112 protein-coding genes and 1 tRNA gene (1 of these 113 cut by a window edge) are annotated in these 111,433 nt (G+C 69.5%); 45 read left to right on the plus strand and 68 right to left on the minus strand.

What is annotated here, in order from left to right; all coding sequences use genetic code 11:
* A protein-coding gene (locus AAFN86_RS10940) for an MFS transporter (protein WP_347543345.1) crosses the window boundary here: on the plus strand, window positions 1-860 show its 3' portion. Its footprint begins 535 nt before the window's first position; the window shows 860 of its 1,395 coding nt (coding positions 536-1,395); the start codon falls outside the window, past its left edge; its stop codon occupies window positions 858-860.
* A 2-nt stretch (window positions 861-862) separates the two neighbouring features.
* Here the strand turns inward: AAFN86_RS10940 and AAFN86_RS10945 are convergent, their stop codons facing one another.
* From AAFN86_RS10945 to AAFN86_RS10970, 6 genes are all read right to left on the minus strand, one after another.
* Window positions 863-1,576 (minus strand): ABC transporter ATP-binding protein, encoded by a 714-nt coding sequence (locus AAFN86_RS10945; protein WP_347543346.1) that lies wholly within the window; start codon window positions 1,574-1,576, stop codon window positions 863-865.
* Window positions 1,573-2,331: an ABC transporter ATP-binding protein gene (locus AAFN86_RS10950; RefSeq protein ID WP_347543347.1), complete on the minus strand. Its 759-nt coding sequence runs from the start codon at window positions 2,329-2,331 to the stop codon at window positions 1,573-1,575. Before AAFN86_RS10950 ends, AAFN86_RS10945 begins: the two co-directional genes overlap by 4 nt.
* The gene (locus tag AAFN86_RS10955; protein WP_347543348.1) at window positions 2,328-3,203 is read right to left on the minus strand and encodes a branched-chain amino acid ABC transporter permease; all 876 of its coding nucleotides are present in this window, start codon (window positions 3,201-3,203) and stop codon (window positions 2,328-2,330) included. Before AAFN86_RS10955 ends, AAFN86_RS10950 begins: the two co-directional genes overlap by 4 nt.
* The gene (locus AAFN86_RS10960) at window positions 3,200-4,069 is read right to left on the minus strand and encodes a branched-chain amino acid ABC transporter permease (protein ID WP_347543349.1); all 870 of its coding nucleotides are present in this window, start codon (window positions 4,067-4,069) and stop codon (window positions 3,200-3,202) included. The genes AAFN86_RS10955 and AAFN86_RS10960 overlap by 4 nt, the downstream gene beginning before the upstream one ends.
* Window positions 4,070-4,079: 10 nt before the next feature.
* Window positions 4,080-5,210, minus strand: a complete 1,131-nt coding sequence (locus AAFN86_RS10965; RefSeq protein ID WP_347543350.1) for an ABC transporter substrate-binding protein — start codon at window positions 5,208-5,210, stop codon at window positions 4,080-4,082.
* Window positions 5,211-5,290: 80 nt separating this feature from the next.
* A complete protein-coding gene (locus tag AAFN86_RS10970; protein ID WP_347543351.1) occupies window positions 5,291-6,229 on the minus strand; it encodes an SMP-30/gluconolactonase/LRE family protein in 939 nt (312 codons plus the stop codon).
* 99 nt (window positions 6,230-6,328) lie between these two features.
* Between AAFN86_RS10970 and AAFN86_RS10975 the strand changes: the two genes are divergently transcribed.
* The 3 genes from AAFN86_RS10975 to AAFN86_RS10985 all read left to right on the plus strand — a co-directional run bounded on the left by AAFN86_RS10975 (window position 6,329) and on the right by AAFN86_RS10985 (window position 10,856).
* Window positions 6,329-7,972 carry a hydantoinase B/oxoprolinase family protein gene (locus AAFN86_RS10975; protein ID WP_347543352.1) on the plus strand — a complete coding sequence of 548 codons (1,644 nt, stop codon included), beginning with the start codon at window positions 6,329-6,331 and terminating at the stop codon, window positions 7,970-7,972.
* A gap of 160 nt (window positions 7,973-8,132) precedes the next feature.
* Complete coding sequence (locus AAFN86_RS10980; protein WP_347543353.1) at window positions 8,133-10,187, plus strand: hydantoinase/oxoprolinase family protein; 2,055 nt, start codon at window positions 8,133-8,135, stop codon at window positions 10,185-10,187.
* A gap of 3 nt (window positions 10,188-10,190) precedes the next feature.
* Entirely contained in the window at window positions 10,191-10,856 is a 666-nt protein-coding gene (locus AAFN86_RS10985) for a hypothetical protein (protein WP_347543354.1), read from the plus strand.
* Here the strand turns inward: AAFN86_RS10985 and AAFN86_RS10990 are convergent.
* From AAFN86_RS10990 to AAFN86_RS11030, 9 genes are all read right to left on the minus strand, one after another.
* A complete protein-coding gene (locus AAFN86_RS10990) occupies window positions 10,819-11,457 on the minus strand; it encodes a hypothetical protein (RefSeq protein WP_347543355.1) in 639 nt (212 codons plus the stop codon). The genes AAFN86_RS10985 and AAFN86_RS10990 overlap by 38 nt on opposite strands.
* Before the next feature lie 19 nt (window positions 11,458-11,476).
* Window positions 11,477-11,869, minus strand: a complete 393-nt coding sequence (locus AAFN86_RS10995; protein WP_347543356.1) for a hypothetical protein — start codon at window positions 11,867-11,869, stop codon at window positions 11,477-11,479.
* Between the two features lie 344 nt (window positions 11,870-12,213).
* Window positions 12,214-12,405, minus strand: a complete 192-nt coding sequence (locus AAFN86_RS11000; RefSeq protein WP_347543357.1) for a hypothetical protein — start codon at window positions 12,403-12,405, stop codon at window positions 12,214-12,216.
* A gap of 322 nt (window positions 12,406-12,727) precedes the next feature.
* Entirely contained in the window at window positions 12,728-13,945 is a 1,218-nt protein-coding gene (gene odhB, locus AAFN86_RS11005; protein WP_347543358.1) for a 2-oxoglutarate dehydrogenase complex dihydrolipoyllysine-residue succinyltransferase, read from the minus strand.
* A 31-nt stretch (window positions 13,946-13,976) separates the two neighbouring features.
* Complete coding sequence (locus AAFN86_RS11010; RefSeq protein ID WP_347543359.1) at window positions 13,977-16,862, minus strand: 2-oxoglutarate dehydrogenase E1 component; 2,886 nt, start codon at window positions 16,860-16,862, stop codon at window positions 13,977-13,979.
* A 167-nt stretch (window positions 16,863-17,029) separates the two neighbouring features.
* Complete coding sequence (gene sucD / locus AAFN86_RS11015) at window positions 17,030-17,926, minus strand: succinate--CoA ligase subunit alpha (protein WP_347543360.1); 897 nt, start codon at window positions 17,924-17,926, stop codon at window positions 17,030-17,032.
* Window positions 17,927-17,929: 3 nt separating this feature from the next.
* Entirely contained in the window at window positions 17,930-19,126 is a 1,197-nt protein-coding gene (sucC, locus tag AAFN86_RS11020; protein ID WP_347543361.1) for an ADP-forming succinate--CoA ligase subunit beta, read from the minus strand.
* Window positions 19,127-19,188: 62 nt separating this feature from the next.
* A complete protein-coding gene (gene mdh / locus AAFN86_RS11025; RefSeq protein ID WP_347543362.1) occupies window positions 19,189-20,142 on the minus strand; it encodes a malate dehydrogenase in 954 nt (317 codons plus the stop codon).
* Window positions 20,143-20,255: 113 nt separating this feature from the next.
* On the minus strand, window positions 20,256-20,717 hold the full coding sequence (locus tag AAFN86_RS11030; RefSeq protein WP_347543363.1) for a hypothetical protein: 462 nt from the start codon (window positions 20,715-20,717) through the stop codon (window positions 20,256-20,258).
* Between the two features lie 226 nt (window positions 20,718-20,943).
* Between AAFN86_RS11030 and AAFN86_RS11035 the strand changes: the two genes are divergently transcribed.
* Together AAFN86_RS11035 and AAFN86_RS11040 are read left to right on the plus strand one after the other, a co-directional pair.
* Window positions 20,944-22,401, plus strand: a complete 1,458-nt coding sequence (locus tag AAFN86_RS11035; RefSeq protein WP_347543364.1) for a glycosyltransferase family 61 protein — start codon at window positions 20,944-20,946, stop codon at window positions 22,399-22,401.
* Between the two features lie 216 nt (window positions 22,402-22,617).
* Window positions 22,618-24,129, plus strand: coding sequence for a glycosyltransferase family 61 protein (locus AAFN86_RS11040; RefSeq protein WP_347543365.1), 1,512 nt, complete (start codon window positions 22,618-22,620; stop codon window positions 24,127-24,129).
* On the opposite strand, the gene zapE is transcribed toward AAFN86_RS11040, so the two are convergent.
* Entirely contained in the window at window positions 24,122-25,291 is a 1,170-nt protein-coding gene (gene zapE / locus AAFN86_RS11045) for a cell division protein ZapE (protein WP_347543366.1), read from the minus strand. The two genes, AAFN86_RS11040 and zapE, sit on opposite strands and share 8 nt — an antisense overlap.
* A 125-nt stretch (window positions 25,292-25,416) precedes the next feature.
* Between zapE and AAFN86_RS11050 the strand changes: the two genes are divergently transcribed.
* Window positions 25,417-26,184 (plus strand): sulfite exporter TauE/SafE family protein, encoded by a 768-nt coding sequence (locus AAFN86_RS11050; protein WP_347543367.1) that lies wholly within the window; start codon window positions 25,417-25,419, stop codon window positions 26,182-26,184.
* Here the strand turns inward: AAFN86_RS11050 and AAFN86_RS11055 are convergent.
* Entirely contained in the window at window positions 26,171-26,857 is a 687-nt protein-coding gene (locus AAFN86_RS11055; RefSeq protein ID WP_347543368.1) for a hypothetical protein, read from the minus strand. The two genes, AAFN86_RS11050 and AAFN86_RS11055, sit on opposite strands and share 14 nt — an antisense overlap.
* Before the next feature lie 223 nt (window positions 26,858-27,080).
* Between AAFN86_RS11055 and atpH the strand changes: the two genes are divergently transcribed.
* From atpH to AAFN86_RS11110, 11 genes are all read left to right on the plus strand, one after another.
* On the plus strand, window positions 27,081-27,683 hold the full coding sequence (gene atpH / locus AAFN86_RS11060; RefSeq protein WP_347543369.1) for an ATP synthase F1 subunit delta: 603 nt from the start codon (window positions 27,081-27,083) through the stop codon (window positions 27,681-27,683).
* Window positions 27,684-27,685: 2 nt separating this feature from the next.
* Window positions 27,686-29,218, plus strand: a complete 1,533-nt coding sequence (gene atpA, locus AAFN86_RS11065) for a F0F1 ATP synthase subunit alpha (protein WP_347543370.1) — start codon at window positions 27,686-27,688, stop codon at window positions 29,216-29,218.
* A gap of 26 nt (window positions 29,219-29,244) precedes the next feature.
* Complete coding sequence (locus tag AAFN86_RS11070) at window positions 29,245-30,132, plus strand: F0F1 ATP synthase subunit gamma (protein WP_347543371.1); 888 nt, start codon at window positions 29,245-29,247, stop codon at window positions 30,130-30,132.
* 16 nt (window positions 30,133-30,148) lie between these two features.
* Window positions 30,149-31,576 carry a F0F1 ATP synthase subunit beta gene (gene atpD / locus AAFN86_RS11075; protein ID WP_347543372.1) on the plus strand — a complete coding sequence of 476 codons (1,428 nt, stop codon included), beginning with the start codon at window positions 30,149-30,151 and terminating at the stop codon, window positions 31,574-31,576.
* A 194-nt stretch (window positions 31,577-31,770) separates the two neighbouring features.
* Complete coding sequence (gene atpC, locus AAFN86_RS11080) at window positions 31,771-32,181, plus strand: ATP synthase F1 subunit epsilon (protein WP_347543373.1); 411 nt, start codon at window positions 31,771-31,773, stop codon at window positions 32,179-32,181.
* A gap of 249 nt (window positions 32,182-32,430) precedes the next feature.
* The gene (locus AAFN86_RS11085) at window positions 32,431-33,291 is read left to right on the plus strand and encodes a ferritin-like domain-containing protein (protein WP_347543374.1); all 861 of its coding nucleotides are present in this window, start codon (window positions 32,431-32,433) and stop codon (window positions 33,289-33,291) included.
* 808 nt (window positions 33,292-34,099) lie between these two features.
* Window positions 34,100-35,230, plus strand: coding sequence for a type III PLP-dependent enzyme (locus AAFN86_RS11090; protein WP_347543375.1), 1,131 nt, complete (start codon window positions 34,100-34,102; stop codon window positions 35,228-35,230).
* A gap of 514 nt (window positions 35,231-35,744) precedes the next feature.
* Complete coding sequence (locus tag AAFN86_RS11095) at window positions 35,745-36,215, plus strand: Lrp/AsnC family transcriptional regulator (protein WP_347543376.1); 471 nt, start codon at window positions 35,745-35,747, stop codon at window positions 36,213-36,215.
* Window positions 36,216-36,249: 34 nt separating this feature from the next.
* Window positions 36,250-36,927: a leucyl/phenylalanyl-tRNA--protein transferase gene (aat, locus tag AAFN86_RS11100; protein WP_347543377.1), complete on the plus strand. Its 678-nt coding sequence runs from the start codon at window positions 36,250-36,252 to the stop codon at window positions 36,925-36,927.
* 168 nt (window positions 36,928-37,095) lie between these two features.
* The gene (locus AAFN86_RS11105; RefSeq protein WP_347543378.1) at window positions 37,096-37,554 is read left to right on the plus strand and encodes a carboxymuconolactone decarboxylase family protein; all 459 of its coding nucleotides are present in this window, start codon (window positions 37,096-37,098) and stop codon (window positions 37,552-37,554) included.
* A complete protein-coding gene (locus AAFN86_RS11110) occupies window positions 37,554-38,420 on the plus strand; it encodes a sigma-70 family RNA polymerase sigma factor (RefSeq protein WP_347543379.1) in 867 nt (288 codons plus the stop codon). Before AAFN86_RS11105 ends, AAFN86_RS11110 begins: the two co-directional genes overlap by 1 nt.
* A 200-nt stretch (window positions 38,421-38,620) precedes the next feature.
* Here AAFN86_RS11110 and AAFN86_RS11115 read toward each other — a convergent pair whose 3' ends face one another.
* The 4 genes from AAFN86_RS11115 to thiS all read right to left on the minus strand — a co-directional run bounded on the left by AAFN86_RS11115 (window position 38,621) and on the right by thiS (window position 40,872).
* Window positions 38,621-39,055, minus strand: coding sequence for a VOC family protein (locus tag AAFN86_RS11115; protein WP_347543380.1), 435 nt, complete (start codon window positions 39,053-39,055; stop codon window positions 38,621-38,623).
* Window positions 39,056-39,205: 150 nt separating this feature from the next.
* Entirely contained in the window at window positions 39,206-39,853 is a 648-nt protein-coding gene (locus AAFN86_RS11120; protein WP_347543381.1) for a hypothetical protein, read from the minus strand.
* A gap of 4 nt (window positions 39,854-39,857) precedes the next feature.
* Entirely contained in the window at window positions 39,858-40,655 is a 798-nt protein-coding gene (locus AAFN86_RS11125; RefSeq protein WP_347543382.1) for a HisA/HisF-related TIM barrel protein, read from the minus strand.
* Window positions 40,656-40,659: 4 nt separating this feature from the next.
* Window positions 40,660-40,872 (minus strand): sulfur carrier protein ThiS, encoded by a 213-nt coding sequence (gene thiS / locus AAFN86_RS11130; protein ID WP_347543383.1) that lies wholly within the window; start codon window positions 40,870-40,872, stop codon window positions 40,660-40,662.
* Between the two features lie 132 nt (window positions 40,873-41,004).
* Between thiS and aroQ the strand changes: the two genes are divergently transcribed.
* The 4 genes from aroQ (at window position 41,005) to sugE (ending at window position 43,782) form a co-directional block, all read left to right on the plus strand.
* Window positions 41,005-41,457, plus strand: coding sequence for a type II 3-dehydroquinate dehydratase (gene aroQ, locus AAFN86_RS11135; RefSeq protein ID WP_347543384.1), 453 nt, complete (start codon window positions 41,005-41,007; stop codon window positions 41,455-41,457).
* Entirely contained in the window at window positions 41,457-41,915 is a 459-nt protein-coding gene (accB, locus tag AAFN86_RS11140) for an acetyl-CoA carboxylase biotin carboxyl carrier protein (RefSeq protein ID WP_347543385.1), read from the plus strand. Before aroQ ends, accB begins: the two co-directional genes overlap by 1 nt.
* A 34-nt stretch (window positions 41,916-41,949) precedes the next feature.
* The gene (gene accC, locus AAFN86_RS11145) at window positions 41,950-43,296 is read left to right on the plus strand and encodes an acetyl-CoA carboxylase biotin carboxylase subunit (RefSeq protein WP_347543386.1); all 1,347 of its coding nucleotides are present in this window, start codon (window positions 41,950-41,952) and stop codon (window positions 43,294-43,296) included.
* 171 nt (window positions 43,297-43,467) lie between these two features.
* On the plus strand, window positions 43,468-43,782 hold the full coding sequence (gene sugE, locus AAFN86_RS11150; protein ID WP_347543388.1) for a quaternary ammonium compound efflux SMR transporter SugE: 315 nt from the start codon (window positions 43,468-43,470) through the stop codon (window positions 43,780-43,782).
* A 127-nt stretch (window positions 43,783-43,909) separates the two neighbouring features.
* Here the strand turns inward: sugE and AAFN86_RS11155 are convergent, their stop codons facing one another.
* Window positions 43,910-45,493, minus strand: coding sequence for an ABC transporter substrate-binding protein (locus AAFN86_RS11155; RefSeq protein WP_347543389.1), 1,584 nt, complete (start codon window positions 45,491-45,493; stop codon window positions 43,910-43,912).
* A 101-nt stretch (window positions 45,494-45,594) separates the two neighbouring features.
* Between AAFN86_RS11155 and AAFN86_RS11160 the strand changes: the two genes are divergently transcribed.
* The 6 genes from AAFN86_RS11160 (at window position 45,595) to AAFN86_RS11185 (ending at window position 52,008) form a co-directional block, all read left to right on the plus strand.
* Complete coding sequence (locus tag AAFN86_RS11160; protein WP_347543390.1) at window positions 45,595-47,193, plus strand: ABC transporter substrate-binding protein; 1,599 nt, start codon at window positions 45,595-45,597, stop codon at window positions 47,191-47,193.
* Between the two features lie 20 nt (window positions 47,194-47,213).
* Window positions 47,214-48,221: an ABC transporter permease gene (locus tag AAFN86_RS11165; RefSeq protein ID WP_347543391.1), complete on the plus strand. Its 1,008-nt coding sequence runs from the start codon at window positions 47,214-47,216 to the stop codon at window positions 48,219-48,221.
* Window positions 48,218-49,144 carry an ABC transporter permease gene (locus AAFN86_RS11170; protein WP_347543392.1) on the plus strand — a complete coding sequence of 309 codons (927 nt, stop codon included), beginning with the start codon at window positions 48,218-48,220 and terminating at the stop codon, window positions 49,142-49,144. The genes AAFN86_RS11165 and AAFN86_RS11170 overlap by 4 nt, the downstream gene beginning before the upstream one ends.
* Before the next feature lie 2 nt (window positions 49,145-49,146).
* Entirely contained in the window at window positions 49,147-50,133 is a 987-nt protein-coding gene (locus tag AAFN86_RS11175; protein WP_347543393.1) for an ABC transporter ATP-binding protein, read from the plus strand.
* Entirely contained in the window at window positions 50,130-51,167 is a 1,038-nt protein-coding gene (locus AAFN86_RS11180; protein WP_347543394.1) for an ABC transporter ATP-binding protein, read from the plus strand. Before AAFN86_RS11175 ends, AAFN86_RS11180 begins: the two co-directional genes overlap by 4 nt.
* A gap of 88 nt (window positions 51,168-51,255) precedes the next feature.
* Window positions 51,256-52,008 (plus strand): FkbM family methyltransferase, encoded by a 753-nt coding sequence (locus AAFN86_RS11185; RefSeq protein WP_347543395.1) that lies wholly within the window; start codon window positions 51,256-51,258, stop codon window positions 52,006-52,008.
* 230 nt (window positions 52,009-52,238) lie between these two features.
* On the opposite strand, the gene AAFN86_RS11190 is transcribed toward AAFN86_RS11185, so the two are convergent.
* From AAFN86_RS11190 to AAFN86_RS11225, 8 genes are all read right to left on the minus strand, one after another.
* Window positions 52,239-53,417: an MFS transporter gene (locus tag AAFN86_RS11190; protein ID WP_347543396.1), complete on the minus strand. Its 1,179-nt coding sequence runs from the start codon at window positions 53,415-53,417 to the stop codon at window positions 52,239-52,241.
* A 169-nt stretch (window positions 53,418-53,586) separates the two neighbouring features.
* The gene (locus AAFN86_RS11195; RefSeq protein ID WP_347543397.1) at window positions 53,587-54,345 is read right to left on the minus strand and encodes an NAD kinase; all 759 of its coding nucleotides are present in this window, start codon (window positions 54,343-54,345) and stop codon (window positions 53,587-53,589) included.
* A complete protein-coding gene (locus AAFN86_RS11200; protein WP_347543398.1) occupies window positions 54,342-55,196 on the minus strand; it encodes a carbon-nitrogen hydrolase family protein in 855 nt (284 codons plus the stop codon). The genes AAFN86_RS11195 and AAFN86_RS11200 overlap by 4 nt, the downstream gene beginning before the upstream one ends.
* 248 nt (window positions 55,197-55,444) lie before the next feature.
* Window positions 55,445-55,834: a hypothetical protein gene (locus AAFN86_RS11205; protein ID WP_347543399.1), complete on the minus strand. Its 390-nt coding sequence runs from the start codon at window positions 55,832-55,834 to the stop codon at window positions 55,445-55,447.
* Between the two features lies 1 nt (window position 55,835).
* Complete coding sequence (gene moaA, locus AAFN86_RS11210; protein WP_347543400.1) at window positions 55,836-56,858, minus strand: GTP 3',8-cyclase MoaA; 1,023 nt, start codon at window positions 56,856-56,858, stop codon at window positions 55,836-55,838.
* Window positions 56,859-56,950: 92 nt separating this feature from the next.
* Window positions 56,951-57,283 (minus strand): GYD domain-containing protein, encoded by a 333-nt coding sequence (locus AAFN86_RS11215; RefSeq protein ID WP_347543401.1) that lies wholly within the window; start codon window positions 57,281-57,283, stop codon window positions 56,951-56,953.
* 80 nt (window positions 57,284-57,363) lie between these two features.
* Entirely contained in the window at window positions 57,364-58,119 is a 756-nt protein-coding gene (locus AAFN86_RS11220) for a sulfite exporter TauE/SafE family protein (protein ID WP_347543402.1), read from the minus strand.
* Window positions 58,116-58,271 (minus strand): DUF3553 domain-containing protein, encoded by a 156-nt coding sequence (locus AAFN86_RS11225; RefSeq protein ID WP_347543403.1) that lies wholly within the window; start codon window positions 58,269-58,271, stop codon window positions 58,116-58,118. The genes AAFN86_RS11220 and AAFN86_RS11225 overlap by 4 nt, the downstream gene beginning before the upstream one ends.
* 99 nt (window positions 58,272-58,370) lie before the next feature.
* Here AAFN86_RS11225 and AAFN86_RS11230 point away from each other — a divergent pair, with 99 nt between their 5' ends.
* The 6 genes from AAFN86_RS11230 (at window position 58,371) to AAFN86_RS11255 (ending at window position 64,781) form a co-directional block, all read left to right on the plus strand.
* The gene (locus tag AAFN86_RS11230; RefSeq protein WP_347543404.1) at window positions 58,371-58,985 is read left to right on the plus strand and encodes a histidine phosphotransferase family protein; all 615 of its coding nucleotides are present in this window, start codon (window positions 58,371-58,373) and stop codon (window positions 58,983-58,985) included.
* A gap of 303 nt (window positions 58,986-59,288) precedes the next feature.
* Window positions 59,289-61,862 carry a hybrid sensor histidine kinase/response regulator gene (locus AAFN86_RS11235; protein WP_347543405.1) on the plus strand — a complete coding sequence of 858 codons (2,574 nt, stop codon included), beginning with the start codon at window positions 59,289-59,291 and terminating at the stop codon, window positions 61,860-61,862.
* A 13-nt stretch (window positions 61,863-61,875) separates the two neighbouring features.
* Complete coding sequence (locus tag AAFN86_RS11240; protein WP_347543406.1) at window positions 61,876-62,373, plus strand: chemotaxis protein CheW; 498 nt, start codon at window positions 61,876-61,878, stop codon at window positions 62,371-62,373.
* Window positions 62,374-62,488: 115 nt separating this feature from the next.
* Entirely contained in the window at window positions 62,489-62,872 is a 384-nt protein-coding gene (locus AAFN86_RS11245) for a response regulator (RefSeq protein WP_408906597.1), read from the plus strand.
* On the plus strand, window positions 62,869-63,957 hold the full coding sequence (gene cheB, locus AAFN86_RS11250; protein ID WP_347543408.1) for a chemotaxis-specific protein-glutamate methyltransferase CheB: 1,089 nt from the start codon (window positions 62,869-62,871) through the stop codon (window positions 63,955-63,957). The genes AAFN86_RS11245 and cheB overlap by 4 nt, the downstream gene beginning before the upstream one ends.
* The gene (locus AAFN86_RS11255) at window positions 63,954-64,781 is read left to right on the plus strand and encodes a protein-glutamate O-methyltransferase CheR (RefSeq protein WP_347543409.1); all 828 of its coding nucleotides are present in this window, start codon (window positions 63,954-63,956) and stop codon (window positions 64,779-64,781) included. The genes cheB and AAFN86_RS11255 overlap by 4 nt, the downstream gene beginning before the upstream one ends.
* 129 nt (window positions 64,782-64,910) lie before the next feature.
* On the opposite strand, the gene ctrA is transcribed toward AAFN86_RS11255, so the two are convergent.
* From ctrA to AAFN86_RS11300, 9 genes are all read right to left on the minus strand, one after another.
* Complete coding sequence (gene ctrA, locus AAFN86_RS11260) at window positions 64,911-65,651, minus strand: response regulator transcription factor CtrA (protein WP_347543410.1); 741 nt, start codon at window positions 65,649-65,651, stop codon at window positions 64,911-64,913.
* Between the two features lie 143 nt (window positions 65,652-65,794).
* Window positions 65,795-66,685 carry an alpha/beta hydrolase gene (locus AAFN86_RS11265; RefSeq protein ID WP_347543411.1) on the minus strand — a complete coding sequence of 297 codons (891 nt, stop codon included), beginning with the start codon at window positions 66,683-66,685 and terminating at the stop codon, window positions 65,795-65,797.
* A gap of 32 nt (window positions 66,686-66,717) precedes the next feature.
* Window positions 66,718-67,167 (minus strand): STY0301 family protein, encoded by a 450-nt coding sequence (locus AAFN86_RS11270; RefSeq protein WP_347543412.1) that lies wholly within the window; start codon window positions 67,165-67,167, stop codon window positions 66,718-66,720.
* Window positions 67,168-67,239: 72 nt separating this feature from the next.
* Window positions 67,240-68,148, minus strand: a complete 909-nt coding sequence (locus tag AAFN86_RS11275) for a lipid A biosynthesis lauroyl acyltransferase (RefSeq protein ID WP_347543413.1) — start codon at window positions 68,146-68,148, stop codon at window positions 67,240-67,242.
* A complete protein-coding gene (locus tag AAFN86_RS11280) occupies window positions 68,135-69,076 on the minus strand; it encodes a zinc-binding dehydrogenase (RefSeq protein WP_347543414.1) in 942 nt (313 codons plus the stop codon). Before AAFN86_RS11280 ends, AAFN86_RS11275 begins: the two co-directional genes overlap by 14 nt.
* Window positions 69,077-69,354: 278 nt before the next feature.
* The gene (locus tag AAFN86_RS11285; protein WP_347543415.1) at window positions 69,355-70,620 is read right to left on the minus strand and encodes a beta-ketoacyl synthase N-terminal-like domain-containing protein; all 1,266 of its coding nucleotides are present in this window, start codon (window positions 70,618-70,620) and stop codon (window positions 69,355-69,357) included.
* On the minus strand, window positions 70,617-71,792 hold the full coding sequence (locus tag AAFN86_RS11290) for a beta-ketoacyl-ACP synthase (RefSeq protein WP_347543416.1): 1,176 nt from the start codon (window positions 71,790-71,792) through the stop codon (window positions 70,617-70,619). Before AAFN86_RS11290 ends, AAFN86_RS11285 begins: the two co-directional genes overlap by 4 nt.
* On the minus strand, window positions 71,789-72,235 hold the full coding sequence (locus AAFN86_RS11295) for a 3-hydroxyacyl-ACP dehydratase FabZ family protein (protein ID WP_347543417.1): 447 nt from the start codon (window positions 72,233-72,235) through the stop codon (window positions 71,789-71,791). The genes AAFN86_RS11290 and AAFN86_RS11295 overlap by 4 nt, the downstream gene beginning before the upstream one ends.
* Before the next feature lie 28 nt (window positions 72,236-72,263).
* On the minus strand, window positions 72,264-72,545 hold the full coding sequence (locus tag AAFN86_RS11300; protein WP_188965576.1) for an acyl carrier protein: 282 nt from the start codon (window positions 72,543-72,545) through the stop codon (window positions 72,264-72,266).
* A 156-nt stretch (window positions 72,546-72,701) separates the two neighbouring features.
* Here AAFN86_RS11300 and AAFN86_RS11305 point away from each other — a divergent pair, with 156 nt between their 5' ends.
* Window positions 72,702-73,934 carry a chloride channel protein gene (locus tag AAFN86_RS11305; RefSeq protein WP_347543418.1) on the plus strand — a complete coding sequence of 411 codons (1,233 nt, stop codon included), beginning with the start codon at window positions 72,702-72,704 and terminating at the stop codon, window positions 73,932-73,934.
* Window positions 73,931-74,350 (plus strand): DUF427 domain-containing protein, encoded by a 420-nt coding sequence (locus tag AAFN86_RS11310; RefSeq protein ID WP_347543419.1) that lies wholly within the window; start codon window positions 73,931-73,933, stop codon window positions 74,348-74,350. Before AAFN86_RS11305 ends, AAFN86_RS11310 begins: the two co-directional genes overlap by 4 nt.
* Before the next feature lie 27 nt (window positions 74,351-74,377).
* Here the strand turns inward: AAFN86_RS11310 and AAFN86_RS11315 are convergent.
* The 4 genes from AAFN86_RS11315 to AAFN86_RS11330 all read right to left on the minus strand — a co-directional run bounded on the left by AAFN86_RS11315 (window position 74,378) and on the right by AAFN86_RS11330 (window position 76,323).
* A tRNA-Leu gene (locus tag AAFN86_RS11315) sits at window positions 74,378-74,460 on the minus strand.
* A 55-nt stretch (window positions 74,461-74,515) separates the two neighbouring features.
* Window positions 74,516-74,914, minus strand: coding sequence for a cupin domain-containing protein (locus AAFN86_RS11320; RefSeq protein WP_347543420.1), 399 nt, complete (start codon window positions 74,912-74,914; stop codon window positions 74,516-74,518).
* A gap of 194 nt (window positions 74,915-75,108) precedes the next feature.
* Window positions 75,109-75,735, minus strand: coding sequence for a glutathione S-transferase family protein (locus tag AAFN86_RS11325; RefSeq protein ID WP_347543421.1), 627 nt, complete (start codon window positions 75,733-75,735; stop codon window positions 75,109-75,111).
* 60 nt (window positions 75,736-75,795) lie between these two features.
* Entirely contained in the window at window positions 75,796-76,323 is a 528-nt protein-coding gene (locus AAFN86_RS11330; protein ID WP_347543422.1) for a papain-like cysteine protease family protein, read from the minus strand.
* Window positions 76,324-76,454: 131 nt separating this feature from the next.
* Between AAFN86_RS11330 and AAFN86_RS11335 the strand changes: the two genes are divergently transcribed.
* From AAFN86_RS11335 to AAFN86_RS11345, 3 genes are all read left to right on the plus strand, one after another.
* Entirely contained in the window at window positions 76,455-76,934 is a 480-nt protein-coding gene (locus AAFN86_RS11335) for a disulfide bond formation protein B (protein WP_347543423.1), read from the plus strand.
* Window positions 76,935-77,005: 71 nt separating this feature from the next.
* The gene (locus AAFN86_RS11340; protein ID WP_347543424.1) at window positions 77,006-78,124 is read left to right on the plus strand and encodes a redoxin domain-containing protein; all 1,119 of its coding nucleotides are present in this window, start codon (window positions 77,006-77,008) and stop codon (window positions 78,122-78,124) included.
* Between the two features lie 175 nt (window positions 78,125-78,299).
* A complete protein-coding gene (locus AAFN86_RS11345) occupies window positions 78,300-78,767 on the plus strand; it encodes an SgcJ/EcaC family oxidoreductase (RefSeq protein WP_347543425.1) in 468 nt (155 codons plus the stop codon).
* A gap of 379 nt (window positions 78,768-79,146) precedes the next feature.
* On the opposite strand, the gene AAFN86_RS11350 is transcribed toward AAFN86_RS11345, so the two are convergent.
* Both AAFN86_RS11350 and AAFN86_RS11355 read right to left on the minus strand, forming a co-directional pair.
* Entirely contained in the window at window positions 79,147-79,722 is a 576-nt protein-coding gene (locus AAFN86_RS11350; protein ID WP_347543426.1) for an HNH endonuclease, read from the minus strand.
* A gap of 150 nt (window positions 79,723-79,872) precedes the next feature.
* Window positions 79,873-80,532, minus strand: coding sequence for a prolyl oligopeptidase family serine peptidase (locus tag AAFN86_RS11355; protein WP_347543427.1), 660 nt, complete (start codon window positions 80,530-80,532; stop codon window positions 79,873-79,875).
* 51 nt (window positions 80,533-80,583) lie between these two features.
* Here AAFN86_RS11355 and gluQRS point away from each other — a divergent pair, with 51 nt between their 5' ends.
* Both gluQRS and AAFN86_RS11365 read left to right on the plus strand, forming a co-directional pair.
* Complete coding sequence (gluQRS, locus tag AAFN86_RS11360) at window positions 80,584-81,432, plus strand: tRNA glutamyl-Q(34) synthetase GluQRS (RefSeq protein ID WP_347543428.1); 849 nt, start codon at window positions 80,584-80,586, stop codon at window positions 81,430-81,432.
* 141 nt (window positions 81,433-81,573) lie between these two features.
* Complete coding sequence (locus tag AAFN86_RS11365; protein ID WP_347543429.1) at window positions 81,574-82,539, plus strand: tripartite tricarboxylate transporter substrate binding protein; 966 nt, start codon at window positions 81,574-81,576, stop codon at window positions 82,537-82,539.
* A 7-nt stretch (window positions 82,540-82,546) separates the two neighbouring features.
* On the opposite strand, the gene AAFN86_RS11370 is transcribed toward AAFN86_RS11365, so the two are convergent.
* Together AAFN86_RS11370 and AAFN86_RS11375 are read right to left on the minus strand one after the other, a co-directional pair.
* Window positions 82,547-83,008 (minus strand): GNAT family N-acetyltransferase, encoded by a 462-nt coding sequence (locus AAFN86_RS11370; RefSeq protein ID WP_347543430.1) that lies wholly within the window; start codon window positions 83,006-83,008, stop codon window positions 82,547-82,549.
* On the minus strand, window positions 83,005-83,805 hold the full coding sequence (locus tag AAFN86_RS11375; protein ID WP_347543431.1) for an enoyl-CoA hydratase-related protein: 801 nt from the start codon (window positions 83,803-83,805) through the stop codon (window positions 83,005-83,007). Before AAFN86_RS11375 ends, AAFN86_RS11370 begins: the two co-directional genes overlap by 4 nt.
* A gap of 584 nt (window positions 83,806-84,389) precedes the next feature.
* Between AAFN86_RS11375 and AAFN86_RS11380 the strand changes: the two genes are divergently transcribed.
* A complete protein-coding gene (locus tag AAFN86_RS11380) occupies window positions 84,390-85,409 on the plus strand; it encodes an NADP-dependent oxidoreductase (protein WP_347543432.1) in 1,020 nt (339 codons plus the stop codon).
* 229 nt (window positions 85,410-85,638) lie between these two features.
* Complete coding sequence (locus tag AAFN86_RS11385; protein WP_347543433.1) at window positions 85,639-87,579, plus strand: HWE histidine kinase domain-containing protein; 1,941 nt, start codon at window positions 85,639-85,641, stop codon at window positions 87,577-87,579.
* Between the two features lie 54 nt (window positions 87,580-87,633).
* Here AAFN86_RS11385 and AAFN86_RS11390 read toward each other — a convergent pair whose 3' ends face one another.
* Window positions 87,634-88,698 carry an LLM class flavin-dependent oxidoreductase gene (locus AAFN86_RS11390; RefSeq protein ID WP_347543434.1) on the minus strand — a complete coding sequence of 355 codons (1,065 nt, stop codon included), beginning with the start codon at window positions 88,696-88,698 and terminating at the stop codon, window positions 87,634-87,636.
* Between the two features lie 119 nt (window positions 88,699-88,817).
* On the opposite strand from AAFN86_RS11390, the gene AAFN86_RS11395 reads away from it, so the two are divergent.
* The gene (locus tag AAFN86_RS11395) at window positions 88,818-89,771 is read left to right on the plus strand and encodes a tripartite tricarboxylate transporter substrate binding protein (RefSeq protein WP_347543435.1); all 954 of its coding nucleotides are present in this window, start codon (window positions 88,818-88,820) and stop codon (window positions 89,769-89,771) included.
* A gap of 50 nt (window positions 89,772-89,821) precedes the next feature.
* Here AAFN86_RS11395 and AAFN86_RS11400 read toward each other — a convergent pair whose 3' ends face one another.
* The 5 genes from AAFN86_RS11400 to AAFN86_RS11420 all read right to left on the minus strand — a co-directional run bounded on the left by AAFN86_RS11400 (window position 89,822) and on the right by AAFN86_RS11420 (window position 96,139).
* Window positions 89,822-90,112: a DUF1330 domain-containing protein gene (locus AAFN86_RS11400; protein WP_347543436.1), complete on the minus strand. Its 291-nt coding sequence runs from the start codon at window positions 90,110-90,112 to the stop codon at window positions 89,822-89,824.
* Window positions 90,113-90,335: 223 nt separating this feature from the next.
* Window positions 90,336-91,769 (minus strand): DUF2252 domain-containing protein, encoded by a 1,434-nt coding sequence (locus AAFN86_RS11405; protein WP_347543437.1) that lies wholly within the window; start codon window positions 91,767-91,769, stop codon window positions 90,336-90,338.
* 218 nt (window positions 91,770-91,987) lie between these two features.
* Window positions 91,988-93,394: a BNR-4 repeat-containing protein gene (locus AAFN86_RS11410; RefSeq protein WP_347543438.1), complete on the minus strand. Its 1,407-nt coding sequence runs from the start codon at window positions 93,392-93,394 to the stop codon at window positions 91,988-91,990.
* 218 nt (window positions 93,395-93,612) lie between these two features.
* A complete protein-coding gene (locus AAFN86_RS11415; protein WP_347543439.1) occupies window positions 93,613-94,386 on the minus strand; it encodes a short-chain dehydrogenase/reductase in 774 nt (257 codons plus the stop codon).
* A 214-nt stretch (window positions 94,387-94,600) separates the two neighbouring features.
* The gene (locus AAFN86_RS11420; protein ID WP_347543440.1) at window positions 94,601-96,139 is read right to left on the minus strand and encodes an acetolactate synthase large subunit; all 1,539 of its coding nucleotides are present in this window, start codon (window positions 96,137-96,139) and stop codon (window positions 94,601-94,603) included.
* 184 nt (window positions 96,140-96,323) lie between these two features.
* On the opposite strand from AAFN86_RS11420, the gene AAFN86_RS11425 reads away from it, so the two are divergent.
* Window positions 96,324-96,755: a hypothetical protein gene (locus AAFN86_RS11425; RefSeq protein WP_347543441.1), complete on the plus strand. Its 432-nt coding sequence runs from the start codon at window positions 96,324-96,326 to the stop codon at window positions 96,753-96,755.
* 92 nt (window positions 96,756-96,847) lie between these two features.
* Here the strand turns inward: AAFN86_RS11425 and AAFN86_RS11430 are convergent, their stop codons facing one another.
* From AAFN86_RS11430 to AAFN86_RS11500, 15 genes are all read right to left on the minus strand, one after another.
* Window positions 96,848-97,333: an RNA pyrophosphohydrolase gene (locus tag AAFN86_RS11430; protein ID WP_347543442.1), complete on the minus strand. Its 486-nt coding sequence runs from the start codon at window positions 97,331-97,333 to the stop codon at window positions 96,848-96,850.
* The gene (locus AAFN86_RS11435) at window positions 97,330-98,574 is read right to left on the minus strand and encodes a divergent polysaccharide deacetylase family protein (protein ID WP_347543443.1); all 1,245 of its coding nucleotides are present in this window, start codon (window positions 98,572-98,574) and stop codon (window positions 97,330-97,332) included. The genes AAFN86_RS11430 and AAFN86_RS11435 overlap by 4 nt, the downstream gene beginning before the upstream one ends.
* Window positions 98,575-98,582: 8 nt before the next feature.
* Complete coding sequence (locus AAFN86_RS11440) at window positions 98,583-99,968, minus strand: S41 family peptidase (RefSeq protein ID WP_347543444.1); 1,386 nt, start codon at window positions 99,966-99,968, stop codon at window positions 98,583-98,585.
* 180 nt (window positions 99,969-100,148) lie between these two features.
* Window positions 100,149-101,360 carry a peptidoglycan DD-metalloendopeptidase family protein gene (locus AAFN86_RS11445; RefSeq protein WP_347543445.1) on the minus strand — a complete coding sequence of 404 codons (1,212 nt, stop codon included), beginning with the start codon at window positions 101,358-101,360 and terminating at the stop codon, window positions 100,149-100,151.
* A gap of 428 nt (window positions 101,361-101,788) precedes the next feature.
* Window positions 101,789-102,223, minus strand: coding sequence for a nuclear transport factor 2 family protein (locus tag AAFN86_RS11450; protein ID WP_347543446.1), 435 nt, complete (start codon window positions 102,221-102,223; stop codon window positions 101,789-101,791).
* Window positions 102,224-103,052: 829 nt separating this feature from the next.
* The gene (locus AAFN86_RS11455; RefSeq protein ID WP_347543447.1) at window positions 103,053-104,021 is read right to left on the minus strand and encodes a tripartite tricarboxylate transporter substrate binding protein; all 969 of its coding nucleotides are present in this window, start codon (window positions 104,019-104,021) and stop codon (window positions 103,053-103,055) included.
* A gap of 87 nt (window positions 104,022-104,108) precedes the next feature.
* Entirely contained in the window at window positions 104,109-105,665 is a 1,557-nt protein-coding gene (gpmI, locus tag AAFN86_RS11460) for a 2,3-bisphosphoglycerate-independent phosphoglycerate mutase (RefSeq protein WP_347543448.1), read from the minus strand.
* 66 nt (window positions 105,666-105,731) lie between these two features.
* The gene (locus tag AAFN86_RS11465) at window positions 105,732-106,133 is read right to left on the minus strand and encodes a DUF1398 domain-containing protein (protein WP_347543449.1); all 402 of its coding nucleotides are present in this window, start codon (window positions 106,131-106,133) and stop codon (window positions 105,732-105,734) included.
* A gap of 21 nt (window positions 106,134-106,154) precedes the next feature.
* The gene (locus AAFN86_RS11470; protein WP_347543450.1) at window positions 106,155-106,610 is read right to left on the minus strand and encodes a MarR family transcriptional regulator; all 456 of its coding nucleotides are present in this window, start codon (window positions 106,608-106,610) and stop codon (window positions 106,155-106,157) included.
* A 99-nt stretch (window positions 106,611-106,709) separates the two neighbouring features.
* Window positions 106,710-107,387, minus strand: coding sequence for an NnrU family protein (locus AAFN86_RS11475; RefSeq protein ID WP_347543451.1), 678 nt, complete (start codon window positions 107,385-107,387; stop codon window positions 106,710-106,712).
* A gap of 171 nt (window positions 107,388-107,558) precedes the next feature.
* Window positions 107,559-108,008, minus strand: a complete 450-nt coding sequence (locus AAFN86_RS11480; RefSeq protein WP_347543488.1) for a 23S rRNA (pseudouridine(1915)-N(3))-methyltransferase RlmH — start codon at window positions 108,006-108,008, stop codon at window positions 107,559-107,561.
* Window position 108,009: 1 nt separating this feature from the next.
* Window positions 108,010-108,978, minus strand: a complete 969-nt coding sequence (gene rsfS, locus AAFN86_RS11485; RefSeq protein WP_347543452.1) for a ribosome silencing factor — start codon at window positions 108,976-108,978, stop codon at window positions 108,010-108,012.
* Window positions 108,885-109,511, minus strand: coding sequence for a nicotinate-nucleotide adenylyltransferase (locus AAFN86_RS11490; RefSeq protein ID WP_347543453.1), 627 nt, complete (start codon window positions 109,509-109,511; stop codon window positions 108,885-108,887). The genes rsfS and AAFN86_RS11490 overlap by 94 nt, the downstream gene beginning before the upstream one ends.
* The gene (locus tag AAFN86_RS11495) at window positions 109,508-110,359 is read right to left on the minus strand and encodes a hypothetical protein (protein ID WP_347543455.1); all 852 of its coding nucleotides are present in this window, start codon (window positions 110,357-110,359) and stop codon (window positions 109,508-109,510) included. The genes AAFN86_RS11490 and AAFN86_RS11495 overlap by 4 nt, the downstream gene beginning before the upstream one ends.
* Before the next feature lie 63 nt (window positions 110,360-110,422).
* On the minus strand, window positions 110,423-111,175 hold the full coding sequence (locus AAFN86_RS11500) for a hypothetical protein (protein WP_347543456.1): 753 nt from the start codon (window positions 111,173-111,175) through the stop codon (window positions 110,423-110,425).
* Between the last annotated feature and the right edge of the window lie 258 nt (window positions 111,176-111,433).

Genomic DNA, 111,433 nt, shown 5'->3' on the forward strand with positions numbered 1-111,433 from the left:
TGGTGGCGTGGAAGATCCCGCATGTGCCGCCGCTCAAGATGGGGCCGCCGGACGTGGTGGGCCTCGCCCTGACCGGGGCGGCGCTGGCGCTGGTGATGTTCGGGCTGGAGACGGTGGGCCGGCACGTCGTGCCCGCCGCGGTATCCTGGGCCGGGCTGGCGCTGGGGCTGGTGGCGGGGGTCTTCGCGGTCCGCCACTGCCGGCGCGTGCCGCGCCCGGCGGTGGACCTTTCGCTGCTGTCGTTGGCGACCTTCCGCGACGCGGCGATGGCGGGCAGCATCTTCCGCAGCGGGGCGGGCGCGGTGCCGTTCCTGATCCCGGTGATGCTGCAGATCGGCTTCGGGATGAGCGCGTCGCAGAGCGGCCTCGTCTCCTTCGCCACGGCGCTGGGCGCCTTCGCGATGAAGCCGCTGGTGCGGCCGCTGCTGCGGCGCACCGGCTTCCGCGGGGCGCTGATGTCCAATGGCGTGGTGGCGGCGATCGGCATTGCGGCACTGGCCCTGGTGGGGCCGGGTTGGCCATCCATCGCGATCTTCGCATTGTTGGCCGCGGGCGGGCTGGCGCGTAGCCTGCAGTTCACGGCGATGAACACGCTAGCCTTCGCCGAGGTGCCATCCGAGCGGATGTCGGCGGCGACCGCCTTCTACGGCACGTTGCAGCAATTGACGCCGGCGCTCGGGGTGGTGCTGGCGACGGCGACGCTGGAGGTGTCATCCTCCCTGGCGGGCCGGGTGGACCTGCTGCCGGTGGATTTCTCCCGTGGCTTCCTGGTGGCGGCGGTGGTCGTGCTGATGTCGGTGCCGCTGCATGCGCGACTGGCGGCGGATGCGGGTGAGGAAGTGTCCGGGCATAATCGCTGAGGTCAGAACAGCTCCATCAGTTTCGCATGGTCGTCCAGTTCGCTCGGCGCGCCCTCGAAGATGAACTTGCCGGAGCGCATCACCAGCACGCGGTCGGACACCGCGAAGGCTTCGCGCACATTCTGTTCGACCAGCAGGATCGCCATGCCGCGCGATTCGCGGAGTGCCGCGATCGGGCGGATCAGGTCCTGGAACAGCTTGGGTGCAAGGCCGATCGACGGTTCATCCAGCAGCAGCGCGCGTGGGCGCGTCAGCAGCGCCCGGCCGATCGACACCATCTGCTGCTGCCCGCCGGACAGCGTGCCGGCCCGCCGCGTGCGGAATTCCTTGATGCGTGGGAGGACGTCCAGCACTTCCTCGATGCGTTCGCGCTGGCCGGATTTCGGCACGCCCGCCGACCACAGGGCGAGGCCGAAGATCTCCTCCACCGTCAAATCGGGGAAGACGCCGCGGCCTTCGGGCACCAGCGCGATACCGGCCGCCCCCAGCGCGGCGGGGGTGTAGTTGGGCGGGGTTTCGCCGAACACGCGGGTGCTGCCGCCGGAAGGGCGATGCAGCCCGAACAGCACGCGCAGCAGCGTCGACTTGCCGGCGCCGTTGTGGCCGATCATGCACAGGATCTCGCCGGCCTTGAGCTTGAGGGAGACATCCTGCAGCACTTCCCGCCCACCATAGCCGGCGGACAGGCCGATGGCCTCGATTGCGTTGGTGGTCACGCAGCCTCCTGCGGCCGGTCGCCGAAATAGATCGCGGCGAGGGCGGGGTCCTTGAGGATGGCCTGCGGTTCGCCTTCTGCCAGCACCTTGCCCTGGTCGAGGAAGGCAATGCGGTTCGACAATTCCACCACCACGTCCAGATTGTGCTCGATCAGGCAGATCGCCACGCCGCGCGTCTGCGCTTCCTTCAGCAGCGCGCCGAAGCGGATGCGGGAGGCGAGGTCGAGCCCCGAGGCCGGTTCGTCGAGCAGCCAGATATCCGCCTCTGCCGCGAGGATGCGCGCCATCGACAGGAATTTGCGCTCGGCATAGGCGAGGTCGACCGCACGGGCATCGGCGAGATCGGTGAGGCCGGTCGCCTCCAGCGCGGTCTCGGCGCGGTGTTCGCGCTGCTGCTGCGCGCGCCGCCCACCGGGCTGCCAGAACCAGGAGGAGACCTCGGTCGCGGCAAGCACGTTCTCGCGCACCGTCATATGCGTGAACAGGCGCAAATCCTGGTACGACCGCGCGACGCCGAGGCGGGCCACCTGCCATGGCTTCAGCCCCATGATCGGCTTGCCGCGGATCTCCGCCGTGCCGGAATCGGCGCGGAGATTGCCGGTGATCAGGTTGAAGGTGGTCGTCTTGCCCGCCCCGTTCGGCCCGACCAGGGCGGTGACCTGGCCGGCGGGCAGCGACAGCGATACGCCCGCGACCGCCTGCACGCCGCCGAAGGCGCGGGCGAGGTTCTCGCAGCGCAGCGATACCTCGGTCATGCCGTGGACTTTCCCTTGGAGAGATCGCCGACCAGCCCGGCGGGGCGGAAGATCATCAGCAGCGTCATCGCACTGCCGTAGATGATCTGCTGCACGGCGCCGACCTCGGTGGGCGGGATGAACGGGATGAAGGAGATCACCGCCGGCAGCGACAGCAGCAGCACCGCGCCGACCAGCGGACCCCACAGCGTCCCGGCACCGCCGATGATGACCATGGCCATGATCTGGATCGACTGGTCGAGGGTGAAGGATTCGACGTTGATGAAGGACAGGTGCAGCGCATACAGCGCGCCGGCGATCCCCGCCCCGGCACAGGCGAAGGCGACGGCGAGCGTCTTCGCCGCATTGACGTTCTTGCCGAGCGATTCCGCGGCGCTGTCCGCATCGCGGATCGATTGCAGGGTGCGGCCGAAGGTGCCGCGCTGCAGCCGCGCCGTGGCCCACAGGATCAGCGCCAGCGCCACCAATGCCAGCGGCAGCACTGGTACAACCATGCCGAACACCTCGGGCCGCGGAATGCCGACCAGCCCGCCGATGCCACCCGTCAGCGGCTTGAGTTCCGCGAACAGCGTCGCCGCGACCATCTGCAGGCCCAGCGAGGCGGCGACGAAATACTCCCCGCGCACCCGTAGCGCCGGCAGCGCCAGGCACAACGACAGCCCACCCGCGATCACCGCCGCCGCCAGGCAGGCCAGGAAGGGGTTCGGCACCAGCAGAAGTGCTACCTGCGCCCCGCCATAGGCACCGAGCCCGAAGAACACCGCATGCGCGACCGAGAAGATGCCCGCATAGCCGACGATGAAGTTCAGCGTCGACGCCAGGATCCCCGAGATCGCCGCCAGCGTCGCCAGGTTAATGAGGAAGGCGGTCATCGTGTCTGCGCCACGCCGAAGATCCCCGCCGGCCGGAAGATGATGAAGCCGAACAGCACGAGGAAGGACACCGCCTCCGCCCATTGCGTATCGACCACCTGAAGCGCGAGGCTCTCGGCGATGCCGAGCATCAGCCCGGCCAACGCCGCGCCGCGCAGGGACCCGATGCCGCCCACGATGGTCGCGGCGATCGAGATCAACATGACCTGGTGGCCGATCGCCTCGTTCAATCCGGTGGTCATCACGGTGACGATCGCCGCCGGTGCCGCCAGCGCGGACCCGATCGCGAAGGCCAGCACCGAAAGCCCGTTCGACGACAGCCCGTAGGTGCGGATCAGGTCCGGGTTCTGCGCCAAGGCACGAAGCGCGACGCCCGCCGGATGACGCGTGAGGAACAGCGTCAGGGCCGCGAACAGCACCGCCGCGGTCACCAGCGCGATCCACAGCATCGGCGCGACGAAGATGTCCGGCAGGATCTCCGCAGAGAAGGACAGTGGCGTGTCCACCGTGGCGAAGCCGCGCCCGGCGATCATGCCGATGATGTTCTGCACCACGATGCCCACCCCGAAGGCGGCGACGAAGACCGTGAAGAACGACCCTTCATGCCGCTGGATCGGGCGATAGACGAAGCGTTCCATGGCGATGCCGAAGACCATCGCGGCGACCACGGCCGCCGCCGCCCCCGCCCAGCCGGGCCATCCCGCCCGCCAGGCGAACAGGAAGGCGTAGCCCGCGATGGTGAAGGCGGTGCCATGGGCGACATGGAAGATCTTCGTCGCGCCGAAGATCAGCGCGAAGCCCGCCGCGGTCAGGGCGTAGATCGCCCCGGTCTGCAGCCCGTTGAGCAGCAGTTGCAGAAAAAGCATGGGTCCGCGTTCAGCCGACCGGGACGAATTGCTGGCCGCGGATCTCGTTCACCTGCATCTGGTTGAGCATATTGCCCTGCTCGTCGAACTCGCCCTCGCCGCCGACCAGGTCGAATTTGCGCGTCGCCAGCATCGCCGCACGCAGTGAATCGCCGTTCACCGTGCCGCCCGCCGCCTCGATCTGCTTCGCCAGAAGCCCGAACAGATAGGCCGCGTTGTAGTAGTTGGCGTGATAGACGACCGGCGGTGAGCCGAAGCGCGCCTGGAAGTCCGCCGCGAAGCGCCGCGTCAGCGCATGGCTACCGGTCAGGTCCAGCTTCTGCGAGGTGAACAGCGCGCCCTCGGCCTCGGGCATGGTGCGCAGGCTGTCGATGCCGAAGGCGGAATAGGAACAGATGGTCTGAGTCACGCCGTTGTCGCGCAGCGCCTTCACGATCTGCGCGTTCTGCGCGCCGAAGGATGCGACATAGACCGCATCGGGCCGCGCCTGGCGCACCCGCGCGACCACCGGGCCGAATTGCTGCGCGGCGCGCGGCACGGAAAAGCTGCCGACCAGCTCGCCGCCATTGGCCGGCAGCACGGTGCGCAGCTGGCCAAGGATGCCGTCGCCCAGCGGGTCGTCCACATAGATCAGCGCGACGCGCTTCGCGTTCCGCTGCCGCACCAGGAACGGCACCATCACTTGCACTTCCAGATGCGCAAGCGCGATGACGTTCCAGAAATAGGGCGAGAGCCCCGCGAGGTCCGGCCCCACGCCGCCGCCATTGACCATGACGGTGCGCGCACGGTCGCCGATGGGCGCGACCGCCTTGGAGGTCGCGGTCCAGGACACCAGCACCCAATGGGCGTGGTCGATATTGACCAGCTTGTTCATCGCAACGACGGAAGGCTGCGGCAGCGCCTGGGTGTCCTCCGCCTGCAGGCGGATCGGTCGGCGCAGCATGTTGTCCGCGGCGATGTGGCCGAGTGCGACCTGGGCGCCGCGCGTGAAGGCCTCGCCAAATTCGGCGTTGGGGCCGCTCATCGGGAACAGCGTGCCCATGACATAGGGTTCGGCCTGCTGGGCGAAGGCGGGGCGGATGAAGGGCAGGGCGAGGCCGGCGGCCAGCGTGCCGCGACGGCCGATCACGGGACCGGGCATGGATGTCACTCCCAAGACGGCGCCTTCAGCGGCGCCGGTCTGCTTATATTGTTAAGCGTCGGCTGGCAGTGACCGTTCTGTCAACCGTGCGGCAGGCGGAATCCCGGTTCATCCCATTGCATTGCCACCAGTTTTCCGCTGGTCGAAAGCGTGATGTAGGCGGTGCGCATATCCGCCCCGCCGAAGCAGATATTCGTCGGCATGCGCTCGGGCATCTTCACCACGCGCAGGATCTCACCCGAAGGCGAGATGGTGGTGATCTCGCCTGCCACCAGCGTGGCGACGATGATGTTCCCCGAGGCCGCGATCGCCAGGCTGTCGAGCCGGCGATAGCCGGGGAACTGGCACAGCACCCGCCCGCCATTCGACGACGGCCAGGGTTCCTTCTTCAACTTCCCCGGCGCTTCCACATCCCAGGCCCACAACCGGCCGGTCTCGGTCTCCGCGACATAGACCGTCTTGCCGTCAGGGCTGATTCCGATGCCGTTGGCGCCGCCGAAGACTGGGAAGGCGGCCTCGACCGCGCCCGATCCATCGGCCTTGGCCCAGTACGCGCCGCCATGGTCGCGGTCGCGCGCGCGCACCTTGCCGAGATCGGAGAACCAGAAGCCGCCATGGTTGTCGAACATCAGGTCGTTGGGGCCACGCAGAGGGCGGCCATCGACGGCGCGGATCAGCGTCTCGACCGCACCGGTCGCGGGGTCGACCGTTTCGATCCGGCCGCCGGAATAATCAGGCGCCTGAAAGCCCGGGCGCAGCAGGCCAGGTTCCTCATGCCAGGAGAAACCGCCGTTGTTGCAGACGTACAGCATGCCATTCGGGCCGAGCGCCAGGCCGTTCGGCGCGCCGGTCACGGTCGCGATGGTGGTCTTGGCACCGTTCTGTGCCACGCGGGTGATGCGGCGGGATTCGATCTCGACCAGCGCCACCGAGCCATCGGGCATGCAGACCGGGCCTTCGGGGAAGCGCAGCCCCTCGGTGACGATGCGCAGGTCGGGATTGGCGACGGTGACGGTCATGGCGGCTTCTTCCCCTGGGTGTTGGGGGCGATGATGGCGCGGACCGCGCGCGCTGCGAAGGCTTGACGCCATGTGCGGTGCAACAGACGCTCCGCGGTCATGACCGCTCCAGATCCCGTCACGCTCTCCGTCCTCGACAACCGCTTCCGCGCCATTGTCGAGGAGATGGGGGAGGCGATGCTGCGCACCGCCTATTCCCAGATCCTGAACTCCTCGCGCGATTTCTCCATCGCTTTGTGCGACAGCGGCGCGCGGCTGCTGGCGCAGGCCGACCACATCCCGATCCATGTCGGTGCGATGCCCTTCGCGGTGCAGGCGGTGGTGGATGCCTTCGGGGACAGCATCTCGGATGGCGACATCTACCTGCTGAACGACCCCTATCACGGCGGGTCGCATCTGCCGGACCTCACCATCATCGTGCCGGTCTTCGCCGAGGGGCGGCTGATGTTCTATTCGGTGGTGCGCGCGCACCACACGGATATCGGCGGCGGCACGCATGGCGCCTACAACCCCGCCGCCACCGAGATCTTCCAGGAAGGGTTGCGCCTGCCGCCGATCCTGCTGGGGCAGAATCGCACCGCGCGGCCCGACCTGGTGCGCATGATCGTCACCAATACGCGCCTGCCGCGCGAGGTGCGTGGCGACCTGATGGCGATGATCGGCGCGGCGCATCTGGGCGAGAAGCGGCTGCTCAGCGTGCTCGACAAGCACGGCGCGGGGGAGACGGAGGCGGCCGTCGCCGCCATCCTGGCTCTGTCGGAAGCCCATGCACGCCGCATCATCGCCACCTGGACGGATGGCACATGGAAGGGCGAGGCCTTCCTCGACGATGACGGCTTCGGCAACAACGACATCGCGATCCGCGCGACGGTGACGAAGGCGGGCGACGCGATCACCGTGGACCTGTCGGACTCCGCGCCGCAGGTGCCCTCCTTCCTCAACTCCTCCTGGCCCAACACCGCGAGCGCGGTGCGCATGGCAATCGCCTTCCTGCTCGACCCGGAAGTCGCCAAGAACGACGGCTGCTTCCGCCCCATCGAGATCGTCGCCAAGGAGGGCACCATCGTGCTGCCGCGCGAAGGTGCGCCGGTGACGATGTGCACCTCCCACTGCTCGAACGAGATCGTCGAAGCCGTGGTCAAGGCGCTGGCGAATGCCTGCCCCGAACGCGCGATGGGCGGCTGGGGGCGGCGTTTCCGCGTTGCGATCAAGGGCAGCGATGCGCGCCGGCCGGGTCGGTCCTTCGTGTGGCACCTGTTCCACGCGCGGCCCGGCGGCGGCGGGTCCTCGGGCGGCGATGGCTGGTCCACGGCGGGCGAATGGCATTCGGCCGGTGGGCTGAAATTCGGCTCCGTCGAGATGGCCGAGGCGCGCTTCCCGCTGTTCTTCGGCAAGCACGAATTCCGCCCCGGCAGCGCGGGGGACGGCACCTATCGCGGCGGCCTCGGCGGCGAGTTGGTGATGCGGCTGGAGACCGATGGTCCGTCCGTGGCGAACACCGCCGGCGACGGCGTGCGCTACGGCGCGGCGGGAATGCTCGGCGGGCATGACGGCGCGCCGCATCACTACACGTTGGACCGGGCGGATGGCACCTCGCGCGACCTCAAGACGAAGGAAGTCGGCATTCCACTCGCGCCGGGCGATGTGCTGCATGTGCGCGCCGGCGGCGGCGGCGGCTGGGGGCCACCGGAAAAGCGCGACCCGGCGGCGCGTGCGCGCGATGCCGAGGAGGGATTGCTGTGAGGGCGGTGAAGAAGGTCAGGGGGAGAGAACTCCCCCCGAACCCCCCTCCTTTTTCTGACTATTGGCGCCCCACCTTCGACGGTGAATGCCAGATGCCAAAAGAAGGAGGGGGCTCGGGGGAGTTCTCTCCCCCGACCTTTCTTGCTTCAGGATCTTGCGCATGACCTACCGTATCGGCGTCGATGTCGGCGGTACCTTCACCGACGTGGTCTGCGTTGCGGCGGATGGCGTCACGACCCTTGCCAAGGCGTCCTCCACCCCGGCCGACCAGAGCGAGGGCGTCGTCGCCGGCCTGGCCGTGCTGGCGCAGCGCCTCGGGCTGTCACTGCCCGACCTTCTTGCGCGCACCGAGCGCATCGTCCATGGCACCACGGTCGCGACCAACGCCCTGCTGGAACGCAAGGGTGCGAAGGTCGCGATGCTGACCACCGAGGGCCATCGCGACGTCATCGAGATGCGCGAGGGGCTGAAGCCCGAGCGCTACAATCTGCGCCTGCCGGCTGCCCCCGCGCTGGTGCCGCGCCGGCTACGCCTGCCGGTGGCCGAGCGCATCCGCCCGGATGGTCGCGTCGAGGCGGCGCTCGACCGCGCTTCGCTCGACGCCGCCATCGCGACGCTGAAGGCCGAACAGGTCGAGGCGGTGGCGATCTGCTTCCTGCATTCCTGGCGTGATGACAGCCACGAACGCGAAGCCGCCGAGGCCGTGCGCGCCGCGCTGCCAGGGGTGTTCGTGACGACCTCGGCCGAGGTGCTGCCGCAGATCAAGGAATTCGAGCGCTTCTCGACCGCCTGCGTGAATGCCTATGTCGGGCCGATCGTGTCGCGCTACCTCGCGCGCCTGCGCGGGCGGTTGGCGGAGGCGGGATACACCGGGCCAGTCTTCGTGATCCTGTCGCATGGCGGCGTCGCACCGGTGGAGGAAGCCGCGCGGCTTGCCGCGGGCACGGCGCTGTCCGGCCCGGCGGGCGGTGTCGCGGCGGGCGTCGCGCTGGCCGAACGCGGGTTGGGCGACGACCTCATCACCTTCGATGTCGGCGGCACCTCCACCGACATCGCCCTGGTGCAGGATGGCGAGGCGGCGCTTGGCCGCGGCCGCACCGTGGCCGGGGAACGCATCGCGCTGGAAAGCCTCGACATCGTCACGCTGGGCGCGGGCGGTGGGTCGATTGGCCATGTCGGGGCCAGCGGCACCTTGCAGGTCGGGCCACGCAGCGCCGGCGCGGTGCCGGGGCCGGTTGCCTATGGCCAGGGCGGCACGGAACCGGCGGTGACCGACGCAAACCTGGTGCTTGGGTATCTCGATTCCGACAACTTCCTGGGTGGCGCGCGCAAGCTCGATCGCGACGGGGCGCTGGCCGCCTTCGAACGATTGGGGGCGACGCTGGGCATCGATGCATTGGCGACGGCCGAAGGGGTGCATCGCCTCGCCAATGTCCGCATGGCCGATGGCATCCGCGTCGCGACCGTCCGCCGCGGCGTCGATCCGCGCGACTTCACGCTGCTCGCCTTCGGTGGCGCGGCGGGGCTGCATGCCTCGGCGGTGGCGCGGGAACTCGGCATGCGCCGCGTCGCCGTGCCGGTCTTCGCCGCCGGCCTGTCCGCCTGGGGCATGCTGCACACCGACCTGCGCTATGAGATGGCGCGCAGCGAGATCAACACCGGCGGCGTGCCGGACGACGCCGCGCTACGCACCATCTGGACCGGGCTGGAATCCGAGGGTCGCGCCCGCGTCGCCACCTGGTTCGGCGGTGCGGTCGAGACGAAGCGCGCCGCCGACATGCGTTATGGCGAACAGGTCTTCGAGATCGCTGTGCCGCTGGAGGGTGTGGATTGGGACGCGCCGGGCCTGACCCAGCGCGTGACGGACGCCTTCCACGCGCGGCACCAGGGCCTGTTCACCTATGCCTTGCGCGAGGAGGAGGTGGTGCTGGTCAATGCCCGCCTCGCGGTGATCGGTCGCCTGCCGCCGATGTCGGCGCCGGAGGCCGCCGCCGGGCGCGACGCGGCGGCGCCCTACGCCACCCGCCGAGCCCGGCTGGCTGGCGTCGAACAGGACCTGCCGGTGCTCGATTTCGGTGCCCTCACCCCCGGGCAGGAGGTTGCCGGCTCGGCCATCATCGAGAGCGACACCACCACCGTGCTGCTGCTGCCCGGCGATGTCGCGCGCATGGATGGGCGCGGCTGGCTGGTCGTGACGCTGCCCGGCGACGGCTGACCCATGGAAGGCTGGACGCCCCCCGCCGGCACGACCACGCGATGGATGCTGGCCTGCATGGCCGGCCTCGCGGTGGGGTTCCCGCTCGCCACGCTGTGGGGCGTGCTGCTGGTGCCCGAGATCCTGCCGCGGGCCTATCACGTCGGCATCGCGGCGATGGCGCTACGTGCTGCGGGGGGCGCGATCCTGGGCGGTTGCCTCGGCATGGCGCAGGCATGGGCGCTGCGCCGGATCCATCCTGCGCTGTCTCCGCTGCCGTGGATCGGTGCGACCGCAGCGGCCGGATATTGTGCCGCGCTGGCCAGCATGGCGATCTTTGGGCTGCTGATGGTGCAGTTCGGCGACCTGCCGGGCATGGGCCCCATCCTGGCGGGGCCTGTGGTGAGCGGCCTAGCGGGTGGCCTGCTCTATGGCCTGGCGCAGGGCCTGGTGCTGGACCGCGTGGTGGAGGGCCGCGCCGCCTGGGTCTGGCTGGTCACCCTGGGCTGGGTGCTGGCCGGCGCGTTGGCCAGCTTGCGATGGATGTTCGGCCTGGTGGGGTATGGACCCGTGGCGATGGCAAGCGGCGCGGTGATCGGCGGGGTGCTGGAAGGCCTGGCCCTCGGCCTGGTGACGCTGCGTGCCTTCCGCCTCATGCCGCCTCGGACAGCGACGCGACCTCCGCCATGAGGTTGGCGCGCGCCGGCGCCTCGTAGATCGCCGACAGGCGCGTGCGGAACAGACGCGGCGCCGCGGCGAAGCGCGCCAGCACCTGGCGCCGGCCGGCCCGCCAGGCGGGTTCCGAGACCGCGGCGTATTCGCGCCGCAGCAGGTCGGTGTTGCGGGCGAACACCTCCGGCGTCTCGGCCAGCGGCGTCAGGTCAAGGTCGAGCAACCGCTGGATCCGGCAATCCTCCCCACGATAGGCCATGTGGTCCGCGGTGGCGCGGATCGCGTCCTGCACCCAGGCGGATGCGCCCGGCACCAGGGCGGCACAAAGCTCCGCCGAGCGTGCCTCATTGTCACGGGCGCCGGGGTCGTAGACCGCGTCATGGAACAGGATGGCGAGCGACAGGTCGCGGTCGCCCGGATCGCCGCCATGCATCAGGTGGCGCAGCCAGAGCAGCCCGACATGCGCCGCGTCGTGATAGGCGCGCTGCGCTTCGGCATGGCGGCGGCGGAGTTCGGCGGTGGCCCGCGCCGAGAGGTCGGCACGGGCGAGCAGCGCCCCGAACCCGGCGCGACCCTGCTCGCGATCCACCGCGAGGGCCTGCGTGGCCTCCAATGTCATCGACGTTCCCGGCATCGGTTCAGCCCGCGCGCCGGAATTCGGTGCGCCCGCCTGGGTCATCGAGCAACAGGTGGTCGTTGTCCGGCTGGACGAAGCGATAGGTCTCGCCGGGCAGCATGCGGATATCGGTGCAGCCGAACAATCCACAGGTCCGGCGCGGTGCCCAGTCCTCGACGGTAACGCGCAGCCAGGGGCCCGTGCCGCCCAGGGTCCAGCGGCCGGAAACGGTCATCTCCGTGCCACCGGGGCCGCGGTCACGACGCGCAAAGGCGCCATCCGGGGACAGAGTGATCTCCACCGACTGGCCGCCCCGCGCCGCGTGCCAGGTTCCGGCCAAGGGATTGGCCGACGCCCCCATCAGGGGCGCGGCGGCCAGCATCAGTGTCAGCGCAAAGCGTCCGGCCTGGGCCATGACATCCTCCGGTCTCGAAAGACCTACGGGCGGAGAGTGCGTCCGGATGCAGGGCGCAGGCGCTGAAACTGTTCACAGTGGTTTGGGCCGCGCGGCCGGTGGAGCGAAGCGCGGGACGGGCGGGCAGCCCATCCGCCGGCAGGCGCAGCGCCGCGGATGATGGCCCGACTGCCGCGCCGCGCCGCGCGGCCGGTCCCCGCGTTCCAGGGGCCCGATGGCCCCTGCCGGACCTGATGGCGTTGCAGGCAATGCCCTGCGGCACCCCCGGTCGCCGGGAGCGGCGGCGCCGCTCCCATCGTCGCGCCTACCGGTGCCGGGCCCGGTTCAGCGCCGATCCGCACCGTTCAGCGCGACGAAGCCGCGATATCGGTTTCCAGTTCCTTGATGCGGGCCTGCAGCGTGGTCCGCATCGATGCCGATGCGTGCGCCTTCAGCCCGGCCAAGGTGTCCTTCAGCTCGCGGAGCAGCTTCTCCTTCTCCGCGCGGCTACGCTGGATGGGGCGGGCGTCGGAAAACTGGCCTTCCCGGCTGCGCATGGTGGTTCTCCTGCTTGTGACGATGGCGCGGCGCGCAGGTCGCGCGCCGCGGGAATGGCGAAGGCTGCCCCGATCGAGGCGGCCTGCGCGCATGGTATCAGACGATTGCCGGCAACGGCCCACGACGGTGCGCGGCCAAGCCGCGATCCGCGAACGCAGCCCGGCCGGCCATCACCCCCGGCGCGTCAGCGCCGACAGCAATAGGGCCGGACGGGCCCCAGGGGCGCTGACGCGCAAGGTGCCTTGGGCAGCCGATTGCAGCAGCCTGCCGCCTCGGGACAGGGCAACGACGCGTCAGGCCGCCGTCGGCGCGCGCCCGGTGTCAGATGTCGAGCATCAACCGGCGCGGATCCTCGATGCTTTCCTTGACGCGCACCAGGAAGGACACCGCTTCCTTCCCGTCCACGATGCGGTGGTCGTAGGACAGCGCGATGTACATCATCGGGCGGATCTCGACCTTGCCGCCGACCGCCATCGGGCGGTCCTGGATCTTGTGCATGCCCAGGATGCCGGATTGGGGCGGGTTCAGGATCGGCGTCGACATCAGCGAGCCGTAGATGCCGCCATTGGTGATGGTGAAGGACCCGCCGGCGAGTTCGTCGAGCTTCAGCTGGCCGTCGCGGGCCTTCCTGCCGAAGGCGCCGATCGACTTCTCGATATCGGCGAAGGACAGCGTGTCGGCGTTGCGAAGCACCGGCACGACCAGGCCGGACGGCCCGCCCACCGCGATGCCCATATGGACGAAGTTCTTGTAGACGAACTCGTCGCCGTCGATCTCGGCGTTGACGGCGGGGAATTCCTTCAGCGCGGCGACAGCCGCCTTCACGAAGAAGGACATGAAGCCGAGGCGCACGCCGTGTTTCTTCTCGAACGCATCGCGGTATTCGGTGCGCAGCGCCATCGCCGCGCCCATGTCCACCTCGTTGAAGGTGGTCAGCATGGCGGCGGTGTTCTGGGCTTCCTTCAGGCGCCGGGCGATGGTCGCGCGCAGGCGCGTCATCTTCACGCGCTCCTCGCCGGCTTCCGTGGCGCGCGGCGCCTTGGGGGCCGCAGGGGCGGCTACGGCCGGCGCCGGACGCGCCAGGTAGTCGAGCACGTCGCCCTTGGTGATGCGGCCATCCTTGCCGGTGCCCGCGCCGATCGCGCCGGCGCCAGTACCCGTCTCCGCCATCATCTTGGCGGCGGCAGGCAGAGGGGCGTGGGTGCCAGGCACGGCGACGGGGCCGGACACGGCCCGCGGCGTCTCGACATGCGGGATCGCGGGCGCCGGGGCAGCGGCGGGCTTCGGCGCGGCGGCTGCCGCACCGCCGGCGGCGATGGAACCCAGCACGGCGCCCGGGCCGACCTCGGCACCCTCGGCGGCGGCGATCACTTCCAGCACGCCGGCGGATGGCGCGTTGACCTCCACCGTCACCTTGTCGGTCTCGAGCTCCACCAGCGGCTCATCGGCCGCCACCGCCTCGCCGGCCTTCTTGAGCCAGCGGGCGACGGTTGCGGTGGAAACGCTCTCGCCGAGCGTCGGTACGAGGATGTCGGTCATGTCTGCCGTCCGTTGTCTGCCCGGCGCGCGATCACAGCCCGAGGGCCGCGCGCACCAGGGCTTCCTGCTGCTGCTGATGGATCCTGGCGAGGCCGGTCGCCGGGCTCGCCGCGTCTTCGCGCCCGACGTAGTCGGGGCGCTTGGCCTTGATGTCGAGCGTCTTGAGCACGCCCTCGATGCGCCGGTCCATATAGGTCCAGGCGCCCATGTTCTCGGGTTCCTCCTGGCACCACACCACCTCGGCGTTGCGGTAGGGTGCCAGCGCCTTGGCCAGGCTGGTCTTGGGGAAGGGGAACATCTGCTCGATGCGCACGATGGCGACGTCGGTGATGCCCTTGTCCCGGCGTTCCTGCAGAAGGTCGTAGTAGACCTTGCCGGTGCACAGCACGACGCGCTTCACCTGTTCTTCCGGTGCGATCGCGTCGATTTCAGGGATCACGTAGCGGAAGGCGCTGCCCGGGCCGAAATCGGCGAGCGAGCTGACCGCGAGCTTGTGGCGCAGCAGCGACTTCGGCGTCATCACCACCAGAGGCTTGCGGTAGTTCGCCTTCAGCTGGCGGCGCAGCGCGTGGAAGTAGTTGGCCGGCGTGGTGAAGTTGCAGACCCGCATGTTGCGCTCGGCGCACATCTGCAGATAGCGCTCGAGCCGCGCCGAGGAATGCTCCGGCCCCTGACCTTCGTAGCCATGCGGCAGCAGCATCACCAGGCCCGACATGCGCAGCCACTTCGTCTCGCCCGAGGCGATGAACTGGTCGATGATGACCTGCGCGCCGTTGGCGAAGTCGCCGAACTGGCCTTCCCACAGCACCAGCGTGTGCGGGTCCGCCAGCGTGTAGCCGTAGTCGTAGCCAAGCACGCCGAACTCGGCGAGCAGCGAGTTGAAGGCCTCGAACTTCGGCTGGCCTTCGCGGATGTTGTTGAGCGGCACGTATTCCGCCTGGCTCGCCTGGTCGATCAGGTAGGCATGGCGGTGGGAGAAGGTGCCGCGCTGCACATCCTCGCCCGACAGGCGCACGCGGTGGCCTTCCAGCAGCAGCGTGCCGAAGGCGAGCGCCTCGCCGGTCGCCCAGTCGAGGCCCTCGCCGGTGTCGATCGCCTGCTTCTTGGCTTCGAGCTGGCGGGTGATCTTCGGGTTGGCGTTGAAATCTGCCGGCACGCGGCACAATGCGCCGCCGACCTCGCGCAGCGTGTCGAGCGCGACGGCGGTCTCGTGTAGCTGCTCGACTTCTTCGCCGGAGGTCGCGGACTTCAGGCCCGTCCAATGGCCTTCCAGCCAATCCGCCTTGTTGGGGCGGAAGGACTGCGCAGCCTGGAAGGCGTCCTCGAGCTTGGCGTTGAAGGCGTCGTACATCGCCTTCGACCCTTCGGCCGGCAGGGAGCCCTCGCGCGCCAGCTTCTCGGCATACAGGGTGCGCGTGGTGCGCATTTCCTTGATGCGATTGTACATGATCGGCTGGGTGAAGGCGGGCTCGTCGCCTTCATTGTGGCCGTGGCGGCGGTAGCAGACGATGTCGAGCACGATGTCGGCGCCGAACTGCATCCGATATTCGGCCGCCATGCGGGCGCAGAACACCACCGCTTCCGGGTCGTCGCCATTCACGTGAAGGATCGGCGCCTGGATCGCCTTGGCCACGTCGGTGCAATACAGGCCCGAATAGGCATGCGCGGCGACGGTGGTGAAGCCGATCTGGTTGTTGGTGACGATGTGCACCGTGCCGCCGGTGCGGTAGCCGATGAGCTGGGACATCGCCAGCGTCTCATAGACCACGCCCTGGCCGGCGAAGGCGGCGTCGCCATGCAGCAGGATGCCCATGACCGACCGGCGGCCCTTGGTGTCGCCCGCCATGTCCTGCCGCGCGCGCACCTTGCCGGCGACGACCGGGTTCACCGCTTCCAGATGCGACGGGTTGGGTTGCAGCGAAAGATGCACCATCTGCCCGGCGATCTCGATGTCGGTCGAGGTGCCGAGGTGGTACTTCACGTCGCCCGAACCCTGCACGTCGTCAGGATTGGCGCCGACGCCCTTGAATTCGGAGAAGACCTGCAGATAGGGCTTCTTCACGACGTTCACGAGCACGTTCAGCCGGCCGCGATGGGCCATGCCGATGGCGATTTCCTTCACGCCGCCGATCGCCGCGGTCTCGATGACGGATTGGATCGCGGGGATGGTGGATTCGCCGCCTTCCAGCCCGAAGCGCTTGGTGCCGACAAATTTGCGCGCGCAGAAGGATTCGAAGCCCTCCGCTTCCGTCAGGTCGGACAGGATGCGGGACTTCGCGGCGGGATCGAAGGCGGCAAGCCAGGGCGCGCCTTCGATCCGGCGCTGGATCCAGGATTTCTGCTCGGGGTCCTGGATGTGCATGAACTCGACGCCGATCGACCCGCAATAGGAGGCGCGGCAGATCGCGATGATCTCGCGCAGCGTCGCGGTTTCCTTCCCCAGCACCATGTCGAGGAAGATCGGGCGGTCGAGATCGGCGTCGCTGAAGCCATAGGTCTTGGGGTCGAGTTCCGGGTGCGGCTTCGGCTTGGTCAGCCCCAGCGGGTCGAGCTGCGCCTCCAGATGCCCGCGCACGCGGTAGGAGCGGATCAGCATCAGTGCGCGGATCGAATCCAGCACTGCGCGGCGCGTCGCTTCCGGGTCGGCGGCGGCGGCGGCAGGCGCGCCCTTGGCACCTTTGGCCGGCGCGGCGGGCTTCTCGGGTTCGGGGCCGAAGGCGCCGCGGATGCGCGGGGCCCAGGATGCGCCATTGGCGTCCGTCAGCACCGACCGGGCCTCGTCGTTAAGCGCGCCGAAAAGCTCCGCCATGGAGGGGTCGACGCTGTCGGGCTTCTCCGCCCAGCGGGCATAGAGATCCGCGAGATAGGCGGCATTCGCGCCCGTCATCGCCGTTGCGAGGATGTCCACTCCGGCCATCGTTTCTCTCCGTGCCGGCGGGCAGTGCCGCCGGGGTCACGCTCTGTTGGTCGTCATACGGGTTGCTGCCGCCCCTGGGGGTCCAGGATGCGGCAGCGCTCGTTAATATAGGCCCTGCGGCCGTTTCATGGCAGGCCCCAAGGCCTGCACGATACGCGGCGCCGGGGTCAGCCCTTCAGCGCGCGCACCATGGTCGAGCCCAGCGCCGAGGGGCTGTCAGCAACATGGATGCCAGCGGCCGCCATGGCTTCCATCTTCGCCGCGGCCGTATCCTTGCCGCCCGAGATCACCGCACCGGCATGGCCCATGCGCCGGCCCGGAGGGGCGGTGGCACCGGCGATGAAGCCGACCACCGGCTTGTTCGGCTTGCCCGGGGCGAAGTTCTCGCGCTTGAGGTATTCCGCGGCATTGATCTCGGACTGGCCGCCGATCTCGCCGATCATGACGATCGACTTGGTCTCGTCGTCCTTGAGGAACAGCTCGAGCACGTCGATGAAGTCCATGCCCTTCACCGGGTCGCCGCCGATGCCCACGCAGCTGGACTGGCCGAGGCCGGCGGCGGAGGTCTGCGCCACCGCCTCATAGGTCAGGGTGCCCGAACGGGAGACCACGCCGACCGACCCGCGCTTGTGGATGTGGCCGGGCATGATGCCGATCTTGCAGGCATCCGGGGTGATCACGCCGGGGCAGTTCGGCCCGACCAGGATCGACTTCGACCCGGACAGCGCGCGCTTCACCTTCACCATGTCGAGCACCGGAATGCCCTCGGTGATGCAGATGATGAGCGGCAACTCGGCGTCGATCGCTTCGAGGATCGCATCCGCCGCGAAGGGCGCGGGGACGTAGATCACCGACGCATTCGCCTGCGTCTTGCCCACGCACTCCGCCACCGTGTCGAAGACCGGCAGGTTGAGTTCCGGGTGCATCGTGCCGCCCTTGCCGGGCGTCGTGCCGCCGACATAGGTCGAGCCATAGGCGATGCCCTGGGACGCGTGGAAGGTGCCCTGGGCGCCGGTGAAGCCCTGGGTCATCACGCGGGTGTTCTTGTCGACGAGAACGGCCATGGCTCAGGCCCCCTTCTTCACGGCCGCGACAACCTTCTGGGCCGCGTCGGCCAGGTTGTCGGCGGGGATGATGGCCAGGCCGGATTCGGCGAGGATCTTCTTGCCGAGTTCGACATTGGTGCCTTCGAGCCGCACCACCAGCGGAACCTTCAGCGACAGGCTCTTGCTGGCAACGACGATGCCCTCGGCGATCATGTCGCACTTGGCGATGCCGCCGAAGATGTTGACCAGGATCGCCTTGACGTTGGTGTCCGAGGTGATGATGCGGAACGCCTCCGTCACGCGCGCGGCGTTCGCCGTGCCGCCGACATCGAGGAAGTTCGCCGGCGAGGAGCCATACAGCTTGATGATGTCCATCGTCGCCATGGCAAGCCCGGCGCCGTTCACCATGCAGCCGATCTCGCCGTCGAGTGCGACGTAGTTCAGGTCGTTCTTGACCGCGTCGAGTTCCTTCGGGTCCATCTCGCTGTCGTCGCGCAAGGCCTCGAGGTCCTTGTGGCGGTACAGCGCGCTGTCATCGAAGGACACCTTGGCGTCCAGCGCGACGATGTCGCCAGCGCCGGTCACGACCAGCGGGTTGATCTCGACGATCATGCAGTCGAGTTCAAGGAACGCGCCGTACAGCGCCGTGACGAACTTGGTGAAGGAGGCGACCTGCTTGCCGGTCAGCCCCAGCCCGAAGGCGAGCTTGCGGCAATGGAAGCCGGAGATGCCGGAAGCCGGGTCCACCGCGACCTTGAGGATCTTCTCGGGGTGGTGCTCGGCCACCTCCTCGATCTCCATCCCGCCCTCGGTCGAGGCCATGATGGTGACGCGCGACGTGTCACGATCGACCAGCAGGCCGAGATACAGCTCGCGCTTGATGTCGCAGCCATCTTCCACATAGACGCGGGAGACGAGCTTGCCGGCCTCGCCGGTCTGCTTGGTGACCAGCGTGTGGCCCAGCATCGCCTCGGCAGCGGCCTTGGCATCGGCGATCGACTTGACGACGCGCACGCCGCCCTTGCCCTTCGGGTCCTCGGCAAAGTGGCCGGCGCCGCGGCCGCCCGCATGGATCTGCGACTTCACCACATAGACGGGCCCCGGCAGGGCCTGGGCGGCCTTCTCGGCCTCCTCGGGCGTCCAGGCGACATGGCCGTCCAGAACCGCGACGCCATAGCGGCGCAGCAATTCCTTGCCCTGGTATTCATGGATGTTCATGCCGGGGATCCCTCGGGGAGGACAGGAAAAAGGCCCGGCATCGCTGCCGGGCCCGGGGTGGGTCAGCCCACCAGCTTCTTGGAGGCGTCGATGAGTTCCTGCACCGCGCCGCAGGACTTGTCGAAGGCCGCCTTCTCGGTGGCGTTCAGCTCGATCTCGACGATCCGCTCCACGCCGCCTTCGCCGATCACGACCGGCACGCCGACATACAGGTCCTTCACGCCATACTGGCCGGTCAGCCAGGCGGCGCAGGGCAGGACGCGCTTCTTGTCCTTCAGGTAGGATTCGGCCATCGCGATGGCCGACGCCGCCGGGGCGTAGAAGGCGGAACCCTTCTCGAGCAGCTTCACGATCTCGCCGCCGCCATTGGCTGTGCGGGCGCAGATCGCGTCCATCTTCTCCTGCGTCGTCCAACCCATCTTGATCAGGTCGGGCACCGGGATGCCGGCGACGGTGGAATAGCGGGTCAGCGGCACCATGGTGTCGCCATGGCCGCCGAGCACGAAGGCGGTCACGTCCTCGACGCTCACCTTGAATTCCTGTGCCAGGAACAGGCGGAAGCGGCTGGAATCCAGCACGCCGGCCATGCCCACGACCTTCTGCGGCGGCAGGCCCGACTTCTGCTGGAACACCCACACCATCGCGTCGAGCGGGTTGGTGATGACGATGACGAAGGCGTTCGGGCAATGCGTCTTCACGCCCTCGGCGACCTGCGCGATGACGCCGGCGTTCTTGGACACCAGGTCGTCGCGGCTCATGCCCGGCATGCGCGGGAAGCCGGCGGTGATGATCACCACGTCCGAACCCGCGATGGCGGCGTAGTCGCCGGTGCCCGCCATGGCGCTGTCGAAGCCGTCCACCGGCCCGGACTGCATGATGTCGAGCGCCTTGCCCGCGGCCACGCCCGGGAAGACGTCGAACATCACGACGTCGCCGAGTTCCTTGAGACCTATCAGGTGCGCGAGCGTGCCACCGATGTTGCCGGCGCCGATCAGCGCGATCTTCTTGCGGGCCATGGGGATTCCTTGGGGGAATGTGGTGCAGTGCGAAAAGCGCCGCTACCTACTCCCTGGCCCGCGGCGCGGCAAGGCTTGCAGGGACTTCCCGGCCACCGGGGCCGGGCCGGTGCCTACAGCGGCATGCAGCGGACGATATCGGCATGCCCGCGCGCCAGCGTCGCGAGCGTTCCCGCCGGGCAGGATTGCGCCTGCTCATTGGTGGCCGGGGCCAGGCCGGACTGCCACGATACCTGACGCGGTGCCGAGCCGCAGTTCCGCCCGCGGCAGGATGCCGCCGCCTGCTGGCGGCCGCTGGCGGACCGCGCCGTGCCGCTACGGTTCGCCGTGCCGCGAGTCGAGGCCTGTGCGGCCGCTTGCCGGGACGGGGGGGCGGCCTGCCGCGCCTGGCGCTGCGGCGCGTCGTTGCGTCGCGTCGCCGCCGCCCGCGTGGTCTGGGTCGCGGTGGTCCGTGCGGCCGGCGCCGCGGCGGGCCGCGTCGTCTGGGCCTGCTGGGTCCGGGTCCGCGCCTCGGCCGGCGCGGGGGACCAGGCCAGGGTCGCAAGGGCGAGCAGGGCGGCCGTCACGAAGCGCATCGGGAAGCCTCTCCTTACGAGTGCTGCGTTTTGCCCGTCACGCCTAACACGACACAACCTTGCCGGGAACCCGGCCGGGGAGGCCGTCGCCCGGCATCGCGGCAACGCGCGGCGGGTCTGGGCAGAGGTCAACACCGCAACCGCCAGGCCGCCGCCCCGCGATCCAGGCCTTCCCGCCGGCACGCGGGCCGCCCAATCTGGGAGCGAGACCCTGCCTGGAGCCGCCATGCCCGTGGGCCGACGTGACGTGCCTGTCCAAGGCCAGCCGCGGCCGCCCCTGGCGCCCCGGCTGCGTGCCCTGGCGACCGAGCGTTCGTGGCGGACGCTTTGCGATCTCCTGCGCGCCGAGGCGCCGGCCGCGCCCAGGCCGCTGGTCCTGGCCTATGCCATCGACGCCGCCATCGCGGCCGGCGACGAGACGGTTCGGCACTGGGCGGTCCGCCACGCGCTGAATGCCCCAGTGCCGCACCGGATGCGCGTGGTGGCGGCGCTGAAACTGGCGCGGGCCGGTCATTCCGATGAGGCTTGGGACCTTCTTCAGGCCGATCCGACGGCCATCGAGGCGCTGGAGGGTCGCGGGCTGGTCCTGCCGACGCTGCAATGGATCGCGCGCGATGGTGCGGTCGCGGCGGATCGCCGCGCGGCGGCGCAGGACCTGCACGACCGCGTCCTGGCCTCGGCCGAAACCATCGCCGAGCCGACCGATTTCCGCTTCCCCCCGCCGGCGGCCCTCGGCCCGCCGGCCTTCGACCTTGCCATCCGCATGGCGCCGGGCAGCGATCCGGCGGCGTTCGCGACGATCGCCGCCGCGCTGGACGGCAAGGAAGCGCTCCTTGCCCGCCGTCGCGCGCCGGCCGTGCGCGTCCTGCGCGACGTGGCCATCAATCGCGAGGGCCAGGTCTGGCGCGCGGGGACGCAGGCGATGGATGCGGATGCGCCTGCGATTGCCGCGGGCATCCACTGCACGGGGGTCACCAACAACCTGTTTCACTGGCTCGGCGCCTGGCTGCCGGCGCTGGCCTGGCGCTTTGCCTCGGGCGCTCCGGCCGACCTGCCCATCCTGCTGCGCGACGACGCGCGTCACTATCAGTTGGAAAGCCTGGACCTGCTGGGCGGGCCGGACCTGCCCGTCGTCAGGGTTGGCGCGGCCCTCCGCGTCGGGCGGCTCTATGACGTCGAGCATCGCCACATCCGGCTCGACCCGGATGGCGGGGTCGAGCCGATGATCGCGCGGCTGGTCGCGGCGGCTGAAGCGCGCGTGCCGGTGCCGCCGGTGCGCGCCCGGCGGCTTTATGTCTCGCGCCGCGATGCCGCCAGGCGGCGCATGGCGAATGAAGCCGAACTCGAGGCGCGGCTCGAGGCGCTCGGCTTCGTCCCGGTGATGCTCACGCCCTATACCCTCTCGCAGGGCATCGCCATCATCCGCGGCGCCGATTGCATTGTCGCGCCGCATGGGGCGGGGCTGAGCAACCTGTTGCTGGCCCGGCCCGGGACGGCAGTGTTCGAACTGATGCCCTTCAACGAGCAGGTGCTCGATGTGCGGTTGTGCATGACACGCCTGTCGCGCCAGCGCGGCCATCGCCACCTGCTTTGGGTCGAGCGCGGCGAGGCTGGTGGCATCTGGCGGGCCAGCATCCCCGAGGCGGTGGCGGCGATCGAGGGCTTCCTCGCGGCGCGAGAGTGACGGGCGTTGCGCGCGGGCCCTCCGAGCCTGTCAGTGGGCGACCAGCCACCCGCCATGCTGCGACGGCGCCGGGCGTGATCGCCTCCGGCGAATCCGCGATGCGCGGGCTTGGCGCGCGAGTGCCCGGCGGCGAGGTCAAACCTCCCGTTGCGCCGCCGGCTCCGGTCCATCAAGGTTTGGCTCCAGCCCCACCCCCGCCGCGGACCCATTGCGCCGATGCCGCCAGACTGGACGCGTGAAGCGCCCCGCCGAAAAGGCGATGCCGGCCTGTCACCCGGCCAGCTGCTGCGGCAGGTCCATGACTTGGCTGTGGCCGGCGGTTGGCAGGCGATCTGCGATCTGCTGCTGGCCGAACGGCCCGACCAACCGCTGGCCATGGTCGTCGCCCGCGCGGTCGAGGCATCGCTGGAAGCGGCCGATGAGGAAGCGCGCGCATGGGCGGTGGGACAGGCCATCGCCACCGAACTGCCCCACCGCATGCGCGCGCTCGGCGCTTGGCGCCTGGCCCGCGCCGGGCATGCCGAGCAGTCCTGGGGCGTGCTGCTCGCCCATCCGGCGATGCCGTGGGATCCGGAGGCGCGGCGGCTCGCGGCCGGGGCACTCACGCTGATCGGCATGAATGCCCTGGCGCATGACGCCCTGCGGGCTTCGGCCTGGGCGCTGATCCGCCGCATGGCCGGCATTCCGGCGGCGCCGCCCGAGGCTGCGCCCTTCGCCTTCCCGACCGCCGGCGGCCCCGTCGCGCCGCCGGCCTTCCCGCTGCAGGTCCGCCTCGCCCCCGGCGCCCCGGCCGGGGCGGTCGAGGATATCCTCCGCTTGACCGAGGAGGCGGAGGAACGCCTGCAGACACGGGACAGTCCCGTCATCGAGGTGTTCCGGGATGTCTTCGTGAACCGGCTCGGTCAGGCCTGGCGGCCGGATGGGCGACAGGTCGGCCGCACACCGGGGATCCTGCCGGAAGGCGCCGGAGCCGCCATGACGCTCGCCCCGCGCATCGCGGCCGGCATCCTCGCCACCGGGGCCAGCAACAACCTCTATCACTGGATGGCCGCCTGGCTGCCGGGCCTCGCCTGGCGCTTCGCGCCGGAGGTGCCGGCCGACCTGCCCATCCTGTTGCGCGACGATGCGGACAGCTATCAGGCGGAAAGCCTCGACCTGCTGGCCGGCCCCGCCCTGCCCAGGCTGCCGGTGGGGGAGGCCTGCCATGTGGCGACGCTTTACGCCGTGGAACATCGCGCCATCGCCCTGGACCCGGCCGGCAGCGTGGCGCCGATGATCGACCGGCTGGTCGCGGCGGCGGCGCGACAGGTGCCACAGCCGCCGGTGATCGCCCCGCGCCTGTATCTCTCGCGCCGCGACGCCGCGAACCGGGCGATGGCGAATGAGGCGGAGCTCGAAGTGCGGCTGGCGTCGCTGGGCTTCGTGCCCGTCGCGCTGGGGTCCTATAGCCTCGCCGAGAAGATCGCGATCTTCCGCAGCGCCGAGAGCATCGTCGCGCCGCACGGCGCCGGGCTGTCGATGCTGCTGGCCGCGCGCCCTGGCACGCGGGTGTTCGAATTGATGCCCCATCTGCCGCGCAGCCTGCCGACGCGGCTTTGCATGTCGCGGCTGTCGCGTCAGCGTGGGCTGAACCACCTGCTGTGGATCGAACCCGGCGACGAGCGGAGCGGCACCTGGCGCGTCTCGGTGCCCGAGGCGGTCGCCGCCGTCGCGGATTTCATCAGGTGAGGTGCGGCAGCGCCAGGTAGTCCTGCGACTGCATCTCGACCAACCGCGACGCCGTGCGCTCGAACATCGCGGCGTTCTCGCCGCGCTCATACAGCCGGTCCGGGTAATCCTCGGCGCTGGCGACCAGCTTGACCCGGTGTTCGTACAGCGCGTCGATCAGCGTGATGAAGCGCCGTGCCTTGTCGAAATTCTCCGGACCCAGGCGCGGAATGGCGTCGAGCACAACGGTGTGGAAATGCGTCGCCACCGCCAGGTAGTCGGCCGGGCCGAGCGGCTTGCCGCAGATGTCGTTGAACTCGAAGCGCGCGACCCCGCGCGCGGCCTGCGGCACCTCGACCGCGCGGCCGAGCAGGGTCAGCCTGGTCGGCGCGGCGGGCGTATCGCCGGTCAATTCGGCGAAGGCGGCGTCCAGCGCGCGTTCGGCGCGGCCGTCGGGGGGCACATGCCAGGTCGGCATGCCGCGGATGCGTTCGCGCCGGTAGTCGCGGGCGGCGTCCAGCACCAGCACCTCGATCCGCTGCTTGATCAGCTGGATGAAGGGCAGGAAGGCGTCACGCCCCGGCTTGCCCTTGAACAGGTTATCCGGCTCGGTGTTGGAGGTGGCTACGATGACCACGCCACGGGCGAACAGCGCCTCGAACAGCCGGCCGAGGATCATCGCATCGGCGATGTCATGCACCTGGAATTCGTCGAAGCACAGCAGCGCGGCCTCGGCGACGATCGAATCGGCGAGCGGCGGGATGGGGTCGGCGGTGTCGCCATGGTCCTTCCGCCAGGCATGGATGCGCCGATGTGCCTGCTGCATGAACTGGTGGAAGTGCAGCCGCTTCTTCCGCGCCACATCGGCGGATTCGAAGAACAGGTCCATCAGCATGGACTTCCCGCGCCCGACCTCGCCGACCAGGTACAGGCCGAGCGGCGCGTGGGACGGGGCTTCGTCCACCGCCTTGCGGCGGAAGAACCGGCCGAGGAAGCCGCCGGTGTCGGGCGGTTCGACCTTCGGGTCGTAGCCGCGGGTGCGGCGCCACAGGTCCTGCAGCTTCTCGGCAGCGAGTTCCTGAGCGGGGTCGGCGGCGATGATGCCGGCCGCGATCCGCGCCCGCAGCGCCGGCAGCGGGCCTTGTGCCTGGGCGCGGAGATCCGGGCCCGCGGCGGCGGACATGGCGTCCGGTGGAGGGGTCATGGTGCGCCACGCTGTAGCCCGTGGGCCGGCCAGCGACAACCGCAGCCCGGCCATGTTCCAGACGGCCTGGACGAAGGCGGCCGGGCGCCGGAGTCTGGCGCATCATGAACTACCTGCTGACCCATCTGCCGCCCCAGGGAGCCCTGCTCGGTATCGCCGTGGCCGCGCTGGTGGGCGGGCTGTCGCGCGGCTTTTCCGGCTTCGGGGCGGCGCTGGTCTTCGTGCCGCTGGCCTCGGCGGCGGTCGGGCCGCGCGCGGCGGTCCCCGTGCTGGCGCTGCTCGAGACGGTGTCCTGCCTGGTGTTCCTGCCCGGCGCCTGGCGCTATGCGGCGCGGCGCGAGGTCTCGGTGATGGTGGCCGGGGCGATCCTGGCCGTGCCGGTCGGCAGCCTGATCCTGGCCCATGCCGATCCGGTTGGGCTTCGTTGGGGGCTGACCGTCCTGGTGTTCATGGCGGTCGGGCTGCTGGCCTCGGGCTGGCGGTATCGCGGGCGGGACTCGGTACCGCTGACGCTGGGCGTCGGCGCGGCGGGCGGGCTGATGAGCGGGGCCGCCATGCTGGGCGGCGTGCCGCCAGCGGTCTGGTGGCTCGGGCGCAGCGCGACGGCGCGGGTGATGCGCGCGAGCATGAACCTGTATTTCGCCATCCTGACCGTGGCCATCGTCCTGGCCTTCGCCTGGCGCGGGCTGTTCGGCTGGCCGGGGCTGTGGCTCGCGCTGGTGGCCGGGCCGGCTTACGGCGCTGGGCTGTGGGGCGGGGCGGCGCTGTTCGGCCTGGCCAGCGAGACGACCTTCCGCCGCGCCGCCTATGCGCTGATCCTGGCGGCGGCGGTGCTGGGGATGCCGCTGTGGGACCCGCTCACGGGCCGATGATGCGGGCGGCCGCGACGATCTCGCGGATGCGGTCATTGTCGGTGGCGCCCGATTCGACCCGTGCGATCGCCTTCACCTCGGCCGCGCGCACCGCGGCAAGGCTGGCCAGCACCTGTTCGGCGCGGTCGAGTGGCACCACCACCACCCCATCGGCATCGCCCACGATGATGTCGCCCGGGCGGACATGCTGGCCGCCCAGGGTGACCGGCGCGCCGACCACCGCCGGGCCATTGGCGGCCGGGGATGCGGGAATGATGCCGGCGGCGAACAGCGGCAGGCCGGTGGCGACGATGCCGGCCTTGTCGCGCGCCAGCCCGTCCGTGACGAAGGCCGCGACGCCCTTGTTCTTCATCATGCCGGCAACGATGTCGCCGACCACGGCGGTGGCCGTGTAGGCATCGTTGGCGATGACCACGACGTCGCCGGGCTGGGCTTCCGCCAGGGCGCCGAACACGCCCACCACATCCGCCGGATAGGACAGCGCGGTCAGGGCCGGGCCGGCGAAGGCGGCATTGTCGGGGTCCATCGGCTTGATGCGATGATCCAGCGCCCCGCGCCCTTCCATGGCATCGACCAGGTGGGAGGTCTGGGCGCCGCGGAAGGCCTCGACCAGCGCCGCATCCGGGCGCCGGTGGCCGCGGTGGATGGTCAGCAGCGGCGGGTTGTCGATCATGGCGTGTCCCGGGGTTGTGGCGCCGAAGCGTCGCGCGGGGCGACCCGGCCGTCCAGACGCCATGGGCCGGGACGGCTGAATCGCAAGCCACAGGGCGCGAAATCGCGGTGCATCGGTTGCGGTGCGGCAATCCCTATGTTAAGCGCCGCGCCGCCGCTCGAGGGGTTCCTTGCGCGGCCATGTCGTATGCCGCAGCCCAACAAGAACAGGACCGCGATCGCCCGTGGCCGCCGCCGAGACCATCCAGACCGCCTCTTCCACCTCCAATGCCTATGGAGGTGCCCCCATGCGCTATGCGCTGGCGTTGCTCGGTCTTGCCGACGACAAGCGCCAGGCCGACCCCGGCGCGCTCGACCGCATCGCCGCGGATCTGGAGGCGCTGTTCGCCCTCTGGCGCGACAATGCCGAATTCCGCGACTTCGTCGCCGACCCGCGCTTTGATGCCGTCAAGCAGCGGGCGGGCGTCTTCGCCGTGCTCGACCGCGTCGGCATGGGCACGGAAGTGCGCAACCTGATCGGCGTGATGATCACCAACCGGCGGCTGTCGCAGTTGCCGGCGGTGGCGCAGGCCTTCGGCACCCTTCTGGCGGAGCGCCGCGGCCAGCAGACCGCCGTGGTGATCACCGCCCACCCGCTGACGGACACCCAGCGCGCCGCCATCGTCGCGCGGTTGACCGAGGCCGGGCATTCCAATGTGCGTCTGGCCGAGAGCATCGACGCATCGATCCTGGGGGGACTGATCGTTCGGATCGGTTCCCGCCTTTATGACAACAGCATCAAGTCCAAGCTGCAGCGACTGCAGTACGCTATGAAAGGGGCCGCCTGACCATGGATATTCGTCCCGCCGAAATCTCGGAGATTCTGAAAGCACAGATCGCCGGGTTCGACGCCGACGCCAACGTGGCCGAGGTGGGCACCGTGCTGACCGTGGGTGACGGCGTCGCCCGCGTCTATGGCCTGCAGAACGTCATGGCCGGCGAACTGGTGGAGTTCCCCGGTGCCGGCCTGCGCGGCATGGCGCTGAACCTCGAAGCCGACAATGTCGGCGTCGTGATCTTCGGCAACGACCAGGGCATCCGCGAGGGCGACACCGTCTCCCGCACCGGCTCGATCGTCGACGTGCCGGTGGGCAAGGGGCTGCTCGGCCGCGTGGTCGATGCGCTCGGCAACCCGATCGACGGCAAGGGTCCGCTGACCGACGTGACGCGCACCCGCGTCGAGGTGAAGGCGCCGGGCATCATTCCCCGCAAGTCCGTGCATGAGCCGATGCAGACCGGCATCAAGGCGATCGACAGCCTGATCCCGATCGGCCGCGGCCAGCGCGAGCTGATCATCGGCGACCGCCAGACCGGCAAGACGGCGGTGATCATCGACACGATCATCAACCAGAAGCCGATCAATGCGGGCGGCGACGAGTCCAAGAAGCTCTACACCATCTATGTCGCGATCGGGCAGAAGCGCTCCACCGTTGCCCAGCTGGTGAAGACGCTGGAGGAGCAGGGCGCGCTCGAATACTCGATCATCGTGGCTGCCACGGCGTCCGACCCGGCGCCGATGCAGTTCCTCGCGCCGTATTCCGGCTGCGCGATGGGCGAATTCTTCCGCGATAACGGCATGCACGCCGTCATCTTCTACGACGACCTGTCCAAGCAGGCCGTTGCCTACCGCCAGATGTCGCTGCTGCTGCGCCGTCCGCCGGGCCGCGAGGCCTATCCGGGCGACGTGTTCTACCTGCATTCGCGCCTGCTCGAGCGCGCGGCGAAGATGAACGACGATTTCGGCAATGGCTCGCTGACCGCGCTGCCGGTCATCGAGACGCAGGCGGGCGACGTGTCGGCCTACATCCCGACCAACGTCATCAGCATCACCGACGGCCAGATCTTCCTTGAGACCGAGCTGTTCTACAAGGGCATCCGCCCGGCGGTGAACGTCGGCCTGTCGGTGTCGCGCGTCGGTTCCGCCGCGCAGATCAAGGCGATGAAGCAGGTTGCGGGCAAGATCAAGCTGGAGCTCGCCCAGTACCGCGAAATGGCCGCCTTCGCGCAGTTCGCCTCGGACCTCGATGCGACGACGCAGGCGCTGCTCGCCCGCGGCGCGCGCCTGACCGAGCTGCTGAAGCAGCCGCAGTACAAGCCGGTTCCGGTCGAGGAGCAGGTGATCTCGCTGTTCGCCGGCACGCGCGGCTATCTGGACCGCATCACGGTCGCCCAGGTCGGCGAGTTCGAGCGCCGGTTGCTGGCCGACCTCAAGGTCCGCGAGCCGGGCATCGTCGAGGCGATCCGCAACGACCGCGAGATCAAGAAGCCGACCGAAGACAAGCTGGTGGCGTTCCTCGACGCCTTCGCCAAGTCCTTCGGCTGATACGGGCAGGTCGCGGAGAGCCATAGATGGCGAGCCTCAAGGCCCTGCGCATGCGGATCAACAGCGTGAAGTCCACGCGCAAGATCACGCAGGCGATGAAGATGGTGGCGGCGGCGAAGCTGCGCCGCGCGCAGACGCGCGCCGAAGCCGCGCGTCCCTATGCCGAGCGGATGGAGCGCATGCTCGCCTCCCTCGGTTCCGCGGTGGCGGGCCAGCCCGACGCCCCGCGTCTGCTGGTCGGTACCGGCGGCGATGCCGTGCACCTGCTGGTCGTGATCAGCGGCGATCGCGGGCTGGCCGGTGCCTTCAACACCAATGTGGGGCGCTTCGCGCGCACCCGCATCCGGGAATTGGAAGGCCATGGCAAGACGGTGAAGATCCTCGCCGTCGGCCGCAAGGGCGCGGTCTTCCTGAAGCGGGAATTCGCCTCGCGCTTCCTCGGCGAGATCTCCTTCGCCGGCAAGAAGGTGGTCGGCTTCGAGGACGCGGCCCAGGTCGCGGCCCAGATCACCGAACTGCTGGACGAGGGCGCCTTCGACGTCTGCTCCCTGGTCTACAACCGCTTCCGCAACGTGATCACGCAGGTTCCCACGGAACAGCAGATGATCCCGGCTGCGCTGCCGGAGGAAAAGGGCGAGGACGCCCCCGCCGGCCCGCAGGCGCTGTATGAATACGAGCCGGCGGAGGACGAGATCCTGGCCGCCTTGCTGCCGCAGAACCTTGCCGTGCAGATCTATCGCGCGATCCTGGAGACCAATGCCGGCTTCTACGGCAGCCAGATGACCGCGATGGACAATGCCACGCGCAATGCCGGCGAAATGATCAACAAGCTTACGCTGAACTACAACCGTACACGCCAGGCCAACATCACCCGGGAGCTGATCGAGATCATCTCCGGTGCTGAAGCCCTTTGAGCAGGGAAACCGCGCGATGAAGAACAACGTTGGCAAGGTCACGCAGGTGCTGGGCGCCGTCGTGGACGTGCAGTTCCCGCAGGACCTGCCGAACATGCTGAACGCCCTGCACACCAAGGTCGAGGACCGCACGCTGGTTCTCGAAGTGGCGCAGCACCTGGGCGAGCGCACCGTGCGCTGCATCGCCATGGACACCACGGACGGGCTGGTGCGCGGCACCGAAGTGGTCGACACCGGCGCGGGCATCACGGTGCCGGTCGGTCCCGGCACGCTGGGGCGTATCCTGAACGTGATCGGCGAGCCGATCGACGAGCGCGGCCCGGTGCCGCACGAGAAGTCCTACGCCATCCACCGCGACGCGCCGGCCTTCGACGAGCAGGCGACGGCGGCCGAGATCCTCGTCACCGGCATCAAGGTCATCGACCTGCTGGCGCCCTACCTGAAGGGCGGCAAGATCGGCCTGTTCGGCGGCGCCGGCGTGGGCAAGACCGTCACCATCCAGGAACTGATCAACAACGTCGCCAAGGGCCATGGCGGCGTGTCGGTCTTCGCCGGCGTGGGTGAACGCACCCGCGAAGGCAACGACCTGTACCACGAAATGGTCGATGCCGGCGTCATCAAGCTCGGCGAGGGCACGACCGAAGGCTCCAAGGTGGCGCTGGTCTATGGCCAGATGAACGAGCCGCCGGGCGCGCGTGCGCGCGTGGCGCTGTCGGGCCTGTCGATGGCGGAATACTTCCGCGACGAGCAGGGCCAGGACGTTCTGTTCTTCATCGACAACATCTTCCGCTTCACCCAGGCGGGCGCGGAAGTGTCGGCGCTGCTGGGCCGCATCCCCTCGGCGGTGGGCTATCAGCCGACGCTCGCCACCGACATGGGCGCGCTGCAGGAACGCATCACCTCGACGAAGAAGGGTTCGATCACCTCGGTGCAGGCGATCTACGTGCCCGCCGACGACTTGACCGACCCGGCGCCGGCGACCTCCTTCGCGCACCTTGACGCGACGACGGTGCTCAACCGCTCGATCGCGGAACTCGGCATCTTCCCGGCGGTGGACCCGCTCGACTCCACGAGCCGCGCGATGGACCCGCGCATCGTGGGCGAGGACCACTACAACACCGCCCGCGAAGTGCAGAAGATCCTGCAGACCTACAAGTCGCTGCAGGACATCATCGCCATCCTGGGCATGGATGAGCTGTCGGAGGAGGACAAGCTGGTCGTGGCGCGCGCGCGCAAGATCCAGCGCTTCCTGTCGCAGCCCTTCCATGTCGCGGAAGTCTTCACCGGCTCCCCGGGCGTGTTCGTGAAGCTCGAGGACACGATCCGGTCCTTCTCGGCCATCTGCAAGGGCGAGTTCGACCATCTGCCGGAAGCCGCCTTCTACATGGTCGGCACGATTGAAGACGCGGCCAAGAAGGCCGAGGGGTTGAAGGCCGCGGCCTGAAGGCCGCAGCTTTCGTTCGACCCTCAGACGCCGGGCGGCGGCCATCCGGCCGCCTTGGCTTCCGCCGCATCGCTGGCGCGCCTGGGGATGAGTCTAGTGGGCGGCGCCGGCCGCTGTGCAGCCGGATCCGTCGAACGCGGCGCCTCGCTTCTGCGATCGCGCCGTTTGCAGTGTCGCAGTAGGGACGGTTTCCGATGGCCACTTTCCAGCTCGAATTCGTCTCCCCCGAGAAGCTGCTGCTCTCGCGTCCGGTGGAGATGGCGCTTCTTCCCGCCGCCGAGGGCGAGATGGGCGTGCTTCCCGGACATGCGCCGATGATCGTCGCGCTGCGTGGCGGCGTGATCGGCGTGCAGGAGGGCGGGCAGATCACCGAACGCCTGTTCGTAGCCGGCGGATTCGCCGAGATTACGCCCAACCGCGTCACCATTCTTGCTGATGACGCGACGCCGGTGGCTCAATTGTCGCGCAGCGACGCCGAGCGCCGCATCGCCGAGTGCGAGACGGCGCTTGCCGAGGCACAGAGCGGGACACCGGAAAGGCGCGATGCCGCCATGGCGCGTCTGCTTGCGGCCCGCGCCATGCTGGATGCCGCCCAGGCGGCCTGACCGCCAGGCGCGCCGGCGATGCCCCTGGCGCGGGCGAATACGAAGTCGTGACGACGACCCGATGCGGCCGCCACGCGAAGGGCGCATTTCCGTGACACGCGAGGTGTCCGCAGCCGGTCGATCGGTGGTTTGGATCGCGACCGAACGGCAGCCAAGGCCCGTGACAGTCCGTCTTGAAACTGTCACAGCCTGGACCAGACTGCCGGCGAGACCATTCTGGTCCGCACTGGCCCCCGGCGCGAGGTAGCGATGAAGCACTGGCATATCGACGAGGTGGGGTGGGACCAGTTCGATCCGTCGAAGGTCGACCCGCAGATCGTGCCTCTGGTGAAGGCGGCGGCGATGGTCGAGCGCAACGCCGCCGATTACGTCACCTACCTGACCCGCGTCTTCATCGACGATCCGGACTTCCAGGCCGCGGCGGAGCATTGGGGCGTTGAGGAAACCCAGCATGGCGACGCGCTGGGCCGCTGGGGCGAGATCGCCGATCCCGGTTGGAATTTCCAGGCTGCCTTTGCGCGCTATCGTGCCGGCTACCAGATCCAGCTCGACGCCGATGCCTCCATCCGCGGGTCCCGCACAGGCGAGTTGATCGCGCGTTGCATGGTCGAGACCGGCACCTCCTCCTATTACACCGCGCTCGCCGACTCGACCGCCGAACCGGCGCTGAAGCAGGTCTGCAAGCTGATCGCGGCGGATGAATACCGCCACTTCAAGCTGTTCTACGATCACATGAGGCGGTACTTGGCACGCGAGCAACTGTCCTTCCCCAAGCGCCTGCGAGTCGCCCTTGGCCGCATCGGGGAGAGCGAGGATGACGAACTGGCCTACGCCTTCCACTGCGGCAATGAGCCGGAAGGGATGCCGTATGACCATGACCGCTGCATCGCCGGCTATATGGGCCGTGCGATGGGTTTCTATCAGTTCCGCCACATCGAACGCAGCATGGGCATGATCTTCAAGTCGATCGGCCTTCAGCCTCGCGGGCGGATGGCCGACATCGCCGCGAAGGGCGCCTGGAAGCTTCTGTGCTGGCGGCGGGACCGGTACCAGCAGGCGTTGCGTCGTGCGGCGAACGAGAATGCCGGGAATACGGCGGCCGCCGCCTGACGTGCGGATGGCCTGGTCGGGCATCTGCCCGTTCAAGCCACTCCACCAAGAGCCGGGCCTTCGGAAATCGGTGCCGGTCGGCCAGCCGTGAGGTGAGTGAAGGATCCCGCAACTCACAGAACGACTGACCCTGGCGCCGGGCGCCAGTCGGTAGCGGTCGACGCGCGGGTTGGCCCGGTGGTGTGATCCGTCGAGGCGCCGCGGTCCGGCCTGTTCTGCAGGATGCAGGCCCCCTGGTCGCGACCGATGATTTCCACTTCTCCAGGCGCGCAGGCACCGGGTGCAAACCTTTGGTCCGCTTGGCCGCGCCCGAACGACCGGCGGGCCGCATGCGCGGCCTGGCCACGGATCGAAGAAGCCTCGCGCCGTCGTTTTGACTCCCACGAGGCCGCCACGCGCAGCGGCGCGGTCTTGGCACGCCCGCCGCGCCGGCCTGGGACAGTCCTTCCGCCACCGGTAAGCTTCCTGCGATTCGCTGAAGTCACGGCGCGAAACACCCGGCCCGGCATTGGTCCCCTGGCTGCTTTCCGGGCTTTGCACCGGGTTTAAGAAAAAAATTCGGGCTGGCCTCATTTTTCACTTTTCCGCCGGTCTGGGCGGGCGTATACGCCCGCCCAGACGCAGTACGCACGTGCCTCTGGCCCCCGGCCTCCCCGGCCAAAGGGTTTACGCAACGACGTCAAGCGTTCTGGCAACCCCGTCCGGCCAAGCCGGGCGGCCCAATTTGGTCGCTGGTTCGTTCGACCGTTTCGTCAACCTTGGGCCGTCGCCTTAACAGGCGGTCCACCGGAGCCTGGAGTGTGCGGCGATGACCCCGAAGATCGCTGAGTACCTGCGCGATTCCGCGCCTGCGACCCCCTGCCTCGTCGTGGACGTGGACCGTGTGGAGCAGAATTATCGCCGTCTGAAGGACGCGCTGCCGCTGGCGCGCGTCTATTATGCGGTTAAGGCCAATCCGGCGGCGGCGATCCTGTCGCGGCTGACCGGGCTTGGGTCGTCCTTCGACGCGGCTTCGTGGGAGGAGATCGAGGCCTGCCTCGTCGCCGGCGCCGAACCGTCCGCCATTTCCTTCGGCAATACGGTGAAGAAGGTCTCGGCCATCCGCGCGGCGCATGACGCGGGCGTGACCATGTTCGCCTTCGACAGCGAGCCCGAATTGCTGAAGATCGCGCAGCACGCACCGGGCGCGCGCGTCTATTGCCGTATCCTGGTCGAGAACAAGGGCGCCGAATGGCCGCTCAGCCGCAAGTTCGGCTGCGAGCTGGAGATGGCGCGCGACCTGATGGTGCAGGCGCGCGACCTTGGCCTCGATCCCTATGGCATCTCCTTCCATGTTGGCAGCCAGCAGACCTCGACCGGCGCCTATGAAGGGGCCATCGCGCGCGTCGCCATGCTGTTCACCGACCTCAAGGAGGCCGGGGTGAAGTTGCGCATGGTCAATCTCGGTGGTGGCTACCCCGTGCGGTACCGCGCGGAGGTCCCGGCCATCGACGATTTCGGCATGGCCATCATGGGTGCCATGACCCAGCATTTCGGCAATGACCTGCCGGAGATGCTGATCGAGCCGGGCCGCTTCATGGTCGGCGATGCCGGTGTCGTGTCCAGCGAGGTCGTGCTGGTGTCGCGCAAGGCGAAGGATGATCCGGTGCGTTGGGTCTACCTCGACATCGGGCGTTTCGGCGGCCTGGCGGAGACCGAGGGCGAGGCGATCAAATACGCCTTCAGGACGCCGCATGACGGCGGTTCGGATGGGCCGGTCACGATCGCCGGGCCGACCTGCGACAGCACGGACACGCTGTACGAGAAGTCCAACTACCGCCTGCCGTTGGCGCTCGCCTGTGGGGATCGCGTCGAGCTGCTGGCGACCGGCGCCTATGTGACGAGCTACGCCTCGCAGAACTTCAACGGCTTCAAGCCGCTGGCCGAGCATTACATCTGACGAACGGCGGTCGAGGCGGAACCGGGCGAGGCAGAGCCCGCTCTGCGCTGGGATAGGCTGAAGGGTGGAGGGGCGTTGCCCCTCCGGTTCGCCACGCCAAAGGGCCGTGGCCCCCTTGCACGACACATGTCGATCCGGCGCAACGCCCGAATCTGGTCGTGTGCCAAGCGCAACATCCCCTCGCCACGCCCAACAGTTTCGCATGGCATCACAGTCGGGTTCCAAAAGGCGTAGAGCAGGAGCCGTTCGCCTTCGCTTACGTTTCCCGCTCCATGTCTTTGTTTGATCGTGTGATTCACGCCTCCGGTGATTCCGCCTGCGGCGACCATGCTCGAAGCCTTTGGCAGAGTAAGGTTTGCAGAAGGCAAAGCCCTCCAAAGACCCCCGCCGCTCATCGACGCGCCCCTGACGCCAAAGCCCCCTCTGGCTTCGCCCCTCCCAGGGAATGTCCCCTTCCGCGCCCCGCGCCCGATTATGCGTTTCGCTTCACCGCCATGCCGGATAGGATGCGGCCATGGACAGCATAGACCGGAACATCTTGGTCGCGCTGCAGCACGATGGTGCGGCGGGTCTGGCCGAACTCGCCAAGGTCGCCGGCCTGTCGGTGTCCGCTACGGCCGAACGCGTCAAGCGGCTGGAGGAACGCGGCACGATCCGCGGCTGGCGGGCGGATCTCAACCCCGCGGCGGTGGGCTGTCCTTTGCTCGCCTGGGTCTTCGTCGGTCTGCGTGCTGGGGCGCAGGAGCAGAAGTTCCGCGACTCGATGCTGCCGCTGGAACAGGTGCTGGAGTGCCACGCCGTCAGCGGCCCCTGGACATGTATGCTGAAACTGCGCGCCGCCGGGATGGCCGAACTGGAAGCCTTCGTCAGCCAGGATATCCGCCGCCGCGCCGGGGTGGAGCGGACCGAGACGGTCATCGCCCTGCTCACGGCAAAGGAAACGGCGATGCTCCCGGTCGCCCCGCCGGATGACGACGAAGAGTGACGCGGCGCCGGCGGCTGGTGCAGGCTTGGCACACATGAGCCGCCGTCAGTTGGAGATCACGCCCGACCTGGTGCTTCGCGCCTATGCCGCGGGGGTCTTCCCCATGGCCGAGAGCCGCGGGTCGGATCGGATGTACTGGCTGGATCCGGCCTTGCGGGGGGTGCTGCCGCTCGATGCCGGCTTTCATCTGCCGCGGCGGCTTCGGCGCACGGTGCTGTCGGGCCGTTTCACCGTCACCGCCGACCACGATTTCGCCGGTGCCATACGCGGCTGCGCCGAACCTGCGCCGGGGCGCGCCGACACCTGGATCAATGCCGAGATCGAGGGGCTGTTCCTCGAACTCCATCGCCGTGGCTTCGCCCATTCGGTCGAAACCTGGTCGGAGGGTCGCCTGGTCGGCGGGTTGTATGGCGTCACCCTCGGCGGCGCCTTCTTCGGGGAGAGCATGTTCTCCCGCGTCACCGATGCCTCCAAGGTTGCGCTGGTGCACTTGGTCGCAAGGCTGCGGCTGTGCGGCTACGTGCTGTGCGACACCCAGTTCCTGACGACGCACCTCGCCCGCTTCGGCACGGTCGAGATTCCGAAGGCCGAATACAAGGCGCGGCTGGCGGCGGCGCTGGATGTCCCGGCGCGCTGGGTGGCGGAGGTCGGGCCGGATCGCATCGCGGCGGAGATCAGGGCCTTGCGGAGCCCAGACGATACCGCCGCTTGAGGCCGCACCGCCGACGCGCAGGCGCGCTCCGACGCGATGATGGCGCCCCGCGACGCGCCTTGCCGCAGGGTGGCTCGTGCGGGTGCTTCCGGGTTTTTCACGCCACCATGTCACAGCTGGCGCGGCTGTCTCGTCCTGCTGCCGAACCCCGGATGCAGGAGAGCACCGATGACAACCCGGCTAAACCACTGGACTGCCGCGCCCAAGGTCATGCAGGCCATGATGGCGCTGGAGAAGGCCTCGCGCAGCAATGGGCTGGAGCACAGCCTGCTGGAACTCGTGAAGACCCGGGCGTCGATCATCAACCGCTGCGCCTTCTGCATCGATATGCACACACGGGAAGCGCGCGCGGCGGGTGAGACGGAGGAGCGGCTGTACATGCTCGCCGCCTGGGAGGAAGCGACCTGCTACACGCCGCGCGAACGCGCGGCGCTTGCCTGGGTGGATGCGCTGACCCGGCTGTCGGAGACCGGCGCGCCGGATGCGGCCTATGATGCCGTCGCTGCCGAGTTCACCCCGGAGGAGCAGGTGGCGCTGACACTCGCGATCGTGACGATCAATGGCTGGAACCGCTTCGCCGTCGGCTTCCGGGCCGAGCCGGCGCGTGGCGGCAAGGTGGCGGCCTGATGTCGGGCGCCGCGGCCGGGGCGGAGGCCTTCACCGCCGCCCGCCCGCGGCTGCGGGCGCTGGCCTACCGTTTCCTCGGTTCCATGGCGGATGCCGAGGACATGGTGCAGGCCGCCTGGCTGCGCTGGGCGGAGGCGGACCAGGATGCGGTGGCGGATGCCGAGGCGTATCTGCGCCGCATCGTCGCGCGGCTGTGCCTGGACGAACTGAAATCGGCGCGGCGCAAGCGCGATACCTATATCGGCCCCTGGCTGCCCGAGCCGGTGGTCGAGACCGACCCGCTCGCCGGCCAGGCGGCGGCGGAAGAAGTGTCCGTCGCGCTGATGCTGGCGCTGGAACGCCTGTCCCCGCTGGAGCGCGCCGCCTTCCTGCTGCACGAGGTGTTTGGCGGGACATCCGAGGATGTGGCCGCGACGCTGGGGCGGACGCCGGCGGCGGTGCGGCAACTGGCGGCCCGCGCTCGGGCGCATGTGCAGGAGGCGCGGCCGCGTTTCCCCGTCTCGCCCGAGGACGGGCAGCGCATCGCCGGTGCGTTCCGCGCCGCGATCGAGACCGGCGACGCGGCGGCGTTGCAACGGCTGTTGGCGGAGGATGCCGTGCTGCGGACTGATGGCGGCGGGGTGGTGTCCGCCGCGATCAACCCGGTGTTCGGGGCGGAGCGTATCGCGCGGTTCTTCTCGGGGCTGGCGCGCAAGGCGCGGCTCGGGCGGCGGCACGAGATGGCGTGGATCAACGGGCTGCCCGGCTATGTCACGCGGTTCGAGGATGGGAGCGTGCAGACCACGGCGCTGGAGATCGAGGGCGGGGCGATCCGGTCGGTGTATGTGGTGCGGAACCCGGAGAAGCTGCGGGGGTTGCTTGGGTGATTTGGAGAGGGCTTTGCCCCCTCCAAGCCTCCCCCACCAAAGGCCCGAGGCCTTTGGAAACCGACACCTTGCGCTATGCGGCGGGCGATCGACGCTTGTAGAGGTCTCACGGTCCCAGCGACCGATATCGCTGATGGGTTGCGTGGCCAATCGTGTCAGCATCGCTTCCCGGCCTTGCGGCATTGGGCCCTGCTTCGCCTCTAGTGCCATTCCGCCAATTCCACCGTGACCCCTTCCGGCCCATCCAGGAACACTAGCTTCCTGGAATGAAAATCCATGATCTCGGTGCGCGTGTGGAAGCCGAGCGCCCTGAGCTTGGCGACTTCAGCCGCGACATCGTCCACCGCGAAGCAGATGTGGTTCATGCCGAGCTTGTTCAGGTCGCGGATATGCGGGTCGGGCAGGGGATCGGGATGCCAGTAGTGCAGGAGCTGGATCTCGGTGCGCGGGGAGGCGCCGTCCAGCACCAGCGTCACGTGATCCGCCTTGATGCCCGGGACGCCCATGTAGGAGGCGAAGGGTTCGCCTTCGATGACGACGGCCTGGGCCTCGCTGAAGCCAAGCGCCGCGAAGAAGGCCTTCGCCTGCGCCAGGTCCCGTACCACGATGGTGAGGTGGTCGAAGTGCCGCAGCATGTGCCGTTCTCCCGCACCCGCCAGAACAATTGCGATATCGTTCTAACCGAGCGGGAGGCACGTCGCCAATGAAGTCACTCGACGAACTGGTGCAGGCGGGCGGTCCCATGTCCAATCCGCCCTCCCTTCGTAGCCTGCCCCGGCCGGTCACTATGCCCGTCCATTGGCGCGCCACCATTGCCGGGCGATGAGGATTGCCACCGTCCAGCAACATCCGATACCCAGCGCCAGGCTGAGCCAGGCGACGAGACCGAGGGAGCCGTCCATTGAGAACTGCGGGAAATTCCACGCCATGGAGCCTGCAAACGCGGGACCGACGAGGCCCACGAGCGCGACGTTGAATGCGACGAACCAGCCGGGCAGGAGGGGGATGGGCACGGCCTCCGATGGTGGCGTGCCGCGCCATTGCGTGTGGGAAACCCGATGCCCGATGCGGCATGCCCAGCGATAGATCTGCCAGCGGGCCAGCCATGTCGCACCAGTCACCACCCCGAAGATCGCCGTCAGCGGCAGGGCAAACGACGTGGCCGATCCGAACAGCGCCCGGGCCGCCCGAAAGTCCAGCAAGACGGTGGCCACGGCCGCGAACAGGAAACTGAAGAAAACGCACCGGCCCGCAAGCTCACGGAGGGTCAGCGAAGCCCTGCGCGTCACGTGCTGGGCCACCGTGTCCTCGTCCGGCAGGACAATGACCCGGCCCAACCGACCCAGCGGGCGCACCAGGAAGCCGTCCGATCGCACCTGAACCTGCTCGGTGAACCAGGCGCGAAGGCGATCCCGTGCCGCCCCGGCCGTCATGCGCCTACCGAATCAACCCCGTCATCGGGCTCGACGCGTCCGCGCTGTAGTTCCACGGCATCCGCCCGGCCAGGAACGCTCCGCGCCCGGCCTCCACCGCCGCCTTCATCGCCACCGCCATCCGCACCGGGTCCTTGGCGTGGGCTATGGCGGAGTTCAGCAGCACCGCGTCACACCCCAGTTCCATAGCCTTCGCCGCGTCCGATGCCGTGCCGATCCCGGCATCCACCAGCACCGGCACCTTGGCGTTCTGCTTGATCGAGCGGATCATGAACGGGTTGGTCAACCCCAGCCCAGACCCGATCGGCGCGCCCAAGGGCATGATCGCCACGCAGCCGAGATCCTCCAGCCGCTTCGCCGCGACCGGGTCGTCCGCGCAATAGACCATGACCTCGAAGCCGTCCTTGATCAGCGCCTCGGCGGCTTCCAGTGTCCCGGCCATGTCCGGATACAAATAGGGCGGCGGCCCCAGCACCTCGAGCTTCACCAGGTTCCACCCGCCCGCCTCGCGCGCCAGGCGCAGCGTGCGCACCGCGTCATTCGCCGTATGGCAACCGGCGGTGTTGGGCAGGTAGGTGTAGTCCTTGGGGGAGACGAAATCCTGCAGCATCGGCGCGTTCGGGTCGGACAGGTTCACCCGCCGTACCGCGACGGTGACGATCTCGGCCCCGGACGCCGCAATCGCCGCCGCCGTCTCCTCAAGCGACTTGTATCGACCCGTGCCGACGATCAGCCGCGAGCGGAACCGCCGCCCGGCAACCTCCCAGGTGTCGTCGCCGATCGTCGCGGGGGTTCCGTCCATGGCTTCAGCCTCCGCCGATGAAATGCACGATTTCCAGCCGGTCGCCGGCGGTCAGGGCCACCTCGGGGTAGGTCGAGCGCGGCACGATTTCCTCGTTGCGCTCGACCGCGACCTTGCGGGTGTCGAGCCCGATGGCGCGGAGCAGGGCGGCGAGGCTTTCGCCGGCCGCGATCTCCCGCGCTTCCCCGTTCACGGTGATGGCGATGGTCTTGGACATGCTGGCATGGAATGTGGCGAAGGGCAGGGGTCGCGGCAAGCCGGGGCCCTGCATGGCTGGGGTGCCCTCCGGCTTGCCCCCCGCAAACCCCCCGTGCTAGCCCGTCCAACCCCATTTTGGCGGGAATCGCCCGTGACACCCCCACTGATCGCCGTGCTGAACGGCCCGAACCTGAACATGCTTGGCGTTCGCGAGCCGGAGAAATACGGCACCGCCACGCTGGACGACGTCGAGGCCCTGTGCGCCGAGACGGCGGAGGAATTCGGCCTGGCCATCGATTTCCGCCAGACCAATTCCGAAGGGGAACTGGTGACCTGGGTGCAGGAATGCCGTGGCCGCGCCGCGGGCATCATCATCAACCCGGCGGGCTACACCACCACCTCCATCGCGGTCATGGACGCGCTGCTGACCGTCGAGGTGCCGGTGATCGAGGTCCACATCACCAACATCCATCGCCGGGAGGAATTCCGGCATCACAGCTTCATCTCCAAGGCGGCGACCGGGGTGATCTGCGGGCTGGGCGTGACGGGCTATGCGCTCGCCATGCGCGCCATGGCGGACCTGGTCGAGCAGGACGAGGAATAATGGGCAACTTCATCCAATTCGACGCCAACGCGATCCGCGAGCTGGCGCAGATCCTGCGTGAGACCGACCTGACAGAGATCGAACTGGTGGATGGCGAATCGCGCCTGCGCGTGGTGCGCCAAGGTGTCATCGCGGCACCGGTGGTGGCCCAGGTCGCGGCGCCCGCGCCGATGGCCTTGCCGGCTGCAGCAGCCCCCATCGCGGCGACGCTCGATGCCGACCATCCCGGCGCGGTGGTCAGCCCCATGGTGGGCGTTGCCTATCTGGCGCCCGAACCCGGTGCCGCGCAATTCGTCACCGTCGGCGCCAAGGTGACGCAGGGCCAGACCGTGCTGCTGATCGAGGCGATGAAGACCTTCAACCAGATCAAGGCCCCGCGCGCCGGCACCGTCACCCGCATCCTGATCGAGAGCGGCATGCCGGTCGAATACGGCGAGCCGCTGATCATCATCGAATGAGTCCCGTGACAGTCACCGGGGCGGGGCGCGCCTGATGTTCGGCAAGGTCCTGATCGCCAATCGTGGCGAGATCGCGCTGCGCGTCCATCGCGCCTGCCAGGAGATGGGCATCCGCACCGTCGCCGTGCATTCCACGGCCGACGCGACGGCCATGCATGTGCGCCTGGCGGATGAGAGCGTGTGCATCGGCCCGCCGGCCGCGCGCGACAGCTATCTCAACGTCGCCGCCATCCTATCGGCGGCGACCATCACCGGCGCCGATGCGGTGCATCCCGGCTACGGCTTCCTGTCGGAAAACGCCCGCTTCGCCGAGATGGTCGAGGCGCATGGCCTGAAGTTCATCGGCCCATCGCCCGACCACATCCGCATGATGGGCGACAAGATCGCCGCCAAGGATGCGATGCGCCGGCTGGACGTGCCGCTGGTGCCCGGTTCCCCCGGCGCGCTGGGATCGCTTGAGGAAGCGCGCGCCATTGCCGAGCAGATCAAATACCCCGTGCTGATCAAGGCCGCCGCCGGCGGCGGTGGGCGCGGCATGAAGGTGGCGCGCGACGCGTCCGAGATCGAGGAAGCCTGGCGCGTGGCGCGGACCGAGGCGAAGTCGGCCTTCGGCGACGACAGCGTCTATCTGGAGAAGTATCTCGACCGGCCGCGCCACATCGAATTGCAGGTGCTGGCCGACTCCCACGGCAATGTCGTGCATTTCGGCGAGCGCGACTGTTCCCTGCAGCGTCGTCACCAGAAACTGGTCGAGGAAGCCGGCAGCCCGGTGCTGACCGCGGCCGATCGCGAGGAGCTGGGCGCGCGCGTCACCGCGGGGCTGTCGAAGCTCGGCTACCGTAACGCCGGCACGCTGGAATTCCTGTGGCAGGACGGGCAGTTCGCCTTTATCGAGATGAACACCCGCCTGCAGGTCGAACACCCCGTGACCGAGATGGTCTGCGGCATCGACCTGGTGAAGGAACAGATCCGCATCGCGGCGGGCGAGCGGCTCGGCTACACGCAGAAGGACATCGTCTTCGGCGGCCACGCGATCGAATGCCGCATCACCGCCGAGGATCCCGAGACCTTCGCGCCGAGCCCGGGGCGGGTGAACACCTATCACGCGCCGGGTGGGCTCGGCGTGCGGGTCGATAGCGCGCTGTATTCCGGCTATACTGTGCCGCCGCACTACGACAGCCTGGTCGCCAAGCTGGTGGTGCACGCGCCGTCGCGTCCAGAAGCCATCGCGCGCATGCGCCGCGCGCTGAACGAGATGGTGGTGGCCGGCATCCGCACGACATTGCCGCTGCACCAGGCGGTGATGGACGATCCGGAATTCCAGTCGGGCGACTACACCATCCATTGGCTGGAGCGCTTCGTGGCGGCACGGCAGGGCTGATGCTTCATGCCGGCGCGTTCGCCGGCATGGTGCGCGGGGCTGGTGGGGCGGCCGCGCACGAAACCAAGTTTGAGATGTCGGCTCTGCCGGCATCACCGGCCGGGGACGACCCCGGCGCGTCATGCCGAAACGGTGGGGACGACCCTGCCACAGGACCGAAGGGGACCTGTGATGGGTTGGCTTTATCTTCTGGGTGCCGGACTGTCGGAGATCGGCTGGGCGGTCGGTCTGAAATACACCGATGGCTTCAGCCGCCCGCTGCCGACGGCGCTGACGGTGGCGAGCATGATCGTCAGCCTAATATTGCTCGGACTTGCGCTGAGAACCCTGCCGCTCGGAACAGCCTACGCGATCTGGACAGGCATCGGCACGGTGGGAACCGTGGTGCTCGGGGTTCTGCTGTTCGGGGAGGCGGCGACGCCGATGCGCCTGGCCTGCGTTGGCCTGATTCTCGCGGGCATCATCGGGCTGAAGCTGGCGGCCTGACGCGGAGCAAAGCCCCGTCAAAGGGCTGTGGCCCCCTCGCGCCGGGCACCAGGTAACGGTTTCCAAAGGCCTCGGGCCTTTGGCGGGGTGAGGTCTGGAGAGGGGCGGCGCCCCTCTCCAAGTCACGTCACGGCGCCGGACGCGCCCCCATCGCCGTGGTGCGCTCATCCATCCGCGCGTCATAGGTGATGCCGCGCCGCGCCGCCCAGAAGTTCACCAGCTGGAACAGCGGCAGCATCGCGACATCATCGACCGCGACCATGCGCACCGCCTCGCGCAGCATCGTCTCGCGCTGCTCGTCATCCAGCGTCGCGGCGGCGCGTTCGGTCAGGGTGTCGAGCGCAGCGCTCGACCAGCGGGACGAATTCGCCGCACCGCGGCGACGTTCGCGGTCATAGGTGCCGAAGATGTTGACCAGCATGTAGGACGCCTCGCCGGTCACGCTGCCCCAGCCGCCCATGCGCATGTTGAACTCCTGCCGCGCGGTGCGGGCGGAAAAGGTCGCCCAGGGCAGCGCCTGGACTTCCGTGCGCACGCCGATGCGCGTCCACATCTGCGCTACCGCCTGGCAGGTGCGCGCATCGTTGGGGTAGCGGTCATTGGGGCAGGACAGGGTGATGCGGAAACCTTGCGGGAAGCCGGCCTCGGCGAGCAGGCGGCGCGCACCCTCCGGATCATGCGCCGGCACCGGGACGTCCGGGTTGTAGCCGAAGGCGCCCTGCGGCAGCCATTGCCCGGTCGGGCGTGCGGTGCCTTCCATCACGCGTTCGGCCAGGGCCGCGCGATCGATCCCGATGGACATGGCGCGGCGGACGCGAATGTCGTGGAACGGGTTGCGTGCCAGCGGCTGGCCGTTGTTGTCGGTCACCCAGACCGGGTTGTCGGGGCGGGAATAGTCGGGGATCAGGTAGATCAGCCGCAGGCCCTGGATCTCGAACACGTTGACGCGCTGCTCGCGGCGCAGCCGGGCGAGGTCGGTGGACGGCACCTGGTCGATCAGGTCGACATCGCCCGCCAGCAGCCCGGCGGTGCGTGCCGCGTCATTGGCGATGAAGCGATAGGACACGCGCGACCAGGGCTGCGCCCCGCCCCAATAGGCGTCGTTGCGCGTGAACTCAGTCCGGTCGCCGGAGCGATAGGCGGATAGCCGGTACGGACCCGTGCCGATCGCGGCCTGGCCCGAATTGTACTGCTCCGTCTCCGCTCCCGTGCCGGCGTGGCGGGAGATGATCTGGATCGAGGCGAGCTCGATCGGCAGCAGCGGATGCGGGGAGGCGGTGTGGAAGCGGATCGTGGTCGGGTCCACCACCTCGACGCGGGTGATGGCACGGATCAGCCCGGCGAAGGAACCGGGGCTGTTGCGCACGGTCGGCACGCGCTCGATGGTGAAGGCGACGTCGTCGGCGGTGAAGTCGCGCCCGTCATGCCACTTCACGCCCGGGCGCAGCTTGAACTCCCACACGGTCGGTTCGATTGCGCGCCAGGATTCCGCCAGCATCGGCTGCAGCCGCGCCTGCGCGTCGCGTTCCACCAGCGAGTCGAACAGGTGCTGCGTCAGGCTGCTGTTCGGCGACGCATTGTAGAAATGCGGGTCGAGCGAGGTGGGCGACCCGCCGATGCCGATGGTCAGGGTCTGGGCGGCGGCGGGCCCGGCGACGGCGATGGTCAGGGCCGAGGCAATGGCTGCGCGCCGCATGGTCAGGCGGGTCATGATCGGGTCTCCGGCTTCGTTATAGTATCCGGCGCGAGCCTAGCGGCCCTGTTGGCGGGCTGCTACAACACGGCTTCTTGCAGGCCGTCGGGAGGCAAAGAATGAAGGCGAATGTTGCGCGGTGCCGGGCCGCCGTTTCTGCCATCGCGACAGTTGTTTTCGCCATTGCGGCCGGTCAGGCCGCGGCGCAGACCGCGACGATCGCTGTCGGTGCGCCGGTGACGTCGATCGACCCGCATTACCATCAGCTGTCGCCGAACAACGCTGTGTCGGACACCATCTTCGACCGGCTGATCAACACCGATGACCGCGCGCGCATGATCCCGGGCCTCGCCACGGAATGGCGCGCGGTCGAACCGACGGTGTGGGAATTCAAGCTTCGGCCGAATGTCCGCTTCCACAACGGCAACGCCTTCACCGCCGATGACGTCGCCTTCACCATCGGCCGCCTGCCGAACGTGCCGAACAGCCCATCCTCCTACGCCGCCTATGCGCGGCCGATCACGCGCATCGAGATCGTCGATCCGCTGACCATCCGTTTCCATACCGCGGAGCCTTACCCGTTGCTGCCGCTGGACATGACCAATGTCCGCATCATCGACAAGGAAGCCAGCGAAACCGCGACGACCGAGGATTTCAACGCGCTGCGCGCCGCGGTCGGCACCGGTCCCTATCGCGCCGTGTCCCATCGCAACGGCGATCGCATCGAGTTCGAGCGCTTCGACGGATACTGGGGTGAGCGCGCGCCATTCCAGCGCATCAACTACCGCATGGTCACCAATGACGCCGCGCGCACCGCGGCGCTGCTGGCCGGTGACGTCGACCTGATCGACCAGGTGCCGACCTCCGACCTGACCAACCTGCGGCGCAACGCCAATGTGCGGCTGGCGGAGACGGTGGGGCTGCGGCTGATCTTCCTCGGCCTGGATTTCGCCCGCCCGGCGAATGAGAACTCGCCCTTCGTCACCGACAACAACGGCCAGCCGCTGGGTCGCAACCCGCTGCAGGATGTGCGCGTGCGCCGCGCGCTGTCGATGGCGATCGACCGCCGCGCCATCGTGGACCGCATCATGGAAGGTGCGGCGGTGCCGGCCAACCAGTTCCTGCCCGAAGGCGTGTTCGGCTTCGTCTCCGATCTGCCGGCACCCGCCTACGACCCCGACGGGGCCAAGCGGCTGCTGGCCGAAGCCGGTTATCCGAACGGCTTCCGCATCCAGTTGAATGGGCCGAACGACCGCTACATCAACGATTCGCGCATCATCCAGGCGGTCGGCCAGATGTGGACGCGCATCGGCGTCCGCACGGCGGTCGAGGCGCAGCCCTGGACCACCTTCGTCGGCCGCGCCGGCCGTGCGGAATATTCCGCCTTCCTGATCGGCTGGGGGTCGAACCCGGATGGATCGCATCCCCTGCGCAACATCCTCGCAACGGTGAACCGCGATCGCGGCTGGGGTGCGTCCAATCGCGGGCGTTATTCCAACCCCCAGGTGGACGGACTGCTCGAACAGTCGCTGTCCGAACTGGATGAGGCGAAGCGCGAGCGGCTGGTGGTCGATGCCATGCGCATCGCCATGCAGGATGTCGGCGTGGTGCCGCTGCACATCCAGACCAACATCTGGGGCACGCGCCGCGGCTTCGAATTCACCGCGCGCAACGACGAACTGACCCGCGCGCAGGATCTGCGCCCGGCCGCACGCTGACGTAAGGGGGGGCGCCGCCGATGACCGTCTATCTTGTGCGGCGCCTGATCCAGGCCCTGTTCGTCGTGCTGGCGATGTCTCTCATCGTCTTCGTCGGCGTCTATGCCATCGGCGATCCGGTCGAGATCCTGATCAGCCCGGATGCCGACCAGATCGAGCGCGAGCGCGCCATCCGTGCCCTCGGGCTCGACCTGCCGCTTTGGGAACAATACCTGGTGTTCCTGGGCAATGCGGTGCAGGGCAATCTCGGCCGGTCCTTCGTGTTCAACGAACCCGCGCTGAAGCTGATCCTGCAACGCATGCCGGCCACACTGGAACTGGCCTTCGGGGCGACCTTCCTGGCGCTGCTGATCGGCCTGCCGCTCGGGCTCTATGCCGGGCTGCGGCCGAATTCGGCGGGCAGCAAGACCATCATGGCGGGTTCGATCCTCGGCTTCTCGCTGCCGACCTTCTGGGTCGGGCTGATGCTGATCATGGTCTTCGCCGTGCAACTCGGCTGGCTGCCCTCGACCGGGCGCGGGGAGACCTGCTCGGTGATGGGCTTCATCGGGCTGACGCCGTGCAGTTCCGGGTTGCAATGGTCATGGCTGACCAGTGACGGCCTCGCGCACATGGTCATGCCGGCGGTCAACCTCGCGCTGTTCAAGATCAGCCTCGTGATCCGCCTGACACGGGCCGGCGTGCGCGAGACGATGCTGATGGACTACGTGAAGTTCGCCCGCGCCAAGGGCCTGTCCCCGGCGCGCGTGACCTTCGTGCACGTGTTCAAGAACATCCTGATCCCGGTGGTCACCGTGGTCGGGTTGGAACTCGGTTCGACCATCGCCTTCTCGGTGGTGACGGAAAGCGTCTTCGCCTGGCCGGGCATGGGCAAGCTGATCATCGACAGCATCAACGTGCTCGACCGGCCGGTGATCGTCGCCTACCTGATGATCATCGTGCTGATGTTCATCACCATCAACCTGGTGGTGGATTTGACCTATTCGATGCTGGATCCGCGCGTCAGGCTGGAGAGCAAGGGCACATGAGCCAGGCTGTCATCGGCGGGGTCGCCCCCGCAGCCCCGCGCCAGGACAAGGTGGAGACGCCGTTCCGGCGCTTCGCCTCGGAATTCTGTGAGTCGAAGATCGCGTTGTTCGGGTTGGTCGTCATCACGATCATCGCCCTGATCGCCATCTTCGCCTCGTGGATTGCGCCGCAGAATCCGTACGACCTCGCCCAGCTCGACATCATGGACGGGCGGATGGAACCCGGCACGGTGGGCGGGGCGGGCTTCACCTATTGGCTCGGCACCGACGATCAGGGCCGCGACATGATGTCGGGCATCATGTACGGCCTGCGCATTTCGCTCACGGTCGGCGCCGGCTCGGCGCTGATCGCCTGCGTGGTCGGCGCGACGCTCGGGCTGCTCGCCGCCTATGTGGGCGGGCGGACCGATACGGTCATCATGCGCCTCGTCGACCTGCAACTGTCCTTCCCGTCGATCCTGGTCGCGCTGATGATCCTCGCCTTCCTCGGCAAGGGCGTGATGAACGTGGTCATCGCGCTCGTGATCGTGGAATGGGCGTATTACGCGCGCACCGTGCGCGGCACGGCGCTGGTCGAACGCCGGCGCGAATACATCGAGGCCGCGCAATGCCTCGCGCTGCCGACGCACCGCATCCTGTTCCGCCATTTGCTGCCGAACTGCCTGCCGCCGCTGATCGTCATCGCCACCATGCAGGTGGCGCGCGCCATCGCGCTGGAGGCGACGCTGTCCTTCCTCGGCCTAGGCGTGCCGATCACCGAGCCCTCGCTGGGGCTGCTGATCGCCAATGGCTACGAGTACATGCTGTCCGGCAAGTACTGGATCAGCTTCTATCCGGGCATCGCCCTCCTCATCACCATCGTCTCGATCAACCTGGTCGGTGACCAGCTGCGCGACGTGCTGAACCCCCGGCTCAAGAAGTGACCATGGCAACGCCGACACTCGAAGTCCGCAACCTGCGGACCCATTTCTTCACCCGCGGCGGCGTGGTGAAGGCGGTGGACGACGTCTCCTTCTCGATCCAGCGCGGCAAGGTGCTTGGCCTGGTGGGTGAATCCGGGTCGGGCAAGACCGTGACGGGGTTCTCCGTCCTGGGTCTGGTCGATGCGCCGGGCCGCATCGTCGGCGGGCAGATCCTGTTCCAGGGCCGCGACCTCGCGAAGATGTCCGAGGAGGAGATGCGCGACCTGCGGGGCAATCGCATCGCGATGATCTTCCAGGACCCGATGATGACGCTGAACCCGGTCCTGCGCGTCGATACCCAGATGATCGAGACGGTGCTCGCCCACAAGAAGGTCAGCCGGGAAGAAGCCCGCCAGCGCGCCCGCGACACGCTCGGCATGGTCGGCATCCCGTCCCCGGACGAACGGCTGAAATCCTATCCGCACCAGTTCTCCGGCGGCATGCGCCAGCGCGTGGCGATCGCCATCGCGCTGCTGCACGAACCCGACCTGATCGTGGCGGACGAACCGACCACCGCGCTCGACGTCACCATCCAGGGGCAGATCCTGGCCGAGGTGCAGAAACTCGCCACCACCACCGGCACCTCCCTGATCTGGATCACCCACGACCTGTCGGTCGTCGCCGGCCTCGCCGACGAGGTCGCGGTGATGTATGCCGGACGCATCGTGGAGAAGGGCGCGGTGTCCGAGGTGCTGGACGCGCCGCTGCACCCCTATACCTTCGGCCTGATCGGCTCCGTGCCGTCGCGCAACAAGCGCGGCGAGCCGCTGCGGCAGATCCCCGGCATGACGCCCTCGCTGCTCAACCTGCCGCCCGGCTGCGCCTTCCGCAGCCGCTGCCCGCGCGCCGCCGAGGTTTGCATGAGCGAGCCCGAGATCCGCGAACTTGCCCCGGGGCGCGATGTGCGCTGCTTCCGCCCGATGAACGAACCCGCGGAGCAGGCGGCATGAGCGAAGCCATGACCACGGCCCGCAGGGCGCTGGGCGACGGCGAGCCGATGGTGGAGCTGCGCGGCATCTCCCGTCGCTTCGAGAAGAAGCTCGACTTCGCCGGCCGCATCGCCAAGCGCCTTGGCGCCAATATCCGCGAGGAGATCGTCCACGCGGTGGACAATGTCGACCTGACCATCCGCAAGGGGGAGGTGGTCGGCCTGGTCGGCGAATCCGGCTGCGGCAAGTCCACGCTGGGCCGCATGGTCGCCGGCATCCTGCCGCCATCGGATGGGCGCATCCTGCGCGACGGCATCGACCTGCTGAACCGCAACTCGGCCGATGCGCGGGAGATGAAGCTGCGCACGCAGATGATCTTCCAGGATCCCTACGCCTCGCTGAACCCCCGCATGAAGGTTGCCGACATCGTCGGCGAAGCGCCGCTGGTCCACGGCATCGTCACCCGTGCGGGCTACGACGCCTATGTCGATGAGCAGATGCGCCGCGCCGGCCTCGACCCCGCTTTCAAGCGCCGCTACCCGCACCAGTTCTCGGGCGGCCAGCGCCAGCGCATCGGCATCGCCCGCGCGCTGGCGGTGAAGCCGGACTTCATCGTCTGCGACGAGGCGGTGGCGGCGCTCGACGTGTCGATCCAGGCGCAGATCCTGAACCTGTTCATCCGCCTGCGCTCGGAACTCGACCTCACCTACCTGTTCATCAGCCATGACCTCGGCGTGGTGGAACACATCTCCGACCGCGTGGTGATCATGTATCTCGGCCGGGTGGTCGAGGAAGCGCCCTCCGAGACGGTGTTCGCCAGCCCGAACCACCCTTACACCAAGTCGCTGCTGGCATCCGTGCCGCGCATCGACAGCCGCAAGCGCGCCTTCTCGGTGGTGAAGGGAGAAATCCCGTCGCCGCTGAACCCACCGCCGGGCTGCCATTTCCATCCGCGCTGCCCGCATGCGATGGAACGCTGCCGCGTCGAGAAGCCGGAACTCAAGGAAGTCGCGCCGGGCCAGCGCAGCGCATGCCACCTCAACGACGCCGCATGATCCACCGGCCGCGGCACCCTGGTCCGCCGGCCGGCGCGCGGCGCCGTCACGCCCGCGGCGCCTGAAACCCCAGGAGCAGGCCGCCCGCATGTCCGACGACCTTGCCGCATCGTTCAAGGCCATGAACCGCAAGCTCGAAGACCTGCGGGTCGCGACGCTGTACCAGGCGCTCGGCCCCGAGCGGATTCTGGAATTTCCGGTCTTCGACACGACCTTCCGGATGTATCTCCCCTACGCCACCACCGACATGGTGCAGCGGCACATCCTCGCTTCTGCCAGCCTGTTCGAACAGGCCCTGCTGCGCCGCGTGCAGCCGCACATCGCGCCGGGTTCGGTCATCGTCGATGCCGGGGCGAATATCGGCAACCACACGCTGTTCTTCGGCCTGGTCTGCGGCGCGGCGGAAATCCACGCCTTCGAGCCGCTGCGCACCATCTTCGCCATCCTGGAGCGCAACGTCGCGTTGAACCGGCTGGCGAATGTGCATTGCCACAATGCGGCACTCGGCGCCCAGGAAGGTCGCGGCAGCCTCGCGGCCTTCGGCGTCGGCAACATCGCCGCGTCGCGCTTCGACCTCGATGCCGGTTCGGGCTACCGGGTCACGACCATTGATGCGCTCTGCCTCGAGCGGCTGGACTTCCTGAAGATCGACGTCGAGGGCAACCAGATCCCGATGCTGCAGGGCGCGCGCGCGACCATCCGGCGGCTGCGGCCGATGGTCTGGATCGAATTGCGCCCCAGGCAGGGCGAATATGAATCGGGTGATGCGGCAATGCGGGACCTCGGCTACCGCCAAGTCGAGACGCTGTCGCCGACCGATTTCCTCTACGTCGCGGGCTGATGCCACCGGCCGAATTCCTCGACCGCTGGTATCCGCCGTGTTGTCCAACCTTCAAACGCCGGGCGCAAACCCCCGGTTTGCTTGGCTTTTGCCGGATGGCCAGCGGGCCGCATGCGCGGCCTCGGCACGGTTCAAGGTCGCATGCCGCTGGCATGGGGCGCGGGGCTGGGTGGGGCGGCTTTACTGAATCAACGTCCCTGAGACGGGGTCAGCCGAGAGGCTTGCCCGTATCAGGGGCGCGCCCGGGCTGAGGCGATGAAGCCGGCGGCCGCCAGCAGCCCGACGCCAGCCAGCAGCCAGGGCACCGGCCCGTAGTCGCCCGCATCATCCCAGACCAGCGCGATCAACAGCGGTGCGGCTGTGCGTGGCAGCACCGCCACCGCCGACAGCGCGCCCGAGATGGCGCCGAAACCCTCCCGCCCCAGGATTTCGGCGGCGCCGGCGGTGCGCACGATGGTCAGCAGCCCGTCGGCCACCGCCCAGCACAGGGCGAAGACCATGGTCAGCGCCAGGCTGGCCGGCCCGGCCGCCAGCGCCAGCATGGCCACGGGCAGCAGCGCCGTGGCGAAGCGGCCGACCGCACGCATCGTCACCCGTCGCCCGGCGGCGAACAGCAAGGCCCGCGCCGCCACCTGGCCCGGACCATGCGCGGCGGCGAGCAGGAGGACGGTCGCCTCCGGCCAGCCGCGTTCGCGCAGCAGCGGGATCAGATGCGCCGCGAGGCCAGTGCCGATGAAGGCATGCGCGGCGAAACACAGCGCCAGCCCAAGGAAGGCCGGCTCGTGCAGGCGCATCCACAGTCCCGGCCCGCCCGCCCGCACCGCGCCGCGCGCCGGCCCCCTGGCCTGCCGCAGGGTCAGCGCGGTCAGGATGGCGCCGACCACCTGCAGCCCCGCCAACGCCTGCAGCGCACCGCGCCACCCGAACTGCGAGATCAACGCATCGGTCAGCGGGATGAAGATCGTCACGGTGAAGCCGGTGACGAAGGTGATGGCGGTGACGGTTCGCGTCATGTCGCGTGCCTCGGCCACCACCACGGCCATGGCGGTGCCCCACAGGGTCATCGCCTGGACCAGCCCGAGCAGGATCCAGATGAGGATGAAGGCGACCGGCTGCTGCACCAGGCTCATCGCCAGCAGCAGCGGCACGGCGGCGGCCGCGCCCAGGCCCATCATCGCGCGCGGCCCGTGCCGGTCCAGCCAGCGCCCGGCCGGCACCGCGGCGATGCCTGCCGAGAGCAGGCCCGCCGTATAGGCGCCGTTCAGCAGCACGCGCGACCAGCCCATTTCCGCCTCGATCGGGGCGACCAGCAGCGGGAAGGGGACATGCAACGTGCCCCAGCCGATCAACTGGGTGGTGGCGATTCCCCAGAACAAGGTGCGATCGGAGATGCCACGGCCGGGGATCAACCTTGCCGCCCCGCCGCCAACGCCGTGGCCCCAAGGCGGTGCCCCGGGGCGCGAGCGCAAGGCGCGACCACGCGTTGGCATCCGGCGGGTCCAGACGCGCCAGCGCATGGCGCGCAACCCAGGCGCCCGGATGTGTGGACCGGCGCCTGAGGCACGCCCGACCTCCTCATCACACCGTGAACTGTTCCGCGATGATGCGTTCCGACAGCCCGTGGTCGGGGTCGAACAGCAGGGTCAGCACCACGTCGCGCGCCTCCCGCACCTCGACGCGGGACACGTCGCGCACCTCGGTGTAGTCGGCGACCGCGGCGACCGGGCGCTTGTCGCGTTCCAGGATCTCGAACACCACCTCGACATCCGCCGGCAGCAGGGCGCCGCGCCAGCGCCGCGGGCGAAAGGCGGAAATCGGCGTCAGCGGCAGCAGGTTCGCCGTCAGCGGCACGATCGGCCCATGGGCGGACAGGTTGTAGGCCGTGCTGCCCGCCGGCGTGCTGACCAGGATGCCGTCGCAGATCAACTCCGCCAGGCGCTCGCGGCCGTCGATCAGGATGCGGATCTTCGCCGCCTGGCGGCTCTCGCGCAGCAGGGAAACCTCGTTGATCGCCAGCGCTTCGACCGGCGTGCAACCATTCGAGATCGCGCGCATGCGCAGCGGGTGCACGGTCGTGGCCTGGGCGGCAGCGATGCGCGTGGGCAGGTCGTCCTCGGCATAGTCGTTCATCAGGAAGCCAACCGAGCCGCGATGCATGCCATAGACCGGCATGCCACGGCCGAGGAACCGGTGCAGCGTCTCCAGCATGAAGCCGTCGCCGCCCAGGGCGACGACGACATCGGCGCTGTCGGGCTCGGCGGTGCTGTAGCGCGCTGCCAGCGCCGCCTGTGCCGCGCGCGCCGCCTCGTTCTGTGCCGCGAGGATGGCGAGCTTCACGACCCCGCCTTGGCGCGCCAGGCGCGGGCGGCGTCGCGGTGTTCCTCGAGCGGCATGCCCGCGCGCACCCGCGCGGTCACCTTCGGGTCGATCCGCGCCGTGGCCCAGCCGATGCCGTCACTGCACTTGGCCACCACATGCCCCCAGGGATCGGCGATCAGCGAGTGGCCATAGACGCTGCGGGTCGCGCCGCGTTCGTCGTAATTGCCGTAGGATGCCGCGGCGATCATCCAGCATTGGCTGTCAATGGCGCGGGCGCGCAGCAGCGCTTCCCAATGATCCTTGCCGGTCTGCAGCGTGAAGTTGGATGGCACCAGGATCGCTTCCGCGCCCATGCGGCGCAGCGTGAGGTACAGTTCCGGAAAGCGGATGTCGTAGCAGATGGTGCAGGCGAAGCGGATGCCGCCGGCCTCGAAGAAGGCGAGGTCCGACCCGCCACCATACAGCGCGCTTTCCTTGTAGCCGGTGCCGTCCGGGGCGGTGATGTCGAACAGGTGGATCTTGCGGTAGCGCGCGATCTCGCTGCCGTCCGGGCCGAAGACCAGCGTCGTGTTGAACAGTTTCTCGCCGCCATCCTCGATGATCGACCCGCCATGCACCGTGATGCCATGCGTGCGTGCCAGGCCGCGCAGCATCTCATAGGCCGCGCCGCCCTCCGCACCGGGCGTGGGCAGGATCTCCGCGGCGGCGCGCCGCGATTCGCGCCCGCCGCCGAGGTTGGTCCAGGTCTCGGGCAGGGTGACGAGGCCGGGGCGATCGGCCTCGATCGCCGCTTCGACCAGCCGGCGCGCCTGGTCGAGATTGGCAGCCTTGTCGCTGCCCTGGTTCATCTGGATGACGGAGACGCGCACGTTTTTTATCCCTCAGACGGCGGGCGCGGCCCATCCGGGCCGCTTGCCTTCGCGCCCTGCACTGGTGCGCCGGGGCAGGCGGTTGGTTTGGGCGCGGTCGCGCTGTGCGCTCGCGGCCCGATGCGGGGCATCGGGCTGAAGGGGGAGCGTGGTTGCGTCGGTGCCGGACTTTCCAAACAGCCTCTTAGGCCTTTGGTGGGGTGAGGTCCGGGGAGGGGCGACGCCCCTCTCTGGCCGCGTTCGGCCGCTCACGCCCCCCGATCCGCCTTCGGCCAATCCAGCCGCGGTTCCGCGCGGCCGCCACGCGGCTTCGCGGGCGGGGGCGGCACCGGTGCCGCGATGCGCGGTTCGACCTCCGGTGGGCGGGGCGCGGCGCGGCTGGGTGGGCTGACGTAGTCCACCTCGACCGGAGCCCGCGCCGCGGCGCTGCCTGGGCCTTGCCGGACCAGGGTGCGGATTTCCACGCGCAGGTCGGCCAGTTCGGCCTCGATCGCCTCCAGCCGCGACTTCACGCCGAAGACGGCGAAAGGCATGGCCAGGAAGGCGAGGATCGTCACCGCGATCGCAGCCAGCAGGACGAGGCCGACCCAGGGGGGCAGGCCGGGGATCGTCAGTTTGTCGACCAGACCCTGAAGCATCTCAGCCGCCTGTCATGGACATATGGCGCGCGACGGCCGGGCGCTGGTGCCGGCGGTCGATCACGAAGTCATGGCCCTTCGGCTTGCGCGTGATGGCTTCGCGGATGGCCTGGGCCAGCGCGGCATCATCCACCGAAGGGTCGCGCAGCAATTCGCGGAATTCCGCGGCATCATCCTGGCCGAGGCACATGAACAGCGTGCCCGTGCAGGTCAGCCGAACGCGGTTGCAGGATTCGCAGAAATTATGGGTCATCGGCGTGATGAAGCCGATCCGCCCGCCGGTTTCCTTCACCGTGACGTAGCGGGCGGGGCCGCCGGTCGCGTAGTCGGTGTCGGTCAGCGTCCAGGTCTGGCGCAGGCGCGACCGGACCAGCGACAGCGGCAGGTACTGGTCGGTGCGGTCGCCGCCGATGTCACCCAGCGGCATGGTCTCGATCAGGCAGAGGTCGAAGCCGTGCTCGCCGCACCAGGCGACCATGCGGTCGAATTCGTCCTCGTTCACGCCCTTCAGCGCCACGGCATTGATCTTCACCGCGAGCCCGGCCGCCTTGGCCGCGAAGATGCCGTCCAGCGTCTGCTCGATCTTCCCCCAGCGGGTGATCGCGGCGAATACGCCTGGGTCCAGCGTGTCCATCGACACGTTGATGCGGCGCACGCCGGCCGCATAAAGGTCGCCCGCCATCTTCGTCAGTTGCGTGCCGTTGGTGGTGACCGTCAACTCGCGCAGCCCGCCGGCGCCGATCCGTGCGCCAAGGCTGCGCACCAAAGTCATCATCCCCTTGCGCACCAGCGGCTCCCCGCCGGTCAGGCGGATCTTGTCGGTGCCCAGGCCGATGAAGGCGCCGCAGAGCCGGTCCAGCTCCTCGAGGGTCAGAATTTCCTTCTTCGGCAGGAAGGTCATGTCCTCCGCCATGCAGTAGACGCAGCGGAGGTCGCAACGATCCGTCACCGAGACGCGCAGATAGGTCACCGCCCTGCCGAAGGGGTCGATCAGGCTTTTGGTGGAAGGATCAAGGTCCTGCATGGACGGGATTTGGGGCCTGAGGCCCCGTTGCCGCAAGCCCCCATCGGCACCCCGGGGCAGGCAGCGCCGCCCCGGGGCCCGAGGGCGATGCGTCAGCCGCTTGGCGGGCGATAGGCCACGGATGTGGTCTTGGCCTTCTGCATCGCCTGCTGCGCTTCCGTCGAGGTCAGGAGGGCGCGGCTTTCGAAGGCCGCGAAGGCGCCGGAGGCGCCGGCGCGCATGGTGCAGCCGACCGCACTCTCATTGTCGGGGAATTCGGAGATGAGCAGGCCGTCGCGCTCGCCGATTTTGAAGAAGTAGCAGAGCAGGCGGCCGCCGAAGGCCTCGACCAACTGGCGTGCGGCGGATTCGCGGTCCTGGGGATTGTCGACCAGCGCCTTCACCTGCGCTGCCGTGAAGGACCACTGGCTGATGTAGTGGGGCATGGGTTCCTCCCTTTCAGCCGGCCCTGGCCGGCCGCGGTGGAGGCTACGCCCGCGCCTCTCATTTTCGAGAGCGACATCCGTTACCCGAACAGTGCTAGCCCGCCGGCGACCAGCAGCACCCCCATGGCGAAGGGGCGGTACAGGCTGACCGGCACCACATGGAACAGCCGTGCCCCCAGCGGCACCGTCAGCGCCATGACCGGCAGCACCACCGCCAGCCGCAGCAAGGCGGTCAGATCCACCAGCCCGCCCAGGATCGGCACGATCACCGACACGATGGCGATGGTGGCGAAGAACATGATCAGGTTGGCCCGGTGGCGCTTCGCTTCCTCCAGCCCGGCCAGCAGGTACAGGATGACCGGCGGCCCGCTCATCCCGGTCGAGCCCTTGAGCAGCCCCGCCACCGTGCCGATCGCGATGTTGAGCCCGAGCGGGCGGGACCCGTGATAGCGCCAGCCCGACATCAGCAGCAGGCCGAACACCAGAACGAAGCCGCCGATGAAGCGGCGCAGCACCTCCCCATCCACGGTGAACAGGATCCACGCGCCCAGTGGCGTCGCGATCGCGGCCGCGCCGCCCAGCGGCAGCACCACGCGCCGGTCCGCTTCCTTCATGGCGGAGGGCAGCAGTTGCACGGAGACCACCAGTTCCATCAGCAGCATCACCGGCACCCCGGCGCGCGGGCCCCACAGCAGGGAATAGACCGGGGCCAGGATCACCGCCGTGCCGAAGCCGGAATAACCGCGCATCACGCCGGCGACGGCGGTCGCCAGCACGGCCGCCAGCAGGCGCCAGTCGGCCAGCACCGACCACGCCGTCTCGGAAAGGCTGCTCAACGCCGGACATCCTCCTCGATCTCAAGTTCAACCACGGCGGCGTTGATCAGCACCTTGCCGGCATGTTCGAAGTTGACCGTGATGCGATGCCCCGCCACAGACTGCACCTGCCCGATTCCCCATTCGGGATGTGCCGGGAGGCGGACTCGCATGCCTGGTTCGATGGTCGCGCTCACGGTCCCGGCGCTAATGTGGCGTCAATGACCGCAGAGGATACCGTTCGCCGCCATGACGCAAGGGACGCCAGGACCATGACGCTGCCGCCCACCGCCGACCTGAACCTGGCGCGCCTGGTCGGTCTGCGCCTGTGCCATGACCTTGGCGGCATTGTCGGCACCATCGGCAATGCGCTCGACATGATCACCGGGGTCGGCGGGGAAGCCCAGACGCTCGCCCAGGATGCCGCCGAGGTGCTGCGCAAGCGCCTGGTGCTGTGGCGCGCCCTGCTGGGCGGCCAGGGGGAGGCGACTCTGGGTGCCACCCTCGCGCTGCTCGACGGGCAACTCGCCGGTGGGCGGGCGGAAGCCGAGACCGGCGTGCTGGACCTGTCCGTCAGCCTGCCCGAGGCGGTCGTGCCGGTACTGCTGGCCGCCATGCTGCTGGGCGGCGAGGCCCTGCCGCGCGGCGGCCGGGTGCGCCTGGCAGGCGACCCGCAGCGCGAGCTGGCGATCTGGCCCGAAGGGCTGCGCGCCGCATGGCCGGGCAGCCTGGTGCGGGCCCTGGCGGGGGAGATGCCGGCCGATGCGATGGGCCGTGAGGTGACGGTGATCTGGCTATGCACCCTCGCCGCCGCGGCCGGGGTGCGGCTTTCCATCGCCATGCCGCCGGGCGATTCGGCCGGGCCGCTGATGTTGACGCTTCCCTAGGCCCTCAAACGGCGGGCGCCGGCCATCCGGCCGGCTTGCCTTCGCGCCCTGCGTTGTCGTGCCGGGGACGGCTTTCGGTTTGGGCGCGGTCGCGCATTTGCGCTCGTGGATGGCGGAAGGGCCGCGATCCGAGGAACGGGCCATGCTGCCGCCCACATGGTGGGCACAGGCCGGCTATCGGTCCGGTCTCGTTCCACGCTTGCGGCGCGACTGCGATCCGCAGGGGCGCATCGGGCCGGCGGGCTTTACGGATTGTTCGGCTGGCGCAGATGACAATGCGGCCCTTCACTCACGAGGGCTGCGATGGACGACCTGCTGGCGGACTTCCTCACCGAGACCCACGAAGGCCTAGTGGCTCTCGATTCCGCCCTGGTACGGCTGGAACGCGCACCCGACGATCAGCCGACCCTGTCCGAGGTGTTCCGCCTGGTCCACACGATCAAGGGCACCTGCGGTTTCCTCGGCCTGTCGCGCCTGGAAGCGGTGGCCCATGCCGGAGAGAATATCCTCGGCCGCTACCGGGACGGCACACTGCCGGTCACGCCGGCCGGCATCACGCTGATCCTGTCGGCGCTGGACCGCATCAAGGCGATCGTCGCCGGCATCGAGGCCAGCGGCACCGAGCCGATCGGCGAGGACGCCCCCCTGATCGCCGCGCTGAACGCTGCGGCCGAGGGCGAGGCGCCGCCGGTCGCCGCCGAGCCTTCGCCGACGCCGCCGGCAGCCGCGTTCGCGCCCGCCGTCGCCGCCATGGCCGAGGCTGTCGAACCTCTACACGCCCCCCGGGAAACCGCCGCCGAACCGGGCGTGGCCGCCGAGGCCGGCGCCGGCGCGCCGCAGACCATCCGCGTCTCGGTCGAGGTTCTGGAAGGCCTGATGACGCTGGTCAGCGAGTTGGTGCTGACCCGCAACCAGCTGCTGCAACTCGCCCGCGCCCATCAATCAGATGCCTTCGCCGTGCCGCTGCAACGCCTGTCGCACATCACCTCGGACCTGCAGGAAGGCGTGATGAAGACGCGCATGCAGCCGATCGGCAATGCCTGGGCGAAGCTACCGCGGCTGGTACGCGACCTGTCGGTCGAACTGGGCAAGAAGATCGACCTCGACATGCGCGGCGCGCAGACCGAACTCGATCGCCAGGTGCTGGAACTGATCCGCGACCCGCTCACCCACATGGTGCGCAATTCGGGCGACCATGGGCTGGAAACACCCGCCGATCGCCGCGCCGCCGGCAAGCCCGAGACCGGGCGGATCATCCTCAACGCCTATCACGAAGGCGGCCACATCATCATCGAGGTCGGTGACGACGGGCGCGGCCTGCCGGTGGACCGCATCCGCGCCAAGGCGCTGGCCAACGGCCTCGCCACCGAGGCCGAGCTCGCGCAGATGAGCGAGCGCGAGGTTCTGCGCTTCATCTTCGCCGCCGGCTTCTCCACCGCCCAGCAAGTGACATCGGTGTCCGGCCGCGGCGTCGGCATGGATGTGGTCAAGACGAACATCGAGAAGATCGGTGGCACGGTGGAACTCGCCTCGAAGGAAGGACGCGGCACCACCTTCACCATCAAGATCCCGCTGACGCTCGCCATCGCCTCGGCGCTGATCGTCGAGGCGGGCGGCGAACGCTTCGCCCTGCCGCAGATCGGCGTGGTGGAACTGGTGCGCGTCGGTGCCGCGCAGGACGGCGCGCCGCGCATCGAACGCATCAAGGATGCCGCCGTGCTGCGGCTGCGCGACCGGCTGCTGCCGCTCGTGTCGCTCGCCGGGCTGCTGCGCCTGCCCCCGGCCAGCGAAGATGCCGGCTTCGTCGCCGTGATGCAGGTCGGCGGCCAAGCCTTCGGCATCATCCTCGACCGCGTCTTCGACACCGAGGAGATCGTGGTGAAGCCGGTCGCACCCATTCTGCGCCACATCACTATGTTCTCCGGCAACACCATCCTCGGCGACGGGTCGGTCATCATGATCCTCGACCCGAACGGCATCGCGCGCGCGGCCGGTGTCGGACTCGATGCGGCGACCGAGGAGGAGCACCGCAACGCGCCGGCGGCGATCGGCATGCGGTCCAACGCCCACACCTCCCTGCTGCTGTTCCGCGCGGGGGAGGGCGGGCCGAAGGCGGTCCCGCTCGGCCTCGTCGCGCGGCTCGAGGACATTCCCGGCGAGCGCATCGAGATGTCGGGCCTGACGCCCGTGGTGCAGTATCGCGGCGCGCTGATGCCCATCGTGCCCCTGGGCCATGGCTGGATCGCGCCGCAGGGCGAGGCCCGCCAGCCCGTGCTGGTCTTCACCGAGAACGACCGCGCCATGGGCCTGGCCGTCGAGGAGATCCTCGACGTGCTGGAGGAGAAGCTGGAGATCCAGCCCGGCACCGGCCGCCCCGGCTTCATCGGCAGCGCGGTGATCGCCGGCCGGGTGACCGAGGTGATCGACACCGCCTTCTGGCTGTCCCAAGCAGGCGAGGACTGGTTCCGCCCGACCCGCGCCGCGAGGGGCGACGCGCCCCGCCCGCGCCTGCTGCTGGTCGAGGACAGCGCCTTCTTCCGCCATCTCGTCGTCCCGGCGCTGTCGGCCGCCGGCTATGAGGTGACCGCGGTGGACAGTGCCGTCGCCGCGCTGAAGCTACGCGAGGATGGCGTGCCCTTCGATGCCATCATCTCCGACATCGAGATGCCGGATGTGGACGGGATCGCCTTCGCGCGCGCCCTGCGCGCCGGCGGCGCCTGGTCCGATGCGCCGCTCATCGCCCTGTCGTCCCGCGCCGAACCCGCCGATGTGGCAAGCGGGCGGGAGGCGGGTTTCACCGACTACGTCACGAAATACGACCGCGATGCCCTGTTGCAGTCGCTGACCGACTGCCTGGCCGCGTCGCTCGAGGTCTGAGGGGATAACTGTCATGCAGCAGACCGCCAGCGCGGCCGCCACCGCCACCACCTTGCCTCCGCCCGCGCAAAGCGCGGCGAAACGCGAGGATGAGGTGTTCCTCACCCTGACCGTCGCTGGCCAGCCCTGCGCCGTGCCGGTGCTGATGGTGCGCGACGTGCTCGGCGCCCATGCCATCACGCGCATTCCACTCGCCCGCAGCGAGGTGGCGGGCAGCCTGAACCTGCGCGGGCGCATCGTCACCGCGCTCGACCTGCGGCTGAGGCTGGGCCTGCCGCCGCGCGAGGCCGATGCGCCACCGGCGATGAGCGTCGTCGTCGAGCAATCGGGCGAGCTCTACGCCCTGCTGGTCGACCAGGTGGGGGAGGTGGTGCCGTTGCCCGATGGTGGCCTCACCGCCAATCCACCGACGCTCGACCCGCAGTGGCGGGACGTGTCGCGCGGGGTGCATCGCCGCGAAGGGCATCTCGTCATCGCGCTCGATGTCGGGCGCGTGCTGGCGATCGGCTAGGGCAGACCCCGCCCGCGTGGAAGCACCCGGGCGGGTGACGATGCTCGCTCAATCAGCAAGGCGACAGTGGCGTGTCTGAGCGCAGCCGAACGCAAACCGCTCTGAGGGGATGGGGATGACGCAGCGGACCTGCCTGGTGGTGGATGACAGCCTCGTGGTGCGCAAGGCGGCGCGCCGGATCATCGAGGGTCTCGGCTTCTCGGTGCGCGAGGCCAAGGATGGGCAGGAGGCGCTCGAGGCCTGTCGCGCGCGGCTGCCCGATGGCGTGCTGCTCGACTGGAACATGCCGGTCATGGACGGCATCACCTTCCTGCGCGCCGCGCGCGCAGAATTCGGGCCCGACCATCCGCGCATCGTGCTGTGCACGACCGAGGCCGAACTTGCCCGCATCCTGGAGGCGCTGGCGGCCGGCGCCCAGGAATACGTCATGAAGCCCTTCGACGCGGACATCATCCGCGACAAATTCACCCAGGCCGGCCTCCTGGAGGCCGTGGCATGACCCCTGCGCCCCCTGTGGCGGAGGCGGTGCGGGTGATGCTGTGCGACGACAGCGCGACGGCACGCGCCATCCTGGCCCGGCTGCTGGAATCCGAGCCCGGGATTCACGTGGTCCATCGCGCCGCCGATGGCCAGGCCGCGCTGGCTGCGCTGGCCGAGGCGCGGCCCGATGTCGTGCTGCTCGACCTGGAAATGCCGGTGATGGACGGGATGACGGCGCTGCCGCTGATCCTGAAGGCAGCGCCACGCACGGCGGTGATCGTCGCCTCCGCCCTGACGCAGCGCGGCGCCAAAGCGGCGATCGCGGCCCTTGCCGCGGGCGCGGCGGACTACATCCCGAAGCCGCAGGGTTCGGCGGGCGGCGCGGCCGATCCGGCCTTCCGCACCGAACTGGTCACCAAGGTCCGCGGCTGGGCGCGGATGAAGCGGCGGGAAGGCCAGCGCCCGGCTCGGCCCGCGGTGGCGCCGCCGCCCCGGCCGGTGCCGCGAGCCGGTCCGGCGACACGCCCGGCCATCCTGGCCATCGGTTGTTCGACCGGCGGTCCGCAGGCCCTGGCAGAGCTGTTGAAGCAGTTGCCGCGACTGCCGCTGCCGGTAGTGGTGGTCCAGCACATGCCGGCGGGCTTCACCGCCATGCTGGCCGAGCACCTCGACCGCCTCGGTGCGCTGCGCTGCGCCGAGGCGAAGGACGGCGAGGCGCTGCTGCCCGGCCGGGTCTTCGTCGCCCCCGGCGACCGCCATCTGCTGGTCGAGGCGGGGCCGGCCGGGCTGCGCGCGCGCATCACCAGCGACCCGCCGGAGAATTTCTGCCGCCCGGCGGTGGACCCGATGCTGCGCAGCGCGGTGCAGGCGACCAAGGGGCGCGTGCTGGCGGTGATCCTGACCGGGATGGGCCATGACGGGCTGGAGGGTTGTCGCTCGGTTGTCGCCGCCGGCGGCCAGGTGCTGGTGCAGGATGAGGCGAGTTCGGTGGTCTGGGGCATGCCCGGCGCCGTTTCCCGAGCGGGCCTCGCCGCCTGGACCGCACCGCCCGAGGCGTTGGCGGAACGCATTGCCGCCATCGCCGCCGAGAGGATCGTCGCATGACGCCCGATAGCTTCAACTTTCTCGCGGGCCTGGTGAAGGTGCGGTCCGGCATCGTGCTGACCGCCGACAAGGGCTACATGCTGGAAACGCGCCTGGGCCCGATGCTGCGGCGGGAAGCGATCGCCGGCCTGGATGCGCTGGCGCTGCGGCTGCGCGGCGCGAAGGCTGAAGCCCTGACCGCCGAAATGGTCGAGGCGCTGACCACCAACGAATCCTCCTTCTTCCGGGACGGCAAGCCGTTCGAGCATCTGAAGAAGCTGCTGCCGCGCCTGGCCGCCGCCCGCCCGCCGGGGCAGGCGATCCGCATCTGGTCGGCGGCCTGTTCCTCGGGTCAGGAAGCCTATTCCATCGCCATCACCGCGGCGGAACTCGGGGCGGCCCTCAGCGGGCGCCGTGTCGAGATCCTCGGCACCGACCTGTCGAAGGAAATGCTGGAACGCGCGCGGGAGGGCATCTTCACCCAGTTCGAGGTCCAGCGCGGCCTGCCGGTGCAGATGCTGGTGAAGCACTTCAAGCAGGAAGGCACGCGCTGGCGCATCACGCCCGAATTGCGCGCCATGGTGCGCTGGCAGTCCTTCAACCTGCTTGACGACCTGCGCGGGCTTGGCCGCTTCGACGTGGTGTTCTGCCGCAACGTGCTGATCTATTTCGACGCGCCGACCAAGTCGCGCGTGCTGGCGGCGCTGGCCGGCCAGGTCGCGGCCGATGGCGTTGTCTATCTGGGCGGGGCGGAAACCGTGCTCGGCCTGACCGACCGACTGGTGCCGGCGGCGGGCGAACGCGGTGTATACGAACCCGCCCGTCAGGCGGCCCGGGTGGGCTGAAAGTGATCCCGAGGATGCCCGCGGAGGCGCAGCGACGCGCATATGGCAACCGCGCGATAGGCATGGCCACCGCGCGGTGGACCTTTTGGCAGGTAGCCCGGCAGGGCGGCGACGCGTCGCCCTGTGGGGTCAGGCGGCACGCATATCCACGCCGACCGGGGCTGTCACGGCGGGCTGCCAGCCCGCTGCACGCGAGGTTGCCGGGTCGCGCAGTACATAGCCGCGACCCCAGACCGTGCCGATCAGGTCGGACGCGCCGGCCTGGGCGAGCTTCTTGCGCAGCTTGCAGATGAAGACGTCGATGATCTTCACCTCCGGTTCATCGATGCCGCCATACAGGTGGTTGAGGAAGGCCTCCTTGGTCATCACCACGCCTTTGCGGAGCGCGAGCAGTTCCAGGATGGCGTATTCCTTGCCGGTCAGGTGGACGGTGCGGCCTTCGACCGTCACCTCCCGCGAGCCGAGGTTCAGGTTCAGCGGGCCGACCGCCAGGGTCGGCTGGCTGAAGCCCTTGGCGCGGCGGACGATGGCCTGGATGCGCGCCACCAGCTCCTGCTGGTCGAACGGCTTGGTGATGAAGTCGTCGGCGCCCATGCCGAAGACCTTCACCTTGGTCTGCGGCCGGCTGATGCCCGAGAGGATCAGCACCGGCGTCTCGATCCGCGCCGCGCGCAGGCGGCGCACGACTTCCGACCCGTCGATGTCGGGCAGGATCAAATCAAGAACAACGATGTCATAATCATAGAGGCGCGCCAACTCGACCGCCTCCTCTCCGGTATCCGCACTGTCGACGATCATGGCTGCCTGGCGGAGCATCATCGTGATCCCGCGAGCAGTTGTGAGATCGTCCTCAACTAACAAGACGCGCATTTGGGTGCCCTCTCACGCTACAGGCGTAGATTACCACCTATGCGCGTATCCTCAAGCGGTTTTTCACCCCTTTGTGTGTTCAAGAAAAATCCGTAAACACAAAAATGGTCTGAAACATCTAATTATGAGACAATTTGTGCCATTCATGCCATCGCCGCGCTGCGCAGCGCTGCAATCCAGGGTTGTGAGTCCTCGCGCGGCATGAAGTGCCCCACGCCAGGTATCACCGCCCGCCGGTACGGCCCCGTGAAATGCCGCCCCGCACCCTCGCTGTTGACCGGGGCATCCACCCCATCCTCGGCGCCATGCAGCACCACGGTCGGCACCGTGATGGGCGGTCGCATCGCCAGACTGGCCTCGATGCCGTCCAGCGCCGGGTCCCCCGCGGCAGCGCGATGGCGGTGGCGATAGGACTGCACGACCGTCGCCACGAAGTCGGGATTGTCGAAGCTTGCCGCGGTGGCCGCGTATTCCGCATCGCCCAGCGGATAGGTCGGTGACCACAGCCGCCACAGAAGCCGGCAGAAGGCCGAGCGGTTCGCCGCCAGGCCCGCCGCGCCGCGTTCGGTATTCAGGTACCATTGGTACCAGTAGCGCAGCTCCCGTTCAGGCGCGGCCGGTTCGGCCGAGCGCGCGATATCCTGGATGTTGTACCCCGTCGCCGAAACCAGGCCGGCCACCCGGTCAGGCCACAATGCGGCGACGATGCACGCCGCCCGCCCGCCCCAGTCATAGCCCGCGAGCAGCGCCCGCCCGATGCCGAGCGCATCCATCAGTGCCAGCAGATCCGCCCCGAGCGCGGCCTGCTGCCCCGATCGCGGCGTTGCCGGGTCGCGATAGCGTGTCGGGCCATAGCCGCGCAGATACGGCACCACGACGCGGCAGCCCGCGGCGGCAAGCGGCGGCGCGACGCCATCCCAGGTCCGCACATCGTCGGGAAAGCCGTGCAGCAGCACGACAGGCTGGCCGGACTCGGGCCCCGACAACTCGACCGCGACATGGAGCGCGCCGGCGGTGACCATGACATGGGACATGACTGTCTCTCCTTCCCGATGGGGCTTCGGCCTCAGCGGCAGAGCGCGGAGAGCGCACGCCGCGTGTCGCGCTGCGGCAGCATCTGCACGCATTCCCGCGCCGATGCCGGCAGGACGCGCCCGAGCACCGTGGCCGTGCCTTGGTACCGGCAGACCATGAGGAAGCCGCGCGGGCTTCCCTGGGAAATGTCCCAGCGCTGCCGCAGCATCCCGCCCTGCGCCGCACTTTCATCCGGCACCAGGGAACCAGGCGCTTCGGCACGCAGGTCGCCCGGCCCGCCATCGACGATGGTCACGCCCTCGAACGCCTTGCGGCCGGGCACGTCCGGTCCTCGATAGGGAAAGCCGGTCGGCGAGGGATGCGCGTCCACCATCCAGCCGGGCATGGCCGCGAGCGGCGTGGTGATCGCGTCAGGGCAGGCGATGTCCGCCGCGCCGGCAACGCCCGGCAGCAGCAGGAAGACGAAGGCAATGCGGCGCATGGTTGGCCTCGCAATGAATCAGCGAGGCGAAGGGTGGAACCATCGCGCCCGCGGACGCAACGCGCAGCGGCGTCACCGCCAGCGGCGATGCATCCACAGCCATTGGCCGGGATATTCTCGGACCCAGCCCTCGATGACGCTGTTCATCGCCTGGGTGGCGGCCTCGATGTCGATCAGCCCCTCCGCGTCGCGGGGCAGGGCGATCTCCTCCGTCAGGTCCAGACGGAAACGGCCGCCGGGCAGGCGGATGGCGCGCGCGCCATGCACCGGGCAGTCGAAGCGGCGCGCCAGCTGCGCCAGCAACGGATTGGCGAAGGCCGGCCGTCCCAGGAAGTCGATGCGCGGCCCGCGCCCGAAGCGCTGGTCCACCAGCATGCCGATATGCTTGCCGCGTTCCAGCGCGCGGGCCAACTTGAACGGCGCCGACATCCCCGCCGCCACCAGCGTGCCCATGCTGTCCTGGCGCAGGCGCAGGATTTCCTTCGCCACCGCCGGGCTGTTCGGCGTGCGATACAGCACCGCGCTCTCGATGCCGTGCTTCGCCGCGGCGATCGCCGGCAATTCCCAATTGGCCAGGTGCGCGGAGAAGACGATCGCCGGCTTGCCGTCCTCGCGCAGCCTTTCGTACAGCGCTACCGTCTCCGGGCTGGCGGTGATGCGGCCGGCCTCGGGGTTGGCCGGGTCGAAGTCCCAGATGCGGTCCATATGGACGTATTCGCAGGCGACGCGGCCGAGATTGTCCCACGCCTCGGTCAGGATGGCCGCGCGTTCCGCCTCGGACTTCTCCGGGAAGGCGCCGGCGATATTGTCCCGGCCGATGCGGTTCGCGCTGGTCAGTGGGCCGAGGTTGCGCGTGATCCAGGCGCCGATGCGCGGCCCGGAATCCGGTCCCAGCAGGCGCAGCAGCGCGAAGACCGCCCGGACCAGAAGCCCGAACAGCCTGTCGGCGAAAAGCCAGAGGCGATACTTAAAGCGTAACAACGATTTTCCCGAAGACGCGGCGGCTTTCCAGCCGGTCGAGCCCTTCCGTGAAGCGTTCCACCGGCAGCACCGTATCCAGCACCGGCAGGATGCCGCGCGCCATCTTGGCGTAGCCATCGGCGATGTTGCGCATCGACGCGCCGAAGGACCCGAAGATGCGCAGCTGCCGCTGGAAGATCATCATCAGGTTGGTCTCGGCCGACACGCCCGAGGTGGACCCGCAGGTCACCAGCCGCCCGCCCATGCGCAGCGACAACAGGCTGCCCGCCCAGGTGGACGCGCCCACATGTTCGAACACGACATCGACGCCGACCTTGTTCGTCGCGCGGCGCGCCACCGTCGGGAAGTTCTGCGTCGTGTAGTTCACCACGATGTCGGCGCCGAGCGCCTTGGCCTTCGCGCATTTCTCGTCATCGCCGGCGGTCGCGATCACCGTGCAGCCGAGATCCTTGGCGATGCGCACCGCTACCGTGCCGATGCCCGACCCCGCGGCATGCACCAGGATCGTCTCGCCCGCTTCCAGCTTCGCATTGTCGAACAGCATGTGCTCGACGGTGGAGAAAGTGATGGCCCCGCAGGAGGCATCCTCCCATGAAATGCCGTCCGGCACGCGCACCAGCAGCCGCGCCTCCTGGTTCACCAATTCGCAGGCGAAGCCGCCGACATGGAAGCCCTTCACGCCGCGAACGTCCTCGCAGAGGTTGTCCTGCCCGGCGAGGCAGCGGCGGCACTTGCCGCAGGTCAGCGCGCCATAGGGCGCGGCACGGTCGCCGACCTTCCAATTCGTCACGCCTTCGCCAATGGCGACGACCTCGCCCACCGCTTCTGCACCGACGATTAGCGGCATCTCGCGCTTCGCGAAGGCCATGCCGCGGAAGCCCCAGACATCGATGTGGTTCAGCGCGACGGCGTGAATGCGGAGCGTCACCTCGCCTGGGCCGGGTGGGGGCGGGGGAGGGACCTCCTCAAGGCGGAGGTCGCGGTCGGCATGGAGACGAAGTGCGCGCATGGGATCCCGTCGTTTCGTATTGGAGGGGCTCTGCCCCTCCAAGCCACCCCGCCAAAGGCCTAAGGGCCTCTGGACACCTTGAAATGGCGCCGGCCGTGTAAAGCAACTGCGGCGCCCCGCGCCAAGTATCGGTTTCCAAAGGCCTTAAGCCTTTGGTGGGGAGAGGTCCGGAGAGGGGCAAAGCCCCACTCCGGGAATCACGGCGCCGCGCACACCACCACGCAGACATTCTGCCCGCCGAACCCGAACGAGTTCGACAGCACGTGCCGCACCCCGGACACCTTGCGCGCCACGTTCGGCACCACGTCCAGCGTGATCGTCGGGTCGGGTTCATGGTGGTTGATGGTCGGCGGCAGGATCTGGTCGCGGATGGTCAGCAGGGAGAATGCCGCCTCGATCGCGCCGGCGGCCGACAGTGTGTGCCCGAGCATCGACTTGTTGGACGAGATCGGCGGCGGCGCATCGCCGAAGACGGCGCGCATCCCCAGCGTCTCCATCTTGTCGTTCTCGGGCGTGCTGGTGCCGTGGCCGTTGACGTAGCCGATGTCAGCCGGGGAAAGCCCGGCATCGGCGATAGCATTGCGCATGGCGCCGATGATGGCATGCCCATCCGGGTTCGACCGGGTGCGGTGGAAGCTGTCCGCCCGCTCCCCGCAGCCGGTGACGATACCCAGCACGGTAGCGCCGCGCGCAGTCGCATGCTCCAGGCTTTCCAGCACCAGTGCGGCGGCGCCCTCGCTCATCACGAAGCCGTCGCGCGTCTTCTCGAAGGGGCGAGAGGCACCTTCCGGGTCGTCGTTGCGTGCGGTCAGGGCGGAGAGCAACGAGAAGCGGATCACCGCTTCCGGCTGCACCGACCCATCGGCACCGAGGGCGATCGCCGCGTCGGATTCACCGCGCTGGATCGCCTCGACCGCCATCTGGATGGCGGAGGCGCCGGTGGCGCAGGCCGTGGTCAGCGCGATGGGCGCGCCTTGGGTGCCGAACTTCGCGGCTAGGCGCTCGCCGACGCCGCCGAACAGGAAGGTCTCGTAGATGTCGGACCGCCCGATCGCGACCTTGGTGATCGCGGGATAGGCGCCATTGCCGTTCGCCTGGCGGGCGAGCTCGAAGCGCTGCGGCCATTCCAGCTCGACCGGCGGCATGCCGACCATCAGCGGGCCGGGAAAGGCACCGGGCTCGCCAAGCGCGGCCTGGGCCAGCGCTTCCTCGACCGCGGCTTCGGCCATGCGTTCGACCCGGATGGCGGCGGAGACGGGCGGCGCGCCGGCGGCTTCCTCCGGCAATTCGACGGTGCCGGCGATGGTGGTGCGCAACTTGTCCACCGGGAAGCGGCGGATGCGGGAAATGCCGGACTTGCCGGCGACGATCGCCGCCCAATTCGCCTCCCGCCCCCAGGCCAGCGGCGTGACGAGGCCAATGCCGGTGACGGCGACGAGCGGACGTCCGAGATGGTCCTTCATGCCGCGCGCTCCAGAAGGGCGAGCGCCTCGCCGCGCCACTGGCCGAAGCCGGTGACGAGGATGCGCTCGACCGCACCGTCCCCGGCATCGGCCGGATCCATGGCGGGGAAGAAGCCGCCGCGCGACAGCGCCAGGGCACCGAGCGCGACATTGGCCGGGAAGGTGGCCTCGACCCCATGGCCGAGCAGCGAGCCGGTGCGGCGCACTGCGGCGGCACCGAGGCCTGCGAGGAAGGCGTCTTCCTCGACGCGCGCCTCGGCCACGCCGGTCATGCCGGACAGCACGCCAAGCCCATCAGCCGGGGCGCCAAGCTTCCGCCACAGCGCCTGCGCGACACCGGCCGACGCGCCCACGCGTTGATGCGCCGCATCGGTCGCAACGCCGGCCAGCTTGGCCAGCGGCGTCGCACCGCGCGCGGCGGCGTGTTCGGCGGTCTCCAGCACCAGGAAGGCGCCCAGCGCGCCGGAGACGAAGCCGCCAATGCCTTCACGCGCCGAGACCGGCGCGAAGGGCCCGCGCCACAGCGCATTGCCAGCGCCATACAACAGGACCAGATCCCAGCGCTGCGACGCATAGGCGCCGCCCACAAGGGCGATCCCGCCGCGCCCTTCGGACAGCCGCGCGGCGGCGATGCGCACCGCGTCGGCGGCGGCCGATTCCTCGCCCATGAAGGTGCGGGACGACCCGGTGACGCCATGCACGATCGAGATATTGCCGGCCAGCAGGTTCGACAGCTGCGCAAGGAACAGCGTCGGGCGCAGCTCGGTGGCGAGCTTCTCGTTCAGGGCGCGGCTGGCCTCGTCCGCAGGCAGGGCGCTGAAGGCGGTGGCCATCGCCTCGTCCACCGCGATGTCGCGTTCCCCGCCGCCGGCGGCGACGATCAGATGCATGTCCGACACCAGCCCGCGCGCGCCGGCCTGGTCGATGGCAAGGCCGGCGGCATAGGTGCCCAGGCGCTGCCAGGGCTCCATCTGCCGCTGGTCGCCCTTCTTCGGGATCTGCGCATCGAGGCTGAGCGGGGGCAGCGGATGCACCGGATAGGGCGCGAAGGCGGCCTCATCCACCACCGGCGTGGCACCGGCCTGCGACAGCGCGTCCCAATGGGCATCCGGCCCCTCGCCGAGCGAGGAAACCAGGCCGATGCCGGTGATCACCACGTCCTGGCGGGTCATGCGAGGCCAAGCTCCTGACCGCGGCCACGCATGGCGGCGGCGAGTTCGGGGGCGGGGAAGTCCATGATGCGCAAGGTCAGCTCCGCGTCGCAGATGCGCTTGCCGGCGGCCTCGATGCGCGCCTTGGTCACGGCGTAGCCGGACCCGTCATGCAGGCGTTGAGCGTGGACCGTGACCTTCGTCCCGGGGCCGATGAAGGTGCGGAACTTCGCCTCCTTCACCGCCATCAGGAAGGGCATGCGCTCGAACTTCATCAGGCTTAGCAGCAGCCAGCCGGACGCCTGCGCCATGGTCTCCACCAGCAGCACCCCGGGCATCAGCGGGTAGCCCGGGAAATGCCCCTCGAAGACTGGGGACGTGTCGGGGATGGTGCTCTCGACCACGATCGCCTCGCCTTCGAGCGAGGCGACGCGGTCGATCATCTGGAAGTATTCAAGCTTCAAGGCAGGGTCCCCCCGGCCGCGCGGCGGCTCAGCCGCCCTTGGCGGCGACCAGCTCGTCGATGCGCGCGGCGAGGTTCTTCATGACGAAATACTGTTCCGCCGGCGCGGTGCCGGCATTGACTTCCTGCGTCCAGGCCTCGACCGGGACCTTGATGCCGAAGGCCTTGTCGATGGCGAAGACGATATCGAGGAAGTCGAGGCTGTCGATGCCGAGATCATTGATCACATGGCTGTCGGGCAGGATCTTGTCCCGCTCGACTTCGCTGTTCTCGGCGATGATGTCGGCGATGCGGTCGAAGGACGAGGCCATGGGTGGCCCTCCGTGGGGAATCCGGGGTGGGGAAGGGATAAGGGGGCGTCTTTGGCGCGAATGGGGGCGGAAGGCAAGTTTCGGGAGCCGGGCGAGCGACTGCCGGCCGAGCCCGGTACAGGTCAGGCGACCATCGGCGGCCCGGCGCGCTGGCGCATGGTCCATGCCGTGGCGGTCCTGCTGGCCGGCCTGGCCGGTGGGCTGGCCGGGGTGTCGCTGGCGCTGCTGCTGCATGCGATCCAGCACCTGGCCTATGGCTACAGCCTGCACGACCTGCTGGCCGGCGAGAGTTTCCTGGACGGCGTCCGGGCGGCGACACCGCTGCGCCGCGTCCTGGTGCTGACCGCCTGCGGCGGGGTGGCCGGCATCGGATGGTGGCTGCTGCGCCGCTACGGGCCGCCTCTGGTGCCGGTCAATGCCGCCTTGGCGGAACCCGGCACTCGGATGCCGGCCGGGGCCACGATGGGCCATGCGTTGCTGCAGATCGTGACGGTCGCGATGGGTTCGCCCCTGGGGCGGGAGGGTGCGCCGCGCCAGGTCGCGGCCATGGCGAGCGGGCGGATCGCCGCTGCGTTGCGGGTGACGCCGGAGCAGACGCGCATCGTGGTCGCCTGTGGCGCCGGCGCGGGGCTGGCGGCGGTCTACAATGTGCCGCTTGGCGGCGCGTTGTTCACCATGGAGGTGCTGCTCGCCAGCTTCGCTCCATCGGTCGCGGTGGCCGCGCTCGCGGCCTCGGCCGTGGCGGCGGCGGTGGCCTGGATCGGGCTGGGCGATGTGCATCAGTACCGGCTGCCGTCCCTGTCGGTTGGCGCCCCCCTGGTGGCCTGGGCGTTGGCCTGTGGGCCGGCGATCGGCGCTGTCGGCTGGTGGTATGCGCGGGCCGCACGGCAGGCGCGGGCCGCGGCGCTGCGGGATGCCCGCATGATCCCGGCCTGCCTGGCGGCGTTCGCGGTGATCGGGCTGGTCGCCATGGCCGTCCCGGCGCTGCCCGGCAACGGCAAGGGACCGATCCAACTCGGGCTGGACGGCGATCTGGGGCTTGGCGTCGCGGCGCTGCTGCTGGTGCTGAAGGTGCTTGCCACCACGGCCTGCCTGCGTGCCGGGGCCGATGGCGGGCTGCTGACGCCTGGCATGACCATCGGGGCGCTGCTCGGCGTGGTGCTGGGCGCGCTGTGGACCATGGCCTGGCCGTCCGCGACGGGGCAGGGGGCCTATGCGCTGGTCGGCGCCGTCGCCTTCCTGGCGGTGTCGATGCGCATGCCGGTCACCGCCATCGTGCTGGGCTTCGAACTGACCCGCGCCGATGATGACATCTCGCTGCCGGTGGTGGTGGCGGTGGCGCTGGCGACGGCAACGGCGCGGTGGCTTGACAGGAGGACTGGCGAATGACCGACAGGTCGATCAGGCGTCCCGATGCCAACCACCCGATCACCATCGCGCCCGCTGCCGGGCGGGTGGTGGTGCGCGCCGGCGAGGTCGTGATCGCCGACAGCGCCGCGGCGCTGACACTGTGCGAGGCCGGGTATCCGCCGGTGCAGTACGTGCCGCGGCACGATGTGGACATGGCGCGGCTCGAAGCCGGCGTCCGGCGCAGCTACTGCCCCTACAAGGGCGAGGCATCCTACTTCAGTGTGCCGCTGCTCGGCGGCAAGGCGGCGAATGCGGTCTGGAGCTACGAGGCGCCGCATGATGCGGTGAAGGCGATCGAGGGGTATCTGGCGTTCTATGCCGATCGGTTCCGCATCGAGGTGTGTCAGCCTCGCGCCGTCGTTGGCGGGCGGGGCGGCGGGCCTTGCATCGCTTGATGCGCCCGAACCGGATCGGTGCGGGAATGCCCCCGGGGAGAGTCGAACTCCCATACCCTTGCGGGTGGGCGATTTTGAGTCGCCTGCGTCTACCATTCCGCCACAGGGGCCTGGGCGGCCCTATGCCTAGCCGGGGGCGGCGGGGTGCGTCCAGACCCCAGCCGTTTATTCCGCCGCCGCGGCCTTGGCCGGTGGCGTGACTTCCTTGGTCTCGAATTCTGCCGGGCCGGTGATCTCCAGGATCTCGACATCCTCGGAATGCTCGATCTCCCGGTGCTTCACCAGCCGCGGCTGGTAGCAGCAATCGCCGGCCTTGAAGGTCTTCTCTCCGATATCCTCGTATTCGAAGCGCACCCAGCCCTTCAGCACGAAGAACATCTGGAACGGCAGGTCATGGGTGTGCCACTGGCCGGTGGCGTGCGCGCCGGGGATGCCGCGGATGACGTTCGCGCCGAAGGCACCATTGGTGGCCTTGGCGATGCCGAGGTCGCGGTACTCGAAGAAGGCGCGCAGGCCCCTTTCAAAGTGGGCGCCCTCGGCGTGGCTGGTGGTTGTTTGCGTCATTGGTTTCCTCCTGAAAAGAAAGAGTGGGGGAGGAACACCTCCCCCGAATCGTGCCCCTCGGCGTTGCTCCGCAACCCCAAGGGGACCCCAAGCCCCACCGCTTTTTACCAATTGGCGCCGACCTTTCCGGGTGGGGCGCCAAGTGTCAGAAAAAGGAGGAGGCTCGGGGGAGTTCTCTCCCCCGACCTTGCTTTTTACTCCAGCGGCAAGGCGACGTGAGTCGTGAATCCCGGCCGCGTCTTCAGCGTCTCGTAATACCGCGCCAGGTTCGGCAGGTTCGGCCGTTCGATCGGCAGGGCGAACCAGCGATGCACCCAGCACCCCATCGAGATGTCGGCGAGCGTCAGGTGGTCCCCGCACAGGAAGGGCTGCGCCGCCACCTTCGCATCGACGATCTTCCACAGCCGCCCGCAATCCTCGCGCGCCTTCTTTTCGGCCGCCCAGTCGCGCTCGTTCTCTTTCAGCCGGATATGGGTGAAGAAGATCACCACCATGGGGGCGATGACGTGGGCGAGGGACCAGTCCATCCAGGTCTCGACCGCGGCGCGGCCGCGCGGCGAAGCGGGATACAGCGGCCCGTCCGGCGCGTATTCGTTGCACAGGTACCGCGCGATGGCGTTGCTTTCCCATACGGACCAGCCGTCATCCTCCTGCAGGGTCGGCACCAGGCCCATCGGGTTCATGGCGCGGTACTCGGGTTCGCGCGTGCGGCCGAAGGCGCCGCCGGCGTCGATCCGTTCATACGGCAACGCCAGTTCATCGAGGGTCCACAAGACCTTCATGACGTTGCTGGAACTGGTCCTGCCCCACAGTTTGCGCATGCGGTCGTCTCCCTTGGCACGCTGCCACACTAGGCCGTCGCGGCGGGCATGCCAGGGGGGTCAGCCAGCCCGCGTATACAGTCCAGTGCCATCGCGTCGCAGCATCGCGTAGGGATTGACCCACCGGAAACGCGCGTTGAAGTCAGCGAGCGTCACGGTTTGATTGGGCTGGCGTTCCGGGTCGTGAAAGCTTGCCACGTCGGTGTCGGTGTCATAGCCGATGAGCACCGAGCGGTGCCCATATCGTTTTCCAGTCCTCGTGGAGGTTTTCATCCACCCGAAGGACAGCGGTCCATACTTGCGCAGAAGATCGAGAAGCACGTCCCCGGTCCAATTCCTGTCGGCTGGCAGGGGCTCTGCGACCAAACCTTCATTCTCCATCAATTCCGGGACTTCTTCATTCATCATCACGGAATGGCCGCGCTCACCGTACTTGTCCGGTAAACCGAGCCGCGGGCCTTGTTCGAAATAATACCCCACCATACAGGCGGCGGCATACCAACACCCCAGCCGATCGTTCATCGGGTCGGTCGCGTCGCCGTAGCCCAGCTGCGTCACGAATGGGACATCCAGATAGATGCTGGCCATTGTTTCGATATCCTCCACGATGGGCGCAGGATCGATGTTATCTGCATACAAAATCAAAGACTTTCTCGACGCGCCTGTGATGCGTCCAGGCGGCCGTTGCATCGCCAATCCGGGTCGCGACATATGGGGGCATGATCGCCGCACTCGTCATTGTCGTGCTCGCCGCCGCCGCGCCACTCTTCGCTCTCGGCAGCGAGACTTGGTGGGGCCTTGCCCCCTGCGCGCTGTGCCTGTGGCAGCGTTGGCCCTACTGGGTGGCGGCGGGACTCGCCGCGCTCGGCGTCGTGCTGCCGGGGCGGGCGCGGGCGGTGCTGATCGGTCTCGCCGGCCTCGCCGCGCTGGTCTCGGCCGGGATCGCCGCGCTGCATGTAGGCGTCGAGCAAGGGTGGTGGCCGTCCCCGCTGCCAGGCTGCGCCGCCCCCACTGCCGGGGCGGCGGTCAGCATCGACGACATGATGCGCAGCCTGCAGGCGGTGCCCAACAAGCCCTGCGACGCCGCGACCTTCCTGATCCCCGGGTTGCCGCTGTCCATGGCGGCGATGAACCTGCTCTACGGGCTGGGTCTGGGCCTGCTCGCGCTGATCCTGGCCCGCCGCAGCGCCCGCGCCTAATCGGGGATTTGACGCCGGCGCGCGGCGTCCGGGTGGTTCAAACCGCGCCATAGCCGCGTTACTGTTCCGACATGAAGCTTCAGCCCGGCGATCCGGCCCCGTGGTTCAACCTGCCATCCACCGACAACCCCAGCTATGCCTTCCATTCGGTGGCCGGGCGCTACGTCCTGCTGGCCTTCATCGGTTCCGCCGCGCGGCCCGAGGCGCAGGCGGCGCTGGCTGCCATCGCCGCCCGCCGCGCGCTGTTCGACGATGACAATGCCTGCGTCTTCGGCATCAGCGTCGACCCCCTGGACCGCGACGAGAAGCGCCTGCAACCGTCCTTGCCGGGCATCCGGTTCCTCTTCGACCTCGATGGCAAGGTCTGCCGGGATTATGGCGTGGTCCGAAAGGTCCAGGCGGCAGCGGATGGGGATGAGGTCTTCACCCCGTCCTGGCTGTTGCTCGACCCCATGCTCCGCGTCATCGAGGCGCGGCCGATCGGCCAGGCCGAGGCGATCCTCGACCGCCTGGCCGCCATGCCTCCCGCTGGGCAACATGGCGGCACCGACATCCCGCCCCCGGTCCTGGTGCTGCCACGGGTGTTCGATCCCACGCTCTGCCGCGCGCTGATCGCCCATTACGACGAACAGGGCGGCGCGCCCTCGGGCTTCATGCGCGAGGTCGACGGCAAGACCGTCGGCGTCTTCGACCCGGCGCTGAAGCGCCGCCAGGACTGCGCCATCGCCGATGAGCGACTGCGCGCCGCGGCGCGCGAGAGCATCCTGCGGCGTATCGTGCCGGAGCTGGTGAAGGCCCACCATTTCCGCGCCACCCGGATGGAGCGCTACATCGTCGCCTGTTACGATTCGGCCGAGTTGGGCCATTTCGGCGCGCATCGCGACAATACCACGGCCGGCACGGCGCATCGCCGCTTCGCCGTGACCATCAACCTGAACGCCGAGGATTTCGAGGGCGGCGAGCTGCGCTTCCCCGAATACGGCCAGCGGTCATGGCGTGCGCCGACGGGGGGCGCGGTGGTGTTCTCCTGCTCCCTGCTGCACCAGGCGCTGCCGGTGACTGCCGGGCGGCGATACGCCTTCCTGCCGTTCCTGTACGACGACGCGGCGGCGCGCATCCGCGAGGCGAACAATGCGAAGTTGGGTGAGGGGGTAGGTGCGTACCAGGCGGCGCCTGCACGGGCCGGGTAGGGCGTCTGCTGGGCGCCGCAAGGCGACGGTGGTGTCGACCCCCAGGCGGAGACGCGATGCGCGGTGACCAGGGACACGGCACCCATCGGATCGATCCATATTGGCATTGACTGCGCGGCCTGCGCTGCCCGAAATCCTTGGCGCCACTCCCGCATCCGGACGAAGGAGCCCCGCCATGTTCAGGCCCACGCTGGCCGCCCTTGCCCTGGTCGGGGCTTCGATCCCTGTGCACAGCCACGCCGCGGGTCCGCCGAGCGACGCCACCTCGGTGCCCGCGGCCTGGGTTGAGGCCTATGATACCAACCAGGGCGCCTCGGCGGCGGCGATGTACACGCCGGATGCGACGCTGTGGGGCAGCGTCAGCCGCGAGCGCACCATCGGCACGGCGGCCATCAGCGACTATTTCGGCCGCACCCGACCTGGCGTGGCGAGCAACACCGTGACACTCGGCGACTACACGCTGCGGGAGATTGCGCCAGGCGTCGCTGTCGCTTCCGGGGTCTACACCTTCCACCGGCGGCTGAACGACGGCAGCGGGTCCTCTGACCCGTCCCGGTTCAGCATGACCTTCGTTCGGGGCACTGACGGCCGCTGGCGAATCGCGGACCACCATTCGTCGCGACTGCCGGCAGCGGCGCGGTGAGAGCGTCCTCAAGGTTCCGCCACCAGAGCGCGCGCCATTCGTACAGGCTCACGGAACCCGCTCCCGCCTTTTATTTCAGCGGGGATCCTCACCCGAACAGGTGAGCCCACCTGACCTCGATCCGCTCCAACGCTGCCATCGGATGCTTGCCGCGGGAAGATCCGGGCCGAAATCCGGAGCGGCACGCGATGGTCGCCAAGAGCCCAATGAGCAGACCTTCTGTCCGCGAAGGCGTGCGCCAATGTGCCGGGCGATCCGCGCCTGCGCGCCGCTCATGACAATTGGAATTCAACCGACAACCACACTGGCGCCGGAATGCCAAATGGCCCTTGTTCGTGTTGGGTTGGTTCGGAGGGACGACGCGCCTCGAATTCCCGGCCTAACCCTCCAACTCGCTGTCCCAATACAGATAATCTCGCCACGACTGATGCAGGTAGTTCGGCGGGAAGCCGCGCCCATTGTCCTGCAACTCCCACGATGTCGGCTGCCGCGGTTCCTGGCGCGGGATCATCCGGATCTCACGCGGCAGATGGCTGCCCTTGCGCAGGTTGCATGGGCCGCAGGCGGTGACGACGTTCTCCCAACTCGTGCGCCCGCCGCGTGATCGTGGAATCACATGGTCGAAGGTCAGGTCCTGTGTCGGCTGACCTTGGCCGCAATACTGGCATTCGAAGCGGTCGCGCAGGAACACGTTGAAGCGTGTGAAGGCTGGCCGCCGTGCGGCGGGGATGAATTCCTTGAGCGCGATGACCGAGGGCAGCCGGAAGGCGAGGGAGGGCGAGTGCACCTCCACCTCATATTCGTTCAGCACCGAGACGCGGTCGAGGAACACCGCCTTCACCGCATCCTGCCAGGACCAGATGGAGAGCGGAAAATAGGAAAGCGGGCGAAAATCCGCGTTCAGCACGAGCGCTGGATAGGACTGTCCACTGGAGAATTGACCGCCGTCAGGCAAGCGTCGCTCCTTCCAACGGAGCGCCATCAACACCTTGGGGCCAGACCGGCGGAAAGGCCCCAGATAATGTGGCGCCGCCGCGTATCGGACGCATGCATGACATGCGCCGCAGGGGGCTGCAACCCTCCTGCGGCAGGTTTCAATGCGCTGTCATTTTCCGCCCAGGAGGCCGCGCAACACCTCGGCCCCGGCGGCCAGCCCGACCTCGTCGAGCCCGTGGCCGAGGCCCGGGCGGTACAGCGCGCGCACCGGCACGCCGGCCTGGCGCAGCGCCGCCTCCGCCATGCGGGAGGCAGCGACGGGGACGACCTCATCCGCCTCCCCATGCACCAGCAGCACGGCGGGGCTGGCCGCGAGCCGCTCCGCGAGCCTGTCGGCCCCGATCATGCCGCCGGAATAGGCAAGGATGCAGGCCGCCTCCGGCAGCGCGCCGCACAGCCCGGTCTCGAGCACCGTCATCGCACCCTGGCTGAACCCCATCAGCGCGACGCGGTCGGAGGCCAGACCCAGCCGCCCCGCCTCCACCGCCACAAAGCGGCCGAGCGCCGAGGCCGCCCCCGCCACCCCGGCTTCGAGCTGCGTCGCGGAGCGATCCCACAGCGCGAACCATTGCCGGCCATAGGGGACACCATCGCAGGGTTCGGGTGCATGCGGGGCGACGAACAGCGCGCCCGGCAGCACCTCCGCCCACACCGCGGCGAGGTCGATCAGGTCGTTGCCATCGGCGCCGAAGCCATGCACCAGCACGACCAGCGCATCGGGCGGGCCCCCATTCGCGGGACCGAAGCGTGGCCCATCCTGCACGTCCATGCGCGATCCCCCTTGCCGATGCCTGCCGCTGCCCGCTACCGGCTGTGACGCATGGGCGCAACCGCCATCGTCACCCGCTTCGCACCGAGCCCGACCGGGCATCTGCATCTCGGCCACGTCCATTCGGCGGCCTTCGCATGGCGTCATGCCCGCGACGCCGGCGGCCGCTTCCTGCTGCGCATCGAGGATATCGACCCGACGCGCTGCCGGCCCGAATTCACCGATGCGATCCTCGAGGATCTCGCCTGGCTCGGCCTCGACTGGGATGGCCCGGTGCGGGTGCAATCGGCGCATCTGCCGGAGTACCGCGAGACGCTCGACGCGCTGTCCACGCGCCGGCTGCTCTATCCGTGCTTCTGCACCCGCGCCGACATCGCGCGGGAGATCGCGGCAAGTGCGGCGGCGCCGCATGGCCCGGATGGGCCGCTCTATCCCGGCACCTGCCGGCGGCTCTCGGCCGATGAACGCGCGTCGCGCATCGCGGGCGGCGAACCGCATGCGCTGCGCCTCGACATGGCCGCGGCACTGGCAACGCTGTCCGCGCCACTGAGTTTCGAGGAAGCCGGCGAGGGCCGCCTGCGCTGCGACCCCGCCCGCTTCGGCGATGCGGTGCTGGCGCGCAAGGATGTCGCCGCCTCCTACCACCTCTGCGTCACCCATGACGATGCGCTGCAGGGCGTCACGGTGGTGACGCGCGGGGTGGACCTGAAGCCGGCAACCGACCTGCATCGCCTGCTGCAATCACTGATGGGATGGCCGGAACCGCGCTACGCGCATCATCCACTGCTGACCGATGCGACCGGCCGACGGCTTGCCAAGCGCGACCGCGCGGCGACGGTGCGCGACATGCGCGCAGAGGGCGCCACCGCGGCGGAGGTGCTGCGCCGCGCCGGGGCGTGACCCGTCGGCAGGGCCGCCTGGTCATCACAGATGCCTTCGGCATCTGGTTGTATCGGGCGGGGCGGGGCCGTTTCCGCTTGAGCGGAAAACGCTCTAGCCTTGCGCCGAGCCCCCCGGGAAGCGGGCAGGAGGAAATTACCAATGCTGACAAGACGCCTGATCGGCGCGACGACATTCGGCCTGCTGGCCCGCCCCGCGCTGGCGCAATGGCAGCCGACGCGGCCCATCCGAATCCTGGTGGGCTTCGCCCCGGGCGGCGGCACCGACATCACGACGCGCACCATCTCGGGACGCATGCAGGCCATCCTCGGCCAGTCCATCGTGGTGGAGAACCGCCCCGGCGGCGGCGGCAACCTCGCCAGCGAGGCTCTGGTCAATTCGCCATCGGACGGCACGGTGATCATGATGGGCACCATCGCCTCGCTGGTGATGAACCCGTTGATGCAGCGCCTGTCCTTCGACGTTCTGACCGACATGACGACGATCGGCCGGTCGGTCGACGTCACCAACTTCTTCGTCGTGCCGGTCGATCGGCCCTGGCGCAACATCTTGGAGTTCATCGCCGCGGCGAAGGCGCAGCCGGAGACGCTGGCCTATGGCTCCTCGGGCGTCGGCAGCGCGGGCCATGTCGGCGGGGCGCTGCTCGACACGATGGCGGGGATCAAGACCATCCACGTGCCCTATCGCGGCGGCGGGCAGCTGATCACCGACATCGTGTCCGGCAAGGTCGATTATTCGATCGCCACGGCGGCGACCGTGCTGCCGCATATCGAGGCCGGCCGCCTGCGCGCCCTGGCCGTGCCCACGGCCCGGCGCAGCCCGCTGCTGCCCGATGTTCCCACCATCGCCGAGGCCGGCAACCTGCCGGGCTACGAGGTCGCCAACTGGTACGGCATGATGGGCCCGCGCAACCTGCCGCGCCCGATCGTGGACCGGGTGAACGCGGCGCTGGTGGAAAGCCTGCGCGACGCCGATGTCGTGTCGAACCTGAGCAAGCACGGGCTTGAGCCGGCGCCGAGCACGCCGGAGGAATTCACCGCCATGATCCGCAGCGAGATGGCCAAGTGGCGCCCTGTGATCGAGGCGACGGGGGCGAACGCGAACTGAATGTGCGTCACCCGCGCCGGAGCCGCTTTTCCAGGAAGCGGCTGATCGGCGTCGCGGTATAGGGCGCGAAGGCATCGCGCAAGGTGAAGCCCGCGCGGCGGTACATCGCGAAGGCGGCGTCGTTACGGATGCCGACTTCGAGCAGCAGCGTGGCGATGCCGCGCTGCTCGGCCAATGCTTCGGCGGCGTGCAGCAGAGCATCCCCCACGCCCTGCCGGCGGAAGCGGTCATCGACGATCATGCGCTTGATCTCGGCGGTTTCGTCGCCGCGGTCGAATAGCGCGCAGCATCCGGCCGCGTCACCGGCAAGGCGGGCGACCAGCAGGCTGATGCCGGGCGCGTCCAGCGACGCCGGGTCGATGGGCCGGCGGAATTCACCCGGATACAGCGCGGCGGCCACTGCGTCCGACTGCCGCAACAGCGCCGCGACCGCATCCTGCAGCGGTGTCTCGACCGCGACGACGATCACCGCCCCTTGAAGACCGGCTTGCGCTTCTCGTTGAAGGACGCGATGCCCTCGTGCCGGTCCTCGGTGCCGACCAGCTGGTTGTAGCACTCGACCTCGAAGCGCAGCGCGCTGCGCAGGTCCATCTGCAGCCCGAAATGCATCGACCGCTTGGCCTGGCGCACCGAGACCGGCGCGTTGCGCGCGATGGTGCGCGCAGTCTCCATCACCGCCTCCGTCAGCGCCTCCCGCGTGTCGAGCACGCGGTTCAGGATGCCCCAGTCGCAGGCATCCTGCGCGGTGAAGGGCCGGCCGGTCAGGATGATCTCCTTGGCGCGGCGTTCGCCCACGATGCGCGGCAGCGTCTGCGTTCCGCCGGCACCAGGCATGATGCCGATGGTCACTTCCGTCAGCGCGAAGCGCGCGCCGGCGACGCCGTAGGCGAAGTCCGAGGCGAGGACCATTTCCAACCCGCCGGCATAGGCATGGCCCGACACCGCCGCGACGATCGGGATCGAGCAGTCGAGCTGCGCCCAATAGGCACGCTCGAAGATCTCATGCTGGTGGCGCCACTGCGCATCGGTCATGCCGAGCCGTTCCTTGAGGTCGCCGCCGCCGCAGAAGGCCTTCTCGCCGGCAGCGGTGAACACCACGCAGCGCGTGTCGCCCGGTTCGGCCGTCAGGTGCATCCACATCGCATGCAGGTCGCGGCCCATCTGCGTGTTCAGCGCGTTCGACACATGCGGCCGATTCAGCCGCACGACCAGCACATGCGGTTCGGGCGCTTCAAGCTGAAGGGTCTCGTACTGGGGCAGGTCCATGGGCGGCGATCCTCCGGATTCGGTTGCCGGCAGACTGCGCCGGCAACGCGCCGATGTCAGCGCCCCCGCGGCCACGCACTGTCGGCGATGGGATAGCGCCGTGAGGCGCAAGAACCGGAGAGGGCTTTGCCCCCTCCGGACCTCCCCCACCAATTGCTTAAGGCCTTTGGAAACCTCGACTTGGTACTCGTCAGGCACGTTCGGCGGGACGTGCAGGACTATGTCGGGCACACCAATGATTCTGGGCATGGATCCTGGCTGCGGCGCCCCCGCACCAGGTGATGGTTTCCAAAGGCCCACTGGCCTTTGGTGGGGTGGTCTGGAGGGGTGAAACCCCTCCATCCTTTGTCCTCATGCAGCGCCAATGGCGTCACGCCTACCCGCCGCCACGGCATTGGGGATGGCCTGCCCGGTCGTCCGGGTTCCAGGAATTTTCCCATTTCACCGCGGCGTGCCGCGGCCCTGATCGCCGGGGGCATGCGGATGATCCCGATCACCAGCGCGACAGTTCCCCTCGCCGGGTGGTTCGCTCTGTAGGCGCCCCCGCCGCCGCATGGCATCCTCCAGCCCAACCGGAGGACCCCATGCCCGAGACCAACCTGCAGATCCTGCTCCGCCGCCGCCCTACCGGCGCGCCGGTGCCCGAGGATTTCGAGATTGTCGAGACGCCGATTCCCGAACCCGGTGAGGGCGAGGTGCTGGTGCGCGCCCGCTACCTGTCGCTCGACCCCTACATGCGCGGGCGGATGTCCGACGCGAAATCCTATTCGAAGCCGGTCGATATCGGCGCGGTGATGGAAGGCCAGACGGCGGGCGAGGTCGTCGCCTCCCGCGCGCCGGGCTTCGCGCCGGGGGATATCGTGCTCGGTGGCTATGGCTGGCAGCGCTTCTCGGCGGTGTCGCCGGCGCGGCTGTTCAAGGTGCCGGAGGCCGACCCGCCGCTGTCCGCCAGCCTTGGCGTGCTCGGCATGCCGGGCCTGACCGCCTGGTGCGGGCTCGAGGATATTGGCCAGCCCAAGGCCGGGGAGACGGTGGTCGTCTCCGCCGCTTCCGGTGCGGTCGGCCAGGTGGTTGGCCAGATCGCCAAGATCCGCGGCTGCAAGGTCGTGGGTATCGCCGGCGGGGCGAAGAAATGCGACTTCGTGGTCAAGGAACTCGGCTTCGACGCCTGCCTCGACCACCACGGAGACCTTGAGGCACAACTTGATGCCGCGGCCCCCGAGGGCATCGACGTCTATTGGGAGAATGTCGGTGGCAAGGTGCAGGCCGCCGTCTTCCCACGCTTCCGCGATTTCGGCCGCATGGTGATGTGCGGCATGGTCGCCCAGTATAACGAAGCCCCTGGCGCCGATGCGTCGGGCGCGCCGCCCGGCCCCAATCTGGGGCCGGTGGTGCGCAAGCGGCTGCGCATCCAGGGTTTCATCGTGTCCGATACCGGCTGGACACGCTACCCGACCTTCCGCGCCGAGATGGAGGGCTGGATCCGGTCGGGCCGGCTGCGGTGGCGGGAAGATGTGGTGGAAGGCTTGCGTCAGGCCCCGCAAGCCTTCATCGGACTGCTGAAGGGCGCCAATTTCGGCAAGCTCGTGGTGCGCGTCGACTGACGCGCCGCATGACCTGCCCGTGTTGGATTGCATATCGGTAATTCGCCTTGCACCGCAACGATCCAGCCCGGATAGTCCTTCCTGAGCCTGTGCCGACGCGGGATCGCTGCCCGCCGGCACCCATGGATCGTGATGGGCGACGTTGCCTCCCGCGGTCGCGTCAGCAATGAGGGGCGCGATGGTAGCGGTGCCTCGAACGAGGCGGGGCGCCTGGCGATTGTGGCTGCCGATGATCGCGGCACTGCTGCCGGCGGCAATCCTTGGTACCGGCGCTTGGGGTGCCTGGCATCTGACATGGACCGAGACCGAGCGCGACCTGATTCGCGCCGCCGATGTCAATGCCGACTATGTGAGGCGAAACGTCGAGAGCCTTGCGAGGGTCGCGGCGCGGATCGCCGACGCCGTGGCGCGCGACCAACCCTCGGCCCCCATCCCCGGCATGCCGCCGGATCGCATTCGTGACTTGTTGCGGGAACAGCCGCTGGTGCGCGCCGTGCTCGTCGACCGATCCGACGGGCGGCCTTCATTGCATGTGGATACGCGCCTGCCACCCGGCGCGGCTGCCGAACCCGCGGATGGCGGCATCGCCCAGGCCTTGGCCGACGCGCCGCCGGGGCGTGTCGTCCTCGGGCGTGCCTATCGCGCCGGCGACGTGGTGCTGCTGGCGATGGGGCTGCGCAGCCAGCTCGGCGGGCCCGCCGTCGTCATCGTGCTGGATGCGACGGAAATCGGCGACGCGCTGTCGCGCCATACCGACAGCCCAACCGATTCCGTGGCGCTGATCCGCAGCGATGGGCAGATCCTGGCACGCCAGCCACCCTTCCTGGATCCCCCACCGGCGCTCGGCCCACAGCGCCCCCTGATGCAGATGATCGCCGCGGGACAGGACAGCGGCACCTTGATGGGTGCCACGCCACGGGACGAACATCCGGTTGCCGTCGCCTTTAGCCGCGTCCCGGGCTTTGCCGACCTGGTGATCGCCGTTGGCCGCCGCAACGACGAGATCGAAGAACGCTGGCGCCAGGTCATGGTGCCGCTCATGCTGGTCGGCCTGCCCGCCGTCTTCGCCCTGATGGGCCTCGCCCTCGTCGTCCGGCGCCAACAGGATGCGCTGGAGGCCACGCTGGGCGGGCTGGAGCAGCGCGTCGCCGAACGCACCGATTCACTGCGGGAGGGCGAGGAGCGGCTACGCCTTGCGGTCGAGGCCGGGCAACTCGGCACCTGGGAAACCGAGTTGAACAGCGGCCTGTCCACGCGCTCGCCCCGCGCCACCGAGATCCTGGGCTTCCCGCCGGACAATGCGACCACGCCGGTCGATGACTGGGGCGCGCGCATCCATCCCGCCGATCGCGCCCGCGTCCTTGAACTGTGGGGAAGGGTGGTGGCGGGGCAGTCGACGGTCTATCGGGCGGAATACCGGTACCTGCGGGCCGAGGGCGTCTGGCGCTGGCTGGAAAGCAGCGGGACGGTGGTGCGGCGGGACCCGGCGACCGGCCGCCCGCTGCGCCTCGCCGGGACCATCCAGGACATCACCGAACGCCACGATGCCGAGGAACGGCGCGACCTGCTGACGCAGGAGGTCAACCACCGGGCCCGCAACACCCTGGCCATCGTGCAGGCGATCCTGCGCCTGACGCAGGCCGGCACCCCGGCGGAATTCGCCAGGCTGGTCGAAGGGCGCATCGCGGCGCTGGCGCGCGCCCAGTCGCTGCTCGCGGCCGAGCGCTGGACCGGCGTGCCACTTGCCACGCTGATCGCGGACGAAATCGCGCCCTTCGGCGGCATTGCCCCGGGCGCGCCGCCAGGCGGCGGTCGTTTCAGGCTGGACGGCCCGGCCTTCCGCATCCGCGCCGACGCCGTGCAGGCACTCGGCATGGTGTTCCACGAATTGGCGACCAATGCGGCGAAGTACGGCGCGCTGTCGGTCCCGGACGGCACGGTGTCCGTCGCCTGGGCGATGGATGAGGAGGACGCGCTGCTGCGCATGCGCTGGAGCGAGACGGGCGGCCCTCCACCGGGATTCCCCACCCGGCGCGGGGTCGGGTCCCGGGTCATCGAAGCGACGGTGACAGGACAGCTCGGCGGCCGGGTCGAGCGGCGCTGGCCCGAGGAAGGGCTGATCTGCGACATCGCGGTGCCGCTGGGGCGGGTGCGGGCGGGGCCTGGGTGACGGCAGCGCCTTGCCGGCGAGGCACAGCAGGCTCCGCCGACCGGCGCGGCCGGACTACTCCGCCGCGGCCGCCACGGTGGTGGCGAAGCGCGGCGCCACCTCCTCCATGAACAACCGGATCGACGCGGCCGCGACATCGGCCGGCATCGGGCCGAGCCGGAAGGAACAGATCACCCCGCCGACGCCGGTTGCCTCGATCTCGGCCATCTTCGCCGCGACCGTCGCCGGGGACCCGACGATCAGCCCGGTATCGATGCCGACGCGCGCCGGCGGCACCACCTCGCGCTTCATGATGATGCCCTGCTCGGCATAGATCTTCTCGCGCAGCGTCTTGCGGTGCTCCTGCATCGCCTCGAAGGCGGGGATGCCGATGCGGCGCGCTTCCTCATCGGTCGGCGCGACCACCACGTTGCGCCACACCCAGGATTGGTCGAGGCAATCCGCTATATGCGCGGCGTCGAAGCCGGCCCCGGCCATCGTCTCGCGATACATTGCCAGCCGCTTCGCCGTGGTCTCGTTCGACTGCACGTTCATCAGGAAGGGCACGCCGCGGCGCGCGAGATGCAGCGCGCCATCCTCGGACGACGCCGCGCGGATCATGTAGGGATGTGGCTGGGTGAACGGCGTCGGGCGCAGCCGGGGCACCTTCAGCGTCCAGTGCTTGCCCTCATGCGTGAAGCCATCCGGGCTGGTCCAGGCCTTGAGCATGATGCCCTCGGCTTCCTCATAGCGCTCGCCGGCTTCCTCATGCGGGATGCCGTAGCCCTGGTATTCGTAGACGTTGTAGGCCGTGCCGCGGCCCAGCCCGACGATCACGCGCCCCTTGCCGATATTGTCGAGCAGCGACATCTGCTCGGCGAGGCGCATCGGATGGTGCAGCGACACCTGCGCCACCGCGAAGCCGACCTTGATGCGCTTCGTCGCGGTCAGCACCGCGGCGGCGAAGGTGACCGGATCGACATAGGCGCAGTTGCCGTCGAAATGGTGCTCGGCGAGCCACAGCACCTCGACGCCGAGTTCGTCGCACAGCTTCGCCTCGGCGATGCAGTCGGCGATGACGTCGGCATCGCGATCGGGGTCGCGGCTCTCGGGGAAGAGGAAATTGCTGAAGCGCAGCATCCGGACTTCTCCGCTGTGGATTGTGGAAGCCTAGCGGAACCGCACGATCGCGCAACCTTCGCACTTGCACATGACCGGCATGCGATGCAGCCTCGCCGCAACATTGCCGGGAGAGACTGATGGTGACGACGCGTCGCATCCTCCTTGCCGGCGGGCTGGCCATGCCCGCGCTTGCCGCCCGCGCGCAGGACCGACCGGTGCAGATCTATGTCGGCTTCGCCGCGGGCGGGAACATCGACCTCGCCGCGCGCATGGCGGCGCCGTTCCTCGAAAGGCACCTTGGCGGCGGGACGCAGATCATCGTCGTCAACAAGCCCGGCGCGGGTGGGATGCTGATGCTCAACGAGGTCGCGGCCGCCGCGCCGGATGGCCGGCATGTCGCGCTGGTGTCCTTCCCCGCGATGGTCACCGCGCTGTACGACAACACGCCGCGCTATCGCGTCGAAAGCTTCGCCTATGCCGGGCTGCTGACGGATGAGCCCTACACCGTCTTCGTCGGCACCGACACGCCGTACCGGTCCCTGCGCGACCTGGTCGAGGCGGCGCGCGCGGCCCCCGAGACCATCACCATCGCCGGCGCCGGCGTGGGCGGCGCGCCGCATCTGGCGATGATGGCGATCGAGCGCGCGGCTGGCGTGAAATTCACCTGGGTGCCGACGCAGGGCGCGGGGCAGGCGATGCAACTGGTCCAGGGCGGCCATGTGGCGGGGTCGATCTCCACCGTCAGCCTGACGGTGCGCGCGCATATCCAGGGCACGCTGCGTGTCGTCGCCATCATGGAGCGCGAACGCTGGGACAAGGCGCCGGACCTGCCGACCGGCGTCGAGCAGGGCGTCGATGTCGCCGCTGGTTCGGCCCGCGGCTTCGCCGTGCCGGCGGCCACACCGCCGGCGATCACCCAGCGCTGGGAGGAAGCGATCCGCAGGACCGCGAACGACCCGGACTTCCGCGCGCTGGCCGAACGCGACTACGTGATCGTGCGCCACATGGACCGCGCCGCCATGACGCACTTCGTCGAGGACCAGGTGCGCGCCTATGGGGAGATCTGGCGGGTCAGCCCCTGGCGGCGATGACGGGCGCGGGCCGCCCGCCGCCGCGGCAAGGCCGGTGTGTCGCCGCCGGCTCAGGCAGGGCCGTCGACGATGACCAGGCTGCCGGTGGAACTGCCTTGGCGCAGCCCGATCACCGCCTGGTAGGCGGGCGAGGCATACCAGCCCTCGGCCGCCGCGCGCGACGGGAAGGCGATGATCACGGTCCGCGCATGCGGCCATTCGCCTTCGAGCACCGTCAGCGCGCCGCCGCGCACCACGAACTCGCCGCCGAAGGCGGCTAGCGTCGGCATCACCTGCTGGCGGTAGCTGTCGAACATCGGCTGGTCGTGGATGGTTTCGACCGCGATCACATAGGCCTTCATGGCCTCCCCTCCTTGGACCGGCGGCCAGAGCAATTCGGCCCCAACGTGAAACCGCTCTCTCACCGTTCGAGCAAGTATCTTAACCCGCCCGGATCATCCCGCCTCGGATGGGATCGGCTTCAGGGCAATTTGCGTCAGACTGTGTTGCCGCAAATTGCTCCAACCTTCTGTTGGACCGAGCATCTTCACGCGCCGGACCGAATACAGCCAAGCGCGATCTGCTCTAGGCGTCCGTCGTGACCGTCACGCTGCCCTTGCGCACGGCGGCCTTCAGCGCCGCGTGGTCGCGCTCGGCCTGGTCGGCATAGGCGATGGCGAAATCGCCCATTGCCTCGTCGAACTGGTCGCCGCTGCCCAGGTAGCCGGCAATGCCCGCGACCTCCGCACTGCGGGCGTGCGCGCGGGCAAGCGACCAGCCGCACAGCCTGGCGTAGATCGCCATGATCTCCTCGTCGAATGTCTCGACCAGCGGCTTGATCTTCGCGTCGCGCAGTTGTCGCAGGTAGAATTCGCGCCCGTTCGGCGCCGTCACCCAACCGAGGAACAAATCCGAGGCCGGCTGCATCAGCCGCTGGCCCATCACCACGCGCTGGCCATGATGGTCGTAGGCGCCGGTACCCGCGAAGGGCTCAAGCACCGAGGCTGTGGCTTCCTTCACCTGCAGGAACAGCGGGTCGTTGGTGGCGGACATCATCAGCACGATCCAGCAGCGCCGCCCGACGCTGCCGACGCCCACGACCTTGATCGCCGCATCCACCACCCGGTAGCGATCGAGCAGCACGCGCCGGTCATCGGACAGCGTGGTCCGATACGCCGCGAACACCTGGTTGAGCGTCTCGTCGAATTCGGTGGTGCGGGCGGCGTCCGGGTGGAAGATCAGCGGCGGTGCGTCGCGGATGGTGGTGCGCCCGCCGACCACGCCGGCAAGGCGCGGGAAATCGAACTCCGAGCCATTGCCCGCCATCGCTTTCTCGACCCTTGCGCGCAACCGGGCCGCCACCGCCGACGGGACTGTCGCGGCGACATCCTCGGCGGTGATCCGGGCGTACCAGACATCGAGCGGCTGCATGCGCGCGAAATCCCGCAGGCGCTTGCGGTAGCTGCGTGCCGCCTCGACGGCCGCGTCGCGTCCGTCCTTGTCCGCATGCCCGTTGGCGCGCGATGCCAGCACCATCGAGGCAACCAGCCGCTTCACATCCCATTCCCAGGGTGCGGGCAGCGTCTCGTCGAAATCGTTGATGTCGAACAGCACGTTGCGCTCTGGCGAGGCGAAGCCGCCGAAATTCATCAGGTGACAATCGCCGCAGGCCTGCACGCGCAAGCCCGTATTCGGTGTCTTCGCGAGGTCGCTGGCCATCACCGCCGCCGAGCCGCGGTAGAAGGCGAAGGGCGATTGCAGCATGCGCCCGTAGCGGATCGGCACCAGTTCCGGCAGCCGGTCGGCGTCGGATTGCTGCAGCAGGGCGATCGGGTCCGGCCTGTCGGCAGGCCGCTTCCAGACCGCATGCGATGCGCGGGGGATGGTGTTCCGCAAGGCCTTGCCGGCCTCGGACAACTCGCCGATCGAATGGGTGTGGGTGTCCGTCGCCCTGGGCGCCGCCGGCGCCGCGCCCTCCTTCGCCTTCGGCACCAGCTGGATCTTGGCAACCTTCTTCATGGCGTTCGCTCCACGGCCGGGGGGGAATCCGCGTCGGGTCGGTGCCGCCGGCATCGCGCATGTATGCGCCCGACGATGCGCCGGCGCCTTGACCCGGATCAAGCACGATCCCGGTGCATGGGTCCGGGGGCGGTTACCCCCGAAGGTGGCACCGCCCCAGCCAGGCTTGAACAAGCATCGTCATGCGTCCGGAGGATTCCGCCCGGACCGGACCGGCCTCAGCCCGGCGGCCCGCCGGGCAGCGTCAGGCCCAGGACGCGCGTCGCGAAGCGGGTGTAGCTGCGATACTCCCCCGCCATCCACAGCAGGCAGCCGGAAGCGCCCGAGAGGCGCCGGCTGAACACTGGCCGCAGATGGTCCTCCCGCGTTGGCGCGCTCAGCGGGCGGAACGCCGCGCGGCGCGCGGCGAAATCAATGGTGCCGAGCTGGATGCCGAAGCGCGCCCCGGCCGCGTCGCCGCCGATTGGCGTACCCGTCAGCGGGTCGCGGCTGGTGGCGATGGCGCAGCGCGCGGGGTCGTCGGGGTCGAGCGCGATCAGGCCGCTGTAGTCGTCCTCCCCCGCATACAGGCACGGCCCGGCATGGGCGATCTCGAAGGTATCCCAGGTTGCGCCGTCGAAATGCGCGATCCGGTAGCGCAGATCCTCCCCGCCCAGGCCGGTCCGCGCCCGATGTGCCGCGCCCGAGACCTGCACGGAAAAGGCGATGCTGATCCGTCCATCCGGAAAGGCGGCGATGTCGGACACCCAGGGCACGCGGTCGGCCGCGCCCTCGAAGACGCGGGTCAGCGCGGTGAAGGTCAGTTCCGGCGCGGCGCTGCCGCCGGACGGCGCGCCGACCGCCCGGCCATGCGAATCATGGACCTGACCAGCCTCGAGATAGCCATGATGGATCGTGTTGTCGTAGGCGCGCGGGTGGTCCTCGACCGCGGCGAAGTGGATGCGCGCGCCCTGCTGCGCATAGACGAGGTAGGGCCGCCCGCCCGGCAGCCCGGTCGCGCGCGGGTCCCGCGGGTCCGGCCGTGGCGCGTGCAGCAGGCGGCCGCCATGGATGAAGTTCGTGCCCCCGTCGAGGGAGGCCAGCAGGTTCGGGCCCCAGCCGATGCCGCGATGGAAGTTCAGCACCACGTCGTCGCCCGGCAGCTGGAACAGGTTGCTGTAGCTGACGCGGGCCAGCGCATCGGTCCGCAACACGGGTGAGCGCGGTTCCAGCCGGTCGTCGAAGATGCGGTGGAAGATGTCGCCTCCCGACCCATGCCCCTGCCAGGCCGCGAGCAGCCGCCCATCGGCCAGCCGGCACAGCGCCGGCACGTTGTGGTCGTCGGGCGGGCGGATGATGTCGAGCGTCACCGTGCGGGCCGTCGCATGGGCGTGGTCGAAGCGCGTCAGGCGCAGCGCGCCGGCCTGTTCGCCGCGTTCCTCCACCCCGGCGACGCTGCCGAAATAGGTCACGCCATCGATGGTCAGCGCCCTTTCGCGGTGGAACCAGCACCAGGCCGCATTGGCCTGCATCAGGACTGGCGCCGCAGGCCGTCGAGGCGGCAGGGCCGGCGATTGTTCCGCCGGCTGTCCAGGGCGCAGCGCCGCGGCGATGCGCGCGCGCAGCATGGCGAACGAGGCGCGCATTGCCGGCGATGCGCTAGATCGGACCGCGCCCGGATGGCATCATCCGGGCGCGTGACGACGGCCGCCAGGCCATGGTGCAGGCATGCCGCGTGAACGCAGGGGAACGCGGCCGGCGCGCATGACCGTCCCGATCCGGTGGAACCACAGGACCGGGCGCGGTTGCGTACCGGACCATGGGTCCGGCGCGAATGGCGCGCACCGCGGCGACGCCGGCTGCGCTATGCGCGGAACATCCCGCCGCCATCCACGTCCACCACCGTTCCGTTGACATACTGCCCGCGCGGGGAGGCGAGGAAGACCGCGAGATCTGCGATCTCGGCGCTTTCGATCGGCCGGCCGAAGGGCAGGTTGGTCAGCGTCTCGGCCCAGCGTTCCTCGTCACCGAATTTCAGCTTCGCGTTGACCTTCGCCTGGGTCAGCATGCGATCGGTCTTGGTCACCGCCGGGTTGATGCCGACGACCTTCACGCCGGAGGCCTGCACCGCCGCCCCGATCGCCGATGTGAAGGCGATCAGCGCCGCATTGCCGGCCCCGCCGGCGATGTATCCTGCCCGCGGCGCGCGGCCGGCCATGCCGATGATGTTGACGATGGCGCCGGCATTGCGGGCCTCCATCGCCGGCAGGAAAAGCTGGCACAGGTGGATGTAGCCGAACACCTTGAGATCCCAGGCCTGCTTCCACCGCGCGATGGTGATGTCCTGCAGCCGCCCGGAGGGGATCGCACCGGCGTTGTTCACCAGGATGTCGATGTCGGGGAAGCCGGCGTGCAGGCGTTCGCGGTCGGCGTCGAGCGAAAGGTCTGCGGCGAAGGTCTCGACGCGCACCTGGCGGGTGGCGCGGACACGGTCGGCGGCGGTTGCAAGGCTCGTGGCGTCGCGCGATGCGAGGACGATGTCGCATCCCTCCGCCGCGAAGGCTTCGGCACAGGCGAGGCCGATGCCCTTCGAGCCGCCGGTCACCAGCACGCGCTTGCCGGCCAGTTGCATGTCCATGGTGCGTTCCCCCAATCGCGTTGCGCTGAGGGCATCATGGACCGGTGGGCGGGAAGGACCAGGGGGGCTGGAGCCGGACAGGGCCTTGCCCCCTCCGACCTCCCCCCACCAAGGGCCTTAAGCCTTCGGCGGAGTGGCTTGGAGGGGCGGCGCCCCCCCCAATGCTTCCGCCCCGCTGTCGCGCAACCGGGGCCGGCTGCGCCATCATCCGCCCTCAGATCACCAATTCGATCAGGAACGGCCCGGAGCGGCTGAAGGACTGCGCCATCAGGTCGCCCACCTGTTCGAGAGTGGTGGCGCGCGCGCCCTCCACCCCCATGCCGCTCGCGATCTTCACCCAATCCATGTCGGGGTTGCCGAGGTCGAGCATGTCCATCGCCGTGCGCCCCGGATTGGCGCCGACATTCTGATACTCGCCCAGCAGGATCTGGTACTTGCGATTGGACAGGATCACCGTCGTCACCGGCAGATTCTCGCGCGCCTGGGTCCACAGGGCCTGGACCGTGTACATTGCGGAACCATCGGCCTGCAGGTTGATCACCCGCCGCCCGCCGCCGCCGACCGCGGCACCCGTGGCCAGTGGCAAGCCGCAGCCGATCGCCCCGCCGGTGATGTGCAGCCAGTCATGCTTCGGCGCGCCGAAGGTCTCGCTGTAGAAACCGCGGCCGAAGGACACGCTTTCGTCGGCGATGATCGCCCCTTCAGGCATGACGGCCGCGACGGTGCGGGCCAAGCCTTCGGGGGTCGGCCCGCCGCGGCCGCGCTCGGGGCGCGTGCCGACATCGGGCATCGCCGCGGCGGGTGCGTTCAGCTCCTCGCACAGCGCGCGCAACGCCGCCTCGGGGTCCTGCTCGAAGCGCGTCAGCACATGGACCTCGGCGGTCTCGGGGTAGTGCTTCGAGGGCTTGCCCGGATAGGCGAAGAAGCCGACCGGCGCCTTGGCATTCACCAGGATCAGGTGCTCGACCCAGGACAGCGCCTTGATCGCGACATCGGCCGGATAGGGCACGCGTTCCAGCGGCAGACGCCCCTGGCCACGCTGGACACGGCCGTTCGAGCCTTCCGCCAGCAGCTTCGCGCCGCTCGCCTGGGAGGCGCGCCAGGCGAGCGCCTGCGCGCCTTCGCGCAGCGCCGTGCCGCCCAGCAGGATCAGCACGTTCTTCTTCTCGCGCAGGATGCGCGCGGCGTTGCGCACCGCCAGCGGGTCCGCCTGCTGCGCCACCGGAACGGGCAGCGGCGGGGCCACCACGCCGCCATCATCCCAGCAGGTGTCGGACGGCAGGATCATGGTCGCGATCTGGCCGGGGCTGGTGCGCGCGGCCTGCACCGCGGCCGCCGCATCGGCCCCGACATCCGTCGCCTTGGTCGAGGTCCGCATCCAATGCGACACGCTGCGCGCCAGGCCTTCGGTATCGGCCGTCAGTGGCGCATCGAAGATGCGGTGATAGGTCGCCTGGTCACCGACGCAGTTGACGATGCCCGACCGCGCCCGCCGCGCATTGTGCAGGTTCGCCAACCCGTTCGCGAGGCCCGGGCCGCAATGCAGCAGCGTGACCGCCGGCTTTTCCTGCATGCGCCAGTAGCCGTCGGCCATGCCGGTGACGACGTTCTCCTGCAGGCCGAGCACGCATTTCATGCCGGGAATGCGATCCAGCGCGGCGACGAAATGCATCTCGCTCGTGCCCGGGTTGGCGAAACAAACTTCCACACCGGCGCCCAGAAGTGTGTGGACCAGGCTCTCTGCACCGTTCACCGCGTCTCTCCCGCATCAAGGTGGGCGCACCCTGCGCGGGACGACGCGATCGGGCAAGGTGGGGCCGGCGCCTCCATTGCGGCATGGCCCGGCTTACCCGCATGATCCGCCGGAACGTCAACGGATCGACCGCCATGCAAGCCTTGTTGACCATCGCCGGCCGTCGCGTGTGGACGGACCGCCCATGACGGCCGTGCGCATCATCCCCGTGGGCTTCGTCGCCGGCGTGCTCGCCGTGCTGGTGTTCCACCAGGGCATGGTCGGGCTGCTCCACCTGCTGGGCGCGGTGCCCAACCCGCCCTTCCAACTGCGGCCGGTGCCGCCGCTCGGCGTGCCGCAACTCGTCTCGGCCTGCTTCTGGGGCGGATTGTGGGGGATCTTGACCGCGGCGATCGTCGCGGCGCGTCCGGGATGGTCACCGATCTGGGTGGGTCTGGCGATCGGCGCCGTGGCCTGCGTGCTGGTTGGCTTCGTGGTGGTGGCGGGCATCCGCGGGCAACCGCTGATGGGGGGCATGGACCCCAACCGCTGGTGGCGCAGCGTGGCGATCAACGGGGCGTTCGGGCTGGGCGTCGGGGTGGTGTTGTGGGGCGCGCGCCGGGCCGGGCGGATCTGAACGGTCCGGCGCCGGGGTCGTGCTGGAAGGGCGGGCGAACCGGAGAGGGCTTTGCCCCCTCCAGCCTTCAGCCAATGCGCCGAGGCCGGCCGCTACCCCGCGAAGCGCGCGAAATCCCGCGCCAGCCGCCCATAGATCTCCCGCTTGAAGGCCACCGCCATCGCCGGCAGTTCCGCAAGCCTTGCCCAGCGCCATGCGTCGAATTCCGGATGCGGATCCAGGTCGAGCCGGATGTCGGTCTCCTGCCCCGTGAAGCGCAGCGCAAACCATTTCTGCCGCTGCCCGCGGTACTTCCCGCCCAGTGCCCGGCCCAGCAATTCGGGCGGCAGGTCGTAGAACATCCAGTCCGGATGCTCGGCGAGGATGTCGGCACGGGCGGTGCCGATCTCCTCCTCCAACTCGCGGAACACGGCGATGGCGGGATCCTCGCCGGCATCCATGCCGCCCTGCGGCAATTGCCACCCGCCAGGCGCGCCCTCGGCATTCGGCAGGTCGGCGCGGCGCGCGACCAGCACCAGCCCGGCGGCGTTGAACAGCACGGCGCCGACATTGTCGCGATAGGGCAGGGGGCTCGTCATGGCGCGCTCGCGGGACGGACGGGGTTGGCGGTGCCATCGGCGGCCAGCGCCTCCGGCCGGCGGATCATGGCGGAGACCGGTGCCAACACCAGCCCCCGCGACTCCAGCCCGGGCGCCCAGGCGGCGATGCGTTCCACCAGCGCCGGCGTCGCGGCCCCGGCCAGGCCCAGGGCAGCGCCGCGCTCGCGTGCCAGCGCCTCCAGTTCCGCGAGGCGCCGGTCGATCTCCCCGCGCGTGCCAGCCGGGTCGTCGAGCAGGATATCGACGCTGCGACCCCAGGCATGCGTGGGTGGCGGCGCGCCGGGACGTGGGTCGACATACAACAGCCCGCGCAGCCGCAATGCATCCTGCACGGTCGCCATCGCATCCGGCATGGCTGCGAACCGTTCGCCGCGCATGCCGCCCAGCGCGCCGATCGCGCCGACATAGCCCTGGGCGCGCGACAGCACCCAGTCCAGCCGGTCCATGTTGTCGGGCATGGAACGCCCGGTCAGCAGCGCCTGGTCGCCAGGATTGTTGAGCGGGTACCCGGCCGGCTCCAGGGGCAGGGAGATCAGTGTCTCCATGCCACGTTCGCGGGCCCGCTCGGCCGCCTGGCCGGGGCGCGGGGCATAGGGGGACAAGGCGAGGGCGACAGCGGGCGGCAGGCGCCGGATCGCTTCCTCGGTATCGGTCGCCTTCAGCCCGATATCGGCGACGACGATGCCGACGCGCGGGCGCGTGTCGCGACGGTCGAATTCACGGCCATAGGCACGGATCGGCGAGCGTCCATCCGCCCCGGCGCGAGGCAGCATGCCGTGCCGGCCCTGTTCCAGCAGCGCCGCATCGGGGGCTGCGATCGGCCGCGCGACGGCGCGTGGCGCGGCGGCTGCGGCAAGGGGGGGCGGCTCCGGTGCCATGGGGGGCGCCACAGGGGCGCCCGGTGAGGCCGCGGGCCTCGCCGACGCCACGACGTCAGGCGCCGGGCTGGGTGCGGCGACGGGACGCGGCGGCTCGGCGGCGCCGGGCCGCGCCGACGTTTCGGCGCCGGGCTGGGGTCGTGCCGCGGCCGTGTGCGTCATCGTGGCCGGCGCATCATGCGCCGAGGCTGCGCGTGCCCCGGGCGCGGCCTCGATTGCCGGGGGCTCAGGCGGGCCGAGGTGGTCGAGCCACAGCGCCCCGCCGAGTCCCAGGCCGAGCGTAACCAGCCAGAACAGCCCGAGCGCCGGCCAGCCGGGCACGCGGATCGGCCGGCTGGTCACGGGCAGGGTCAGCGGGCGGCGCGGCGCTGCGGATTCGGCGCCGCGGCCATCCCGCGCAGCAACTGCACGGCCTGCTGCAACTGGTGGTCGGTCTCGGGCTTGGTGGGGTCGAAGGCGGCAGCGCCTTCGGCCGGCATGCGCTGCACCTGTTCGAGCAGCCCCGCCGGCAGGTTCAGCGGCGGCAGCGGCGGCGCGGCCTGCGGCTGAGCGCCGTTGTCGTTGCGCAGCGCGCGGCGCAGGTCGGCCTCCCGATCGCGCCGGGCGGCGACGGTCTGGGCGGCATCCTCGCGCGCCGACAGCACCTCGATATCCGGCTCGATGCCGGTGGCCTGGATCGACCGGCCCGACGGCGTGTAGTAACGCGCCGTGGTCAGCCGCATCGCGCCATTGCCGGGGATCGGCATGACGGTCTGCACGCTGCCCTTGCCGAAGGACTTCACGCCCATGACGATGGCGCGGCGATGGTCCTGCAGCGCGCCGGCGACGATCTCGGATGCGCTGGCCGAACCGGAATTGATCAGCACCACGACCGGCAGGTTCTGCGCGATGTCGCCCGAACGGGCATTCCAGCGCTGCGCATCCTCGGGCCGGCGGGCGCGGGTGGACACGATCTCCCCCTGGTCGAGGAAGTCGTCCGAGACCTGCACCGCCTGGTCGAGCAGCCCGCCCGGATTGTTGCGCAGGTCGAGCACGACGCCGCGCAGATTGTTGCCGGCCTGCTGGCGCAGCTGCTGCATGGCGCGGCGCAGCCCGGTCTCGGTCTGCTCGTTGAAGCTGGTCAGGCGGATATAGCCGATATCGTTGCCTTCCAGCCGGAAGCGGACGACCTGCGGGCGGATCACATCGCGGGTGATCGACAGCTCGACCGGCCGGTCGGACCCTTCGCGCCGGATGGTGATGCGGATGGTGCTGCCACGCTCGCCGCGCATCTGCTCGACCGCTTCCTGCAGCGACAGGCCCTGCACGGAATTGCCGTTGAGATGCGTGATCAGGTCACCCGGCTTGACCCCGGCGCGCGCCGCCGGCGTGTCGTCGATCGGGCTGATGACCTTGATGTAGCCGCCTTCCTGGGTGACCTCGATGCCGAGGCCGCCGAACTCGCCGCGCGTCTGCACCTGCATGTCGCGATACATGCGCGGGTTCATGTAGGAGGAATGCGGGTCGAGGCCGGAGAGCATGCCCTGGATGGCATTCTCGATGGCGTCGCGGTCGTTGACCGGCTCGACATATTCGGCGCGCACGCGCTCGAACACGTCGCCGAACAGGTTCAGCAGACGATAGGTTTCGGCCCGGCCGCCCGGATCCTGCGCCCAGGCGGCGACCATCGGGCCGACGACCGCGCCGGCCACGAAGGCCGCGCCCACTGCCGCGAAGGTCACGCTCCTGCGCCGCATCCGAATTCCTTCCTTCAGAGTCGCAGGCTGCCCTGCGGAGAGTCGTCAACCTGTAGCGCAACGCGACCCCGGGTGCAGCCCGAAACCGCTACGGATACAGTGCCGTTACCTGCCTTACCAATCCGCAACCCTGGCGCTTACCGATCGGCAAGCCGGGTCACGCCTGCGCGACGTAGCGGTTCACCCCGCCCCGCCGCGCGCCGCGGCCAGCCAGGGCCGTGGGTCCACCGCCTGGCCGTCACGGCGCAACTCCAAGTAGAGCCTGCCCCGGCCGCCTTCCCCATCGCCCACGACGCCCACCGGTTCCCCGGCCAGCAGCCGCGCCCCGGTCGTCGCATCAAGTCGCCCGAGCCCGGCGAGCACGACATGGTGTCCGCCCGCGCAGTCGACAATCAGCAGCAGGCCATAACTGCGGAATGGACCACTGAACACCACCCGCCCGGCACAGGGGCTGACCACCCGTGCACCCGATGGCGCCTGGATGGTCTCGCCGCGGGCAGGACCTCCCTCCCCCGAATCGCCAAAGCCGCGCAGTACCCGGCCGGCGACCGGCTGCACCCGCGCGGCCCCGCCGGCCGCGACCGTCGCGGCACGTTCGGGGGCAGGCGGGGCTTCCGGTGGCGGCCGTCCGGCTCGCCGCGCCGCGTTTTCCTCCCGCGCCCGCGCGGCCGCCTCGGCGCGCTGCCGGGCCGCCTCGGCCGCCGCCTCGCGCGCCCGCTCACGCTCGATCCGCGTCAACATCTCGGCCAGGTCCGAGGCGCGCGTCAGTGCCTCCTGCGCGCGGCGGCCGGCGTCGCGCTCGGCCTGGCGGGCCTCGGCCTCGCGCATCCGCGCCCCGGCAATCTCGGCATCCAGGGCGCGCGCGGAGGAGACGGCGTCCTCTTGCGCCGCGGCGACTAGGGCGGCTTCGGCCGCGGCGATGCGCGCGCGCCGCGACGCTTCCTCATCGGCCGCGCGCAGGGCATCCAGGTCATGACGAATCTGCCGCGCGATGCCCTGCAGCACCAGCACGCCGCGCAGCGCCTCCTCCGGCGGGACCGGCACAGCCAGCAGCGTCTCCGCCGGCCACAGCGACAGCCGCCGCATCGCCGGCATCATCGGCGCGAGTGCCGCCGCGCGCCGGGCGACCTCCTCCCGCGCGGCCACGGCTGCGAGGACGGCGCGGCGCTCGCGTTCTTGCGCTTCGTCGAGCACCGCCTCGGCGCGCTGGACCCGTTCAGCCATGGCGACGCGCTGGCGGGCCAGGCCGCGCTCGACCTCGGCCGCCTCCCGCGCCAAGCGGGCGGCGTCGGCGGCTGCGGCGCGCTCGGCCTCGGCGGCGCGGCGGGCGTCCTGCACCGCCTCACGCGAAGGCTGCGCCAGGGCGGCGACCGGGACGGCGAGCACGAGCATCAGCGTCAGACGGGAGAGGGCGGCGGGGACGGGCAGGGTGCTCCTCGGCAGGCGGTGCCGAGGAGGTAAGCGGCGGCGGCAGGTGGCGGCAACAAGGGATGTGGGATGATGGTCTTGCCGCATTCTGACAATCGCCGGGGTAGGCCGGGCCGGCGGGGAGATCGGAAGCGGCTTTGGGCGTCTCGGAATCTTGCCTCGCGACGGCCAAACGGGCCTTTGGCGTGTGGGTTTTCTGCACCGGATGGGCGGTCTGCCCCGGTTTCAGCAGTGGCAGGGTGGCTGGGCGAGCCGCCCTGGGCAATCGGCCATCCGGGCCGGGGCGACCGAGACGTGCTGCGCCGCTGTCTGCGGTCGTCGCTGGATGGGCAGCGCGATGTGTGCGATGCGCCCGCAGGGTCGCGCCCCGAGAGCGGTGTCCGTTCGCCCGGCTAGGTCCGGAAGTTGAAGGTGTGGACGTGGATCAGCACGGCGTTGGCCTGGCGGCGGAAGATGCTGGTCACGTTGCCGTGGCGATCACCGGCGCCTTGCGGCAGGCTGACCGTGTAGGTCCCGGCGACCCAGACTCCGTTCGGATCGTAGTGCTGCAACTGGAAGCGGATATTGCCAAAGCCCTGGTTGAACCGCCCCTTGTAGTTCTGCGCGATCGCCTGCCTGCCGATCACGATCGGTGCCGGGCCAATGAGGATCGCGTCCTCGGTAAAGCAGGCGCCGATTCCGTCGGCGTCGTTGCGGCCGTAGGCGTCCGCGAAGTTTCTGAACAGGGTGTCCACTGCCTGCCGGTAGTCATCCGTCTGGGCATTCGATACGGTGATGGGGGGGATGGCCGCGCAAGGAATGGCCAATGCGAGCGCGCGTCGCAACATGGCATCCTCCCGTTTTTGTCTCCCGGCGGCCGTACGCTACTGCACCCCGGCCATTCACCGTGAGCGATAGCTACGAAATCGGTAAGTAATCGTCTTGGAGAGGCGCCTCGGCTTTGCTGGCCGGGATGGCCTGCGCTGAATCGGTGACTTCGTGGGGTGTCGGGTTCAGTCGCCCGGGAATGTCGTCGCCGGACAGCCGGTGTGTTGCGGAAGGCTTTTGAGACATCGCGGCCGGCATGGGATCGAACGATGGTCGCCGCGCTGGGGATTCGACCTATGCCGGGCACGGGTGATCGCGGCCCCCAGCCCCGCGATCACCCGCCCCGAACGGCGCGGACCATGCATCTGTGCGGCAAGTGTCTGTTCTCACCGCGTCCGCGCCACCATGGGGTAACAGGTCGGAGCGGCCTTTCGGCACGCCCACCTCGGCCCAGGCAGTCAACCTGCCCGTCGTGACGTGTTTCCCTGTTGCAGAAGACCAGCGCGCTTGCGTGAGTATGCTCCAGGCTCGGCGAAGATCGACTGCCTGACAGTATCCAGATTCGGCAAGAGTTCACTGGCGTCGTGCGCGGATGCCCCATGCTGCACATGTCCGCGGCGCGGCATTCACGGCGAATGTCTTGATTTGCACGGAGCCACTTCAGTCGAATCGCGGCAGTGGTCCGCTACGTTCACGCGACCTGTGCATGCAGCCCAAATGATATGACTGACCTGAGTAGCCAGAAACGCCCACACCCTCAGCGTCGCCAAAACCCCGCGGTCCAGGGGGCCGTAGCCACCTGGCGGGGAGAGGTTCGGAGAGGGGCGGCGCCCCTCTCTGAAGACTGCCTCACTGCACCCGGATGTTCCGCGCCCTGATCATGTCCCGCCACTTCGCGTTCTCCGCCGCGAAATACGCGGGCCAGTCATCCGGCGACGTCACTCTCGGCAGCACCGCGAGGGCGGCCAGCCGCAGGCGCGTGTCTGGTGCGGTCATTGCCGCGCGGGCGAGGTCGTTGGCGCGGCGGATGATGTCCGGTGGCAGGCCGGCGGGGCCTTGCAGGGCGATGTGTTCCTCGACCACCACGCCGGGGAAGCCCTGTTCGGCGAAGGTCGGGATTTCGGGTGCCAGGGGGCTGCGTTCGCGCGACGCGATGCCCAGCGCGCGGAGCGTGCCGCCCTGGATCTGCGGCAGGATGCCGGATGCCGCCTGGAACACCATCGGCGTTTCGTTGGCGATCACGCCCTGCACGGCGGGTCCGCCGCCGCGATATCCGATGTCGGGGATGTCGAGGCGCGCCTCCTGCAGGAACAGCTCGGTGGCGAGGTGGGTGGAGGAGCCGGCGCCGGAATTGGCGTAGGTGATCCGGTGGCCAGGCCGGCGCGCCAGCTCGACGAATTCGGCCAGGGTCCGGGCGGGGAAATCCTTGTTCACGACCATGATGATCGGCATGGCGGCCAGCAGGCCGATGCCGACCAGGTCGCGTTCATTGTCGTAGGGCAGTTGGTACAGCCAGGGCGCCATGGCGTAGGTGCTGACCGTGCTGACCAGCAGCGTGGTGCCGTCCGGCCGCGCCCGGGCCACCGACCCGAAGCCGATGGTCCCGTTCGCACCGGACCGGTTGTCCACGACGAAGGACTTGCCGCTGTCCTGCGACAGCCGCTGGGCGAGGATGCGCGCGACGGCGTCGGTGGACCCGCCGGCGGCCCAGGGCACCACCAGGGTCACGGGCCGGCTGGGCCAGGCTTCCTGGGCCGTTGCGGTGCGGCCAAGGCCGATCGCGGCCGCGAGGCCGAGCGTGGAGCGACGGGTGATCATTGGCGTTGCGCCCTCCCTTGGGTTCGGCCGGTTCGGGCCGTTGCCGGGAGTTCTAGCCTGTTCGGTGCGCAGGTGGAATCGGCGCGGCTACTCCGCCGCCACCTGCTGGCGTGGACGCAGCAGGGACTGCCCGGTCATCGCGGCCGGTTGCGCCACGCCGAGCAGCGCCAGCAGCGTCGGCGCGATATCCGCGAGCCGCCCGTCGGCCAGGCCCGCTCCGGCCGGGGCGCCGAGCAGCATGGCCGGCACCGGGTTGGTGGTATGGGCGGTATGCGGGCCGCCGGTCGCGGGGTCGCGCATCATCTCGGCATTGCCGTGGTCGGCGGTCACGAACAGCGCGCCGCCGGCCGCGCGGATCGCATCCGCGATGCGGCCAAGGCCGGTGTCGACGGCCTCCACCGCCTTGGTCGCGGCGTCCAGGCTGCCGGTGTGGCCGACCATGTCGGCATTGGCGAAGTTCAGCACGATCAGGTCGAAGCGACCCGAGGCGATGGCGGCGACGGCCTTGTCGGTCAGTTCGGGGGCCGACATTTCCGGCTGCAGGTCATAGGTCGCGACCTTGGGGGAGGCGACCATGATGCGTTCCTCGCCCGGATAGGGCGTCTCCTCGCCGCCGTTCAGGAAGTAGGTGACGTGGGGGTATTTCTCGGTTTCGGCCATGCGCAGTTGCGTGAGGCCGGCGCCGGCGGCGACCGAGCCCAGGATGTCGGCCATGGATTGCGCGGCGAACAGCGTGGCGAGATGGGCGTTCAGCGCCGCGCTGTATTCGGTCATGCCCGCGGCGGCGGCGAAACGGACCACGCGGCGGCGCGGGAAGCCATCGAAGCCCGGATCGACCAGCGCGCCGAGGATCTCGCGCACCCGGTCGGCGCGGAAGTTGAAGGACAGCAATGCGTCGCCGTCCCGCATGCCGGCGTAGCCGTCGATCACGGTAGCGGGGATGAACTCGTCGGTCTTGCCGGCGGCGTGGGCGGCGGCGATGGCGGCCTGTGCCGTGGGCGCATGGGCGCCTTCGGCCAGGACCATGGCGTCATGGGCGGTGACGACGCGTTCCCAGCGGTTGTCGCGGTCCATCGCGAAGTAGCGGCCGATGACGGTGGCGATGGCCACGCCGGGCAGGGCGGCGATGTCGGCCTCGAAGCGCGCCAGGAACTCGGGCGCGGATGTCGGCGCTGTGTCGCGCCCATCGGTCAGCGTATGGATCGCGACCTTGATCCCGGCCGCCGACAGGATGCGCGCGAGGGCCACCGCATGGTCCTGGTGCGCATGCACCCCGCCGGGCGACAGCAGGCCGACGAGATGACACGTTCCACCGGTCCGCTTCAGCGCCTCGATCAGCCCGGTCAGCGCCGGCAGCGTGGCGATCGAACCATCGGCGATGGCGCGGCCGATGCGCGGCAGGTCCTGCATCACCACGCGCCCGGCGCCGATATTCAGGTGGCCGACCTCGGAATTGCCCATCTGCCCATCCGGCAGGCCGACATCGGCGCCGGAGGTGCGCAGGAAGGCGTGCGGGCATTCGGTCCAGAGCCTGTCGAACGCCGGTGTGGCGGCCTGGCGCACGGCATTGTCCGCGCGATCCTCACGCCAGCCCCAGCCGTCGAGGATGACGAGCATGACGGGGCGGGGGCGGGTGGCGGACATGGCGGCTTCCTCGGCTTCGGGGGTCGCAATAGCCCCCAGCCCGTGGCGCGGGCAAGGCGACGAGCGTCAGGTCGGGAAGACCTCGACATGGGTTTCGGCGGTGCGGCCGGAATAGACGGCGCGACGGCCGGGGAAGGACACCACGTAGCCGACGCAACCGGCGCGCATGACCTTCGTGCAGAAGCCCGGATAGGAGTAGCCGGGCACCAGCTGTTGCGCCTCGTGGATGGCGGCCTGCACGGCCGCCACGTCGAACGCCGGCGCGATCGGCGTGTCGTTGAGCCGTGTGGGCACCACGACGCTGTCGCCATCCGGCAGATAGTAGGTCGCGGTGCCGCGGCGGAAGTCGATGGCGTAGCTCTCGAAGCCGGCCTCCATCAGGGACCGCACGATCTGGGGGAAGCTGCGGGTGCCGTGCTCGGCATCATGCAGGCTTGTGGCGGCGAGCTGCGCAAGAAGGTCGTCCATGGGAGCTCCTGGGCGGGATGGTCAGGCGATGGGCATGCCGGTGATGCCGAGATGGCGGATCGTGTCCTTCAGGATGCGTTCCAGCGCGCGGCGATCGGCGTCCGGCAGATGGGCAAAGCAGGCGGCCTCGTTCCGGTCGGCCAGCGCCGCCAGCTCGGGCACGAAGCCGGCGCCCCTCGCCGTCAGGGCGAGGGTCTGCGCACGGCCGTCATCGGCGCTGGCCTGGCGGACCATCAGCGCCTTGGCGATGAGGCGGTCGGCCAGCTTGGTCACGGCGCCGCGCGTCAGGCCCATCGCCTCGGCGAGACGGCTCGGGGCCATCGGTGGCTGGCCATGGAGCACGCGCATCATGGCCCATTCCGCGACGGTGACGTCCTTCGCCGCCAAGCGCCGCGCGAAGGCGTGGGAGACATGGTTGGACAGCTGGCGGAGCCAGTAGCCGAGATGGGCGGTGAGCTCGGGAACGGGCTGGGTCATGGATCGCTCGATTGTTGACAAGGAAACTACATCATTCGGTTGCCTAGTCAACTAAAATGACCCATCACGGGCAGCCCTCCGGACCGCGGCGCGCGAGCGTCAGCCCGGGATCAGCACCGGAACGCCGAACAGCAGGCGGTGCCCATGCATCACACCGGCCCAGAGCAGCACGCCGACGATCGGCGCGATCCAGCCGATCTCCTTGAGGTCGAGCCGGTTCCGCCCTGCCAGGATCGCCCCGAAGGGCAGGATGGAGGTCGTCTCGGCGAAGCCCGCCCAGGCGTCGGGATGGCGTATCGCCATCTTGGCGTCGATCGACGGCATGCCGGCGAGCGCCGTGACCAGGAAGGCACCGAAGAAGACGATCGCCGCCGTATCGCCATTGCCAAGGATGTGCAGCCCCGCCCAGGCGGCGCAGGCGCAGAGCATCGGATGACGCGTGATCCGCTGGATGCCGCGCGGCCCGCGTGGCAGCAACCCGCCGCCGCCCTGCGCCGTCGGGTTGCCGGCGAGCGAGCAGGCGAAGACCACGAAGACCGGCAGCATCAGTGCGGCGATCATCCAGCGCAGCCAGGCGGGGGCAAACCAGACCGGCGCCGTCTCAGCACCCTGCCAGGCCCGCACCAGCACGGCGATGGCGGCGAAGGAGACGAGCGAGAAGGCGATGGTGAACCCTGTCTCGCCAATCCGCGCGACGGTGCGCCCGCGTAGCGCCGTGCCGGAGACACCGACATGCACGCCGACCCAAAGAAGCGCGGCGAGGAGGAGGAACAGCATGCCGGCATCATCGTCGCGCCGCGGGCGTGGCGTCCAGCGCCAGGCACAGCCCGAGGCGCGGCTTTAGGCCGCGAGCGCGCCCAGACGGTCGGCCGCGGCCCGCGCGCCAACGCACGGCGGGCAAGCGGGGCCACCGCATGGCGGCTCCGGCGGCCGCGGCCCGACAACGACTCAGGGCCGCCAGGCCCTGTGATACGGGTGGTTCTGCCGGATCGCCTGGGCGCGATACAGCTGTTCGGCCAGCATCCCGCGCACCAGGAAATGTGGCCAGGTCATCGGGCCGAGCGCCATGCGCAGATCGGCCCGCGCCGTGACCGACGGGTCCAACCCCTCCGCCCCGCCGATGAGGAAGCACGGCGTGCGGCCGGCTTCCTCCCAGCGCGCCAGCAGGCTGGCGAAGCGCTCGCTGTCGGGCTGTTCGCCGCCGAGGTCGAGCGCGACCGCCACGGCATCCGCGGGCAGGGCCGCGAGCAACGCCGTCCCTTCGCGCCTGCGGATTTCCGCGGCCGAACCGCGCCCCTCGGGGATTTCGGTCACCTCGGGCGAGGGGCGCAGCCGGGCGGCGTAATGCGCATACAGCGCCGCCTCCGGCCCCGCCTTCATCCGCCCGACGGCGAGGATCCTAGTCGGCCGGGGCGTTGGAAGCCCCCGGGCTCTCGGGTCCCCACATGCGCTCGATGCGGTACAATTCGCGCGCTTCGGGCCGGAACAGGTGGATCACCAGGTCGCCGGCATCGATCAGGACCCAGTCCGGCGAGGCCTGGATGGCATCCCGCTTCAGGTTCAGCCCGGCCTTGCCAAGCGCCTCGTCCAAATGCGTCGCCATGGCCTGAAGCTGGCGCTCCACCAGGCCGGTGGCGATGATCAGGCGGTCGGCGTAGTCGGCCCGGCCGGTCACGTCGAGCAGGACGATGTTCTCAGCCTTGTCGGCCTCGAGGCTTTCCATCGCCGCGGCGACGAGCTGCGAGAGACGGTCGGGCGAGAGCTTCTCCCGTTTGCGACTGCGTGACGGGCGGGGCGCAGCGGGCGCCTCCGCCGGCGCGGTCTTGGCCTTGGGGGCCGGCTTTGCCTTGGCGGCAGTAGCCTTGGGCGCGGCTTCGGCCTTGGCCTTCGGCGCGGCCTTGGGGGCCGGCTTTGCCTTGGCGGCGGCGGCCTTGGGCGCGGCTTTGGCCTTCGGTGCGGCCTTGGCGTTGGGTGCCGGCTTTGCCTTGGCGGCGGCGGCCTCGGGCGCGGCTTCGGCCTTGGCCTTCGGCGCGGCCTTGGCCTTGGGTGCCGGCTTTGCCTTGGCGGCGGCAGCCTTGGGCGCGGCTTCGGCCTTTGCCTTCGGCGCGGCCTTGGCCTTGGGTGCCGGCTTTGCCTTGGCGGCCGCAGCCTTGGGTGCGGCTTCGGCCTTCGCCTTCGCCTTCGGCGCGGCCTTGGCCTTCGGTTCGGCCTCGGTCTTCGGTGCAGCCTTGGCCTTGCTGGCCGGCTTCGTCTCGGTGGTCTTCGGCGTGCGGGCTATGGCCCCCTCCTCTCGCCCGTCGCACCGCCGTCCCGCGCTTGTCGGATGGCGGTGGCGGATGCGGCGTGTTCTCGCGCCGGAACCAAGCACCAAGCGGCGTGGGGCGCAAAGGATTCCGTCAGCAGCCCCCCGGGCGACCGGCGATGGCGGCGCAGGACATGCGCCGCGCGCCCCGCCAATGCCCGGCGCGTCCAGCCCGGCCGCGGCAGCACGGCGAGGCCGACATGCCGCGCAATCGCCCGCCACCGCTTCCAGCGCGGCAACTGCACCAGGTTGTCCGCGCCGACCACGAAAGTGAAGCGCGCATGGCGGAAGCGCCGGCGCAGCAATGCCAGCGTATCGGCCGTGTAGCGGGTGCCGAGCCGCCTTTCGATGTCGGTGGCGACGATGCGCCGCCCATCCGCGATGCTCCGTGCGGAGGCGAGCCTGTCCGCCAGCGGCGCCATGCCTCGCACCGGCTTCAGCGGATTGCCCGGCGACACCAGCAACCACACCTCATCCAACCGCAAGGCCCGCCGCGCCATCCGCGCGACGTGCAGGTGCCCCGCATGCGCCGGGTTGAACGACCCGCCGAGCAGCCCGATACGGCGCCGGCGCGAATCACCGAATCGGCCGGGCGTCACCGCGTTCGAACGCTCACGCTGACCGGCTGCGCCGCCAGCCCATCATAACGCACCGTATAGGTCCGCCCGGCTTCCAGCGGCAGCGTCGGCGAATAGCCAGCGACCGACAGCAGCTGCCCCGCCTCCAGCTGCAGCCCGGCGCGCGCCAGATCCTCGATCAGGAAGGCGACGACATCGAGCGGATGGCCGAGAGCGGCGGTCCCCGGCGCGCGGGCGCGTTCCTGCCCGCGGTCATCGACCATCGTCACCGTCATCGCGCCCAGCCGGTCGACGAAGTCCTGCGTTGCCTCCACCGGGATCGGGGTGCCGACCACGCCGAGGCGCGGGGCGACGTTGATCGCCAACAGGTTCGGCCCGTCGAAGCCGCCCGACAGCACCAGGTCCGGCAGCTCGATATAGGGGATGACCACGTCGATATGCCGCAGGATGGCGAGGCGATCCCGTCCTGCCTGGTTGATGCCTCCGTCGCGCACGCGCATCAGGAAGTCGCTTTCGATCACCGGCACGGCGCCGAAGCGGGCCGGGACCTCCGCGCCGTCGCGCAGGCTGACGCTGCTCTCAAGCAGCACGCCGCGCACGGGGTGGTTCACGCCGAAGCGCTGCTGCACCGGCGAGCTGGTCAGCCCGACCTTGTAGCCGACCGGCCGGCCCCAGGACTGTCGCAGCAGCGCGACCAGTTGCGCCTGCGCGCAGAAGCCGTCCTCCAGCGAGGTCATGCCGGTGAAGGGGGGCGACGGACGGTTGTCGAGCAACGCCTCCGCCAGCCGCCCGACCGCGGCGGCATCGGGGCAGGCGGCCTCGGCCGCGAAGGGCAGGGCGATCAGGCCTGCGAGCAGCAAGCGACGCATGGTGTTCGTTCCTCCGGTGTGCGGCGATGCTACCGGCGGCGCGGGCCGCACGGGAAGGCCGCCTCAGCGGAAGTTCACCACCACGGCGCCGAGGCCGGCGACGGATAGCCGCCAGGTCTCGCCTGGCCGCGGTGCCATCGGCGCCGCCGCGGCCAACAACGCGACCAACTCGCCGCCGCGGAAGGGGCGGCCTTCGGCGGCGAGGTCCCGCGCCAGGACATCGACCAGCGCCTGCGGAGGTGCAGCAATGCCAAGGCGCGTGAGCGACGCGACGGTGCTGCCATCGGCTTGCAGCAGCGCGTCGGGCGCGGTCTCGGGCAGGGCCGCTTCGGGCCCCACCACGCCGAGGCGCAGCCCGAGATTGCCGGCGAGGCGCGCCGTCGCATCGGTGCCCCCGGCCAGCGCCGCTAGGTCGAGCAGCGCGAGGTAGGGGCTGGCTGAAACAATGCGGCCCTCGGCATTGACCTCCACCAGCACACCGGGTGCGATGGCGGGGCGGGCGCCGTAATTCGCCGCGAGGGTTGGACCCGACCGTTCCCGCAGCGTCGCATGATGCAGCACGCCACGCAGCGGCGGCATCGTCTCGGCGGCGAGGGCCACGCCCTCGATGTCGCCCCAGGGCTGGGCCAGCATGGCGACCAGCCGGTCCTGGGCGCAGCGCGTCTCCGCCGGCGTGGTGACGGCGAAGGGTTGCGGCACGCCGCGTTCCAGCAGGGCGCGGGCGAAGCGCGCGACGGTGGCCATGTCGGGGCAGTCGGCGCGGGCCGGTGCGGCGATGGCGAGCGCAGCGGCGCAGGCGAGCAAGACGCGCTTCATGGCGGTTCTCCCGGCCGCGAGGCTACACCAACCGCGGTTCGGGATCATCCTTCGGGTGGCGGAACCGAGAGGGGCGTCGCCCCTCTCGGGCTCACCCCACCAAAGGCTTAAGGCCCTTGGAAACCTCGACTTTGTGCTGTGCGGCGCGATGGTTTGTCACCACGGCGAAGCTTGCCTTGGGCACGAGAACGAAATCCGGGGACTGGGGCCGTCCGCCGTGCCGGGTGCCAAATATCGGTTTCCAAAGGCCCAGTGGCC

The sequence above is a fragment of the Roseomonas sp. CAU 1739 genome, assembly GCF_039839775.1.
GTDB lineage: Bacteria > Pseudomonadota > Alphaproteobacteria > Acetobacterales > Acetobacteraceae > Neoroseomonas.

Coding starts and splice junctions, on each gene's coding strand:
- AAFN86_RS10950 (WP_347543347.1), bottom strand. CDS start 2,331: ATGACCGAGGTATCGCTGCGCTGCGAGAACCTCGCCCGCGCCTTCGGC.
- AAFN86_RS10955 (WP_347543348.1), bottom strand. CDS start 3,203: ATGACCGCCTTCCTCATTAACCTGGCGACGCTGGCGGCGATCTCGGGG.
- AAFN86_RS10960 (WP_347543349.1), bottom strand. CDS start 4,069: ATGCTTTTTCTGCAACTGCTGCTCAACGGGCTGCAGACCGGGGCGATC.
- AAFN86_RS10965 (WP_347543350.1), bottom strand. CDS start 5,210: ATGCCCGGTCCCGTGATCGGCCGTCGCGGCACGCTGGCCGCCGGCCTC.
- AAFN86_RS10970 (WP_347543351.1), bottom strand. CDS start 6,229: ATGACCGTCACCGTCGCCAATCCCGACCTGCGCATCGTCACCGAGGGG.
- AAFN86_RS10975 (WP_347543352.1), top strand. CDS start 6,329: ATGACCGCTCCAGATCCCGTCACGCTCTCCGTCCTCGACAACCGCTTC.
- AAFN86_RS10980 (WP_347543353.1), top strand. CDS start 8,133: ATGACCTACCGTATCGGCGTCGATGTCGGCGGTACCTTCACCGACGTG.
- AAFN86_RS10985 (WP_347543354.1), top strand. CDS start 10,191: ATGGAAGGCTGGACGCCCCCCGCCGGCACGACCACGCGATGGATGCTG.
- AAFN86_RS10990 (WP_347543355.1), bottom strand. CDS start 11,457: ATGACATTGGAGGCCACGCAGGCCCTCGCGGTGGATCGCGAGCAGGGT.
- AAFN86_RS10995 (WP_347543356.1), bottom strand. CDS start 11,869: ATGGCCCAGGCCGGACGCTTTGCGCTGACACTGATGCTGGCCGCCGCG.
- AAFN86_RS11000 (WP_347543357.1), bottom strand. CDS start 12,405: ATGCGCAGCCGGGAAGGCCAGTTTTCCGACGCCCGCCCCATCCAGCGT.
- odhB (WP_347543358.1), bottom strand. CDS start 13,945: ATGACCGACATCCTCGTACCGACGCTCGGCGAGAGCGTTTCCACCGCA.
- AAFN86_RS11010 (WP_347543359.1), bottom strand. CDS start 16,862: ATGGCCGGAGTGGACATCCTCGCAACGGCGATGACGGGCGCGAATGCC.
- sucD (WP_347543360.1), bottom strand. CDS start 17,926: ATGGCCGTTCTCGTCGACAAGAACACCCGCGTGATGACCCAGGGCTTC.
- sucC (WP_347543361.1), bottom strand. CDS start 19,126: ATGAACATCCATGAATACCAGGGCAAGGAATTGCTGCGCCGCTATGGC.
- mdh (WP_347543362.1), bottom strand. CDS start 20,142: ATGGCCCGCAAGAAGATCGCGCTGATCGGCGCCGGCAACATCGGTGGC.
- AAFN86_RS11030 (WP_347543363.1), bottom strand. CDS start 20,717: ATGCGCTTCGTGACGGCCGCCCTGCTCGCCCTTGCGACCCTGGCCTGG.
- AAFN86_RS11035 (WP_347543364.1), top strand. CDS start 20,944: ATGCCCGTGGGCCGACGTGACGTGCCTGTCCAAGGCCAGCCGCGGCCG.
- AAFN86_RS11040 (WP_347543365.1), top strand. CDS start 22,618: ATGCCGCCAGACTGGACGCGTGAAGCGCCCCGCCGAAAAGGCGATGCC.
- zapE (WP_347543366.1), bottom strand. CDS start 25,291: ATGTCCGCCGCCGCGGGCCCGGATCTCCGCGCCCAGGCACAAGGCCCG.
- AAFN86_RS11050 (WP_347543367.1), top strand. CDS start 25,417: ATGAACTACCTGCTGACCCATCTGCCGCCCCAGGGAGCCCTGCTCGGT.
- AAFN86_RS11055 (WP_347543368.1), bottom strand. CDS start 26,857: ATGATCGACAACCCGCCGCTGCTGACCATCCACCGCGGCCACCGGCGC.
- atpA (WP_347543370.1), top strand. CDS start 27,686: ATGGATATTCGTCCCGCCGAAATCTCGGAGATTCTGAAAGCACAGATC.
- AAFN86_RS11070 (WP_347543371.1), top strand. CDS start 29,245: ATGGCGAGCCTCAAGGCCCTGCGCATGCGGATCAACAGCGTGAAGTCC.
- atpD (WP_347543372.1), top strand. CDS start 30,149: ATGAAGAACAACGTTGGCAAGGTCACGCAGGTGCTGGGCGCCGTCGTG.
- atpC (WP_347543373.1), top strand. CDS start 31,771: ATGGCCACTTTCCAGCTCGAATTCGTCTCCCCCGAGAAGCTGCTGCTC.
- AAFN86_RS11085 (WP_347543374.1), top strand. CDS start 32,431: ATGAAGCACTGGCATATCGACGAGGTGGGGTGGGACCAGTTCGATCCG.
- AAFN86_RS11090 (WP_347543375.1), top strand. CDS start 34,100: ATGACCCCGAAGATCGCTGAGTACCTGCGCGATTCCGCGCCTGCGACC.
- AAFN86_RS11095 (WP_347543376.1), top strand. CDS start 35,745: ATGGACAGCATAGACCGGAACATCTTGGTCGCGCTGCAGCACGATGGT.
- aat (WP_347543377.1), top strand. CDS start 36,250: ATGAGCCGCCGTCAGTTGGAGATCACGCCCGACCTGGTGCTTCGCGCC.
- AAFN86_RS11105 (WP_347543378.1), top strand. CDS start 37,096: ATGACAACCCGGCTAAACCACTGGACTGCCGCGCCCAAGGTCATGCAG.
- AAFN86_RS11110 (WP_347543379.1), top strand. CDS start 37,554: ATGTCGGGCGCCGCGGCCGGGGCGGAGGCCTTCACCGCCGCCCGCCCG.
- AAFN86_RS11115 (WP_347543380.1), bottom strand. CDS start 39,055: ATGCTGCGGCACTTCGACCACCTCACCATCGTGGTACGGGACCTGGCG.
- AAFN86_RS11120 (WP_347543381.1), bottom strand. CDS start 39,853: ATGACGGCCGGGGCGGCACGGGATCGCCTTCGCGCCTGGTTCACCGAG.
- AAFN86_RS11125 (WP_347543382.1), bottom strand. CDS start 40,655: ATGGACGGAACCCCCGCGACGATCGGCGACGACACCTGGGAGGTTGCC.
- thiS (WP_347543383.1), bottom strand. CDS start 40,872: ATGTCCAAGACCATCGCCATCACCGTGAACGGGGAAGCGCGGGAGATC.
- accB (WP_347543385.1), top strand. CDS start 41,457: ATGGGCAACTTCATCCAATTCGACGCCAACGCGATCCGCGAGCTGGCG.
- accC (WP_347543386.1), top strand. CDS start 41,950: ATGTTCGGCAAGGTCCTGATCGCCAATCGTGGCGAGATCGCGCTGCGC.
- sugE (WP_347543388.1), top strand. CDS start 43,468: ATGGGTTGGCTTTATCTTCTGGGTGCCGGACTGTCGGAGATCGGCTGG.
- AAFN86_RS11155 (WP_347543389.1), bottom strand. CDS start 45,493: ATGACCCGCCTGACCATGCGGCGCGCAGCCATTGCCTCGGCCCTGACC.
- AAFN86_RS11160 (WP_347543390.1), top strand. CDS start 45,595: ATGAAGGCGAATGTTGCGCGGTGCCGGGCCGCCGTTTCTGCCATCGCG.
- AAFN86_RS11165 (WP_347543391.1), top strand. CDS start 47,214: ATGACCGTCTATCTTGTGCGGCGCCTGATCCAGGCCCTGTTCGTCGTG.
- AAFN86_RS11170 (WP_347543392.1), top strand. CDS start 48,218: ATGAGCCAGGCTGTCATCGGCGGGGTCGCCCCCGCAGCCCCGCGCCAG.
- AAFN86_RS11175 (WP_347543393.1), top strand. CDS start 49,147: ATGGCAACGCCGACACTCGAAGTCCGCAACCTGCGGACCCATTTCTTC.
- AAFN86_RS11180 (WP_347543394.1), top strand. CDS start 50,130: ATGAGCGAAGCCATGACCACGGCCCGCAGGGCGCTGGGCGACGGCGAG.
- AAFN86_RS11185 (WP_347543395.1), top strand. CDS start 51,256: ATGTCCGACGACCTTGCCGCATCGTTCAAGGCCATGAACCGCAAGCTC.
- AAFN86_RS11205 (WP_347543399.1), bottom strand. CDS start 55,834: ATGCTTCAGGGTCTGGTCGACAAACTGACGATCCCCGGCCTGCCCCCC.
- moaA (WP_347543400.1), bottom strand. CDS start 56,858: ATGCAGGACCTTGATCCTTCCACCAAAAGCCTGATCGACCCCTTCGGC.
- AAFN86_RS11215 (WP_347543401.1), bottom strand. CDS start 57,283: ATGCCCCACTACATCAGCCAGTGGTCCTTCACGGCAGCGCAGGTGAAG.
- AAFN86_RS11225 (WP_347543403.1), bottom strand. CDS start 58,271: ATGCGAGTCCGCCTCCCGGCACATCCCGAATGGGGAATCGGGCAGGTG.
- AAFN86_RS11230 (WP_347543404.1), top strand. CDS start 58,371: ATGACGCTGCCGCCCACCGCCGACCTGAACCTGGCGCGCCTGGTCGGT.
- AAFN86_RS11235 (WP_347543405.1), top strand. CDS start 59,289: ATGGACGACCTGCTGGCGGACTTCCTCACCGAGACCCACGAAGGCCTA.
- AAFN86_RS11240 (WP_347543406.1), top strand. CDS start 61,876: ATGCAGCAGACCGCCAGCGCGGCCGCCACCGCCACCACCTTGCCTCCG.
- AAFN86_RS11245 (WP_408906597.1), top strand. CDS start 62,489: ATGACGCAGCGGACCTGCCTGGTGGTGGATGACAGCCTCGTGGTGCGC.
- cheB (WP_347543408.1), top strand. CDS start 62,869: ATGACCCCTGCGCCCCCTGTGGCGGAGGCGGTGCGGGTGATGCTGTGC.
- AAFN86_RS11255 (WP_347543409.1), top strand. CDS start 63,954: ATGACGCCCGATAGCTTCAACTTTCTCGCGGGCCTGGTGAAGGTGCGG.
- ctrA (WP_347543410.1), bottom strand. CDS start 65,651: ATGCGCGTCTTGTTAGTTGAGGACGATCTCACAACTGCTCGCGGGATC.
- AAFN86_RS11265 (WP_347543411.1), bottom strand. CDS start 66,685: ATGTCCCATGTCATGGTCACCGCCGGCGCGCTCCATGTCGCGGTCGAG.
- AAFN86_RS11270 (WP_347543412.1), bottom strand. CDS start 67,167: ATGCGCCGCATTGCCTTCGTCTTCCTGCTGCTGCCGGGCGTTGCCGGC.
- AAFN86_RS11285 (WP_347543415.1), bottom strand. CDS start 70,620: ATGAAGGACCATCTCGGACGTCCGCTCGTCGCCGTCACCGGCATTGGC.
- AAFN86_RS11290 (WP_347543416.1), bottom strand. CDS start 71,792: ATGACCCGCCAGGACGTGGTGATCACCGGCATCGGCCTGGTTTCCTCG.
- AAFN86_RS11300 (WP_188965576.1), bottom strand. CDS start 72,545: ATGGCCTCGTCCTTCGACCGCATCGCCGACATCATCGCCGAGAACAGC.
- AAFN86_RS11305 (WP_347543418.1), top strand. CDS start 72,702: ATGGTCCATGCCGTGGCGGTCCTGCTGGCCGGCCTGGCCGGTGGGCTG.
- AAFN86_RS11310 (WP_347543419.1), top strand. CDS start 73,931: ATGACCGACAGGTCGATCAGGCGTCCCGATGCCAACCACCCGATCACC.
- AAFN86_RS11320 (WP_347543420.1), bottom strand. CDS start 74,914: ATGACGCAAACAACCACCAGCCACGCCGAGGGCGCCCACTTTGAAAGG.
- AAFN86_RS11325 (WP_347543421.1), bottom strand. CDS start 75,735: ATGCGCAAACTGTGGGGCAGGACCAGTTCCAGCAACGTCATGAAGGTC.
- AAFN86_RS11330 (WP_347543422.1), bottom strand. CDS start 76,323: ATGGCCAGCATCTATCTGGATGTCCCATTCGTGACGCAGCTGGGCTAC.
- AAFN86_RS11335 (WP_347543423.1), top strand. CDS start 76,455: ATGATCGCCGCACTCGTCATTGTCGTGCTCGCCGCCGCCGCGCCACTC.
- AAFN86_RS11340 (WP_347543424.1), top strand. CDS start 77,006: ATGAAGCTTCAGCCCGGCGATCCGGCCCCGTGGTTCAACCTGCCATCC.
- AAFN86_RS11345 (WP_347543425.1), top strand. CDS start 78,300: ATGTTCAGGCCCACGCTGGCCGCCCTTGCCCTGGTCGGGGCTTCGATC.
- AAFN86_RS11355 (WP_347543427.1), bottom strand. CDS start 80,532: ATGGACGTGCAGGATGGGCCACGCTTCGGTCCCGCGAATGGGGGCCCG.
- gluQRS (WP_347543428.1), top strand. CDS start 80,584: ATGGGCGCAACCGCCATCGTCACCCGCTTCGCACCGAGCCCGACCGGG.
- AAFN86_RS11365 (WP_347543429.1), top strand. CDS start 81,574: ATGCTGACAAGACGCCTGATCGGCGCGACGACATTCGGCCTGCTGGCC.
- AAFN86_RS11375 (WP_347543431.1), bottom strand. CDS start 83,805: ATGGACCTGCCCCAGTACGAGACCCTTCAGCTTGAAGCGCCCGAACCG.
- AAFN86_RS11380 (WP_347543432.1), top strand. CDS start 84,390: ATGCCCGAGACCAACCTGCAGATCCTGCTCCGCCGCCGCCCTACCGGC.
- AAFN86_RS11385 (WP_347543433.1), top strand. CDS start 85,639: ATGATCGCGGCACTGCTGCCGGCGGCAATCCTTGGTACCGGCGCTTGG.
- AAFN86_RS11390 (WP_347543434.1), bottom strand. CDS start 88,698: ATGCTGCGCTTCAGCAATTTCCTCTTCCCCGAGAGCCGCGACCCCGAT.
- AAFN86_RS11395 (WP_347543435.1), top strand. CDS start 88,818: ATGGTGACGACGCGTCGCATCCTCCTTGCCGGCGGGCTGGCCATGCCC.
- AAFN86_RS11400 (WP_347543436.1), bottom strand. CDS start 90,112: ATGAAGGCCTATGTGATCGCGGTCGAAACCATCCACGACCAGCCGATG.
- AAFN86_RS11405 (WP_347543437.1), bottom strand. CDS start 91,769: ATGAAGAAGGTTGCCAAGATCCAGCTGGTGCCGAAGGCGAAGGAGGGC.
- AAFN86_RS11410 (WP_347543438.1), bottom strand. CDS start 93,394: ATGCGCGCCTCGTTCGCCATGCTGCGCGCGCGCATCGCCGCGGCGCTG.
- AAFN86_RS11415 (WP_347543439.1), bottom strand. CDS start 94,386: ATGGACATGCAACTGGCCGGCAAGCGCGTGCTGGTGACCGGCGGCTCG.
- AAFN86_RS11425 (WP_347543441.1), top strand. CDS start 96,324: ATGACGGCCGTGCGCATCATCCCCGTGGGCTTCGTCGCCGGCGTGCTC.
- AAFN86_RS11430 (WP_347543442.1), bottom strand. CDS start 97,333: ATGACGAGCCCCCTGCCCTATCGCGACAATGTCGGCGCCGTGCTGTTC.
- AAFN86_RS11440 (WP_347543444.1), bottom strand. CDS start 99,968: ATGCGGCGCAGGAGCGTGACCTTCGCGGCAGTGGGCGCGGCCTTCGTG.
- AAFN86_RS11445 (WP_347543445.1), bottom strand. CDS start 101,360: ATGCTCGTGCTCGCCGTCCCGGTCGCCGCCCTGGCGCAGCCTTCGCGT.
- AAFN86_RS11450 (WP_347543446.1), bottom strand. CDS start 102,223: ATGTTGCGACGCGCGCTCGCATTGGCCATTCCTTGCGCGGCCATCCCC.
- AAFN86_RS11455 (WP_347543447.1), bottom strand. CDS start 104,021: ATGATCACCCGTCGCTCCACGCTCGGCCTCGCGGCCGCGATCGGCCTT.
- gpmI (WP_347543448.1), bottom strand. CDS start 105,665: ATGTCCGCCACCCGCCCCCGCCCCGTCATGCTCGTCATCCTCGACGGC.
- AAFN86_RS11465 (WP_347543449.1), bottom strand. CDS start 106,133: ATGGACGACCTTCTTGCGCAGCTCGCCGCCACAAGCCTGCATGATGCC.
- AAFN86_RS11470 (WP_347543450.1), bottom strand. CDS start 106,610: ATGACCCAGCCCGTTCCCGAGCTCACCGCCCATCTCGGCTACTGGCTC.
- AAFN86_RS11475 (WP_347543451.1), bottom strand. CDS start 107,387: ATGCTGTTCCTCCTCCTCGCCGCGCTTCTTTGGGTCGGCGTGCATGTC.
- AAFN86_RS11495 (WP_347543455.1), bottom strand. CDS start 110,359: ATGCGTCGCTTGCTGCTCGCAGGCCTGATCGCCCTGCCCTTCGCGGCC.
- AAFN86_RS11500 (WP_347543456.1), bottom strand. CDS start 111,175: ATGAAGCGCGTCTTGCTCGCCTGCGCCGCTGCGCTCGCCATCGCCGCA.